This is a genomic window from Pseudoalteromonas phenolica (assembly GCF_001444405.1).
In the GTDB taxonomy this organism is placed as follows: domain Bacteria; phylum Pseudomonadota; class Gammaproteobacteria; order Enterobacterales; family Alteromonadaceae; genus Pseudoalteromonas; species Pseudoalteromonas phenolica.
Genome location: NZ_CP013187.1, coordinates 2,825,903 through 2,941,245, shown reverse-complemented (window position 1 = coordinate 2,941,245; position 115,343 = coordinate 2,825,903). Strand labels below are relative to the sequence as shown.

Sequence of the window (115,343 nt, the reverse complement as noted above, 5' to 3'; positions counted from 1 at the left end):
TGCTTACTTAGATACTGTGTATGGTTACGACGATTTCAATCGCATTTACAGTGTGCAAACTGATGGACAACCTATTCGCTATACTGCGGTTCAAACGCCCGACGATAACGCGCCAGCAAATGCGGTGATGCAAATTGTCACTAAATCAACAGGTACACCGACAACTAAAGAGTACAAAGACAAGTTAGGTAGAACATTACGAACTGCGGTTGAGGGGTTTGCGAATAACAGTTGGATTTACAACGATGTGCATTACAACAACAAAGGGCAAGTAACTTTCGAATCAGTCCCTTTCACAGATATAAATTCACCCACAACGTTAGGAGTAAGTTACTCTGAATTTGATGTACTAGGTCGACCAGAGTACAAAGTAACCTCGCAAAGTTGCGCTAATCTTGTTGATGGCACAATGACGGCAAAATATACCTACAAAGGTTTTACTACCGAGATAGACGTTGAAGAGACTTGCAACAGCCTGACTTTGCCAAAGATGTTTCGTACTTATAACAGTCAAAAACAGTTGATGTCGACGGTAGACGCCATAGGGGGCACAACAACTTATAGCTACAACAGCCTAGGTTTACCCAAAGTTATTCAAGACGCCAATGGCGATAGTATTGTTGCAAGCTATGATAGCTTTGGTCGAAAGACCTCGGTAAACGATCCAAACCAAGGTTTCACGCAATTCACATACAATGGGTTTGGTGAGTTGCAAGCAGAGGAACGTAAGCAGACCTCAACAAGTACTTCAGCTCATACAATTGTAAGGTATGCGGTTGATGCATTAGGTCGCGTCACAAAAAGGCAAGCCACTGGTGAGACAGATCTAACTTATAATTATGACACAGCGAGTAATGGTTATGGTCAGTTAGGATCTGAAAGTGGCAACGGTGTAACACGTACATATGCCTTTGACAGTTTCGGCCGCCCAACCACTACCACCATAGCAGGTAGTAGTAAGTCATATACAATTTCTACTTTGTACGACGCTAACTTTGGTCGTGTTAAAGGTCTGCGCTATCCAAATAATCTTACAGTAAAATATGAATACAACGCCCGAGGTTATTTAACACATATAAAAAATGCTGCCAGTGGTTATGTTTATCAAAACATCACTGAAGTGGACAAGTTTGGAAATATTGCTGCAAGCACCTTGGGTAATGGTCTAACAGAGTCGAATTTGTTCTATGCGGCGTCTGGTCAAATGGCTAATAAAATTGTCAATAAAACCAGCCAAGGCCAGATTTTAAATATAAACTACAGTGCCTATGACGGCTTTGGCAATCTTAAAGGGCTCTCTGTAAGCACTGGGCCAATAGGCGACCAACATACCTTCACAGAGAGTTTTGAGTACGATCATCTTCACCGTTTAACCTCTAATCAAATTGTGGGTATTACGACCATATCTTATACATATGACAGTGTGGGTAATATTACATCTAAATCTGATTATGCCACGCTATATGACTATGATAACCATGCAAGTGGTCACAGCGGTGGCGGTGATAATGCGGTCAAAAAAGTCCGTAAAACCGATGGAAATTGGGTTGGGTTTAGCTACGATGCACGTGGTAACATGATTAAAGGCGATGGGTTAACCGCTGCGGTTTACAATGCTATGGATAAACCCACCAGCTTAACAAAAAATGGTTTAACTAATACATTTGTATACGGCCCTGATCATATGCGTTTTAAGCAAACGAAAAGTTCGGGTGCAACAATATATTATGCGGACAAGCTGTATGAGGAAGAAGTCAGGAATGGAAAAACAACTTGGCGAGCATATATTGGTGATATCGCTTTAATTAGTAAATCAGATAACGGTTCAGCAAAAATCCGCTACACCCACAGAGACAGGTTAGGCAGTGCTCGTTTGTTTACAGACCGAAATGGTAATGTTGAAGCCCAGCGTAACTATGACCCATTTGGTAAACCCCGAGAGGCAAGTGGTGATCTTAAGCTTGATAGCAAACTAGGTGACCTTGATACAGCAAAAACGTATAGAGGTTTCACAGATCACGAGCACCTAGACGATATGGAGTTAATTCATATGAACGGTCGGGTGTACGATTATAACCTTGGGCGGTTTATGTCGGTAGACCCTGTTATTCAAAGCCCAACGAATAGTCAAAGTATTAACCCTTATTCTTACATAATGAATAATCCGCTGTCTGGAACCGATCCTACTGGGTACGCAGCAGAAATTGAAAAAGAGAAAATTAAGGTTTCAGTAACAGGTTCGAGGATTAAGCGTACCGTAGGGGAAAAAACAACGGTTACTACAACGAATGACGCAGGTCAGGTAACTAATAGATCTACACAAACCGTTATTGGTTCAAATGTTGCTGTTACGTCAACAAACTTTGAAAACGGTGCTGTTACATCGTCTACATCTGCTGTTATGAATGGTAAAACAATGACAGCTGTATCTAGTTCAGCTACAGATATTGGTTCTCCAGCAACGTTATCTCAATCGACAAGCATAACAACAGCTGAGGGGTCAGCAAATTGGTGTTATGGAGGTGCTTGTAGAACGGGAATAATGCCTAATATTGATACTAGAACTATTGCTCAAATGGATGAAGGGCTTGAAAATTTAAATTCAACTATGTCCGCAGTTGCAGGCGGTTTTAGTGTGGCTTCTATGCTGAAATCTTTGCTGACGGGACTTCCTAAATATGTTACAAAGGGCCATTATATACCAGATTATACACTGGCTAAGCAGAAAGAAAATGGCCAAGATATACCGCTACCATTAACTGAGGCAGAAGGAAGAGCGCATACTGTACTTGGTATGAGAGTAGGGAGTGATGGGAATATTTATCGTCAGTCAGCTCAGTTTCCAAGTAATACGTGGCCGAAAGTAAATGGTAAAGATGTTCCAATGAGTGAAGTTCATTGGAGTAATCACGGGCGCGGAGACCATTTAAGTCCTCATCAACATCAATTTAAGTTTGATGGTACAGGTTGGATTCGTGAGGGGGGCAATGGTTTGCCTTTTAGAGCAGAATAGCAAGAGGAAAGTTTGAGATGCAGGTGTGTTTTGATTTAATGATACCTAAGGCATGCTTTGGAGATTCTTTTCCTTTGCAGGAAGAGCTTGCCTCTTTTGGGGGGGAAAGCTATAAGCAAGATCCCCCAAGGTACATGTGGAAAGAGGAAGTAAAGTTTAAATGTCAAGTTATACCTGACCATATTTTGACTTATATACCGTCTGAGATAAATGTTACGGAGTGGAACTATCTATCATTAGAAGGTAATGAGCTCGAATCTTGGGAAAAAAACATTAATAAGCAAACACCGGAAGAGTCACAACTACCTTTAAAACAAATGCTTAATGAGTTACTACCTTTATTAAATGAATGGGTTGTCATTTTTGAGCTAAACTGTGATCAAATTGATAATGTCTATAAGATGAACAGTTCAATGCTATTAGAGAAGGTCAATACTGTTCTTAATTGGAATAACGTGCCTGAGGGGTTTATAGCTTGGTATAAATCTTAACTATAATGTTTAGTATATAACTAATTCAATTATTCTTTTTAACCTCAAAAACGGATATTGAACTTTAAAGAAGTAAATATTTTAGTTGTGCATAATGGGGCATTTCCTTCTACCTGTTTTATTGCCGAGCAAAAAGCTATCAAGAGCGTACTGTAAATCAGCTCATTTGCAGCGAGCACTGTGCAAAATGTGTTAGTGCCACTTCCTAGTGGCGCTGGCTCAAATAGCTTGATGCTTGCATGTGATTTACCATAGCAGCACTTTAACGTGACATAATACATCAACACGGTCTACGCTTAATTTTTCGTCTAAAACTTTGAGGTTGCCATGATGAATCATTTTGCGCTTTTGGCTAAATCACTTCGGTTGGCTGCCCAATACCACGCTCAACAACAGCGTAAATCAGATGGCTCACCCTACATTAACCATTTAATCGAAGTTGTCGATATGCTTGTTAATATCGCTCATGTTCAAGATGAAAATGAGTTGTGCGCTGCCGCTCTTCATGACAGCCTAGAAGATACAGAAATTACCAAGGAACAAATTGCAAATGAACTTGGTATTTGTGTACTTGAAATGGTGCAAGCGCTAACAGATGATAAAACACTATCATTAACAGCACGTAGGGCTAGTATGCTCGAACAGCTGCCCACTAAAGCTACCTCAGTCCAGCGTATTAAGCTTGCTGATATTTGCTCAAACGCTACAGCCATTCCTTGTGGTTGGTCAAATGAGCGACTAACAGAGTACTTTGTTTGGCTTGATCAAGTTGCAGAACTTTGCAAAAACGCAAGCCCCTCTTTGTATGATGAATACCTAAAAAGAAAAGCTTCCACCATCAAGTAACACGCTTACTTTCGCTTAATATTCCAACCTACTTGATTCTAAAACCAACCCAAAACGTATGCCGTGAAAAATCTTACTGGTAAACTTTTGTCGGACAGGTGGAAAGTTTTTCTCGAACGCATGGTAATTTTAAAGCATCAGAGTGGTAACTTAGGTGCGGAATATACATACTGTATATTCCGTGTTTTCTTAACAGTGGTTTGGTTAAACATTACCAGTTGATACAAAATCCATTTACCACCTTTCCGATAAAATGTTACCACTTGATAGCTCAATGTGCATTAAGGTACCTGTGATAACACTCAGCATATTTTGGGCACCTTTGTATAATGAGGCGGTTGCCTTTTGCTTTTATCTAGATCCCAAGGTTGGCGTAAAACGAGTATTCAGCTAGAGTCATATCAATGACCTTGCGGAGGCTGATATGACAAACAAAATAAACGTCAACTTTATTGAAAAAGCAGCTGACAAACCTTTCTCTGAACTTGAACTCAAAAAACGTCCTGATGGCGGCTTTCGGAAACATCCGTCAGACTTTTTTAAACGCAATTGTTTAGTTCGTGTAGATAATCTTACTGATCAAGAAGTGGCAGTTCGATTAGGTATTACATCATCACACCTGTCAAACTTCCTGAATGAAAAGGTAAGCGTTGATCCATCTTTTGCAGTGAGATTAGCGAAAGCGACGGGAATTGATATTGGAACGTGGTTAGAGCTTCAACGGCAATATGACGTGTACATGTATGAAAATATGGAATGTGACGTACAGCCATTGTATCCGTTTTCACGCTAAGAGATTAACTCTAGACTTACGAAAAGTAGGTCTTTTGCTGTCATAGCTAATGAGGAAGCAGCCTTAAATATCTTTTAGGGTTTCGACTTGCCAGTTGCTTGTATATTAAAAGGTACATTGCGCGGCCAAGCCGAGAACCCAACGCTTCAAAACCTATTTGTTGGTTTTTTATTAGGTAATACAGGATATTTGCACAAGCGTTTTTGTCTTGCTGTGCATGCTCTAATATGTCGAAGTCACGGTCATTGCTTAAAGCGAAATATGAGGTCAGCTTCATCCTTGCACTCGGATTAATGATGATGTTTTTAGGGACGAACAGGTTTTGCAAATAGTTAAAAAGCTTGGCTGATACTTTGGTAAACAGTGATGTTTCTGGCGGATTATTCGCGTAATCAACAATGCTCGTGATTAGTTCCCATCGAACGATTGTGCTCATTTGAATATTGTCATCAAGGTGCAAAATTACAAGAAGAGCAAACATGTGGTCATTTTTTAGTTGTAATAACGCTTTAAGTGTCTCAAGTTGCAGCGTTGAATAGTCACACGTCAATCCATTTAAGTGCTCTAAGTCACATAATGGGGTCAGTATCTTTAATGGCGCTTGTTGGTAAATCGAATACCAATCACTTGTGGGGCTGTTAATGCAATTTAGCGCCCGAAATATAAAAGGCTCAAACTCATCGTACTTTATTAATTGGGGTGATGCCTTATAGAGCCTAGCAAGTGTTTTCTTACTTGGCCTATGCACGGCCTTCGAGTGACGGTCATATTTACAGCTTCTTTGCTTTGTACCATTCAGTTTATTAACGATTTTATCCAGTTCAAAAAAGCGCTCTACATGGTAGCCAGAAGGCTTGCCATTAGTAACCTCACAAATATACGACATATAAGCGGCGGCTTTTAATTTATCTAACTCAATGGGAAGCTTGGTGTCGCTCTGTTTCACTACTCCCCCCCCTTTAACTGTTTCTGACCATCAAAAGTGACGACTAGCTGTGACCACACGTCATTTCATGCCAATAAGCGTTTAGAGTAAATAATAGCCTAAAATCTTACTCATAGACGTGACATTTTCCCTCTACTACTGTGATAAAGGCGATTCTCAGTTAAACAGAAGAGAGATTATGGTGACTAAAAGTGAACAACGTGACATGGAGGCATTGCGTCAGCGTTTAGAGGATGTGCTTTTTGAAAAGCATGGTCCAATGATTGGCGGAAAAGCGCTTTATTCTACTTTGGGCTATACCAGTGCGAGTGCCTTTCGTCAGGCTGTACGAAGAGACACACTTCCCTTGGCTGTATTTAGTATTGCGAATCGTAAGGGTAAGTTTGCGCTGACATTTGATGTGGCAGCGTGGCTTGCGAAACAAAAGTATCGGTCAGACGAGTAACAACATGACGTAACAACAAGCAGCTTAAATGAAAAAATCTCGGAAAGGCGACCACCTTATCCGAGACTCTGTAGTTAATTTGTCGTTGCTATCGACCCATTAACTATGGTTCTCAGAAGTGAAACTGTCAAGTTAGTCGCTTGGCTTATTTCACGGCTGCGCCTTTGTTTTGTCAAAAACGGAGAAGAACTATGCTAAAACCACATAACTTACGGTATCTACTTTGGCTTTTGTATCATTGTAAGGAGCAATCTAATCGCATGATTGCTCTGGCTGCAAATTGCAGTCATCCAACTGTTGCGAAACTGCGCCAAATATTACGGAGAGTGAACCTTTCATGGGATGAGGTGACTGAAAAGAAAGACAGTGAACTCAAAGCGCTTCTTTATCACACGGGCAAATCTCATCATAATGACAAGGTTGATCCTGACTACCAAGCGATATCACAGCAATTCAATTTACCGAAAAAACATCGGAAAACCTTGGCGATGTTATTTAAAGAATATCAGCTCAGGTTTGGCAGTCACGCTTATGGTAAAACCATATTTTATGAAAAGGTGAGAACGTATTTAAAATCGCAGCATGTTGTAATGAAACAGCATTACTTACCCGCTGAAATTATGTGTATTGATTACGCAGGTACCAAGCTTAAATATAATGAGAATGGTCAAACGCGTAACCTCAATGTTTTTGTGGCTTGTTTAGGGTATTCGAAAAAAATTTTTGCGTTTGCAACGCCTAATATGAAATCTGAAAGTTGGGTACATGCGTTAGTGAAGGCACTCGACTACTTTGGTGGCGTGCCAGATACAATTCAGTTTGACAATGCAAAGGCAATGGTGAAGCAGTCTGGACGGTTAGCTTTGTTTCACCAAAATGTACAGCTGCTCTCTCTTTATTACCACTTTTTTTGCGATACGTCACGCGTTGGTACACCCACGGATAATGCCGTTGCAGAAAATGCCGTAAAAATTGTTAACGCAATATTGGTGCAAATGCGTGCAGATTTGATATTTTTTTCTATATCCGAAGTCAACGACTACTTACGTAAAGCGGTGGAAGACAACATCAATACGCGACCGTTTCAAAAGTTGCACACGACCAGAAACGAGCTGTTTATTATTGAGCAACCTAAGCTAAAGCCATTACCATCAGTCCCTTATGAACCCGTTATGGCGCATAAAGAGCTTAAAGTCCCTTCAACTTATTTAATTCCTTATAAAGGCCATGAATACTCTGTACCGCATGCGTTCGCGCACAAGCAAGTGACACTCCGCGTGACGATAGATGAATTAATCGTGTTTCATGACGGTAAGGAAATCGCACGTCATACCCTCAATGAGAAGCAAGGTAGTTTCACTCGGTTGCCTGAGCATATGAAGCCTGAGCACTTGGCTGAGCAAAGAAAATCACTTCCCTCATTCTTAGCGTGGGCAAAGGACGTAGGTGAGGATGCAGAAAAAATAGTACGTAAGCAATATGCACCATTTCAAAGTGAGCATGCCCGACGTGCGGGCAAACAATGCTTAGTGCTCCAAGCTTTATGTAAAAACGTTGGTCATGATAGTTTCAATAAAGCCTGTTATTTTGGCCTATCTCGCAAGCTTTATTCGCCAGACAGCATTGAAGAGATCATCAATACTAAAGCCTACGAGCAAGAGTTTGACATCTCACACGCAAATCATTTGCACATACGGAATCCACATAATAATGAGGAGCACCGTTATGACCATTAATAATATTAGCGCTTTGCTGGAGCAGCTTAACTGCAAAGCTGGCGCAGCTGAATTAGCTAGGCAGTCTAAGTCGATTAACTGCCAAGGCATGGCAATAGAAGAACGTTTGATGAATGCGTTAGATGCTGAAATTCAACAAAGAGCGAAAATCCGAAGTGCACGCTTGCAAAAACAAGCCAAGTTGGCCTATGAACATATTTTTGTTCAGACAATAAACAAGACACCCACTTTTATTTGTGTGTTTTTCATTCATTGCCTATCTTTTATTTATCTGTTCAAAAGGTAGGCAGACTTCATGGCAACAGCACGTAAGAGACAAGTCAGCTTGGTTGATACCAAATACTATCACTGTATTTCACGGTGTGTTCGCCGCGCATTTTTGTGTGGTGATGATAATGTTACCGGCAAAAGCTATGAGCATCGCAGACAATGGGTAGAAGATAAGCTACTTGAATTGGCTCAAGTATTTTGTATTGATGTGTGTGCATATGCCGTTATGAGTAATCATACCCATGTTGTATTGTATGTGGATGATGCAAAAGCCAATAGATTGAATGATAAAGCGATTCTTATTCGTTGGCACAAGTTGTTTAAAGGCACGTTACTTACACAAAAATATTTACAAGGCGACAAGCTAGATAAGGCTCAACAGTTCTTTCTAAATCGTACCATTGCCGATTATCGTGAATGATTGGCGGATATCAGTTGGTTTATGCGGGTACTGAATGAAGATATAGCCAGAAAAGCGAACAAAGAAGATAACTGCACAGGTCGGTTTTGGGAAGGGCGCTTTAAATCTCAAGCGCTGTTAGATGAAGCGGCAGTGGCTGCATGCATGGCTTATGTAGACTTAAACCCGATTAGAGCAAAAATGGCAAAGACACCAGAAGACTCTAACCACACTAGCGTGCAAAAGCGAATTAAAGCGGCGGAAAAGGCAAAACAACCTAAGCAACTCATCCGTTTTGCAGGCAGCCCCAGAAAACACATGCCGAAAGGTTTGCCCTTTGAGCTGAAGTCATATTTAGAGCTAGTTGAACTAACAGGGCGATGCATGCGAGCAGACAAACGCGGTTATATAGAGCAACGCAGCCTTCCTATCTTAGAGCGATTAAAGATAGCGCCTGAAAACTGGCTAAAGCTCACCACGCAATTTACCAAGGTCTTCAAAGGGGCTGTAGGGCGGCCTAATAAACTTGATGGCTACTACACTCATTTAGAAGCAAAACGGCGAACTGGTATCAGTCATTGTGAGAAACTGTTGGGTTAAAATAAGGTTTAATCCTAAACACTAAAATGCTGACAAGGTAAGCAAAACCATGTTCAGCCTCTTTAAAATAACACCGAAATCCAGAGTAAATTAAAAAATAGTACGCAGAGTCGCTTTTGACGTAAAAATATCAATATGCTGGCATTGGTTGCTCATTTTTTAATAATTTAATTATGGCTGTCACGTTATTGCAGGTATGGCTAACTCAAATAAATCTTCACAGATGCAATCAAGGTACTTTAGTCAGCATGGAGTATCTTCGCCAGTAGATGTGGCAGTATTGAGTAACTTGCTGAATAGAGTCGGAATGGGGAGCTAATTTATATTGGATCTGATGCTGACTTTGTTTGGACTCGCTGCTGAAAGTGATTGGAGTTTGCAGCAGGCCTGTTATTACATATTCCTCTACTGATTCTAAGTTGAATATTCTGCTGACTTAAACCGGCTTTGATGCAGTGATTTTTGGTCAACAAAAGAAAGTTTTGGATTTCTCAATACATCCCAATCAGAGTCAAAGTCTTTTCTAACCTCTCTATTTATTGGTACTAAAAAACTTAATACATTCATATGTTTATTTTGATAAGGGTTGAGTATAGAATTCAGGGCCAAAAATATTGCAAGGAGAAGTAAATGAAAAAGTTCATGTTATTGTTTTTTTGCACTGTGAGCTTTAGCAGTCAAGCCGCTGCTACTTGGCATAGTGGAAAAGTTAGAACAGTTTATCCTATATCAAGTGGTGGTTTTATTATTACATTTGATAATGATCATCCTAGCTGTCAAAACCCGTCTAACCCAAAATACTATCACGTAGTTGAAGGCAAAAATGGTGTAACAAAAGACGCAGTAAAAAACTTTTTATCTGTTGCTCTTTCTGCAGGTGCGATGCAAAAGAAATTAACAATAAACTTCGATTGCAGCGATAAAGGTTGTTATATAAATAGATTAAATATCAATTTTCAAAGTTAGGATGGAGTTATAAATAGATGCGTTATAATAATTTCCTTGCATTGTTCTAGATAGACTATTTGGAAAAACGTACGGTTTATGAACTATTAAGTTGTTAGTTTGAAAGGAATATTGATGAAAAATTTACTGTGTGCGACTTTATTTTTTTTGCCATTCTGTAGTGAAGCAGGAGAACTGGTTCGGAATGCTGTAATTACTGAAGTTGCTAGTTCTAGTAGTAACAAAGATGTTTTTTACGTGAAGTTAGAGGGAGGATCCGGCCCATGCGCTAACGGTTCAGTTGAGTTTCCTGCAAATAAATCCCAATCTGAGCAATCTTATAACCAAGCATTTTCAATTGCACTTGCTGCAGCAATGAGTGGTAAGAAGATTAGAATACATAACTATTCCAATAATGAGTGCAGTGGTGCTAACTTTATTGGCATTTATACAAAATAATAAAAGAAATGAAGGCGGTTGTATAAAATTGGCTCATAGCCAGTCACTTATTTAAGTTGTTACTGTAACAACTCCCATTTTAATAGTGCTCTTTTGTAAAATTTTAGGCTGCCTCAAGATAACTACTAATTGGCGTCATATCGCCAAGTGAATCATGAGGCCGCTCATAATTATAAATATCTAACCACTTATCAGTGATTTCTCGTACTTCTTGCAGTGACTCAAACATGTATGAATTTAGCACCTATTCACGGTAACTTCGGTTAAACCTTTCCACAAAACCATTTTGATAAGGGCTGCCAGGTTTTATAATGCCCTGTTTGATATTGTTTTCCATCGTTTAAGTTTCAAGTAATGTTGAGGTAAACTCAGGGCTGTTATTTACTCTTATTTGTTTTACCTCGACAAGCGGTGCCATATTATTAACTGTTACGTGTCTTGCTCTAGCAACTTGATATAATTATTTTATTAAACGTACCCAAGATACGACAGAACGGTTTCCTTCACATATTTCTTTATCGTGAAAAGCTAATTTACCATTCGTTGTAAAAGCAGTTAAGACCAAAGAAAACTTCCTATTAGCAACAGCTTCGCTTGGGCTTTTGACTCTGTATAAATTTGAACCACAGCCATGTGAAATAGACGAACTGAATTCAAAAACAGTTGCGTCACTATCTAATTGATAAACATCATTTATTGCACTAGAACTGACATTTTTAGCGGCAAAGGTAAAATTAGATGTAGCAACCAAAACTAAAGCAATGATAGCCTTTCTTAAAAAATTCAATTTTCTCTCCTAAATGTGGATATAACGATTTAATATCGACCCATTGCATTGGGGCGTTTTTCTACCGAGCCATAGGCTATTTTTATTATTGTACCAGTTTTATCATACTAGCTAACTTGTTGCTAAAGATATCATTTTATAAATTAAAAAAGGATAAAAACGACCAAATGGGTCGTTTTTATGAATATAGGAGAAACTCATAGCAACTAGACATAAAGTCAGTGCTACAAAATAATTTCTAATGTCCGTTGAACGCTCAAAGCCGACCTTGGAGTTTTTAAGTTAACTCACTTTGGGGCAGAAATGAGTTACAGTTTCTGTTTCAATTAGAGAGGAGTTTTTCCTTATAAGCGAATAAATTGAAGCTACTTTTCATATATCCACTAGGGCTAATGAACCTTAAATTACTTCCTTGTTTTATATTTTTTAAAAGTCTTATTTCTAGTTGTTATAGAGCTAAATTCTCAACCTGCCGTAAAATCTCAATTTAAATGTCACTCGCCAGTAAAACAGGGAGACTTCTTTACTTGTTAGTTGCAAAGCATCTGGTACAATCAGTGGATTAAATTGCAGTTGCCAAGATGAAAGCGGTGTTAGATGAGAATTTTTAAAGCTAAAAGCCCAGCGGGATTTGCTGAGGAATATATTGTTGAATCAATTTGGAATGGTGAATTTCCACCAGGTTCAATTTTACCAGCTGAAAGAGAACTCTCTGAGCTGATAGGCGTAACTCGCACAACGTTACGTGAAGTATTACAGCGCTTAGCGCGTGATGGCTGGTTGACGATTCAACACGGTAAACCGACACGCGTAAATAACTTCTGGGAAACGTCAGGCTTAAATATTCTTGAGACGCTAGCGCGTTTGGATGAAGATAAAATGCCAGAACTGACAGACCAGCTTTTATCTGCTCGTACCAACATCAGTGCAATTTATACGCGTGCGGCAATTAAAGTAAATCCACAGGCTGTTATCGAAACGCTTGAAAAGAGCAAAGACTTAGAAGATAACGCTCAGGCATTTGCAGATTTCGACTATCAAGTTCACCATCAGCTAGCGTTAGCAGGTAACAACCGAATTTATGTTTTGGTTCTTAATGGTTTCAAAGGCCTTTATTCTAAGATTGGTGGTCATTACTTCTCAGATCCACGTACTCGCGCACTGGCCAAACAATTTTATTTAGACCTAATTACACTGGCTGAAAAAGGCGATTTTGATGGTTCCATTTCTTTACTAAGAAAGTACGGTCATCAAAGTGGTGAGATTTGGCAGCAGATCCGTGGTGATATGCCGTCAGATATCATGGACTAAACTGTATAGATTGAAAAAAGCCCGCATGGGCTTTTTTTATGCCTGAAGTTTTACTCATCAAAAAAATAGATTAGAGTCATCGGTTTATTTGATTTTCAATTTTCCTAACGTCCCCATAAACTTGAGAAAATTTTCCTATCAGTATTCTAAATTTATATTGATTGATACATTGGGGTTGTTTTTTTGAAAGCCGCCTCAATAATAAATGTCAAAGCAAATTGATATTGTCACTTTGCATTGGATTTAACCCTAACAAATTGGAGAAAACCATGGGTGTATTAGTAGGCCGCAAGGCACCTGACTTTACAGCAGCAGCAGTATTAGGTAACGGTGAGATCGTTGAGGGTTACAACCTTCACGAGCGTATCAAAGGTAAAAAAGCGGTTGTATTCTTTTACCCTCTAGACTTCACTTTCGTTTGTCCTTCAGAGCTAATTGCTTTCGACAAGCGTTACGACGAGTTCCAAAAGCGTGGTGTTGAAGTAATCGGTGTTTCTATCGATTCTCAGTTCTCGCACAACGCATGGCGTAACACGCCAGTAAACGAAGGTGGTATTGGTCCAGTTAAATACGACTTAGTTGCTGACGTTAAGCACGAAATCTGTCAAGCATACGACGTTGAGCACCCAGAAGCTGGCGTTGCTTTCCGTGGTTCATTCCTAATCGATGCTGAAGGTAACGTACGTCACCAAGTAGTTAACGATCTTCCTCTAGGTCGTAACATCGACGAAATGCTTCGCATGGTTGACGCTCTAGCGTTCCACGAAGAGCACGGTGAAGTATGTCCAGCAGGTTGGACTGAAGGTAAATCAGGTATGGACGCAAGCCCAGAAGGTGTTGCTAAGTTCCTAGCTGAGAACGAAGGCGAGCTATAATCTAGCCCTTTAGTTTTTAAAAGCCCGCGGTTGCGGGCTTTTTTGTGCCTGCGAAAAATAGTGAAATTGTGTTCTTTGGGAGTAAAGCTTGCAAGTCATATACTTACCCCCATAAATTTAACTGACCAACGCGTTTGAATAGCTCAATACTTAAATAAACGGCAAACAGGCTGATCACAGGGGTTGCCAAAAGGCTCACTAGCGTTAATTCATTAGCCATTGTTTTCTTCCTTGTCGATTTTAACCGCTTTCTTAGCATGCTTATCAGATTCTGACTTCAATACTTTTGATGCTGTCTCAAGTGTATTTTTCTTAACTTCTTTGATACTTGCGCTAATTGCATTTGAGATCAGGTTGCTAATTTCAGCTGTAATCGGGTTTTCATTAGCTTGTACTGAAGAAGCTGTGAATAATACGGTGCTGATTAAAGTTGCTTTAACTAGTGAGTTCATGACGTTCTCCTTTGTATGAATAGTTAGTCGCAATAACTATTACAAAGGTTGTGCCAATAGATAAAAATATTTTAATTTATTGTTTTTATTTGACTTAATATTTTTTGAAGATTGGTGAAAATAATGATTAATTATTTTCACCAATGTAAAGTGGCTAAAAAGACTAATTATTAGTTAATCTTGCTCTAAAATTGAATGTAGTAATTGTTTTACCACTTCAGGTTCAAAAGGTTTATCGCATAATGCGTTAACACCAGACTGAGCAACGTTTGCAAGGTGGGTGTCATTGGCTTCAGATGTCACCATTAAGATAGGAATATGAGAGTGTTCACCTGAGTTACGAATATGTTCAGCTAACTCTTGGCCGTTCACATTTGGCATATTAAAGTCAGTAACAATGAGATCAAACATCTGTTCATTTAAGAAGTTGATCGCTTGTTCGCCGTCTTCAGCTTCAGTAAAGCGGTTCGCTCCCAGATTAGTTAGTACACGACGAATATGATTTCTCGCCAGTCGAGAGTCATCAACAATAAGAATACGCAAATCTTGCACATCGTATAGTTCAAGCTCAAGCTCTTGAGGCGACAGTAAATCTAGTGTTGCATTGAGTGCACGGCCTAGGTGTACCTTAGTGAAAGGCTTAGGCAAGATGGCCACAACGCCTGATTGCTTAAATGCTTCAAGCTGCGTCTTGCGTGTTTCGCTTGAAACAAGCATAAAAGGGATCGGCTGTTCAGGCTGAATTTCAGAAATATATTGCTGAATATCAAGGGCACTGCCATCACTTAGGTGTAAGCTCGATATAACTAAGTCAGGCTTATGTTTTTCTAAAAAACTTTTAGCGGATGAAACAGTGTCAGCAAAGTCGATATTAGTGACACCTTCTGACTCTAGCTCTTTTGCAATAATTTTTCTTTGTGTGGCCGAGGGCTCAACAAGCAGGATAGCAAGATCCGCACTGAGAAGCTCATTCATGATTAGTACTACTTCAATTAACCAAAATAAGGACATTAATGTAACCAATTAACATCCTATTATCTAGTTTGAAATGAGTTTTTAAAGGGGAAATTAGCGTCTGTAAATATCAGACTCGGGAATATCGATTAAAATCAACACTGCGCCTTTACCACCATACTCCAGTGGTGCTTGGTGCATCGCTAAAATATCTGGGTGTTGAACCAAATATTGCGGAACCTTGTGTCTGAGGATATGCTCACCAATACCATGCACAACGCAAGCACAATAATGATGTTGTTTTTTACAGGCATGGATCAAAGCTGCAAGCTCTTCTTTTGCGCTGTCTTTACTTAAGCCATGCAAATCTAAAATTAACTCAGGCGCAATATCGCCACGTCGTAATTGTTTAGCTAAGAATTTATCAGCGCCTTCACGCACATAATTTACTGTGCCGTGGGTATCGATATCTGGGATATATTCGTCAGAAAAATAAAACTCCGCTTTGTGCTGCTTGGTTTGTTCAGCAACAATTTTGCCTTTAAACGGGGTGTTATCACGTTTAAATTGTACGGTATCTTGTTTTATCTTTGTGGCACCAGAAATTGACTGACGAAATAGGTCGATGTCGTCGTCTTGCATGCTTATGTGTGATTTATCTTTGTTCATTGGCGCATTCTAAAGAAAAAAAGCATAAAAACCTAGCTGAAAAACGGCTACAATGGCAGCAGAATTATTGTCAAATTATTGAGTACCGTATGACAGAGTTACAAATTACAGATGAGTTGGCGCAAGAAGCGTGTTCTGAACTATTCACGATTCAAGACTGGTTACGTTGGACAACGACGCAGTTTGTGAATAATGGGCTGTTTTACGGTCATGGTACCGACAATGCCTGGGATGAAGCCGTAAGTCTTGTTTTACCTGTTTTAAATTTGCCACTAGATACCCCAAAAGAGTTATTAAATGCGCGTTTAACCAGCAGCGAAAAACAACATTTAATGGGTTATATCTTAGCGCGTGTAAATGACAGAACGCCGGTTCCATATCTGACTAATCAGGCTTGGTTTGGCGGTTTGCCTTTTTATGTAGATGAGCGAGTGCTTGTTCCACGTTCGCCATTTGCTGAAATGATCAAAAAGCAATTTGCACCTTGGGTTACAGAGCCAGCAAAAGTAACGCGTATTCTCGATATGTGTACTGGCTCTGCATGTATTGCGATTGCTTTGGCAAAAGCGTTTGATCATGCGCAAGTGGATGCGGTTGATATTTCTTTTGATGCACTAGAAGTGGCGGACATCAATATAACCGAGCATATGATGCAAGAGCAGGTGTTTGCTATCCAATCTGATGTATTTAGTGGTGTACCGGGTCAAAAGTATGACCTAATTGTTGCAAACCCGCCGTATGTCGATGCTGAAGATATGTCTGATTTACCCCAAGAGTTCCATCATGAACCTGAGCTTGGTTTAGCATCGGGTGAAGATGGTTTAGATGTGACTCGTGTTATCTTGCAAGAAGCGGCTGAACATCTAACTGATAACGGTTTGTTATTTGTTGAAGTAGGTAACTCTATGGTACATATGGATGCACTATATCCAAACGCACCATTTACATGGTTAGAGTTTGAACATGGTGGATTAGGCGTGTTTATGATCTCAAAACAACAACTCGTCGAGTATTTTGCTGATTAAATTTTATTGTTAATCAGTTTCTTAAATGTCATTTGGAATGAGGGTGAATAATGGCAGGTAATAGCATTGGCCAACTTTTTAAGGTCAGTACCTTTGGTGAGAGCCATGGGGTCGCATTGGGGGGCGTTGTTGACGGCGTACCCGCAGGACTAGAATTAACAGAAGCGGATATGCAGTTTGACCTAGATCGTCGTAAACCAGGTCAAAGTCGTTATACAACGCAAAGACGTGAAGGTGATGAAATTAAAATTTTATCGGGCGTTTTTGAAGGTAAAACGACAGGAACGAGTATTGGTCTGTTAATTGAAAATACCGATCAACGTTCGAAAGACTACAGTAAAATTGCTGAGGTGTTTCGTCCAGGCCATGGTGACTACACATATTGGCACAAATATGGTCACCGTGATTATCGTGGTGGCGGTCGCTCTTCAGCACGTGAAACAGCAATCCGTGTTGCAGCAGGTGCCATTGCTAAAAAGTACCTAAAGCAATTTCATGGTATTGAGATCAATGCTTGCTTGTCACAACTGGGTCCTATCAAAGCTGAAAAGTTTGATTGGTCAATGGTAGAAACAAACCCATTCTTTTTTCCAGATGACACAAAATTAGAGTCGCTAGATGAATATATGCGCGATCTGAAAAAGCAGGGTGACTCTATTGGTGCGAAAGTGACTGTAGTCGCGAAGAATGTGCCAGTTGGGTTAGGCGAGCCTGTATTCGACCGACTCGATGCTGAAATTGCCCATTCATTGATGAGTATTAACGCGGTTAAAGGCGTAGAGATTGGCGATGGTTTTGATGTGATAGAGCAGAAGGGCTCTGAGCATCGTGATGAGTTAACACCGGAAGGTTTTACCAGCAATCATGCAGGTGGTGTATTAGCTGGTATTTCAACAGGGCAAGATATTGTGGCATCGATTGCCCTAAAGCCTACCTCGAGTATTACCATACCGGGCCAAAGCATTAACACACAAAATGAGTCAGTAGAGATGATCACTAAAGGTCGTCACGACCCGTGTGTGGGCATTCGTGCGATTCCAATTGCAGAAGCCATGTTAGCCATTACTTTAATGGATCATTTATTAAGACAGCGAGGGCAAAACCCGCATGTCAATCTTGAGCATGGACCTATTCCAGCTCAGAAACCTGTTTAAGAGTTACAAAAACAAAAAACGCCACTAAAGAGTGGCGTTTTTTATTAATACCAATCCTCAAAATAGCTTACTTAATTAAGAGTATTGGTATAACAGTTTTTAGCTGTTGTATTTTTCGCAGGCTTCAAGGGTATTTTCGATTAAGCTTGCGACGGTCATAGGACCAACACCACCTGGAACAGGGGTAATAAAGCTCGCTTTTTCTTCAGCGATGCCGTATTGCACATCACCGACTAATTTACCTGACTCTAAACGGTTAATACCTACATCGATCACAATAGCACCTTCTTTAACCCAGTCACCTGGAATAAATTCAGGCTTACCGACTGCGACAACAAGTAAGTCTGCGCGACGAACATGTGCTTCTAGATCTTGCGTGAATTTGTGGCAAACCGTCGTAGTACAACCTGCAAGTAATAGTTCTAATGACATTGGGCGGCCAACGATATTTGAAGCACCAACCACGACTGCATGCATACCTTTATATCTTACGCCCGTTGAATCGAGCAAAGTGATGATACCTTTTGGTGTACATGGGCGAAGTGCAGGCATACGTTGCGCTAGGCGACCAACATTGTAAGGATGGAAACCATCTACATCTTTATGCGGTGTAATACGTTCAAGTACTTTTTCTGCGTCTAATCCTTCAGGCAGAGGTAATTGCACCAGAATGCCATCGACTTCTGGATCATTATTTAGCGTGTCTACTAATTCAAGTAGCTCTGTTTCTGTGGTGTCGCCTGGTAAATCATAAGATTTAGAGACAAAACCCACTTCTTCACAGGCTTTACGTTTTGAACCTACGTAAACTTGGCTAGCAGGATCTTGGCCTACTAAAACTACTGCAAGACCAGGCGCTCTTAAACCTTGTTCTACTCGCTCAGCAACGCGCTGTGCAACATTAGTACGAACTTGTTTGGCGATTGCCTTTCCATCAATTATGTTTGCCGTCATGATTGACCTTATTGGGGTTATAAACTTGAACGAATCATACAAAGTGTATTTAAGGGGTTACTTTGTATCTAGTCACAATCAATCGATTGCAACACTAAGTGCGTATTTTCTCAGAAATGCCTTAATTCGCCAAGGTAAGAATCATCTTTATAGTAATATATACTTTAATAGCTAAAGTAAAAATTACTGAAAACTGTTTGTTTTTCATCATTTCTTGCTAATTATTCATCATTTTGAAGTAAAAATAGGCAGTTGAAATATTTTCTAAAAAAAATGTTTGACCTCAATCGGTCAAATCACTATTATGCACCCCGTTGTCAACGAGGACTCTCGGAGATAACAAAAGGTATCGGCGATTAGCGCAGTTTGGTAGCGCACTTGGTTTGGGTCCAAGGGGTCGCAGGTTCAAATCCTGCATCGCCGACCACTTTTAAAATAAGAAAAGTAGCATTGTTGATGTTTACTTCGAGTTTGCGCCCTTAGCTCAGCTGGATAGAGCAACGCCCTTCTAAGGCGTCGGTCGAAGGTTCGAATCCTTCAGGGTGCGCCATTCTTATTTTAGTCCCTATGTAGTGGCGGCTGTAGCTCAGTTGGTAGAGCCCTGGATTGTGATTCCGGTTGTCGTGGGTTCGAGCCCCATCAGTCGCCCCATCTACATACTCTTTTATCGGCGATTAGCGCAGTTTGGTAGCGCACTTGGTTTGGGTCCAAGGGGTCGCAGGTTCAAATCCTGCATCGCCGACCACTTCAAAAAAAATACATATTGTCGGCGATTAGCGCAGTTTGGTAGCGCACTTGGTTTGGGTCCAAGGGGTCGCAGGTTCAAATCCTGCATCGCCGACCATCTTATCTTCTCTTTTTTTAGTCATCTTTTAATCACTCAGTCTGTTATTCACCATTTATTTACCTTCATAGCTCGACTACAGCAATGAATCGGTTATAATGCCGCGTCTATTGTTTAACATAGCGCCCAGTAGGGCAGGCAACAAGATTGTCTAATAGGGTTAAATACACGTATTGCGTTTTTAACTAAGCTAATTAGTGCAACTTGTTTCTAAGGAAGGCGCATTGGCGCCAAAAATGAAGATTGAGGTAAATCATGCAAGTTTCTGTTGAGACGACTCAAGGCCTTGAGCGCCGTCTGACTATCACCGTTCCTGCAGAGAACGTTGAGACTGAAGTTAAAAAACGCTTACAACAACTGTCTAGAACTCAGCGTATCGATGGTTTCCGTCCAGGTAAGGTACCAGTAAAAGTAATCGCTAAGCGTTACGGTGCAGCTGTACGTCAAGAAGTTGCTGGCGATATCATGCAACGCAACTACATCGAAGCAATTGTTTCTGAAAAGCTAAACCCAGCTGGCGCACCTGCGTTCGCACCTAAGTCTTTAGAAGAAGGCAAAGAGCTAGTATTCGAAGCAACTTTTGAAGTTTACCCAGAAGTTGAATTAAAAGACCTTGAAAAAATCGCTGTTGAAAAGCCAGTTGTTGATGTAACTGACGAAGACTTAGCTAACATGCTAGAAACACTTCGTAAGCAACACGCTACTTGGACAGAAAGCGATACAGCTGCTGGCGAAAACGACCGTGTAACTGTTGATTTCCTAGGTACAGTTGACGGTGAAGAGTTCGAAGGCGGTAAAGCTGAAGACTTCCCTCTAGAACTAGGTCAAGGTCGCATGATCCCTGGTTTCGAAGACGGTATCGTTGGTAAAAAAGCAGGCGAAGAAGTTGTTGCTGATGTAACTTTCCCTGAAGAGTACCACGCTGAAAACCTAAAAGGTAAGCCTGCTCAATTCACTATCACAGTGAAGAAAGTAGAAGTTCAAGAACTTCCTGAGCTAAACGACGAATTCGCAACTAAGTTCGGTGTTGCTGAAGGTGGCGTTGATGCACTTAAAGAAGAAGTTAAAAAGAACATGTCTCGTGAGCTAACTCAAGCAGTTAAAGCAAACGTTAAAGACCAAGCTATTAAAGGTCTTTTAGAGACTAACGAAGTTGAAGTGCCTAAGTCACTTATCGACCAAGAAATCGATGCGCTTCGTCAACAAGCAGCACAACGTTTTGGCGGCAACGCTCAAAACATGCCTGAGCTACCAGCTGAGCTTTTCCATGAGCAAGCAGTAACTCGCGTTAAGACTGGTCTTCTTCTAGGTGAAGTGATCAAGTCAAACGACATCCAAGTTGATGACGCTAAAGTTGAAGAGCTAATTGCATCAGTTGCTTCTGCATACGAAGATCCAAGTGAAGTAGTTGCATACTACAAATCAAACGATCAAATGATGCAGCAAATGCGTAACGTAGCGATGGAAGAGCAAGCTGTTGAAGCGATTCTTGCAAAAGCTGCAGTGACTGACGTTGAAAAAGCATTCGACGACATCATGAATCCACAGCAAGGTGCTTAATAAGTCATTGACTTAAAGCTTTGCTAACGATTTAATGGCTCGTGATACTCTTTTTGAGGATCCGAGCCATTTTACTTTCTGTAGGTAAAATATCCGCAAAACGCAGCGCCAGAGATTTTGGCGGCTCCTAAGGAATGAATAACAATGAATGATGGTATGTTTGATCCACTTAATGCATTAGTCCCTATGGTTGTTGAGCAAACAGCGAAAGGTGAACGCTCTTTTGACATTTATTCACGTCTTTTAAAAGAACGTATTATTTTCTTAACTGGACAAGTTGAAGACCACATGGCAAACCTTATTGTGGCGCAACTATTATTCTTAGAATCTGAAAGTCCTGATAAAGATATTTATTTATATATTAACTCGCCAGGCGGTTCGGTAACTGCGGGTATGTCTATTTATGACACTATGAATTTCATCAAACCTGATGTAAGTACCGTTTGTGTTGGCCAAGCAGCGAGCATGGGCGCATTCTTACTTTCAGGCGGTGCAAAAGGTAAACGTTATTGCTTACCTAATTCTCGTGTAATGATCCACCAACCATTAGGTGGTTTCCAAGGTCAGGCATCTGACTTTGAAATTCATGCAAAAGAGATTTTATCGATCAAAGAAAAGCTAAACCGCTTAATGGCTGATCACACAGGACAAGAATACGAGAAAGTAGCACATGATACAGACCGTGATAACTTCATGACTGCAGAGCAGGCATTAGAATATGGTCTAATCGATGCGGTACATACTCGTAGAGATTTAAAATAAGTTATAAAGCCAACAATCAATAAGACTCAAAATTGATCACTTATTTAAGATTATTGGTATAAATTAGGGCAAAGCTAATTTGCCCTATGTTAACTATGCTAACTTTTAGATTCTTTGATATAGTTAACAACATGATTATTGTTATCTAGAGCAGATAACGCAAAACGATGAGGTAGCTGAATGTCAGATACACCAACAGACGGCGACAAAAATACAAAGCTTTTATATTGCTCATTTTGTGGCAAGAGCCAACATGAAGTACGAAAGCTGATTGCTGGACCTTCTGTTTATATTTGTGACGAATGCGTCGATCTGTGCAACGACATCATTAGGGAAGAAATAAAAGATATTGCACCAAAACATGATTCTGGTGACAAACTACCTGTTCCTAAAGAGATCCGTAATCACTTAGACGACTATGTAATTGGCCAAGAGCATGCAAAGAAAGTATTGGCAGTCGCTGTTTATAATCACTATAAGCGTTTAAAGAACCAAACAGTAAAGTCTGAAGTTGAACTTGGTAAGAGTAATATTCTACTTATCGGTCCAACGGGTAGTGGTAAAACATTACTAGCTGAAACACTGGCGCGATTACTTGACGTACCATTTACTATGGCTGATGCAACAACATTAACTGAAGCAGGTTATGTTGGTGAAGACGTTGAAAACATCATTCAAAAGCTGCTACAAAAATGTGATTACGATGTAGAAAAAGCACAACGTGGTATCGTTTATATTGACGAGATAGATAAAATTTCTCGCAAGTCAGACAACCCGTCTATTACCCGAGATGTGTCAGGCGAAGGCGTTCAGCAGGCATTACTTAAGCTAATTGAAGGCACCATTGCATCGGTACCTCCACAAGGCGGTCGTAAGCATCCTCAGCAAGAGTTCTTACAAGTTGATACGTCTAAAATCTTGTTTATCTGTGGCGGTGCATTTGCAGGCCTTGATAAAGTGATTGAACAGCGTAGCCATAAGAATACCGGTATTGGTTTTGGCGCAGATGTAAAGGCGTCAGATTCAGAGCGGTCTTTAAGTGAAACATTTAAAGATGTTGAACCAGAAGATTTAGTGAAGTATGGCTTAATCCCTGAGTTTATTGGTCGTCTTCCAGTGGTTGCTACTCTGACTGAATTGGATGAAGCGGCACTGATACAAATCCTCAGTGAGCCTAAGAACGCTTTAACTAAACAGTTTGCAGCTCTTTTCAAAATGGAAGGTGTTGAACTTGAGTTTAGAGAAGATGCACTTAAGGCAATAGCTCATAAAGCAATGGAGCGTAAAACGGGTGCACGTGGTCTTCGTTCTATTGTTGAAGGTGTGTTGCTAGATACAATGTATGATTTACCTTCTATAGAAGATGTAAGTAAAGTTGTGATTGATGACACAGTCATCAAGGGTGAATCAGACCCAATTCTTCTTTATGAAAACGGCAATCAAGATAAAGCTGTTTCAGAATAAATAAGATTCGGTATAAAAAAGGAGCCTTTGGCTCGGTTTAATCCCCATATTGCCATTATTAACGAATAACCAAAATGCGAAGAGAAAATAATGACACTTGAGAGAACTGATCGAGTCGAAATTCCTGTGTTGGCCTTACGCGACGTCGTTGTGTATCCGCATATGGTGATCCCGCTATTTGTTGGTCGTGAGAAATCGATCAGATGTCTTGAAGCGGCGATGGAAAAAGACAAGCAGATTTTTCTAGCCGCGCAGATGGATGCTGCGGTTGATGATCCTTCAACAGATGAAATTTATACAACAGGTACAATTGCGACTGTATTACAGTTATTAAAATTACCTGATGGCACAGTTAAGGTGCTAGTAGAAGGTACACAAAGAGCGCGTATCGAATCATTCATTGAAACCGATGAATATTTTTCTGCGACTGCGCAATTTGTTGCCTCAAAAGAGGTTGATGAGCAAGAGCAAGACATTTTCGTACGCAGTGCAATTAGCCAATTTGAAGGCTACGTAAAGCTTAATAAGAAGATCCCTCCAGAGGTGCTATCGTCAGTGTCTGGTATTGATGAAGCTGCACGCTTAGCTGACACCATGGCTGCCCATATGCCGATTAAAGTGCCAGAAAAGCAAAAAGTATTAGAATTGGAAAGCGTCACAGAGCGTTTAGAGTTCTTAATGGCGCTTATGGAAGGTGAAATTGATCTACTTCAAGTAGAGAAAAAAATCCGCTCTCGCGTTAAAAAGCAGATGGAAAAATCTCAACGAGAGTACTATCTGAACGAGCAAATGAAAGCGATTCAAAAAGAGTTGGGTGAGCTAGATGATGTACCTGATGAATTTGAAGCGTTGAAAAAGCGCATCAGCGAAGCACAAATGCCGAAAGAGGCAGAAGAAAAAGCCACCGCTGAACTGAACAAGTTAAAAATGATGTCGCCTATGTCTGCAGAGGCGACAGTAGTGCGTTCATATATTGATACCATGATCAATGTACCTTGGAAGAAGCGTTCTAAGGTGAAGAAAGACTTAGCCGGCGCAGAGAAAATCTTAAACGCTGATCACTACGGTCTCGAAAAAGTGAAAGAACGTATTATTGAGTACCTAGCGGTTCAACAGCGTACCAACAAATTGAAAGGCCCAATTCTTTGTCTTGTGGGTCCTCCAGGTGTTGGTAAAACAAGCCTAGGTCAGTCAATCGCGCGTTCAACAGGTCGTAAATATATTCGTATGGCACTGGGTGGCGTTCGAGATGAAGCTGAGATCCGTGGTCATCGTCGAACTTATATTGGTTCAATGCCGGGTAAACTCATTCAAAGCATGAGCAAAGTAGGGGTCAAGAATCCATTATTCTTGCTTGATGAAATAGATAAGATGTCATCAGACATGCGTGGTGATCCAGCTTCTGCACTATTGGAAGTATTGGACCCAGAGCAAAACAGTACTTTTGCTGACCACTACTTAGAAGTGGATTACGACTTGTCAGATGTAATGTTTGTAGCAACCTCTAACAGTTTCAATATTCCTGGTCCATTACTTGATCGTATGGAAGTGATTCGACTTTCAGGTTATACAGAAGATGAAAAGCTAAACATCTCTAAGCAGCACCTTATTCCAAAGCAAATCAAACGCAATGGTCTAAAAGAGGGTGAAGTTGAAATTGAAGATAGCGCTATTATTGGCATTATCCGTTATTACACACGTGAAGCCGGTGTTCGTAGCTTAGAGCGTGAAATCTCAAAGCTGTGTCGCAAAGCGGTTAAAGACATCTTACTAAACAAAGATAACAAACAAATAGTTATCAATGGTGACAACTTAGAGTCTTATTTAGGTGTACATCGTCACGACTTTGGTAAAGCGGAAGACGGCGACAGAATAGGTCAAGTAACTGGCTTGGCATGGACAGAAGTCGGTGGTGACCTACTGACTATCGAATGTGCGTCAATGCCAGGTAAAGGCAAGCTGTCATTTACTGGCTCTTTGGGTGATGTTATGCAGGAGTCGATTCAGGCAGCTATGACGGTTGTTCGTAGTCGCACTGATAAACTTCGCATTAATGAAGATTTCTATGAAAAGCGTGATATTCACGTACACGTACCAGAAGGCGCGACACCAAAAGATGGTCCAAGTGCTGGTATTGCGATGGTGACTGCATTAGTTTCAAGTTTAACGGGCAATCCAGTACGTTCTGATGTAGCTATGACTGGTGAGATTACTTTACGTGGTGAAGTTTTGCCAATTGGTGGCTTAAAAGAGAAACTGCTGGCAGCACACCGTGGTGGCATTAAAACCGTTGTTATTCCTAAAGTGAATGAAAGAGACCTGAAAGAAATCCCTCAGAATGTACTTGAAGGCTTAGAAATTCACCCTGTCTCTTGGATTGACGAAGTGTTATCACTGGCTTTAGCTGAACCAATCGAGTCATTTTCTGTTGAAACTCAGAAAAAAGTCGAAAATAGCTAAAAAAGTGCTGTAAAGGGCTTTTCAAATCACATCGGTGTGATAAGTTAAGCTCTGATTCAAGCCTAGGCCTTATATAGCTTAGGCTTACAAAGATTTTTAAGAATTAGAAAGTACTTCACTTTCTAGTAGTAATAACAAAAAGTGGTAGTTATCAAAAAATGCTCTCGCTTTTGATAATAACAATGTAAGAGGATGATATTGTGAATAAATCTCAATTAATCGATCAAATCGCAGCTGATGCTGACATTTCTAAAGCAGCGGCAGGTCGTGCGCTAGATTCATTCATCGAGTCAGTTACTGGTGCGTTAAAAGATGGCGATTCTGTAGCATTAGTTGGTTTCGGTACTTTTTCTGTACGTGAACGTGCTGCACGTTCTGGCCGTAACCCACAGACTGGTGAAACTATCCAAATCGCTGCTGCGAATATTCCTTCTTTCAAAGCGGGTAAAGCACTGAAAGACGCAGTAAACTAATTGAATTAGTGACGAGGCTTTACACTGATTCACGTTTATAACGTTAAGTCAGTCTCGTGTAGCTTCAAGTAAAAAAGCGTATCTGTTAAGATACGCTTTTTTTACAATAGCTAAAAATCAAAGCGCGTGCGTGCTTTGGCTTAGATAAGAGAAACAACAATGCTAGAAAAGATCAGAGAAGGCTCACAGGGCCTTGCAGCCAAAATTATCCTTGGCGTAGTTATCCTGTCTTTTGCGTTAGCAGGGATAGGTGGTTACCTAGGTCAAACCACAGAGCAACCTGTCGCAGAAGTTAATGGGGTTCAAATTAGTCAAACCGAGTTCTCGCGTGCTTTTGAAAATGAACGTGCACGTCTTGAGCAACAGTTTGGTGAATACTTTGCGCAAATCGCAGCTGACCCCAATTATATGGCGCAGATCCGCAATGGCGTGATTGACCGTTTGGTACAACAAGAATTACAAAACCAACTTGCGCTACAGTTAGGTCTTCGTGTCAGTGATGAGCAAGTGAAGCAGGCGATTGTTGAAATGCCTTATTTCCAAGTTGCAGGTCAGTTTAACAATGACGCTTACCTTCGTGCCATTCGTCAGATGAACTTCCAACCAGACACATTTAGAGAGTTCTTACGTGAAGAAATGACACGTACTCAGCTAGTCTCAGCCGTTGCAGGTTCTGATTTTGTGCTACCGAGCGAGCTAAAGAATACGGCAGCGCTTCAACAACAAACACGTAATATCGACTATGTGGTTCTGACAAAAGAGAAAATGAAGTCTCAAGTGTCAGTATCTGATGAGGAAGTGAATGATTATTATCAGCTTAATCAGCAACAATTCATGGCGCCAGAGCAAGTTGCTGTTCAGTATCTAGAGTTAAAAGCTGATGATATTACTTTAGATACGCCTGTGACTGATGAAGATGTGCGTGCTTACTATGAAGAAAGTAAAGCCCAGTATCTAGAAGAAGAAAAACGTCGAGTTGCACATATTCTTATCGATAACAGTGAAGATGATGCTGCCGCACAAGAAAAAGCGAACGCAATCTTAGCAGAACTTAAAGCAGGGGCTGATTTTGCTGCCTTAGCGGAAGAAAAATCAGACGACATCGTTAGCGCTGAACTTGGTGGTGATCTTGATTGGATTGAACGTGATGTGATGGAGCCTGCATTTGAAGATGCGGCATTTGCACTTGCAAATGTTGGCGACTTCACTGATGTAGTTGCGACAGAGTTTGGATACCACATCATTAAACTGACTGATTTACAAGCGCAAGTTGAGAAGCCATTTGATGAGGTTGCCGCTGAACTTAGAGCTGAGCTAGAAAAGAACGCAAAACTTGATCTTTTCTACCAAAAACAAACAGAAGTGGCTGAGCTTGCATTTGAAGTTTCTGATACGTTAGAAGATGCATCGCTCGTTGCAGGTGTTGAGTTGAAGACAACAGAGCTTGTTAACCGCATGATGTTACCTGCGCCTTTAAACTCTCCTGCAGTTATTGCTTCTATTTTTACACCAGAATTACTTGAAGATAAGGTAAATTCTGAAGTGTTAGAAGTTGCACCTGAACATTTTGTTGTTGTTCGAGTGACTGAGCATGTTGCAGCTGCAACTAAGCCGCTTGAAGCTGTTAAAGAGCAAATTGTAGCGACTTTAACAAACGAAAAAGCATCTTCATTACTAGCTGATTATTCTGAAAACTTATTTACTGAGTTTAAAGCAGGTAAAGGCTTACAAGAGATTGCGACTGCTGAAGCGACTGAGGTTAGCTCTGAAGCTTCTCTACAGCGCCAATCTTACACAGTTGCACCAGCAATAGTAAAAGATGTATTTGCACTGCCTCACCCATCAGAGGGTGGCAAGGTTGAAAGCTTAGTTACGTTGAATAATGGTGATGTTGCACTGGTTCAACTGAATTCAGTAACAACACCTGTAATTACAGCTGACCTTGATGCGCAGCAAAAACAGGGCATTACGATGTCGGCAATTAATAAAAACTATTTAGCATTTGTTTCGGCTCTTGAGTCGAAAGCAGAAGTAGTACGCCCAACTGTACAAGTTGCTGAAGAAAATTAAAGTAAATTTTTTATAAACTAAAAAGCGCCTTTATGGCGCTTTTTTTATTTTAATTTACAAAACAATAGCAAGTTTGCTGGCTTTTTGTACGCTTCATTATTGACATAAATTACCATTGCTCTATGGTTAGTGTAATATCTAAATACAATAAAAACTCAGGGAGCTGGGAACATGGCAATCGAAATCAACTTTGAACTATCAGATGCAGATTTAGCGCATTTTAAAAGCATGATGGACAAAGTTATCAGTAAAACTTCACACTATTCAGAAAGCGAAATCTTAACCAAAGCGCAACAGCTAGTTGATGAGATGGAAAAGAGTGAACTGCCAGAATTTGTTCGCACAAGAATGGCGTCTTTAGCGACATTGATTGATGCGGTTCAAGATAAAGAATGGCAGATCCCAGAAGAGGAAAGAAAAGACATTATTGCATCATTGGCTTATTTCAGTGAGCCGGAAGATGTAGTACCTGACCATATTCCTGGCTTAGGTTATATTGATGATGCGATCATGATTGAACTTGTTTTGCAAGATATGTCACTCGACCTTAAAGCATACTCAGAATTTTGTAGTTTCAGAGCAACAGAAGAATCTCGCCGTGGTGAAGATGCAAAAGTTGATCGTGAAAGCTGGTTAGCTGGCACGCGTGCTCAGATCCGTTCTAACATGCGCCGTCAACGTCAAGGTCGTAAATCACGCCTATTTTCTCGTATCATGTAACTCTGTTTATTTCATAACAACATGAATTTCGAAAAGGCTGCTTACACGTTAAGCAGCCTTTTCATTACCTTAGATTTAGGTTGAGCAAACACTTGAGCTGTTTTTCCGAATTCAACCACTTTGCCTCTATTAAGTACCAGCAAACTATCGCTCATATGTTTTACCAAGCTCAAATGATGCGTGATCAAAACATAGCTCAAGCCAGTCTCTTTCTGCAATGCTAACAAAAGGTTGACTGTTTGTGCCCTTACAGAAGGGTCGAGAGACGATAAGGCCTCATCGAGTACAAGGACTTTAGGATCTAAAATAAGTGCTCTAGCGAGCGCCACACGTTGCAATTGACCACCACTAAACATATGCGGATAGTAATGGTAGTGCTCTTCAAGTAAGCCGACTCTGTTCAAAACGTGGGCGATTTTTTTATCTCGTTGTTTGTGAGTTAATTCCGTGTTGTAACTCAAGCAATCATCGAGTATTTCACCGATTGTAAGACCAGGGTTAAGCGAGCGAGTTGGATCTTGGAAGATCATACGAATATGGCGACAGTGATCTTGCCTAACTCCGTTGTCTTCTATGGTCATCCCATCTAGTAGAATTTGCCCTGTTTCGGCCTGCTCTGCACCAGCTAATAGTTTTGCCAAAGTGCTTTTTCCTGCGCCAGTTTCACCTATAACCGCTATGGTTTCACCTTTGCCTAAGCAAAAGGATATGTCGGTTAATACTGGTACATTTTTTCTTTTCAATAAACCGACTCTTACGCGATAGGTCTTGTGCAGAGACTGAACTTTTAAGATGGGTTGCATTTTTTATCTTCCTTCAACAAAGGGAAGTGACAAGCATAAGTATGACCATGTGATTTTTTTTGCTTAGGGGTAACCACGCACTGCTTTTGTGCTTGCGGGCATCTTGGCCCTAAGCGACATCCAATGGGTAAGTGCTGTAATGGCGGAATAGTCCCTTTGAGTGCATAAAAGCTCTCTTTATGGTCAAGGCCTTGGGCATAATCAGGTAAGCTTTTTACTAAGGCTTGTGTATAAGGGTGTAGCGGGGTATTAAATACTTTTTCTGTTGGCCCTGCCTCGACCATCTGACCACAGTACAATACATGCATAGCGTGTGACCAGGTCGTTATCTCTTCTAATTCATGAGAAATCATCAATACAGACATATTCTTGAGCTGGTTTAGGCTTTTTAATAGTCTAAAAACTTGTGCCCTTGTGGTGCTTTCTAGCGCTGTAGTGGGTTCATCGGCAATTAACAGCTTAGGGTTTCTGGCAATGGCCATGGCTATCATGACTTTTTGACAAATTCCCTCGGAGAGCTCATGAGGGTAGCTGTCAGCTACACGCTTATCATCTCGGATCCCAACTTTGTGAAGTAACGCTTTGACTCGTTTTTTCTTTAATTGTCTGCGAATGAAAAAGTTACCAGTTAATGATCCCTCTGGGATTGATTCAGAAACTTGCTCAAACACTTTTGCAGTAGGGTCAAGGCTTCTACTTGGCTCTTGATAGATCATAGCAATATCTTGGCTAACCAGTTTTCTACGCTTTTCGGGCGGTAATCGCATTAAGTCGACCCCTTGCCAATGCATTCTATCGGCAGTGACACGCCAGCGTTTATTTAAAACCCCGACGATGGCTTTTGCAATTAAGCTTTTTCCTGAACCTGATTCACCAACCAGCGCATGCACTTCGCCTTCTTTTAGGCTTAAGTTCACTTTATCTACTGCGCGAATAATGCCACTTTCGGTAGGCAGCTCTATGGTTAAGTTTTTGATATCGAGTAAATGCATCAGTCAGCCTTACGATCTTTCAATACTTGTCTCAAACCATCACCTACAAGATTAGTCGACAAAACAGCGATAAATAATAGCACACCGGGTAAACCTACTGTCCAAGGCGCAAGATAGATGAGACTGAGGTTTTCAGCCAAAATAGCGCCCCATTCAGTGGTTGGTGGCTGAGCTCCTAATTTTAAGAAGCCAAGTGCTGCAATATCTAGAATAGCGGTTGAAAGGGCCATGGTAAAAATAACCACAATATGCTCATAAATATTAGGAAATACGCCGCGAATAAGTATCTTCCATTTGCTGGCTCCGTCTAAGCGAAAGGCACTGATATAATCTTTACCCAACTCTTCTACAACTAAGTTTCTGATTGAATGCACATATTGAGGAAGCAAGGCCAAGATAATCGCCCAAACGGTATTGAGTAAACCAGGGCCCAAGATTGCAATGATGATAATGGCTAATAATAAAGAGGGAATAGACAAGGTGATGTCGAGCAGATGGTTAAAAAAGCTAGAGCGAATGCCCTTACTCATACCTGCTAGCGAGCCAATAATGACGCCTAAAACGGTGGTAATTAATGCTGCAATAATAGATAAACCAAACGTAAATGTCGCGCCATTCATCAGTCTTGAAAGTATATCTCTACCAAGGTCGTCCGTGCCGAGAATAAATCTTACATCACCTACTTCATGCCATGAAGGAGGTAGTAAGAGCGCGTCAGCGTGTTGCTGATTGATGCTATAAGGTGAAATCAGCGGTGCGAATAGTGCCAATAGAGTAAGAGCAATAAAAACCCATAAACCAACAAGCGCAGGGTGGTTTGCCTTGAACTTCTTCCATAAACGAGAAAGTGGCGAGCGGTTCGACTCTTCGCTAAATAATTTAAATTTTGCCATGCGCTTGATTCCGAGAAATAGGGTTTAACAAGGTATGACTAAATTCAGCAAACATATTGGCGAAAATAACAAAGACAGAAACCGCTAATAAGCCACCTTGAATCGCTGGGTAATCACGCTGATAAATACTTTCTATCAGCCAGCGTCCCACACCTGGCCAAGAGAAAATAACTTCGGTGATCATAGCAAGTGTCAACAAAGTACTAAACTGCAGACCGATTTGCTTAATCACAGGCAAAAGTGCATTTCTAAGCGCATGATGCAAAATCAACTGACGACGGTTAAGACCTTTCGCGCGTGCAGTTTTAATGTAGTTTTGTTCAAGTACATTAAGCATTGAGTCGCGAGTAAATCGGATTAAAACTGTGGTTGGATACATAGCTAGCACTATGGTGGGTAGTGCAAGGTGCTTTAGTGCATCAATGAATGCAAGACCACCATATGGAAAGCCCTGTGCGATAATATCGATTAAAATAAAGTGGCTATAAGGCTCAATTTCATAAAGCAGGCCAATCCGTCCTGACATGGGGAATAAACCTAGTCCTAAACAAAACACCATAATCAACAATAAAGCTAACCAGAATATGGGAATAGAAAAGCCCATTAAAGTGAGGGAGTTAATGATTTTATCAGGCCAGCGTTTGTGAAAAACTGCGGCAATGATCCCCGCTGGAACACCAAATACAATTGCAACAGCAAGGGCATAGACACACAGTTCAATGGTGGCAGGGAAGAGCAATAAAATATGTTCAAAAACAGGTTGTCCAGACGATAGAGAGTAGCCCCAATCACCATCAAAGATACGACCCAGAAACGCACCATACTGCACAATGATGTTTTCTTCTAGCTGGTACTTATCGGCCAATACTTGTGACTGTGCATAACTGCTATTTACTTGGCCACTGAGGTTAGTGAGCACGTCGCCAGGAAATAAATAGTTCAAAGAAAATGTAAATGCAGTCAGAGTAAGCAGCATGAAAAGTAAAAGGCTAAGTCGTCTGAATAAATACTCACGCATTACTGTTTCCTTGCATTAGCTAGAGAGATCCCACCAAATGGCTTCAAGTCGATGCCTTTAACTTCTTTGCTTGAGGCCTGAAAGCGCATGCCATGAGCAATTGGCACTAGGGGGAGCTGATCGACGATCATAGCTTGAGCTTGGGCATAAAACGCTTTTCTTTCTTCAATATCTGTTGTGTCGAGCGCTTTTGTAAGCAGTAAGTCAAATTCTGGATTGCACCAGTTCGCCGGGTTTTTATCACTGAAAGTGGCTGTACAACTTAATAGAGGACTAAAGAAGTTATCGGGATCTGGTGTGTCAGCAACCCAGCCAAGTAGTACACTGTCATGCTCATGTTTGCCAATACGTTCAATAAATGTATTCCACTCGTACTCTACGATTCTCGCTGTGACGCCAATTTGTTTTAAATCACTCTGAATAAGCTCTGCCATTTTTCGCGCATTGGGGTTATAAATTCTCGAGACTGGCATTGCCCAAATCGTCATTTCAAAGCCTTCTTCATAGCCAGCCATATCTAGATATTTTCTTGCTAGGGTTGGGTTATAGGTCGGCATATTATCCTGTTCAGAAAATGCCCAAGAAGCCGGTGGTAAATAAGACTTAGCAACTTGGCCATTACCATAAAAAACAGCTTGTAGAATTTTATTAAAATCAACTGAGTGAGCGAGTGCCTTACGAACAAGTGAGTTATCAAAAGGCTCTTTTTCGGTATTAAATGCCCAATAGCCAATATTCAGATTTTCAGCTTTATCTACTTTTATATCAGCCCGTTTACTTAACACTGCCAACTGAGAAGCGCTTGGGTGAGCGGTAACATCACATTCTTTAGTCAACATTTTTGCAATACGACTGGTGTTATTGGTTGTGATATCGAACACCAATTGCGACATAGCAACAGGGTGCTTCCAATAAAACTCATTCTTATGATAACGAACTAAATTATCTCGTAGGTACTGTTTATATTTATAAGGGCCTGTGCCTATCGGTTTGTTATCAAACTGGGACTTATTATCGGTCGCCGCCAGAATGTCTGCGTATTCTTTAGAGGTAATAACCGCAAAGTCAGTCGCTAAGTTTGATAAAAAGCTGCTCTCAGCATTGAATAGTTTAAATTGCACAGTGTAATCATCGATTTTGATGATATCTTGAATCAACTGATCTACACCTACACTCTGAAAATAGGGGTAAGTCGCATCACCAACAAAGTGATACGGATTATAAACATTGAATAATCGGTCAAATGAAAATACCACATCATCGGCATTCATTTCTCTACTGGGTGTGAAGTAATCTGTTCTGTGAAATTGCACACCTTTCCGTAAGTAAAAAGTGACAGTAGTACCATCGTCTGACACGCCCCAAGATTCAGCAAGTTCAGGTCTAAACTCCGCTGTAATAGGGTCAATACTGATTAAACGGTCGTACAATTGATTGGCAATCAAATCAATTGTAGAGCCCGTCGTTGTGACTTGTGGGTTAAAGGTCATAGGGTTTGCTTCAGCGCAATAAACCAACCCTTGATTTTTTTCGTTTAACTTCACATTAGGCTCATCAATGCAGCCTAGTAGCATTGTACACAGCGTGCCCAGCAGCAGTTTTTGCACGATTTATGCCTCTTGTTTCTGATCTAACAGATTGTATTTTTTCAGATAACCTCTCAATTGATGATACGTTAAACTGAGCATTTGTGCAGTTTTCTTTTGGTTAAATTGACTGTGTTCTAACGCTTTTTTCAGGAGTTCAATTTCATAGTCGTTTGACAGTGTTTTTAAATCACATGGAAATGAAAAATTATTTTCAGCTTGTTTGGTCTGCTCAATAACTGTAGTAGCGGAGATTTCAGCCGCTGCTGGGGTTATTAGTTCGGGTGCGCGTTCAATATTTGTAGGTGCTTTAATTCGTTGAGCAGGACGATATGGGCTTTCAAATGGGTCGAATATAATTTCGTGAACTGGCAGCTGCTCGCTACCATGGCGGTATAAGCTTCGTTCAACCACATTTTTTAATTCACGAATGTTACCCGGCCAGTCATAATCTAATAGTTTATCCATGGCTTTTTTTGTAAAACCACTGAACAGTGCCCAATCAAGGTCTCGTGCCATATTGATGGCAAATTGCTCAGCCAGTAAGACGATATCTTCTCTTCTTGCGCGAAGAGGTGGCAGCGTGATGACATCGAATGCGAGGCGGTCGAGTAAATCGTGACGAAATTCACCATTATCAGCTAAAGTGGGTAAATCTTCATTAGTTGCACACACTAATCGTGTATCTACTTTTACGGTACTTTTACCACCGACACGTTCAAACTCACCATATTCAATAACACGTAGAAGCTTTTCTTGTACCATGGCAGAGGTGTTTGCGAGCTCATCTAAAAATAATGTACCGCCATTGGCGCGCTCGAATCGACCTTCATGGCGTTTACTTGCGCCAGTAAAGGCACCGCTTTCATGACCGAATAATTCACTCTCAAGTAAATTCTCATTAAGGGCCGCACAGTTTAACTTAACGTAGTTTTGGTCCCAGCGTTCAGATAGATAATGAAGGCGGGCCGCAATAAGTTCTTTACCTGTTCCTCGTTCACCGATGATTAATACGGGTTTGTCTAGTGGAGCAAGTTGTGAAACCTTGTCTAGCACAGCTAAAAAGCTGTCTGATTGGCCAAGTAAATTATCCTGTTGGCGAAACTGACTCATATTGCCTAACTCTTAGTTATTTTTGCTAACTATTAGTGTATTTTAAAAAAAGCTTGAAAAAAAGGAGTTTTTGAAATTTAATAAGCTACTGATTTTTATTGTTTTTATTTGCTGTGAAAGTTGGCAAGCAATTTGATACTACTTACTCAGTTAAATTAATTGAGTAACCGAAGAGGTAAAGATTATGGGAATTTTCTCACGTTTTGCAGACATTGTTAATTCAAATATCAATGCCATCCTTGATAAAGCAGAAGATCCAGAAAAAATGGTTCGCCTCATCATTCAAGAAATGGAAGACACATTAGTAGAGGTTCGCTCTACTTCAGCTAAAACACTGGCTGAGAAGAAAGAATTAGCACGTCGTGTTGAGCAACTAAATCAAGAAGCACAACAATGGCAAGAAAAAGCAGAGTTGGCATTGGTTAAAGATCGCGAAGACCTAGCACGTGCAGCACTACTTGAAAGACAAAAGTCATCAGATGCGGCAGCAAGTGTTGAAAAAGAACTTGAGCATGTAGAGTCTCATATTGAGAAATTACAGCAAGAAGTTGCCACACTACAAGATAAGTTAGCTGATGCGAAAGCGAGACAAAAAGCCATTGTGCTGCGTCAGCGTTCAGCCGAGTCTCGCTTAGAAGTGAAAAAGGCATTAGACAGCTCAAAAGTTGAAGATGCACTTAATCGTTTCGAGCGCTACGAAAGCAAGATCGATGGACTAGAATCACAAGTAGAAGCTTATGATTTAGGTAAAAAGTCACTATCGGATGAAATTGCTGATTTACAAAAAAATGAGCAAGTTGATGACGAGCTAGCGGCTTTAAAGAAAAAGTTAGCAAGCAAAGAATAAAAGTTAATAAGTGCCTGCCTAGGCAGGCACAGACACAACAGGTTGAGTTATAGGAGTATTGATGATGGATTTAGAAGTTTTAGTTGCCCCGATTATTATTTTTATGGTGATTGTTGCCCCGCTTTGGCTCATTCTTCACTATCGCAGTAAGAAGCAAGTAAGCCAAGGTTTAAGCGAGCACGAACATCGCCAACTGTTAGAACTGGCTAATAAAGCTGAGAAAATGGCTGAACGCGTTGAGACCCTTGAAGCATTATTGGATCAGGAGTCACCACAGTGGAGACGTAAGTTATGAACAATCTAAAGAAAGAACTATATCGAGATCCAAAACGTGGAAAAATAGCAGGTGTATGTGCAGGCTTAAGTGATTACTTCAATATGGAATTGTGGCTGGTTCGCATACTATTTATCACAGCCGTATTGTTATCAGGTGGTCCTTTATTTGTCGTTGTGTATATAGCCTGTTGGTTTATCCTTGATAAAAAAGAGCCGAGTATGTCGCAAAATGCGGGCAAATTTGATGAGATTGATCCAATCTCAGTGAAGTTTAAAGTATGGCAAAAGGGTGAACCACCTCGTCAGGCACTATTCGACTTAAAAGATCGCTTAACCCGTTTAGACGGTCGTATTCAAAATATGGAAACTTATGTGACATCAAGTGAGTTTACTGTGTCACGTGAAATCAATAAGCTGTAATACCAATTGTATTGAATGTTTGTTCGCTTATAGCGGCGAATAAAAGTTAAAGGACTATCTAGTCGTTAGAATGGACACTTAATCAGTAACATTGGTATATCCATCATCATCAAGCGAGTGCGGCGAGATTTTAGTGAAGGCCGCACGCTTTCTCTAACAGGGAGTGACACTGTTATAATGAGTCCGAATTTATTCAGCCACGCGAATCTTGATAAACTCAAACAAAAAGCCCAAAAGACCCTCCATCGTAGCCTAGATCAGCATGTAAAGCTGGCCGTTACTGGTTTAAGTGGTAGTGGTAAGACAGCATTTATAACAGCGCTCGTAAAACATTTAACCACACAAACCAACAAACAGAACTTGCCTTTTTTCGATGTTGTAAAGGATGACCGCCTAATTGCAGCCAAACAAGTGCCGCAGTCCGCGTTAGATATTCCTACTTTTGATTACCCTAGTGCTATTAATTGCTTACTTAATTCTGAGCCCAGTTGGCCTGAATCGACAAAACGTATTAATACTTTAACGATTGCTATTCGATACGAAACCAAGCATGGATTAAAGCAGCATGTGTCACCGCAAAGTACTCTCTATTTAGAATTGATTGATTATCCGGGAGAGTGGTTAATTGATTTACCTATGCTTGAGCAAGATTATGCAAGCTGGAGTGAGTCAATGCTCAGCTTGCTTGAAAAGCCAGAGTACAGCGAATATGCGCGGCCATTTCTAACTGAACTTGAACAATTCAATAGTGAAGAAAATATTGATGAGCAAGCACTTAAGCAGCTATCTAACCTCTACACGCAAGCGTTAAAGCAGCTAAAATCACAGACACAGCTCGCTTATCTGCAACCTGGCAGACAATTGATCCCTGGTGATTTAGAAGATGCCCCTATCTTATTGTTCTTCCCGTGCCGTGAGAAGAACGACAAAGAAAATAGCCAATATAGTCATTTAGCCAGCCGTTTTGAGGCGTATAAAAAGCAAGTTATCACACCTTTTTATAAAAACTATTTTTGTGAATTTGACCGCCAGTTGGTACTCGTTGATGTGATGAGTGCTCTAAATGATGGCCCACAGTCTTTGCTTGAGCAAAAACATACGCTACAAGCGGTTTTGCAATCATTTAATTACGGCCGCTCGAATCTAATTAAGCGTTTGTTCTCACCAAAAATCGATAAAGTGCTATTTGCTGCGAATAAGTGTGACCATGTTAATGGTACTCAGCAAGTGGCCATAGCGCAGTTATTACATGATTTGGTAGGTGAACAAGCCAATGATATGCGTTTTAATGGCGTGCAGATTGAAACAATGGCGATGTCGTCTGTACAAAGTACTTTGGCGAAGCGTATAAAAGAAGGCGACAAAGCTTTAGACTGCATCTATGGCAAGCCACTCAATGAAGATGAATGGCTCACTTATTTGCCGCCAGAACCGCCTAACCACTTCCTTTCTCAAAGTCAGTGGCCGACTCATGGCTTTGAATTTATTTCATTCGCGCCATTACCAAGTACCAAAAGCGAGTTAACCCATACCCGTTTAGATCATGCCTTACAGTTTTTAATTGGAGATAAATTGCAATGACAGACAATCAATCAGCTCAATTAAAACCGGGTAGACGTATTAATGTCGGTGATGTTGGCGAAACCCAAAAAGAATTAGAAACAGGCAAGCGCTTTGAAATAGTCGAAGAGCTAGACGTCATTGATGAAAGCAGTGAGTTTGAACAAGAGTTAGAGCCAATATTTAAACCTAAAACCAGCCGCTTCAATTTCAAAGGCATTTTCGTCATTAGCTTATTGTTATTAATCGCTGTTGAAACGGGTTACACCATCATTGAGGCAATGCAAGAGTCTATATTATTAGCTGGCTTGTACGGCTTTGTTCTGACTACTGCTTTATTAGTGTTGAGCAAATTCTTATTCAAGGAAGCGGTTTCATTAAAAGCGTTGAAACAACAAAACCTTCGCCAAAATGATGCGCTTCGATTAATGAGTAGTACGCAAATTGGTGAAGCCGAAACTTGGCTTGAACCCTTACTAACACAACATACCGATGCAGAAGTAAAAGAGTTTAAAGCTTGCTTAAAACCGCACCATACTGACAAAGAGGTTTTACAGTTGTATCAAACAACTTTACTTGTCAGTAAAGATGAGCAGGCGAAAGCCATCATTAACCAACATGCAAAAACGTCAGCGCTTTTGGTGTCTCTCAGTCCGATGGCATTACTTGATATGCTTTCGGTACTGTGGCGTGGTATTAGCTTGATTGAAAAGATAAGCCAACACTATGGTATCAAGCTGGCGTATCGCAGTCGCATCATGTTGTACAAACAGTTGGTTAAACAGATGTTGTTTGCTGGTGCGTCCGAATTGGTATCTGACTTAGCGGCTACCAGCTTGGGCGCTGAGCTGTTAGGTAAGTTGTCAGCGCGAGCGGCACAAGGCCTCAGTGCTGGCGTGTTTACAGCGCGCTTAGGCTACAAAGCCATGGAATTATGTCGACCACTTCCTAAGCTTGAGCAAAAGCAATCGTTGTTAGGGCAATCAGCACAGGGCATTTTAAAAGCTTTATTAGAGCGTACAAAACCGTCTAAAAATGATTAAACTGACAACTTAACTGTACGATTTTTAGAGGGTTTTGCTCGTCTAGCCGTCTTAACATCTGGCTTGCTTGTGGAATTTTACTTGCTGGATTATTTATTGGTCTATTGATAATAATAAATTCATAGGCAATAAAATGACGAAGTATCATGACAACACCAATTGCATCCATAGTCCTGTCCATTTTGACGACCCACATGGCGCGTTAACCGCGCCATTATATCAAACATCTACTTTTCAATTTAAAGACGCAGCTCAAGGTGCGGCGCGTTTTGCAGGTGAAGAAGCGGGTTACATTTATACCCGCTTAGGCAACCCAACTACACGAGAGCTCGAACAAAAGCTCGCGCAGCTTGAAGAGATGGAAGAAGCTGCTGCAACCGCAACAGGTATGGGAGCGGTATCAGCATCTGTACTGAGCTTTTTAGAGCAAGGCGATCATTTAATTGCATCTAGCGCATTATATGGTTGTAGTTTTGCGCTGTTTTCTCATATGCTGCCTAAGTGGGGCATTGAAGTGTCATTTGTAGATATGACCAACGAAGCAGAGCTTTATGCCGCAGTGAAACCAAATACCAAAATGGTGTTTGCTGAGACACCGATTAACCCAAATATGACGGTGATTGATTTAGCGATGCTAGGCCAGTTTGCTAAAAAGCACAGTTTGATCAGCGTGGTGGATAACACCTTTATGACACCACTACTTCAAAAGCCAAAACATTTCGGCATAGATATCGTGATCCACAGTGCAACTAAATATCTCAATGGCCATGGTGATGTCGTCGCAGGTGCAGTATGTGGTTCGCAAGAACACATAGAGCTTATAAAACTTACGGTATTAAAAGATATTGGTGCGACCATCAGTCCGCATGATGCTTGGTTGATAAATCGAGGTCTCAAAACACTGGCTGTGCGTGTTGAAAGGCACTGCCAAAGTGCACAAAAAGTCGCAGAGTTTTTAGATGCGCACCCTAAAGTCAGTGAAGTGTATTATCCTGGCTTACCTTCACACCCTGGTTATAAATTCTTGGGTGAGCAGATGAAAGGGGCAGGTGGTGTTATTGCTTTTGAGATCGATGGCACCCTAGAGCAAGGTGAGCGTTTTATTAATGCGACTGAACTTTGTACGTTAGCGGTGAGTTTAGGCGATCCAGAAACACTCATTCAACACCCTGCATCGATGACACACTCGCCGTATACCAAAGAAGAGCGTGAAGCTGCAGGCATTTCAGATGGTTTGATCCGAATTTCTGTTGGTTTAGAAGATGTTAACGACATCATTGCCGACTTGGAACTGGCATTTAAGCAAATTTAGCGTAACACAAAGTTTACTAAAGGGGCTTGCAAGTCCCTTTTTAAGTGTCTGTGTTTTATTTTGTTTGCACTGGTGTAAATAAATAATTCCAAAAATTCGAGTTTTCAGGATCCCTTGAAACATCTCATCTATTAATCTTTTGCTTACTTTTCCCTAGTATCAAGTCAACAAGTTGAAACGCTCAAGCTGGGGCAAGAGCGTACTAACAGCGAAGGTTATTATGGCTAAAGCAAGTAAATATGTATCAAAACAACCTGATGCAAATGGCATCATCGCTTGGACCGAAGAAGAAAATAAAATATGGTCTGAGTTGGTTGCACGTCAATTAAAGTGCATTGAAGGCAAAGCATGTAACGAGTACATGGAAGGCCTTGAGAAAATAAATTTACCACACGACCGTATTCCTCAGCTTCATGAGTTAAACGAAGCATTAGGTCGTGAAACAGGCTGGCAAGTAGAGCCTGTACCTGCACTGATTGATTTTGATGAGTTTTTCAGACTATTGGCGAACAAAAAGTTCCCGGTAGCAACCTTTATTCGTTCTCGTGAAGAGTTTGATTATCTGCAAGAGCCAGATATTTTCCATGAGATTTTTGGTCACTGCGCCATGCTGACGAACCCTGCATTTGCTGAGTTTACGCACAAATATGGTCAACTGGGCTATGCCGCTGAGAAAAAAGACCGTGTATATTTAGCACGCTTGTATTGGTTCACGGTTGAGTTTGGTTTAATGCAAACTGAAGACGGTTTACGTATTTATGGTGGGGGTGTACTTTCAAGCCCAGGTGAAACACAATATGTATACTCAGGCACGCCAGAAATCAACAAGCTAGAAGTGCTAGACGTATTACGTACACCATACCGCATTGATATTATGCAGCCGTTGTACTACACCATTAATTCAATTAATGACTTATTTGATATCTCGCAAATGGATATCATGGCGTTAGTACAAGAAGCGAAAGAATTAGGCTTATTTGAGCCAAAGTTTCCCCCTAAAGAAAAATTAGCAAGTTAAGGATTTTGTAATGTCTGATTTAAGTGCACAAAAATGTGAAGCGTGTCGTGCGGATGCGCCTAAAGTGTCAGATGAAGAGTTAGCAGTATTAATTAAGCAGATCCCTGATTGGGTTCCAGAAGTGCGTGATGGCATCATGCAACTTGAGCGTGTATTCAAGTTCAAAAACTTCAAGCAGGCATTAGAGTTCACTAACAAAGTGGGCGATATGGCTGAAGAAGAAGGTCACCACCCAGGTCTTCTAACAGAGTGGGGCAAGGTGACAATCACTTGGTGGAGCCACTCTATTAAAGGCCTGCATAAGAACGATTTTGTATGCGCAGCGAAAACAGACGAAGTTTTCAACGCTCTATAAGACTTCAACATATCATTTAACCAAAGCGCCTTTTATGGGCGCTTTTTTTATGGCTGAAACTTAAACTCTGGCACTTAGCGCGCCATTGCTCTATCATAACTGTTAATTTATACAGTATATAAATATAACAATGAAACTCTATATCGCTGAAAAACCGTCATTAGGCAGAGCCATTGCCAATGCGTTACCTAAACCTCATAAAAATAACGATGGCTTTATTGAAGCGGCGAACGGCGATATTGTCACTTGGTGTATTGGTCATTTATTAGAACAAGCTGAGCCTGAAGCATACGACCCTAAATTTAAAAAATGGGCGATTGCGGATTTACCAATCGTGCCAGAGCAATGGCAGCTAGTAGCAAAAAGTAAAACCAAAAAGCAGTTTAATACCGTTAAAAAGTTAATTAAATCGGCTGAAACCATTGTCAACGCGGGCGATCCAGACCGTGAAGGGCAGCTTTTAATCGACGAGATGATTAACTTTTGCGGTGCCACTAAAGCACAAAAAGAGCAAACTCTTCGTTGTCTGATAAGCGATTTAAACCCCTCAGCAGTCAAACAGGCCATCAATAACCTTAAACCAAACCTCGATTTTTTATCACTGTCGGTTTCAGCGCTGTCTCGTGCTCGTGCAGATTGGCTTTATGGTATTAATATGACGCGTATGAGTACCATCAAAGGGCAGCAAGCGGGTTATCAAGGTGTGTTATCCATTGGTCGAGTGCAGACGCCGGTATTGGGTTTGGTTGTATACCGTGATTGGGAAATTGCTAATTTTGTTTCAAAACCGTTTTATGAAGTCGAAGCGAAGTTAAATACCCAAGCAGGTGCGAGTTACATAGGTAAATGGCAGCCAAGTGATGCCTGCCAACCTTATATGGATGAAGAAGGTCGCGTGCTGGTCAAAGGCTTAGCTGAAAATGTGGCGAGCAGGGTTAAAAACCAATCGGGTGAAGTGAGCAAAGATAAAAGCACTCAAAGTAAAAAGTCTCGCCCTTTGCCGCATAGTTTATCGACATTACAAATAGAAGCGGCCAAAGTGTTTGGGATGAATGCTCAGTCGGTACTTGATACCTGTCAGAGTTTGTATGAAAGACACAAGTTGATCACTTATCCCAGATCGGATTGCCGTTACTTACCAAAAGATCATTACAAAGAGCGCGGCTCAGTGGTGGACGCCATTGATACCATTAGCGATAAACTAAGCGCTTTTACAGGCAAAGCGAATTTAGAGATAAAGTCATCAGCTTGGAACGACAGCAAAGTCGGAGCGCACCATGCGATTATTCCTACCTCAAAAAAGTCGAGCGGCGCGCTGAGCCAAAATGAGCAAAATGTTTATTACCTGATCGCAAGGCACTACTTAGCGCAATTTTTTGAGCCAAGCGTTTATGCTGAGCGAGAGATCCATACACTTATTCAAGGTGGGCTATTTACCTCTAAATTTAAAAGCCTGATTGATAAAGGCTGGGAAGTTTTATTCAACAAGCAAGAAAAAGGAGAGGCTGAGCTTACTCAGTTGCCAATGCTGCAAAAAGGTGAGCAAGTGCAGTGTGTTGATGCACAAGTTATCGAAAAGCATACGTCGCCGCCAAAGCACTTCACCGATGCAACATTACTCGCTGCCATGACGGGAATAGCCCGATATGTGACCGATCCAGAAATTAAAAAGATATTGAAAGAAACCGATGGTATAGGCACAGAAGCGACGCGTGCAGGGATCATTGAGCTACTCTTTAAAAGACAATATTTACAACGTAAAGGCAAAGCCATTCACTCTACTGAAATCGGGCAAAGCGTGATAAAAGCATTACCAGAAAGTGTCGGGCGCCCTGATATGACCGCTGTTTGGGAGCAATCTCTTGAGCAGATCTATCAAAAGTCTCAATCGTATAATCAGTTTATGGGCTCAGTTGAAGTGCATTTAAATCGCTTATTACAAGACACACAAACAGCGAGCTTTCAAGGGTTAGCAGGTAAAGGCAAAGCCAGTTTTAAGCGTTTTAAAAAGGGTAAGCGCAGTGCGGGTAAAGGTAAAAGCGCTGTTAAATCTCCTCGGGCGAAAAGCAAGGCTTGAAAAAGCGAGAAGAGTCGCAATATAGTGAATAATACATAGATTTAAGAAGTGAATTATGGACAACCAAATTCAATTAACACCTGAAAATATCCAGCAGGTTCTGGCTGAGCAAAGTGCTGATAAACTGGTTCTAATGACGTTCTTCAGTGCGCAGCAACCTGAGTGCATTGAACAAGCGAATATTTTGTCTGCGCTTGCACAAAGCTACAAAGAGCACTTACTCATTGCAACAGTCGATTGTGATACACAACAAGCGTTGGCATCTCAATTAGCACAGCAAGTAGGCCTACAAGCGTTACCAACGATTGTGTTATTGAAAAATGGCGCGCCAGTTGGCGTATTACCGGGTCCTAAAAGTGATGCTGAAATTAAAGAGGCATTGGCTGAGCATTTACCAAGCCCGGAAGTATTATTACTTGAGCAAGCTAAACAAGCGCTGGCAAATGACGATCAAAATGCGGCGTTTAACTATGCCAAGCAAGCTTATGCAATTGACCCAGAAAATACCCGTGTGAAACTGGTTTTGGCTGATATCTGTATTCAAATTCAAAAGTTTGAAGATGGTCAGGCGTTACTTGATAGTGTTGTCGAAACTGAGCGCGATCCGTATTATCAAAATCTACAAGCTAAGTTGAATGCGGCTCAAAGTGCACAGGAATCTCCAGAGATCATTGCATTGACCCAGCAATTAGATGCAGACCCTGAAAACAAAGATTTAAAAGCACAGCTCGCTGCGCTACTGGCCGAAGCTGGTAAGAAAGAGCAAGCGCTAGAGTTATTATTATCAGTGGTAAGAAAAGACTTAAATTTTGGTACTGCGAAAAAAGATTACCTAGATTTGATTGCGAGCTTACCAGATGGCGATGCTTTGGCTGGCACATATCGTAGAAAGTTATACAGCTTATTATATTGATAGTTAGTTAGTTTTAAGCATAAAAATGGCAGCGGATTTAGCTGCCATTTTTTGTTGTAAGAGCCCGATATAAATTAGGTTCTACCAAATAGAGGCCGCGATAGCAGCGATTTTATATCGCGTCTTTTATCTTAATTTTTAAACTTTAAACGTCAGTAACAAACCAGATATTTTGTTTGCACTTTCTACCAACTTAGCTGCATCTTCTGCGACTTTATAACTTAAGGTTAAATTCTCGCTGCCGTGATGGGTAATGGTGGTGATGTTGTCGTTAATCTCCACACTCACCATTTGTTGTTGTTCTGCTGCAGTTGAAATACCCTGTGCAGCATTGGCAATTTCACTGATCTGCTCAAAAATCACTTCTAAGGCCTGTTGGCTGGTGTGGCTTGCATCGGCGCAGTTAGATGCTCTGTCTTTGGTGCTTTGCATCACTTCAGACCACTTGTATAAGGTATCTTGTATCTCTTTAATTGACGCATAAATATGGCTGGTGGCACTTTGTGTACGAGATGACAGGGCACGAACTTCATCGGCAACCACTGCAAAGCCTCGACCATGCTCACCAGCTCGAGCTGCCTCAATCGCTGCATTCAGTGCCAATAAGTTAGTTTGCTCCGCAATACCTTCGATTTCAGTCATCACCTGACCAATCTTATCGGCTTCTTGGGCTAGAGAGTTTGCTGTTTGTGCGGCTTCATCCACTTGCGTAGCAAGTGAGCTGACCATATCAACGTTTTCGAGCATGGTATTTTTAATTTCTAAACAATGGTGTTGCGTACTATCGACTTTGTTGGCGGTGTCGGTCGTGTTGTTTGAAATTTCACCGATGGTTTGGCTCATTTGTGACATCGCGGTTGCCATTGAACGTAAGCGCTCACTTTGTGCCTCAATCCCTTTCTCTGTATTAGCAGATTTTTCATTAAGCCCAGTTGCGATATTCTTGAAAGTAGACGCTGAGTCTTGCATACGGCCTAAAACAGTTCGAAGCTTGGCTTGCAGCATACCTAAATTAAATTCAGCGATAGAAAAAGGCGTCGCTTCGCAGTAGACATAACGAGAAACTGAATCGAATTGCTGTTGTTGCAATTTTAGCTTAGCAGGTACCACAAGCAGTTCATCATAGTTAATGAACAAAATTGCCAACATGGTGATGATAGCAGCAAGGCCTAATTGCCATCCTGAAAATACAAAGCAAGCAAGCGTCAGTAGTAAAGCGATAATTGTTGAAAGGGTTTGCCTCAGCGCAATTTGTTCACGCCAGTGCCATACTTTTTTGCCTTGATTTATTGCATCATAAAGAGATTGTGCTCTTTTCTTAAGTTGTTCAGCAGGCTTAACTCTCACCGATTGATAACCAACGAGTTGGCCATGTTCAAAAATAGGCGTGACAAATGCATCTACCCAGTAGTAGCGACCATCTTTACAGCGGTTTTTTACTACCCCACGCCAAGAGTGGCCTTGTTCTAATTTATCCCAAAGCTCTTTAAATGCTGCTTTAGGCATGTCAGGGTGACGCACAATGTTATGGTTTTTTCCTACTAACTCTTCGGCACTAAACCCTGAAACGGCACAAAATGCCGCGTTTGCATACGTTGTGACACCGCGTAAATCTGTTGTAGAGACAAGCTGTTGCGAGTCATCGAAGGTGACTTCTTCATTAATGATTGACTGACCACGACGCATGATTTTCTCCATAGGGTTCAGTGTAAAACTATGTTAGATTATAAGACTATAATGCTTTCTGTAATAGTAGGAATAAAGTATGCCTGTGCAAGCTATAAAATATGGAATAGATGAGTTCGGCACTGCGGATAAAATTCAGGCAAAAACATGCGTTTTACCTGAGTTAAATGACACTCAAGTGCTTATTAAAGTGCATAGCAGTGCAATTAACCCTATCGATTTGAAAACGCGTGCAGGCTTAGGCTTTGTTGCTCAAGCAAAAGAAGCTGATGAGTTTCTACCTTTAGGCTATGACGTTTACGGTGTTGTAGAGCAGTGTGGCGCTCAAGTCTCTGACTTGCAAGTGGGGCAATTTGTCGCAGGTATGGTGGGGTTTGCCAAACAGCCCGGCTGTTACGCTGATTATGTCATTGCTGAAGCAGACGAATTAATTGCATTTGATGTGCAACAAAAATCAGAAGTCGCAGGTCTATGTTTAGCAGGTTTAACCGCAATACAGGCCCTGAGAAAGTTTTCAAGCTCGCAGTCAACTCTTTACATAAATGCCCCAACAGGCGGAGTGGGTCATTTAGCAATCCAACTAGCCCAATTACAGGGTAAAGAAGTAATTGCAGTAAGTAATCGTCCTTCACATGAACTGTTACAAAAGTTAGCTGTAAAGGTTGTTGATTATGAGACATTCTTTTCACAAGAACGCCAAGCACAACTACTCGATTTAGTCGGTGGTGAAATCGGCGAAAGAATGGTCGCGAATTTAAACTCAGGCTGTGAAGTAGTGACAGTACCAACCATCAGTGCTCAGCAGATTGTTGCAGCTGCGCAGCAAAGCGACATATCGGTCTCTGGTATTGTGGTAGAAAAGAATAAAGCTGATCTAAATGAATTGATGACTGCGTATCGTGGTGGCGATTTATTTATCCATGTCGATTCGACTTTTGCGTTGCAAGATATCCAGCAAGCGCATGAACACATGGAAGCGGGGCAGCATGCAGGCAAGATAATTATTAGCCATAGTTAATAAATATTGCTTGAGTATTGGGGATGTGCCCCCATTGATTGAACATTGCCTATTGGCTTGAGGATAATTTTTTGAATACACCAGAATTAAAGACTCGCTTAGAAGCACTCTCTGCAGCAGAACACCAGCAAGCCATTAAAGGCATTAAGCGTGGTATTGAGCGAGAAGCATTAAGGATCAACCCGAATGGCTCTATTGCCAAAACGCCTCATCCACAAGACGCAGGTCACCCATTAACGAACTCGCATATTACCACTGACTTTTCAGAATCATTACTCGAGTTTATTACCCCTGTGAGTGAAGATCCAAAAGAGACGTTAGCGCAACTGCAAGACTTACAGAAATACACCTTAAGCAAAATGGGTGACGAGCTATTATGGCCCATGAGTATGCCTTGTTTCATTGAAGATCAAGATGATATTGCCCTAGCGTATTTTGGCGAATCAAACATTGGTAAAATGAAAACCCTTTATCGTGAAGGTCTAAAAAACCGCTACGGTAGTATGATGCAGGCTATTGCCGGTGTTCATTTTAATATTTCATTTCCAGATACTTTGTGGGACAGCCTACAAAAAGTTGAACAAAGCAGTGCTGAGAAACAAGCCTTTATCTCTGAAAAATATTTAGGCCTTATTCGAAACTTTAAACGTGAGCTATGGTTAATCAGTTATCTGTTTGGCGCCTCTCCAGCGCTGTGTAAATCATTCTTGCAAGGCAATGAAAGTGACCTTCCGTTTGAAGCCTTGGGTAAAGGCACACTTTATTTAGAGCATGGCACAGCATTACGACTTGGTGATTTAGGTTATACCAACAGTGCTCAGTCATCTTTAAAAGTGACTTATAACAATCTAGATGAGTACATTACAGGATTACGAGAAGCAATTGGTTGTCATTCTGACCTATATGGTGATTTAGCTGACTACAAGGCTGAAACACCGCAGCAACTGAATAAAAACATACTGCAAATCGAAAATGAATTTTACTCGCCGATTAGACCAAAGCGAAATGCACTGAGCGGTGAGACTCCGACTCAAGCTTTAGCAAGAGCAGGCATTGAATACGTTGAGATCCGCGCTTTAGATGTTAATCCTTTTTCACAGACGGGGATCAGTCTAGAGCAAATTAATTTCTTAGATGTGTTTTTAACCTATTGTCTGCTTAAAGACGCACCCGCTTTAAGCTGTGAAGATCAAAGGTTAACAGAAGCTAACTTACAAGCCGTAGTGAACTTCGGTCGTAAACCGGACCTTGAGCTACAACGTGACGGTTCTCCTGTTTCTTTGCAAACATGGGCAGGCGATATTTTTGCAGAGTTAGTGCATGTGGCTCAGTATATGGACAAAGCAAATGACTCGAATGTCTATCAGAATGCAATCAAACTATGGCGTGAATGCATTTCTGATCCGAATAAGACACTATCAGGTCAGTTCTTATCTCAGCTTAAACAAAACCAACAAGATGGCGGAAGCTATGCAATTGAGTTGGCGAATGAGTATAAGTTAGCGCATCAGTCTCAGTCATTTGTAACCTACTCAAGCTCAAGTCTTGATGCAGATGCAGGCGCTTCTCACGAAGCACAGAAGCAAAAAGTGTCTGAGGATAATTTAACTTTTGTGGCCTTTTTAGATGATTATTTTGCCAACGCTTAGGCAAAAAAAAGCGCAGCTAAATTAGCTGCGCAAATATTAAATCAGGGATGAAACAATGCTAAACCACTGCATTCATAAACTCAGACTTGTGAAATCTAGATAAGTTCACTAAAAAATGAAAAAAATTAAAAAAAGTTTTCTCACCTTATCTTTTGCTGCTGTTTTGAGCGGTTGTGCTACTGCGCCACCTAAACAGCCAGACAATATTTGTAAGATCTTCGAAGAAAAAGAAGATTGGTATTACGATGCGCGAGATGCCCAAGATAAATGGGGCTCTCCTAAGCATGTTCTGATGGCAATGATGTATCAAGAGAGCTCGTTTCGACATGATGCAGCGCCACCAATGGAGTACTTTTTAGGATTTATTCCAATTGGCCGAGCAAGCTCTGCATATGGTTATTCGCAAGCAAAAACACCCACATGGCAAGATTACATTCGAGAAACAGGTAATTCAGGCGCCGATAGAGATGACTTCGAGGATGCCATTGATTTTATGGCTTGGTTTGTTTACAAAACACATAAAGTGAATGGTATTTCTAAATGGGATGCCTATGCGCAGTATCTTAACTACCATGAAGGATGGGGTGGATATAAGCGTGGTACTTATCGAAAGAAAAAATGGTTGATGGCTGTAGCAAACAAAGTGAAGCATCGTGCTGGACGCTATGGTGCGCAATTAAAAAGATGTGAAGCTGAATTAGATAAGTCTTGGTTTGAAAGGCTATTTAGCTAAATTTTTTTACTGGTTGTGTTGTATTAAAAAAGCCGCAAACGCGGCTTTTTTAATATTGAAAACTTATAAAGTCAAAGTTGTTACTTTCTTTTCTCAGGAAACACCTTAACCTGTTTTATCATGTTTTCTTTGATTTCGATAATTTCAATTGGGTAGCCTGCAATCCTCATTCCTAGAGGTTTCTGAGGAATATCTTCTAAATACTCAACAATTAAGCCACTTAAAGTTTTAGGGCCTTCTGTTGGTAATTCCCATTCCATTTCTTTGTTAATTTCACGGATATTGGCCGTACCATCAACCAATACAGAGCCATCAGACTGTACGTCAACTTCTTCGCTCGCTGCACGAGTTTGTGTTGTTGTGAAATCACCCACAACATCTTCAAGAATGTCTTCAAGTGTGACCAAGCCCTGAATGTCACCGTATTCATCCACAACCAGACCAATACGCTCTTTGCTTTGTTGGAATTTTAAAAGCTGAGTATTTAATGAGGTGCCTTCAGGAATATAGTAAATTTCACGCACTGCACGTAAAAGAGACGGTTTATCGAACTGCTCTTTGGTTAGCAGTCGAAGCGCATCTCGAGAGTGAATAAAGCCAACAGCATCGTCAATCTGGTCACGATACAGCAATACGCGAGTATGTTGTGCGTTGGTTAAATGTTTGGCGATGTCTTTCCAATCGTCATTAATGTCAATGGCATTAATTTCGTTTCGTGGGATCATGATATCTTCAACCGTGACATGATCTAAATCGAGAATAGACGTCAACATGTTTTGGTGGTTGCTAGGCAGTAATGCGCTGGACTCATTTACCACTGTTTTTAGCTCTTCTTTACTTAAGCTATGTTCTTCAATGTCTTGGTTTGAAATACCAAACAGCTTAAGAATGCCATTGGTGATCCAGTTTAATCCAATTACAAATGGGAACATCAGTTTCAAGAGACCTTTCAATATTACAGAGCTTGGAAAGGCAACTTTTTCTGGATGTAATGCCGCGAGTGTTTTGGGAGTGACTTCTGCAAAGATGAGAATTACGAATGTGAGTGCTATTGTATTGACAAGAGGACCCCAAACATCACCGAAGTACCTTTCTGTAATAATGGCAGCAACTGTAGCGGCAGCAATATTAACGAGGTTATTACCAATGAGGATGACACCAATTAATCTATCAGGACGCTGTAGTAAGCTACTAACACGTTTCGCACCTTTATGATTTTCTTTTTCTAAGTGTCTTAGTCGATATTTATTTATCGACATCATGCCTGTCTCTGAGCTTGAGAAATAAGCCGAGAGCAAAATAAGTAAGCCCAAAATAGCAAAGAGCGTACCGGTTGATATGTCGTCCAAAAGAGGATCCCTTTTCTAATATTGAATAGGTATTAAGCGTTACTGAAAGTACTGAGTCAAGTTAAAATTTTACCAGAATTACTTCTTGTATGAATCTGCTTCCAAAGTAGGCCAAAGTCACTAAACCTGAGGCGCCTAAAATTGCAAAAACTACAGGTTTACCACGCCAGCCAAAGCGGTGATGACCCATCGTAACAGTTGCAAAAACTAACCAAGCTATGATTGATAACACGGTTTTGTGGATGACCTCTTTAGCAAACATACCTTCAAGAAAGATAAATCCAGACATGAGTGCCAATGTAAAGATACCTGTGCCTACAGTAAGCAGTTGGTAAAGTTGCCTTTCAACCAACATAAGAGGTGGTAGATGGCTGTTCATAATGGCTAGGTCTTTTTCTTTCAGACGTTTATCTATATAGAAGAATTGCACAGCATAAAGTGTAGCAATAATCAAAATACAGTAAGCAAGTAGTGACAGCGAAATATGTACAACGAGCCCTAAATCCACATTAATACTTTGCATAATAATATGATGGGGGATAAATAAGCTGGCGATTAATAAAATAGCAGCAAAGCCATAGACTACAGGGAGTAACAGAGTAGCAGGGAACTTTAGTGATACAGTTGTGACGCTCACGACAATTACCCAGCAAGTTAACATCGCGACATTAACAGTGCTTAAATCTTGCCCATCATGGGTAAAAACTGAATTTACTAACACTAACATATGCGCCAATATAGCGCCTGTACTGAGCAGAACCGTTAGTTTTTGGCTCGGCCCTTCTTTATGAAATAGGCGTGACAGTACATGCCCTGTTGCTAGAACATATAAAAGGCTGGCAAGTAAAGACAGGCTAATGATCAACATGTTAAATGTAGTCCAGATGTTAGTATCCTTGTTATAGGCTATTGTATTTTATGCCACCGTTCTTGCAAAGAGGTTATAAAAAGAAACTTTGTCTTTACTTGAATACTGTATTACTCGCCTGCATATCAGTATAATGCGCTCAATTACGACTTATTGGAACCTAATACATGTTTGAAAATCTCCAAGAACGCTTAGGTAAAACGTTAAAAAACATCAGTGGCCGCGGCCGACTTACCGAAGACAATATTAAAGAAACCCTCCGTGAAGTGCGTATGGCACTGCTTGAGGCTGATGTTGCATTACCGGTTGTTCGTGAGTTTGTTAAACAAGTAAAGGAACGTGCGGTTGGTGTTGAAGTAACGAAGAGCTTAAGCCCGGGTCAAGTTTTCATCAAAATAGTGCGTGAAGAACTTGAAAAAGCCATGGGTGAAGCCAATGAAGAGCTTAACCTAGCTGCGCAGCCGCCAGCGGTATTAATGATGGCGGGTTTACAAGGTGCGGGTAAAACCACCAGTGTTGGTAAACTGTCTAAGTTCTTAAAAGAGCGCAAAAAGAAATCAGTACTCGTCGTGAGTGCCGACGTTTATCGTCCTGCGGCGATTAAACAGCTTGAAACACTAGCTAACGAAGTCGATGTTGAGTTTTTCCCAAGTGATATTTCGCAAAAACCTGTAGATATTGCTACCAATGCGATAAGCCATGCGAAGAAGAAATTCATTGATGTTGTGATTGTCGATACGGCAGGTCGTTTGCACGTAGATAGCGACATGATGGACGAGATCAAAGATCTTCATGCGGCAATTAACCCAGTTGAAACCTTATTCGTTGTTGACTCTATGACGGGTCAAGATGCTGCAAACACTGCAAAAGCGTTTGACGAAGCGTTACCACTAACTGGTGTTATTCTGACTAAGACCGATGGTGATGCGCGTGGTGGTGCAGCATTATCAATTCGTCATATCACGGGTAAACCAATTAAGTTTATCGGTGTGGGTGAGCGCACTGATGCACTTGAACCTTTCCACCCAGATCGTGTTGCTTCACGTATTCTAGGCATGGGTGACGTACTTTCATTAATCGAAGAAGTTGAAATGAAAGTCGATAAAGACAAAGCAGCAAAAGTTGCTGAAAAGGTCTTTAAAGGTGACGGCTTCACGCTAGAAGATTTTGCAGAGCAACTTCGTCAAATGAAAAATATGGGTGGCATGATGGGGATGCTTGATAAGCTTCCTGGTATGTCTAACTTACCAGATGCAGTGAAAGATCAGGTGGGTGACAAAACTTTCAATCAAATGGAAGCGATCATCAACTCAATGACACCAAAAGAACGCGCTCGTCCTGACTTAATCAAAGGGTCTCGTAAAAAGCGTATTGCAGCGGGTTCTGGTACTCAGGTACAAGACGTCAACAAACTGCTTAAGCAATTTACCCAGATGCAAAAGATGATGAAGAAGATGAAGGGTAAAGGTGGCATGATGAAAATGATGCGCAACATGAAAAACATGATGCCACCTGGCATGATGGGTGGTGGCCCGAAGTTTTAATTAAAACTTTATAATTATATTAAAAAAAGGAAGCAACCGAGAGGCGCTTCCTTTTTTGTTTTAAGTTTACAAGACGCTAACTAAGCGCTTACAGCCTCTGCTTGTGATCTTGCTGCTTTTGTTAATCTCACAAGCTCTTTACGCACTGACATACCATCATGGCATGGCGTTTCAAATTGAATGAAATAGTTTTTCTCATTAGCTCTTAGATAACAGCCATCCGATACGAGCGTTGTCATCACAACATCATCGGCTTCAATATTATGCATGAGCTTAAGAATGAGTTGATTGGCATCGCGATGATCTTCATTCATGTGCTCAACCATACGAGCTTCGTCTTCAAGCGAAAATTGTGGCGCTTCTAGTTGCCATTCATTTTGTTCAATCCAGAAGATGTGGCCAAAGCCCCCGATGTAGCGAACACGCTTTACTTCCATTCTCCAAAGCTGAAAATCATGGGCTTGTCGGTACGATATGGCTTCTGGATATTGTCGTTCGTATCTTGCCAGTAGCAATTCAGATTCTTCTTTTGGTACTGGGGCTGCATCACCGACCACGGTAACGCGGGCATGAGCATTCTGATCACCTTGTTCTGCAGCATCAAATACAGTGGCACACATTCTACTGTCTTCACTCAAGTTTCGTGAGTGTTGCGCAATCCCTGCAATATAAAAAATAAGCCGACCTTGATTGTCTGTCATAAATGGCGACACAGACCCAAAAGGATAACCTTGCAGGTTTTTTGAAATTGTTGAGATCACACAAACATGTGACTGTCTGACTAAAGTGCGTGCTTCAAAAGCTGCCTGTTCACGCATTTTGGGCTCCTGTAAGAGGTTCTGAAAAAATCATAGGAATTGAAAAGCTGGGATGTTGGTTAATTTGCATGCCAGCTCTATATATAGGTTGTAGTATGTCTGTTTTAAGGACATGTTGCGGACTACCATCTTGATGGATATATCCATCGTGCAGTAATAAAACCCTATCCGCATATAATGACGCAAGGTTTAAGTCATGCAATACAGCAATGACAGTATTACCTTGCTGTGCAAACGCTTTCGCTATACCTAACGTACAATGTTGATGGTGTAAATCTAATGCAGAGGTCGGTTCGTCAAGCAACATGAGTTTGCCTTTGGTATCCGTTTTATGTGCATTGAGTTGCGCCAAGCATCGTGCAAATTGCACCCGTTGAAACTCTCCACCCGATAACACAGTGACATCTCTATTTGCTAAATGAGCCAAAGAGAGCATCTCAATAATTTGACTTACGGTGTCGGCCTGCTCTTTGGTACTTTCTTGATACGGGTAGCGGCCCATGGCAATCAATTCGGCTGCACTAAACGCAAAATTGACGCGATTATTTTGCAATAGCATCGCTCTTTGTTTTGCCAACGTATTTGGGTCAAAGTCAGATAATAGCTGATTGTAAAAGGTCACCTGACCTGTAAAAGATAAATCATCACAAATTGCACTCAACAGTGTTGATTTTCCGGCGCCATTTTCACCCAGTAATACAATAAATTCGCCTTGCTTTGCGTTAAACGACAAGTTCTTAATAATATGCTTATTGCCGCGTGTAATATTAAGGTTATGACATTCAAGCATGCATACCTCGTTTTTGTTTAATTAATTGGTAGATGAAAAAAGGTGCGCCAAATAATGCGGTCACAATACCGATTGGTAATTCAGACGGGGCAACAATTAAGCGTGCTATCCAATCTGCCAGCAGCATTAACAAACAACCCAGCAGCATACTCAGTGGTAGCATTTTTCTTAGATCTGGACCAACTAGTAGTCTTGCGATATGCGGCACTACCAGACCAACAAAACCAATCATGCCACCCATAGCAACAGCACCGCCAACGCCAAGTGCTACGAAAAAGACGACTTCTGTTTTCAGACGTTTTACATTGACGCCCAAATGTCTTGCGTCACGTTCGCCCAGCATAAGGGCATTAATTTGTCTTTTTTTCATAAGTAAACAGAGTGTGCTCACTATGATAAGTGGTGCACCATAGGTAATGGCTGACCAGCTCGCACCACCCAGAGAACCCATTTGCCAATACGTCATCAAACGCAGTGCACTGTCATCGGCAAAGAAGCTAAAGAGTCCAATTATCGCCATGGCTATCGCATTGATGGCAACGCCGGCGAGTAGTAGGGTTGTTATTTGTACTTGCCCTTGGTGGTTTGCCAGACGGTAAATAATACTGGTAATCGTTAACGCTCCGACAAATGCAGCTGGCGCAATCATGGCTTCATTAATGAAACTTACTTTTGGCGCGAGTGCAATGACGGCAATCGCTGCGACAGCCGCACCGCCAGTCACCCCCATTAGACTCGGATCTGCGAGTGGGTTTCTACATAAGGCTTGCGTAGCGGCCCCACTGCAAGCTAAAACCGAGCCGATCAGAATGGCCAGAACAAGTCTTGGTAAGCGAATTTGCGATACTACGCTAAGTTGCAATGCGTTGATGTCGGTTACAAAACTATCGGGCATTAACCATGCAATTGGCATTTTCCAATCCCAACCCACTGGTCCCGTGCTTAATGAAAGCCAAGCCAAGAAAAAGAGTGAGATGGCACTGAGCCAATACCATTTTAAGTGCTGGTTAGAGTGAAGTGTAGGAAGCGCAAGAGTGGTCATAGTACATTTTTAAGGTGAAATTCATTTAATGTCGCGATAGCTTCTGGTAAGCGTGTTGTCATACCCAGTGCCATTAAGGAGTCCATAATAAGTAGCCGACATGCTTTTGCAGCTGGAATTAACGCAAGTGCAGCCTGTTGGCAAAATTTTTCAGCGCCGCCAGCACCATTTACAACATGGCTAGGTGCCACCAAGAAATCAGGGTTACTCACTACTAAAGATTCGCGGTTAAAAGGTTTAAAGCCCTTATGTTGAGCGAGGTTACGCACGCCTGTATAACTAAAAAGTAAATCAGGCACCGTTTCTTTGCCTGCGACCATTAACCCTCGCTCACCAGCTGAAAGAATAAATAATGCTTTAGATTCAGAAATAGGGGCTTTGACTGGCAATGCTTTCTTTAGTTGTGCGATAAGCTTTTGCGCGCTCTCTTGTTGGTTTAAATCAGCGGCGACTTGATTGATTAATTGAAAAAGCCCATCTACATGCTTAGGTTTGTTATAAAGCTTGAGTGCAACACCAGTACTCTTTAATTGCGTAAGTACTTCGGGGCGACCTGTGCCTTCTAAGGCCAGTATAATTGTTGGCTGTTTTGATAAAACGCCTTCGGCAGCCAGATCTCGATAGTAGCCTACTTTAGGTAGAGCAACTGCTTTAGGTGGCCAAGTACTTGATGTATCTACAGCGACCACTTTCTCTCCAGCGCCAAGTGCATAGACTATATCTGTGATGGTGCCACCTGCAGTTACAATTCTTTGTGCTGAGCTATTAAAGCTAATGGTTAAAAGCAGTAAACCAATAGAAATAATGTGTTTCATTGTTTTCTCTTGTTTATAAATTTTCATAGCACTCATAGCCATAGCCTTGGCTTTATGAGCAAATTGCTAAATCCCTCTATGTTATTTCATCCTCGTTTGCTGATGATACCTATCAGAACCCTTAAAATCTATATAATAATAAAAACAATTATCATTTGTGATCAATTTAAAATGTGATTATAGTGCTCTCGAAATTGATTCGTTCTTCCTGTTTGAGGTAAAAAAATGTTTAAGAAGACACCCATTTCGATCAGTATTACTGCAGCTGTATTAACTGCATCATGTTCGTTTATTGCTGCGGCTGAAGAAGCTCAGTTTGAAAAGCAAAGTGAAGTTATTGTTGTATCAGGCTCTAGAATTGAGCAAAAACTGGTTGATGTTGCGGGCTCAGTGAATGTCGTTACTGAACAAGAAATTGAACGTGAGTTGGCAGTGGACTTAAATACTGCATTTAAGTATCAAACAGGGATTACAACATCGGGCTCTACAGGTGAAGCTCAAGCGCTCAATATTCGAGGCATCGGTGGAAACCGTGTGGTTTATATCAAAGATGGCCGACGTATAAACGATGCCTATGCAGGCGGCGGTGGCCTGATCATTGGTCGTGGATACTTTGATATTGATAACGTTCAACAAATTGAAGTAGCTAAAGGTGCTGCGTCCTCTTTATATGGTTCTGATGCGCTTGGTGGTATTGTTGTTATCTCAACCAAGGACCCGTCAGATTATTTGGCGAATGACACCACATATGCACAATTAGGGTTAGGTTACTATGGCGTTAATTCTGAAAAGAGCTTTTCAGCTACGTATGCTCAAAAAGTAGGTGAGATGAATGCGACATCGATTCAATTAACGAGAAGAGATGGTAAAGAAGCGCAAAATTACCAAGAAAATCTCCCTGGCTTTGATTACACCTCGAATGCTGTGTTGATCAAATCAGAATTTGATATTTCAGACAACGAACGTTTATTGGCAACGGTTGACTTTTTTGACCAAGAAACAAAGCAAGTAATAGCAGCCACAATTAATGAGACAACGGATCAGAATGAAAGCCTATCTTTGTCTTTAGCATTTGATAGCGCGAGTGCGACTGCTTTTTACGATAATTTGAAGGCACAAGTCTATTACACCGACTTTGAGCAGAAGAGTGACCAACTACGCGCAAATGACGGTAGCCGCAGCAGAACCGGCCCTTATACCGATTACAACGACTATCGCTTCGAGCAGTCTATTTTGGGGGCTCGAGTTGTATTAGATAAAAACTTAGAAGTAGCAGGGCTAAACCACCAATTCGTTTATGGTTTTGATTACGATAGTTACGAGACAGCTAGACCACGATATAAAACACGACTTGATGCGCAAGGGAACAAACTACTTGATAAAGAAGGGCAGAAAACTTTCCCTGGTGCAGATACAAGTATGCTCGGGATATTTTTTCAGGACAACATCACGCTTATACCTGATTCTTTAGACCTTAATGCAGGTATTCGTGTAGACAGGTATGACATGACGCCTAAAAAAGATGCCTTGTATGAGGGGACAGAGTTTTCTGATATTACAGAAACGGCCTTATCACCAAAACTTGGTTTAGTTTATTCTTTTTCTGACAACCTTAATCTTGTTGCACAATACGCTCGAGGTTTTAAAATTCCACCGCATGACCTTGCATATCAAAGCCATGGTGTTGAACCGTTTTACCAGATTTTACCAAACTCAGATCTAAATCCTGAAACCAGTGACAGTGTTGAGTTTGGCGTTAAAGGTGATTTTGAATCACATGGCTTTACCATTACCTTGTTCAATACAAAATTCGAGGACTTCATAGGTAATAAGGTTGTGCGTGTGGAACCAAGTACCATTCCAAACATGCCACCCAAAACATATTATCAATATCAAAATATCAGTGAAGTTGAAATAAAAGGGATCGAGACAACTTATACAGTGTGGGTTAACGATAATGTCTCGTTTGATACAGGTCTTACTTTTATAAATGGTAAAGATAAAGAAACCAACGAGTACTTAAATTCAATCAGCCCGATGAATGGCTTTGTGAAAGCCCGTTATGAAAAAGGTGATTGGTCAGTCACAGGAGCGTTTAAGTTTGCTAAACGCATGACAAAGGTACCAAATAACGACGTGGTTCAAACATCAGGGTGGGGGACTGTTGATTTATTTGCTGATTATGACTTTGGTGTAGTGAAGTTGAATGCCGGCATATTCAATTTATTTGATAAAGCATATATCCCTTATGAAAGTGTTGCAGGACAGGCAGCTGACGCAGATTTAACACAGTTTACGCAGCCAGGAAGAAACTTTGCTCTCAATGCAAAAATGACATTTTAAGGCGAGTCTACGTTACTAGGCTTAAAAAACGGATGTGAGTTTCCACATCCGTTTTTTGTTCGTATGACAAATTTATTAAGCTTTTCAACTACCAAGCAATTAAAGGGTGCGTGCTTAATACAATAAAATCCAAAACAAACTTGCATTGTTGAAAAAAACTCGTACAATTCCCCAGCTTCCCAAATTGGGAAGTAAATCTTATTAATGAAAACAGTCAACTAATTGAGGACGGTATGGTAACTATTCGTTTGCAACGTGGCGGCGCTAAAAAGCGTCCATTCTATCAAATCGTGGTTGCGGATAGCCGTTTCTCACGTGACGGTCGTTTCATCGAGAAAGTAGGTTTCTTTAACCCAATCGCTGCGGGTCAAGAAGAGAAATTACGTTTAGATTTATCACGTGTTGAGCACTGGGTAGGTCAAGGCGCATCTCTTTCAGATCGCGTAGCTAAGTTAGTTAAAGACGCTCGTAAAGCGGCTTAATAGGCGTAAGTGTAACCATGAGTCAAGAAAACACCTCGATTATTGTAGTAGGTAAGCTTGGTGCCCCTTATGGTATTAAGGGCTGGCTTAAGGTGCATTCATTTACTGATGATCCCCAAGGGATCTTCGAATTCAGCCCATGGTTGATAGGGCAACAAGGTAAATGGCAATCTCTTGAAGTGAGTGACTGGCGTCGCCACAACAAGGGCTTTATCGCCAAGTTTGCGCAAGTAAACGACCGAGACGAAGCAATGGCTTTGACCAATGTGGAAATTTCAGTTGATTCGGCGCAACTTCCTGAGCTCCCTGAAGGTGAGTTCTATTGGCGAGATCTTATCGGCATGTCTGTTGTAACTGATAAAGGTTATAATTTAGGCACAGTCGATGACTTGATGGAGACTGGCTCAAACGACGTTTTAGTTGTGAAAGCAAATAAAAAAGATGCGTTTGGTCAATCAGAAAGATTAATTCCGTTTTTAACTGATTCAGTTATCAAGGGGGTTAATCATGAAGAAAAAGTAATTACTGTAGACTGGGATCCAGGCTTTTAAATGAGCCAGCAAAAACCATTATGGGTCGGTGTTATTTCACTGTTTCCCGAAATGTTTGATGCGATTACCCAGCAAGGCGTAACGGGACGCGCTGTTAAAAACGGTTTAATCGAGTTTAACAGTTGGAATCCACGTGACTATGCAACTGATAAGCATAGAACCGTAGATGACAGGCCTTATGGCGGTGGTCCGGGCATGTTGATGATGGTTGACCCATTAAAACAAGCGATTCTTGATGCCAAAGCGGCAGCAGGAGAAAACGCCAAAGTAATTTATATGTCCCCTCAAGGGCGAAAACTAGATCAGCAAGGTGCGACTGAATTAGCTGCATCAGAAAAACTGATATTAGTTGCGGGTCGTTATGAAGGTATTGATGAGCGGATCATCGAGTCTTATGTAGACGAAGAATGGTCCATCGGCGATTTTATTCTCAGTGGTGGTGAACTACCAGCCATGACACTAATCGACGCAGTTGCGCGTTTGGTGCCAGGTGTTTTAGGTCACAACCAATCAGCTGAGCAAGACTCCTTTTCGGATGGCTTGTTAGATTGTCCTCATTATACACGGCCAGAAACATTGGATGGCAAGCAGGTGCCTGCTGTATTACTCAGCGGAAACCATAAAGAGATAGCCAAATGGCGGCTTAAGCAGTCATTAGGCAGAACTTGGCTTAGACGTCCTGACTTGTTGCGTAACCTAGCTCTGACTGAGGAGCAAGCCATGTTACTTGCTGAATTTCAGCGAGAACATGAACAAGCTTGTGGCTAGAAGACAGTTACACCTAGGAATGTGAGAAATAAAATGGCAAAAGTAAACCAAAATATTATTAAAGAGCTTGAAGCTGAACAGCTTAAGCAAGACGTACCTGCGTTCGGCGCTGGTGATACAGTTGTTGTACAGGTACGCGTTAAAGAAGGTAACAAAGAGCGTCTACAGGCCTTTGAAGGTGTTGTTATCGCTAAGCGTAACCGTGGTCTACACTCAGCTTTCACAGTTCGTAAAATCTCGAGCGGTGAAGGTGTTGAGCGTGTATTCCAAACGCACAGCCCACTAGTAGATAGCATCACAGTTAAGCGTCGCGGTGCAGTTCGTCGCGCTAAGCTTTACTACCTACGTGAGCGTTCAGGTAAATCAGCACGTATTAAAGAAAAACTTAATTAATACGCGCGTTTTACTACGCTTTAAAAACAGGCCACTCTTTGAGTGGCCTGTTTTGGTTTATATACCAAAAAACCATATCGCACTTTGTGATGTCATAGACTTATACCAACCCTCAAGAATACTCAATTATTTCTAGGGACTAAAACTGACGCTAGCTTCGTTGAAAATTTCTTATTTAGAACAACTAAATAAGAAATTTTCGCCTTGCTATCGACGAGTTTTCCTTGCCTCAAAATAGATTACTTAATTAAGAGGATTGGTATAAATTTAATTCATCTCTTCACTTTTATCTGCCATGCCATCCTGTTAGACTAGTTGTAATTATTTATTTACTGGTGTTCATAAAAGTTTACAGTTATGACGGGTGAGCAAACATTAGCACAACTTAGAGCCGGCATTGATGAATGCGACAGTCAGCTCGTACAACTCCTTGCTAAACGCAACGCATTAACATCTCAAATTGGTGCCATCAAACAAGAAATTGGCGCGCCTTTACATGCGCCTGACAGAGAAAGCCTCTTAATTGAAGCGAGAAGGCAGCAGGCTGAACAACACAACGTAAACCCAGATCTAGTTGAAGATATGCTTAGACGCATGATGCGTGAGGCGTACGAAAATCAGCAAAGTAAGCTTGCCTGTAAAGCGCCAGAGTTATCACCTGTTGTGATTGTCGGTGGTGAAGGGGCAATGGGTCAGCTATTTGCTAAGCAGCTTACTCGCTCAGGGTATGAGATTCGTATTTTGGACCGAGCGCAACAAGCCGATGCAGAGGCAATATTAACTGGGGCTAAATTGGTGCTTGTGAGTGTGCCAATTAACGCTTTGGAAGAAGTCGTCTCGTCACTGCCTGCTTTACCTGATGATTGTGTCTTAGTTGATATTACCTCCGTTAAGCAAGCACCTTTAAAAGTGCTAATGGATAAACATACGGGCCCAGTCGTTGGTCTTCACCCAATGTTTGGCCCTGATATTTCTCATTGGGTAAAGCAAACTGTTGTGGTGTGTTCTGGGCGAATGCCAGAAGCATGCTCTGGTCTACTTGAACAGTTAAAAGTATGGGGTTGCCAGTTAGTAGAAATGGATGCGAAAAAGCACGACCAAGCTATGCAGATCATTCAGGTTATGCGTCACTTAACCACGTTCGTCTATGGCCAGTTTTTGGCGAAGCAATGCCATACATTAGAAGAGCTTCGAAGCTGCTCTTCACCTATCTATCAACTTGAATTAATGATGGTCGGCAGGCTATTTGCTCAGTCTCCAGAGTTATATTCGGACATTATGTTAGCGCAATTTAATGACGTAGAAGGGTTATTAGCGAGTTATCAAGAAACCTTTGAGTTAACGCTAGATAAACTTAAAGCGGGCGATAAAGCGGCATTGATTGATTCGTTCTCAGAAGCAAAACACTATTTCTCGGGCTGTGCAGAGCAGTTCTTAAAGCAAAGTCGTGGTCTGCTTAATAAAGCCAATGATGCAAAGGTGTTAGATATATAACGTTTATACCAATCCTCAATAATACTCAATCATTTTGAGGGATTAAAACTGACGCTAACTTCGTTGGAAGTTTCTCATTTGAGCAACTAAATAGATCGCTTAATTTAGAGGAATGGCATTAAACGAGCACTCCTTAATAAAGGTTAATATATTAAAAAGGCACTTCAGAAAAGTGCCTTTATCAATTAACTTAATGGTGTATTTTAAACTTCGACGGCTTGCATAGACTCACTTTGATAGCACCCTAAAATGCGTACAAATTGAGTATGATCTTTAAGCTCTTCAAGGGCATTCTGTACATGCTTTTCTGCCGTATTAGCAAGTAAGTCAACATAGAATACTTCTTCCCACGGGTTACCCGGTACAGGGCGAGATTCCAACTTCACCATATTGATGTTATGGGCTTTAAAGACCATTAGTGCATCGGCCAAAGAACCAACCTGCTGCTTGGTTGCCATAATTAGGCTTGTTTTGGTTGGGATCTGAGTTGACACTTGCAATGCTTTTCGCGCCACAACAATAAAGCGACTGTGGTTTTCAGTTTGATTCGCAAGCCCTGCTTTGATGACTTCAAGGCCGACATTTTTACCGGCCTGCGCAGAGCCAATGGCAGCGCTATTTGGTGTTTCTGATACTTGCTTTAAGGCACTTGACGTCGAATCGCAGGTTTCATGCAATACATTATCTAACCCTTGAATGAAGCGGCTACATTGTGCAAACGGCTGAGGGTGAGCAAATATTTTTTGAATGTCACTTAACTCAGCGCCGGGGGCTGCCAGTAAGCAGTGCTCTACAGAGTGTGTGACTTCACCAACTATAGTGACTTGAGCATGTTGTAGTAAATCAAATACCTCGTTGATGCTGCCTGAGCTGGTATTCTCAATTGGTAAAAGACCATAATCAGCTTGGCCTTTTTCAACATGTTGAGTAATTTGTTCAAAGCTCTGACAGCCCATTTCAACTAATTTACCCGGTCGGCGGCTAAAGTATTTGTGGCAGGCTAGTTGGCTATATGAACCTTGGCCACCTAAATAAGCAACACGATGCGTGTCACTCAATGAATCAGGGTTGAGGCTTTTTTGTAATAACGCCTGTTGATTTAAAACCGAATCTTCCAAAATAGTTTGAAAAACACTGTTTACATAAAACGCATCAAGACCGAGAGACTTGCCATAGTTAATCAGCTTTTCTAGTAAAGCCTGTTCACGTTCTTCGTCACGAACAGGTTTATTGTTCGTAATTTTGTATTCCAAAACACTGTGGCTAATACGGCGGCGTTTTGCAAGCAACACCATTAAGTCTGAATCGATTTCATTTATATCTTTGCGTAAAGCATTCAAAGTATTTTCTGTCATAGGTCCTCACTCCCAGCGGCAAAAAAAAACCTCCCAGTTGGGAGGCTTATCTATTCGTAATTACGCGCAAACAGGTAAGCCTCTTCATCTAAAAAAGAAGCTAAAAAAGAAAAAATTGTTGCGTGTAATAGAAATTGTCATTTTTTAATTCAAAAAACTAAATGATTAGAATACATTATTAACACAGGGTAAAGTGTCATACAAGCACTACCTTAGTCTTTGTTGGTAATTTTTCATGCTTATGTAGCAAGATTGTTAGCGCTGTCCTTGGCGAATAGCAAAACAATCTGATATATTGGTCGAAGTATATTGATATAAAAATAACAATTTTAATAAGGGTTTAGCAGTGGTCAATCGTCGACCCCCTTCAAGATTTGGTTTTAATTCTTTAAGCGTCAAACTCTCGATTCTAATTTCGGCGGTGTGTTTGGTCGCGGGGATTTTTGCTGCTGCTTTCATGTTAAAGTCAGAAGAAAAGCAACTTGTTTTCGAAGAGTATGCAGATCTCAAACGCTTTAGCACTCAAGTTATAAATCAATTTTCTAATTATCTTGGATTAAAAAAGAGCCTTTCGGAGCAAACTGGCGCCGTTGTAACAAAGCATCTTTTTTATGACGACCAAACGATTCAAAATCACTCTCCTTCTACAATTAAATTCAGAGATGGCGCTTATCGCAGCACAGCTTCAAATGGACTAACTGCAGCATATTTTACGGGGGAGTCATTAGATGAACAGCAAAAGCAGTTTTTTGCCCGTTCAGAAGCATTATGGGACATTATTGCACCGCCCTTATTACAAGACTTCTTTAACTTCTACATGGTGACAAACAGTCAGTTTGTCAGAATATCTCCGCCAAATACGCTATTGAATACAGCGCCTAAAAAAGGGCTTTTCGATGGTCAAACAATTGCCCAGCTTAAACAAGAACTCAATCCAACGAGAGAAGCAGTTTGGTCTAAAGTGCATTACGATGATGTCTGGAGCAAATGGGTTATCAGTATCTTAGTACCCCTTTACTATGAAGAAGAGTACCAAGGTTATATTGGCACTGACATTAGTATGGTAGACCTACTTAAACATTTACCTGTGCCGACAACCAATCAAGGATATTTAATCTTTGATGGTCAGGGTAATATTTTAGCGGCTCCAAACTTACAAAAAATCTTTAATACAGGGGCCGCGATAAGTCGAAATGAATTAACGCCAGAGCTTGCAAAAGTTGTGGATGATACGTTGAAATTTAAGCTTCCTGACAGACAGTCTATGTTTGATCTGAAGGGGGAAACTCATCTTATCAATGTTACCCAACTCACCGAATTGGGTTGGTATGTTGGCATCTATAAAAAACGTGATTCAGCACTTGCTGCCCTCGAGGAGTTAAAAGTTAAGTTCTTTGGTCTATTTGTGCTTTATGCCATGTTTGTAGCCTTATTGCTCCATCAGGTGCTTTATAAGCTTGTATTGCAGCGTATTAACAATACGGTTGGAGCAGTGAAAGACTTTGGTCGTGGACAATGGGACATGCCAGCTATGCCCAATAATAACGATGAGATTGGCCTTTTAAATGCCACTTTCAATGACATGGGCAAAGAAATTAAAACCTTGGTAACTGGTTTAAACAATAAAATAACCGAAAAAGAGATAGCACAAAAAGCAGCCGATAGGCTTTCAAAAGCAGTTGAGTTCTCAGGCACTGCTGTGGTGATCACCAATGAGCATTTTCAGATTGAATATGTAAACCCGAAAATGCAAGAAATGACTGGCTACAATGAAGCACATTATGCTCGTCAGCCATTACTCAGCATTATTTCAAAAGAGATGTCGATTCTAATTGAAGACATCGACCTTGATCTACGAAGCAGAAACTACTGGCGTGGTGACACCATCCTCCAAGGGGTAACAAATGAACCTATTTGGGTCAGTTTGAGTATTTCGCCGATACGTGATGAAAGTGGCCATATTTCAAGTTATGTAGCCTCAGCTCAAGATATCTCGTTTGTTAAAGAAAGTCAGAGAAAAATGGAAGAGCTAGCATATTTTGACACTTTAACTGGGCTTGCTAACCGTACATTCTTTAGGATGCAATTGAAAAAGTCGATGGCATTGGCAGAACGTGGTCATTATGCATTTGCACTTTTCTACTTTGACTTAGACGAATTTAAACGTATTAACGATACCTTGGGGCATGACGCAGGTGATCGCTTATTGGTGGAAGTAGCCGATCGACTTAAGACTCGTCTTAGAGCTGAAGATACAATTGCACGATTAGGTGGTGATGAATTTGCCGTATTGTTAAGTGGCATTGAGAAACGAGATAATGCGATGGATGTGGCTCAGATGATCCAACGTACACTGAATGTCCCAATTAAATTAGATAATAATGAAGTGATAGTCAGTGCGAGTATCGGTATTACTCTGGCGCCATTTGACAGTAAAGAAGAAGAGCAGCTTCTTAAACATGCTGATTTAGCGATGTATGAAGCAAAAGCGAAAGGGCGAAATACTTTCCACTTCTACTCTCAAGAGCTAGATGAAGCTGCTAATGAGCGTTTATATATAGAAAATGAATTACGGTTAGCTATTCGTGATAACCAATTCACTTTACATTACCAGCCGCAGGTTGATTATCGTAATAATGAGGTAGTTGGGTATGAGGCGTTAATTCGCTGGGAGCACCCTGAAAGAGGACCAATTCCACCGACAAAATTTATTCCTATTGCAGAAGCTACGGGGTTAATTGTTGAGCTTGGAGAATGGGTGCTTGAGGCCGCCTGTCGCTTCTCGGTAAAATTACAAAAGCAAGGTAAAGTTGGAAACATGTCAATAAACCTGTCAGCGAGACAGTTTAAAGACAGTAATATGAAACGTGTTTTATCTGACGTGTTAGCACGTACAAATATGCCACCTAAGTTATTACATCTTGAGCTTACTGAGAGTATGCTTATGGGCGATGTCGAAGCGGCAATTTCGCAATTGCATCAAATTAAAGCTTTAGGGGTTTCTCTGTCTATTGATGACTTTGGTACGGGTTATTCGTCTTTGAGTTATTTGAAGCGTTTCCCTGTAGATATCTTGAAAGTAGACCGCTCATTTGTGAAAGACATTCCCGAAGACCCTAATGATATGGAAATCACAGCTGCTATTATTGCTATGGCACAGAAACTTAATTTAGAGGTTGTAGCTGAAGGCGTAGAGACAAAGGAACAAGTAGACTTCTTAGCGAATAATAATTGTTATGTGGTACAAGGTTATTACTATAGCCCGCCGATCCCGGAACAGAGTGTCGAAGTCTTTAAAGTGCAGTAATTGAAGTATAGAAAAAAGTGGGGGATTAACCCCCTGCAATTTTGACCTTAAACTTCATTGCTTCTAGTATTTGCTTTAGTTTATCTCGGTCATCTCCTTGTATTTCTATGACGCCTTCTTTTACAGCCCCGCCTTGACCCATTTTACTTTTTAGTGTTTTAGCAAGCTTCTTCAGGTCATGCTCAGCAGGATCAATACCCACAACTAACATAACACCTTTCCCTTTACGACCTTTAGTTTGTCTTTCAATGCGAACAGCACCATCTTTAAATAGACGGACTTCAGGTTCGTTTTTCTCACTTTCAGGTTTAATACGGCCTAATTCAGTTGAATAAACAAGATTATTTTCAGACATTTTTCAGTGCTCTTTTAATTCCATCCCTAAATAATAACAGTTTCAAAGAGTGCATTGAATACATGCTGATAGTGGTATGATTTTTCTGCATTAAAATAAATTTTGAGAATAAGTTCGATATTTTTTGGCGATTATTTCTAAACAAGTTATATTTAAGAACAACGGATGAATAACAAATTCGAACCATATTAGGAGGTTATAATGAGTTTGAGCAAAAGCGCTTCTGCCGATGGCAAAACGTTGACGATACAGATAAAAGGAAAGTTTGATTTCAATTTGGTTCAGTCTTTCCGTCAAGCGTATGCAGAGGTGGATGGGCAAACAGATAAGGTGATTATCGATTTGCGAGAAACTGATTATATGGACAGTTCAGCACTAGGTATGCTTCTAAATATGAAGAAGACTCTCGGTGAATCTGTGTCGAGCATTACAATCAGTAACTGTCGACCTCAGTTGAAGAAAATACTGCAAATTTCACGTTTTGATAAAAAATTTGATATTGACTGATAAAGATAAGATCCTACCTTGCGAATTTTAGTCGTTGATGACCAACCCTTAAATTGCACCTTGCTGAAAACCATGCTCGAGCAACAGAGTTATCAAGTCGAGGTTGCAAGTAATGGTCAACAGGCACTTGAGAAGTTAAACGAGTATTCAATAGATATTGTTTTGCTCGATGTCATGATGCCTGTCATGGATGGTTTTGAAACAGCGCCACTGATCAAACAGCAAGCAGGGGATGTTTATTTACCTATCATTTTTATCACTGCCTTAGAAGATCATCAAAGCTTTGAAAAATGTTTAGAGGTAGGCGGCGATGACTTTATTCACAAGCCGTTCGACAAAATCATTCTCTCCGCCAAAATTAAAGCGCATGCAAGAACTCGTCGTTTAAGCCAAGAGGCAAATAGGCAAAAGAAAGAGCTTGAATACCACTACAATCAAACTGAGCGCGAGCATGAAATTGTAGAGCATATTTTTAGCAATGCGCTCTCTCAGCAAAAGAATTTTCCTAACATCTGTGACTTCCATCTATCACCAGCATCTATGTTTAATGGTGATATGTTCTTAATGGCACAGAGCCCACTTGGTGGTTTTTATTGTTTGCTTGGTGATTTTACTGGCCATGGTTTAGCTGCTGCAGTAGGGGCGTTACCTGCATCTCGTATTTTCTATGCGATGGTGGCGAAAGGCATGGCGGTCAGTGATATTGCATATGAGCTCAATAGTGCATTAGCTGAGTTATTGCCCGGGCACATGTTTTGCGCAGCTGCAATTATAGAGTTAAGTGAATCAGGGCGAAGTGTCTCAGCTTGGTTGGGCGGTATACCAGATATTTATGTAATTGATAAAAGTGGTTTGGTTGTTAAGACACTTGAGTCACAGCATATGGCGTTAGGTATTTTAGAAGCTGATGAGTTTGAGAGGAATATTGTCCATTTTGAGGTTAATGACGCTCACCGGCTTGTTATGGCAACAGATGGCATTGTTGAGACTGAGAGCAAGCAAGGTGAAATGTTTGGCGAGGAACGTTTAAAAGCAACACTGGCAAGCACAACAAATATCGGCACTGAGGATATTATCTCTCAAGTTCATCAGTTTTCTGGTCACAGTGAGCAACAAGATGATTTGAGTATAGCGATTATTAATTGTGTAGCTAATCCATTGATCATCAATTCAGAAGCAACTTACTCCCAATTACCTTTTAATTTTCATGTTGCGCTAAACGCGGAGCAAATGAAGCGAAATGATCCTATTTTAGAACTGGTTAATATGCTGAGTACTGTAGAGGGGGTCGATAATCATCGTTCAAATATTTTTCTCCTACTTTCTGAGGCCTATAACAACGCATTAGATCATGGCGTATTAGGGTTAGACTCAGAAATAAAAAATCAAGAAGATGGTTTCTTTATTTTTTATCAAATGCGTGAAGAAACTTTGGCAAAATTACAAGATGCACAAATTGAAATTAGTGCTAGTTATGAACCAGACCATCAGCAAGTTAGATTTACCATTACTGACTCTGGAACAGGGTTTCATGTCAAACAAAATAGCAGCACCTCTCTATGCCAAGAGCATGGCAGAGGAGTGGGACTTTTAAACGAAATAGCTCATTCTGTGTCTTACAACGAAACAGGCAATTGTGTTGAGCTTATTTATTCACTGAATAATAATCCCTACATTTCTTAACTCAATTAGTATGTTTGCTATTGTTCAATGGCTTACTTCAAATATTCCTTCTTTAGGCTAGAAAAATTTCCAATATCGCTTCAGTCTTTTTAAAGGCTAAGCTAACACCAATTCTCAATCACTTTGAGGAACTAAAACTGACGTCGTTAAAAATTTCTTTTATAACAATTAAATAGAAAGGTTTAGCCTAGTCTAAATATAAGTAGGTAGCTCCGCGATAGCAGGACGTGTGAGCGGTGCTATCGACCGGTTTTCCTTACTTCAAAATAGAACACTTAAATAAGAGGATTGGTATAAAACGCTTTTCGAAATTAAATCACGTTTTATCTGGTCTTTAATGTTTCTCAATGAATTGGTTTTGTACCTTTGCAAAGCTAATTTTGTGTGTTAAGTTTCAGGTATCTGGATGTTTGGATGGCTAAAATGATTTCTTCTTATCTTTCACTTTCGGGCGTAACAACATCGCCTACACTAGTTGAACAAGCGTTAGCGGAATTAGATGCATTTCTAAATTCTGAACAAGGCACTGCGGATGTGGCTTGGTCTTATTTGATCCCTGAATTAGGAGAAGGCGGAAGCTGTAGCTTGTTTGGCCAACTACAAGATGCGCCTTTTGAATTAGAAAGCTACATCAACAATAACCAAGAAAATAACGTGTTATTGGAAAAACTCAATGCGATAGTGCAATTCGTTGTTGATAAAACACAAGTAGATTGGTTTGGTATTTATGCAAATACCTTAACCCCTGAAGGTGAGCAGTTACTTAAACTGGCTTATCATGGTGCGCCTAGTCGTCCTTTGTTCCCACTAACAGAAAACTTTGCAAAGATAAGTAATAACGTACAAGTTGCCTTGTCTTCTAAAGGGCGAGTTGTGAATGATGTCGCTGAATATGTAGCACAAGGTGGTGAGTATTATACCTGTGATCCTAAAGTACAATCTGAAGCATGTTTACCTATGTTTGATAACATTTCAGGCTGTACTGGTATCATCGATGCAGAGGCGTTCTCAACTGGCATTTTTGATGAACAGGTGTTGGCAGTTTTAGTTGCCGCCTGTATTAGAATTCCTCAGTATTTACCGCGTTCGTAGCACTCGAGTTCTTAAAATTTTATGTTACTATTAACGCAGTTTTAACCCCGGGTTATGCCTTGTAAATACTCTGCGCGTTTATAAGGCACACTGACAAATAACTAAATTAAGAGATGACCTATGTTCTCAGAATTAAAACCGTTACCAACTGATCCAATTTTGGGTCTTATGGCTGCTTACAAACAAGATACTAACCCTAATAAAATCGATCTTGGTGTTGGTGTTTACAAAGATGAGCAAGGTAATACCCCTGTACTACGAGCTGTAAAAAAAGCTGAAGCATTTCGTTTAGAAAACGAAACCACTAAGTCTTACATTGGTCTTGCTGGTAATTTAGATTTTTGTCAGAAAATGGAAACCCTGCTATTAGGTGAACACAGCACATTGCTTGCAAACCGTGTTCGCACTGCACAAGCGCCAGGTGGTACAGGTGCACTACGTGTTGCTGCTGAGTTCATCAAGCGTTGTAACACTGATGCGACTGTATGGGTAACAACACCAACTTGGGCTAACCACATCAGCTTATTTGAAGCGGCGGGCCTAACAGTTAAAGAATACCCATATTACGACTACGAAAATAAAGGCTTGTTGTTTGATGAAATGATCGACACGCTTAAACAAGTACCGAAAGGCGATGTGGTTCTTTTACACGCTTGTTGTCACAACCCAAGCGGTATGGACTTAAACGAAGAACAGTGGAAAATCGTTGCTGAACTAGCAAAAGAAGTGGGTTTCACACCGTTAATCGACATTGCTTACCAAGGTTTTGGTGCAAGTCTTGACGAAGATGCAAAAGGCTTACGTTTATTAGCCGATGCAGTTGATGAGCTTATCATTTGTTCTTCATGTTCTAAGAACTTTGGCCTTTACCGTGAGCGTATCGGTGCATGTTCAATCATTGCTAAAGACAGTGCGAATGCTGATATTTCTAACTCGGTATTATTAAGTGTTGTTCGTAGTATTTACTCAATGCCACCAGCACATGGTGCAGACATCGTAAATACGATTTTAGGTAGTACAGAACTAACACAAGAGTGGCATGATGAGCTTGATGAAATGCGTAACCGTATTAATGGTCTACGTACATTGATCAAGGATAGCCTTGCAGCTCAAGGTGTAGCGCAAGACTTCTCTTTCATTGATAAGCAAAACGGTATGTTCTCTTTCTTAGGTATTAATAAAGAGCAAATCGAGCGCCTACAAAAAGAATACGCAATCTATATTGTGGGTTCTAGCCGTGTAAATGTTGCAGGCGTGAGCCAAGCTAACATTGAGTACTTCTCGAAAGCGGTAGCTGAAGTATTAAAATAATTAAGCTCTAAGCTTAATAAATGCCACTTAGTAATAAGTGGCATTTTTGTTTCTGGATTATGCTTTCCTTTGTTTTTAAGTGAATGCAAATCTCTCGCAAATTGCCTGTTTTAGTGCAGTTTGTTATAAGTAAGTAGAAGATGTTCCCAGCATTTTCTAGTCGTACGGTTTATGTAACCGTTACAATCCGCCTAGTGTCAGTCTGTAAGGTATGTTTATGCGTCATGAAATTTGGCAGCAGCTTCGCCAAGAAGCAACAGAGTTAGTAAGTAGAGAGCCTCTTTTGGCAAGTCATGTTTACTCGAGTGTGTTAAATCATGAGTGTTTAGGCTCTGCGTTAAGTTTTATTGTTGCAAACAAGCTTGCGGATGCGGTGGTATCAGCTTTTACAATTCGTGAATTGTTTGACCAAGCCTTTGTTGACTGCGACAGAATGCTGACCCATGTCGCCCATGATATAAAAGCAGTTAAAGATCGTGACCCAGCTGCCGATAGTTACTTAACTGTTATTTTGAACTTGAAGGGTTTTCATGCAATCCAAGCACACAGACTTGCACATTGCCTCTGGCGTCAGAACCGAAAAGAGCTCGCACGTTTCATCCAAAGCCGTACCTCTGAAGTTTTTGGCGTTGATATCCATCCTGCTTGTAAAGTCGGTCATGGCATTATGTTTGACCACGCAACTGGTATCGTAATTGGTGAAACCGCTGTAATCGAAGACAATGTTTCAATCTTACAATCAGTGACACTCGGTGGTACAGGTAATGAACAAGGCGATCGCCACCCAAAAATTAGAGCTGGTGTATTGATCGGTGCTGGTGCAAAAGTACTAGGTAACATCGAGGTCGGAGAAGGCGCACGTATTGGTGCAGGTTCTGTAGTGTTAAATCCGGTTACGCCACATACAACGGTAGTAGGTATTCCAGCTAAAGTGGTTGGTAAGCCAAATTGTCCATGTCCTGCAGAATCGATGGATCAAAACTTCTTAGAAGATGAAGTGTCTCTAGAAAACGAATCGTATACCAGCGCTATGCTATAAAAAGCACATAAATGGTAAAAAAGGCTGCTACTGTGCAGCCTTTGTCGTATCTAAGGTGTGGTTTACTGTAGTGTGAATTTCACCATCATGTACTTGAGTCACCAATGTTTCACCGGTTTTTACTTGTTCGATTGATTTCACCACACTTTTGCCTTTCTTGGTGATGGAGTAGCCTCTCGCTAACACGCTCAGAGGGCTGATGCTTTCAAGTCGTGCAGCTAACATGGCTAACTGTTGCTGCGCGGACTGTTGGTTTTTATTTTGTGCATTCAACAGTCTTTGTTCTAATTGCTGAAGTGTATCTTGTGACTGAGAAAGTCGTCGTTCAGGGTGTTGATGTTGAAATCTTTGTTGCAGCAAACTCAGTTGGTTATTTTTTTGATTGAGCTGAGCATGCACGCCGCGTTGCAATCGCATTGAAAGCTCGTCTAAACGCTGTGCTTGTTGCTGCAGCTGACTATTAGGATGTTGCAGCTTAAGTCGCTGTAATAGCACATTGTTAGTTTGCTTCGCTTCTTTGATTTTACTCAGCATTAAATGGCTTAAACGTGCGTACTTTTCAATAATATGTTTTTTAATCGCATGCTGATCAGGACTGACTAGTTCAGCGGCTGCTGATGGAGTAGGGGCTCTTAAATCAGCAACATAATCCGAAATGGTGGTATCTATCTCATGACCCACCGCACTGATAATAGGTAAACGACTAGCAAATATCTCGCGTGCTAAATGTTCTTCATTAAAACACCATAAATCTTCTAACGAGCCACCACCTCGACCCACAATCAACACATCGACTTCATTTCGTATATTTGCTAAACGAATTTTCTCTGCAATTTGCAGGTGTGCATCGCTGCCTTGAACTTGAGTCGGATAAACGATGACTTCAAGTTGTGGTGCGCGGCGTTTCATTACCGTCAAGATGTCTTTAATTGCAGCGCCAGTCGCAGAGGTAACAACACCTACTTTTCTTATTTGTGTTGGCAAAGGTTGTTTATGTGCACTACTAAATAATCCTTCAGCGGCAAGTTGTAACTTGAGCGCTTCAAATTGTTGTTTAAGTTGGCCTTCACCAGCAGGTTCCATGTGCTCAACAATTAGTTGATACTCACCGCGAGGTTCGTACACAGAGACTCGGGCCGTAACGACGACTTGGGCACCATTATTTGGCCTGTATTTGCTATAACGATTATTACCTCGCCACATGGCTGCTTTTATTTGTGCTTTGTCATCTTTTAAAGAGAAATACCAATGGCCAGATGCCGGTGCAACAAAGTTGGAGATTTCCCCGGTTAACCTTAAAGAAGCAAAACCTTGCTCTAAAATGCCGCGAATTTCTTTATTTAGCTTTGAAACTGAATAAACTTGGTGTTTTGGAGCTGAAGAAACTGAGAATGTCATCATTGGCCTCTAAAAAAATTACCGCGGAACTTTAGCATATTTTTTGAAAAAAAGATTTACTCACTACTACAACGCTGATAAAATTCGCACGCAATTCCTATTACTCAATTCCACGTGAGAGATACCGCAAACATGCTAAGAATTGCAAAAGAAGCCCTAACTTTCGATGATGTGCTACTCATCCCTGCACACTCAACTGTATTACCTCATACCGCTGATTTAAAAACGCGTTTAACGCGTGGTATTGATTTAAACCTACCGCTTGTTTCTGCTTCAATGGACACTGTAACTGAAGCGCGCCTTGCTATTGCCCTTGCGCAAGAAGGCGGTATTGGCTTTGTTCACAAAAACATGACCATTGAAGAGCAAGCTAGAAATGTTCGTAAGGTTAAAGCTTACGAAGCGGGTATCGTGTCTTTCCCTGTCACTGTGACAGCTAACCTGACTATTGAAGGTGCACTTGAGCTTGCACAAGAGAAAGGTTTTTCTGGTTTTCCTGTAGTTGGTGACAATAACCAACTGGAAGGTATCGTAACAAGCCGTGATTTGCGTTTTGAAACGCAACTAGATAAGCCTGTTTCTTCAGTAATGACGAAGAAAGCCGATCTTGTGACAGTTAAAGAAGGTGCTGCACGTGAAGAGATCTTAGGTCTGATGCACGAGCACCGCATTGAAAAAATCCTAGTGGTTGATGATGCGTTTGCATTAAAAGGCATGATCACAGTTAAGGACTACCAAAAAGCACAAGAAAAGCCGAATGCATGTAAAGACGAGCAAGGTCGTTTACGTGTAGGTGCAGCTGTTGGTGTGGGTGCAGGTACTGATGAGCGTATCGCAGCGCTTGTTGAAGCGGGTGTTGACGTACTACTTATCGATACTTCACATGGTCACTCTCAAGGCGTAATTGACCGTGTTAAAGCAACACGTGAAGCATACCCTGATTTACAAATCGTTGCGGGTAACGTTGCAACAGCTGAAGGCGCGATTGCACTAGCTGATGCGGGTGCTGATGCAGTTAAAGTTGGTATTGGCCCAGGTTCTATTTGTACTACTCGTATTGTAACAGGCTGTGGTGTACCGCAAATTACCGCTATCTCTGATGCTGTTGAAGGTTTAAAAGGTCGTGACATCCCTGTGATTGCTGATGGTGGTATCCGTTTCTCTGGTGATATCGTAAAAGCACTTGTGGCTGGTGCATCATGCGTGATGGTTGGTTCTATGCTTGCAGGTACTGAAGAGTCTCCAGGTGAAGTTGAGCTTTACCAAGGTCGTTACTACAAGTCTTACCGAGGTATGGGTAGCTTGGGTGCGATGAACCAAAAAGAAGGTTCGTCAGACCGTTACTTCCAAAAATCAAATGAAGCAGACAAATTGGTACCTGAAGGTATCGAAGGTCGTGTTGCATATAAAGGTCCTATCGCAACGATTATTCACCAGCAAGTGGGTGGTATCCGCAGTGCAATGGGCTTAACTGGCTGTGCAACGATTGCTGAACTAAATACAAAACCTCAGTTTGTTAAAGTAACGTCTGCAGGTATGGGTGAGTCACACGTTCACGATGTGCAGATCACCAAAGAAGCGCCTAACTACCGTATGGGTTAATGCGCAACGCATATTAAAAATTGGGCTAGCTCAGGCTAGCCCTTCTTAATTTAGGTAAAGTTCGTTTTTGTGCTTTACTAAACTTATCGTTTTCTAACCAACGAGATTATCAATGAGCAAAGACATCCACGATTCCCGCATTTTGATCTTAGATTTCGGTTCTCAGTACACGCAGCTTATCGCGCGCCGTGTTCGTGAAATCGGTGTTTACTGTGAGCTTTGGGCTTGGGACGTAACGGAAGAGCAGATCCGTGAATTCAACCCACAAGGTATTATTTTATCTGGTGGCCCAGAGTCAACGACAGAAGAAAACAGCCCACGTGCGCCTGAGTATGTATTTAATGCTGGCGTGCCAGTATTAGGCGTATGTTACGGTATGCAGACTATGGCGATGCAGTTAGGCGGCCTAGTTGAAAGCTCAGACAAGAAAGAGTTCGGTTACGCACGTGTTGAAAAGCTGGGTAACTGTAAATTATTTGAAGACATTCAAGATCACATCGAGAACGGTTCTGATTTCTTAGACGTGTGGATGAGCCACGGTGATAAGGTAATTGAAGTACCAGAGACATTTGTCACTTCAGCTAAAACTGATACATGTCCACATGCGGCTATGTCTTGGGAAGAAAAGCGTTTTTACGGTGTTCAATTCCACCCAGAAGTAACGCACACGCAACAAGGTCAACGCCTTTTAGAGCGTTTTGTTATTGATATTTGTGGCTGTGAAAAGCTGTGGACTCCATCGCAAATCATCGAAGATGCCGTTGCTAAGATCAAAGAAAAAGTGGGTGATGACGAAGTTATCCTAGGTCTTTCTGGTGGTGTTGATTCATCAGTAGTCGCTATGCTTATCCACCGTGCAATCGGTAAGAAGCTAACTTGTGTATTCGTTGATAACGGTTTACTTCGTTTAAACGAAGGTCAGCAAGTAATGGAAATGTTTGGTGACAAGTTCGGTCTGAACATCATCAAAGTGGATGCTGAAGAGCAGTTCTTAAATGACCTAGCAGGTCTATCTGATCCTGAAGATAAGCGTAAAGCAATTGGTCATACATTCGTTGACGTGTTCGATGCTGAGTCTAAAAAGCTGAAAAATGCGAAATGGTTAGCACAAGGTACAATTTACCCAGACGTGATCGAGTCAGCGGCTTCTAAAACAGGTAAGGCACACGTGATCAAGTCTCACCATAACGTAGGTGGTCTACCTGACGATATGGAAATGGGTCTAGTTGAGCCGCTTCGTGAGTTATTTAAAGATGAAGTACGCAAGATTGGTCTTGAGTTAGGTTTACCTTACGACATGCTTTACCGTCACCCATTCCCGGGTCCAGGTCTAGGTGTACGTGTACTAGGTGAAATCAAGAAAGAATACTGTGATTTACTACGTCGTGCAGACGCTATCTTCATTGAAGAGCTACATAAAGCTGACATCTACCACAAAGTATCGCAAGCATTCACTGTATTCCTACCGGTTAAATCGGTTGGCGTAATGGGTGATGCACGTAAATACGACTGGGTTGTATCACTGCGTTGTGTAGAAACAATCGACTTTATGACAGCGCGTTGGTCACACCTACCTTATGATTTCTTAGGTCTGGTATCAAACCGTATCATTAACGAGATTGATGGTATCTCACGCGTGGTTTACGATATTTCTGGTAAGCCACCAGCAACTATCGAATGGGAATAATGAGCAAGTAGTTCATTGCTAATTTGATGATTAAAAAGGCGAATAGATAAAATATTCGCCTTTTTGTTTATTTAAGCTGCAGTTAAACATTTTTTTTAAATTTTTACTTTACCTTTAAAAAAACCTCTCTATAATGCGTCGTCATTGCAGGGGCGTAGTTCCAATTGGTAGAACAGCGGTCTCCAAAACCGATGGTTGCGGGTTCGAGTCCTGCCGCCCCTGCCACTTCTTACTTTGCTTTCTTTGTTACAAACCTTTATATTCTCAAAAAAATTCTTCAAGATTTAACTATGCGCGCATTGCATGCTGATGTTTTAGGTATTACACCACTTAAACTCAATTCACATTTTGCTCCAGAGACATCTGAGTCTGAAATGACTTCGGCTGATCACAGCGATATGCCTTCAATGGCTTCTGAGCAGCAAACTGAGCAACATGAGTTACTAACCCTACCTTATCAATTACATGCTGATTTATTATTGCTACAGCCCGCAGGCTTTGCAGAAATAATAAAGGGCGATAGCGTCAAGCTGCAGAACAATGTTCTTACTCTGCCTTCGGTGAACCTTACGGTTGAGCACAAACGTGCGTTATGGAAGTTATTACATGACAAGTAAAATAGTTGCGGGCTTACTTAATGATATGCCGCTTGAAACCATTATGGATATTGAAGAGGTATGCCATAGCTTTCCTTGGAGTGCTAAAACCATGCAATCCTGTTTAGGAGGCAGATACTACAATGCAGGTTTATTGTTAGGTGATGAACTCGTTGGCTTTTATGTCGCTGAGCAGGTTGGGCCTGATCACACCTTAATGGATATTTGTGTTGCTCCTGAGTACCAAGGGCGAGGCTATGCAAAACAACTTATGGCGCATTTGCTAGAGCAGGCGCAAACACTTGAAGCCGAAAACTGTTTCTTAGAAGTAAGAGAATCAAATTTAAGTGCAATAGCGGTTTACCAAAAATTTGATTTTTCAGAGGTGGGTGTCCGTAAAAACTATTACCCAGCTAAAGAGGGTAAAGAGCACGCAGTGTTAATGGCGAGAAGCTTTTTTTATAACAAACCTCTAATTAAGTGATCTATTTTTAGATAAGGAAAACTGGTCTATAGCACCGCTCAGGTACCTTCGTCTATTTAGGCAAGAATTTTGATATTTAGTTGTTCTCGGCAATTGCTCCTGCATTACTCTACTTTCTGTATCCATGCAGTCGTAAATACGAAATTTTTAAAGAATCAAGCGTCAGTTTTAGCCCCTCAAAAAGACTGAGTATTATTGAGGAATGGTATTAAAAGCGCTAACGGCTATTTAATCTTCAGTTTCAGGCTGGTGTGCCAAAGTGTATTTGATTGCTTCACAAAGGTTTAATTGGGTGTATTGCCACTGGGCTTGCTGATTAGTCATTAAGCTATTTTCAAGCTCTTCTGCAGCACTATGAATGTTCATAAAACCAAAACAGCCTGCACTGCCTTTCAAGCTGTGAGCAAGGGCCCTCAGTGACTCCCATTCTTGATTATCAAAGTATGTTTGAACTTGCTCAAGGTAGTCTGGCAGCTTTTCCATATAATTTTTATTTATCTGTACAAACTTTTCACTGGCTAAGAGGGAGTCCCACTTAGATTGACTCGCAGCCTGAAGTTGAAGGTGTTCTAATAACACTTGGCCTAGTTGCTTTTTATCAATTGGTTTTGCCAAGGTAGCGTCACAACCAGCCGCAAGATATGACTCAACATCATGTTTCATGACATTTGCGGTGAGAGCAATAATTGGACCATCGTAAGCCGCGTGTCTGAGCATTTCTGTGGCTTCTAGGCCACCCATGACAGGCATCTGCATATCCATTAAAATCAGTTGGTAATCATTAACTAGCGCTTTTTCAACCGCTTCAGCGCCATTATTGGCTATGTCTGGCTTAATTCCCCATGCATCAAGAAGAAGGCAGATCAGCTCTTGGTTATCTGGGTTATCTTCGGCGAGTAGAATATTGGCATCAAATTGGGTTGCTGCAAGCTCTTGTGAAGCATCGGGAATGTGCGCAGACTCCTCCAACTTATTGATAAGTTGGTAATCACCGTTTGGGAAGTTTGCTAGAACTCGAATAGTAAACTTACTGCCCACACCTTGTTCGCTCAAAACTTCTACATCACCACCAAGTAGCTGCGCTAAATTCTTAGAAATACAAAGGCCTAAACCGGTACCGCCGAAGCGGCGTGTGGTGGTGCTATCAGCTTGCTCAAATGGTTTGAAGACGCGTTTGATTTCACTGTCAGACATGCCGATTCCGGTATCTTCGATAACAAACTCAACACTTTGGCTTTGGTGAATAAATCGCACGCTTAAGCGTATGCCACCGTACTCGGTAAATTTAATCGCGTTGGTAGTGATATTCAGTAATATTTGCTTTAAACGGGTAATGTCACTGTAAATTGAGCGAGGTAAAGGGAATTGGTAGTCCATCGAAAAGGACAGTTGTTTTTCTTGTGCCAGTGGTGCGATTATCGACTCAACATCTTCAAGTAGAGGCTGAAGCTTGAATGGCCGATTCTCTACATCGAGTTTCTCAGCTTCGATTTTTGATAAATCTAGGATGTTATTTATCAACTCTAATAAGTGCTTCGAGTTTCGCAGTACCGTGCTTAAGTGATTTCGATTTGCGGTCGCTTGCGGGTTGATTATCAACTGTTCGGTGAAACCCATAATCGCAGTCAGAGGGGTGCGGATCTCGTGACTCATATTGGCTAAGAAGCGACTTTTTAAATCACTCGCTTGCTCAGCTTCTCTAATAGCAATTTCGAGCTGTTGATTTGTTTGTTCAAGTTCTTTAGTACGAACATCAACCATTTCTTCTAGGTGTAACTTATAGGTTTTAAGCTCAGATTGGGAATCTCTTATTTGCTTAACCATGTGGTTGAAGTCTCTGAATAAAAGTCCAACTTCATCGTTGCTTTGTTCAGGTAGAGAAACCGATAAATTACCATCCCCCACTTTGTGACTGGCTGCACCAAGTAGTTCAATTGGGTTCAGCAGTAAATTTCTAACCACAATAAAAATAAGAATGGGGAGAGTTATTACCGACAAGATAACGATCAAAGCAGTGATCAAACTAATTGCTTTGCCTGATTGGTAGAGAAGCGCTTTTGGAATACTTGATAAGTAATAATATCCGCCACTAAGCTGAACAGCATAAACCATCCGCTCTATGTTATCGACACTTGATAATTTAATCGATTTAAGCGTACTGCGCTCAGCCGTTTCTTGAATTTCTTGAGTTTCATCTGTATCCAGAGATTGTGCATATAAACTTGGATCTGAGCTAAATAAAATTTCACCTTGCTTCGTGATTAGCAAGTTAAGGGTGTTGTTATAAGGTGACTCTAAGATGCTTGAGTGAATTACTGACGGGTCAACTTGAACTATAATGTAGCCTTGTTGTTTTGGTCTTTTGAGCTGGTAGTCAACACTGAATATTTGTTGTACAAGATAGATATGCGTGGTGTTATTTTCAGTCGGCACCATGAACTTCTGTTGCCGCATACTGCTATTTTTTACCTGTTCAAAAAACGGATAACTTTGTGGTGCCTGATTTAAATTGTTAGCATAGTAAGCTTTTGACTCACCTTCAGGTGAAACAAGGTTAATACTCAATATATCTGGATAGGCATCGCTGTAACTGGCGAATACATCCATTAAAGCGCCTAAGCGAGCTGTTTGTTCAAAGGGAGTATCGAAATCTTTGGCAAGGAAGTCACTTAAAACAGGAGATGTTGAGAGTAACTTAGTAGTCGATTGATAGATTTCAATATAGTTGAACATTTTTTGATGTTGCTGCTCAACAAAACGACTCACTGTGAGTTTAGCTTGTTTTTGTGTTGAGCTTGTTACATTCGTGAGAGTAAAACCACCTAAAAACAGCAAGGGTAAAATCACTAATGGAGTGATATACCATAATAATTTTATACTTAACTTACTGGTTTTCATGCGATTTTAATAACGTCCTAAATGTTCTTCTTGTTAGCATAATGGAACAATGTCCAAGTAACTAATCCTAAGTCAATGCAGCTTTTTTAACAAGTAATATGCGCTATGTTCATACTTGTTTAATAAAACAACTATGTCGTTGTAAAAAGACACTGGGTAAATACTAAGTCGTCAACAAGTTGATAGTGAACATTAACTTTTAAACCAGATTGGACGTGTTTGCTTAAGTTATGCATTATTTCAAAAGTTAAAACAGTCTCATTAAATTCAATCAATTTTGCTTTATCGAAGCCAAAATATTTTTTTACAGATGGATAGAGTGCCTTAAAAATACTTTCTTTAGCAGAAAAAATAACACTTAGAGGGTGTGTTACTTGCTTACCAAAGTCATTAAATTGCGTTTTTTCGTCATCTCGTAAGATATGCGTTTGCAGTTTTGTCTCTTGACTATCTTTCATCAATTTTTCGATATCAATACCTACGCCTGTGGCGCAATCTTGTATGCCAGCTATTGCTGCGGCGATGCCTTTGGTATGGGTAATTGAACCAAATGTTTCTGTTGGCCAAATTGGCACCCTGTCATCTGCGGTGTGAACTATCGGATTATCAATATTTAGTGCTGTTAGTGCCTGAGTGGCGCAAATTCGGCCAGCTAAATATTCGGCTTGGCGTTTAAGAACTGCTTTTTTTATACGTTCAGGAAAAGGCTGGTTGAATAAATCAAAACTTTGAGGTTCATAGCTGTCTGCGTCGAACTCAAGCACCACGAGTTCAAGTGGGAGGTGATTTTTAAAAACAGACGATTTGATTACTTGCATTACTCACTCCTTTTGTGGGAAGTGAGTGTCATTTATTTATTTTTAAATCGCAAGCTTTTCTCAGCAGAATAAAGGATGGACTACTTAAGCGGTCCATAAGTTTTACAAAAGTTTACCTGCTTTCCTTCAATTCAGCTTTTAGGATGAAGCTAAAGTAAAAACGCCTTAGCTAGGTCACTAAACACATACTTTGTTACAAACGAGAGAAATTACTTTGTAATAAAAACCGGAGGTTAAGGTCTTAGTTTAGGAAGTATAAAATGGACTAATACCATGCAGAAGAGTCAAACTTTGTGTTATCTAAGTGCATCGCCTTGGCAGCTATTAAGAAAAACCACCGCTATTTTATTGCCAGCGATTTGTATTCTATTGGCTTATGACTTAGCCGAATCGTCGATGATAGCCAATACCAATGAGCAACTTCTACAGCTCTATGGGTATGCCCAGCCTTTATTTGTAATTTTGATGGCTTTTGCTGTTGCGCTGTCGGTGCGAACAAATATGGCGATGGTGCAATTGGTCGACCAGAAAAATAAAGGATTGTTTGCTCATATTCGCTTTGGTGTATTTGCCAGTGCCGCTGTATCTATTTTCTTATTACTCACATTAGACGAAATACTTGCCTTATTTGGTTTTTCTGAGTGGTTGAGTACTTTATCGGACGTGCAGTCTGCTGAGTTTTCCTCTGAGATCATGTCGTTTTTAACAATGCGGATCAGTACTCTCTTTGCTCTAGTAGTTATTTGGCAAGTGAGCAGCGCGCTCAGAGCGTTAAACGATTGTTGGTGTTCAGCGCTGTATTTATTGCTTTGGATGGTTTGTAAATCAGTAGGGTTGACTGTGTTAGTTCAGCAAGTTGAGCCTAATTTGCTAAGCTCTCTCGGCGAGTTGCATGCTTTTGTTGATGTTTTATTTGCAGCGATTGGTTTAAGTCTTGTGTCTATGAGGCATAAATCGAGTTTATTTGCATCGGACAAAGCAGTTAATGGTAATTTAGATACGGTACTTATTATTTGTCAGCAGGTAATGCCTGCATCTTCTCTTGCACTATTAACTTTTATCGCCAGCCACTTTGATACTGCTTTTATCGCAGTATTTGCTTTAACCTTTAAGATAGAAGCATTGGCTTTGTTAATTCCTATGGTGCTGACCGCTTCATTGCCTGCCATAGTGGGCGTCAATTATTGGTCGAACAATAAAAAGCGTGCATTAGGCATTTTAAAAAGTGCGCTTTTTCTCATTATTGTTATGCAATGTGTGATAGCTGTTTTACTTTATCTATTTCAGTCACAGCTATTTGCTGGGATCTGTCCAGATTGTCAGCAAATTGTCTTGTTAAAATACTTCATTCAATTCATGCCCATTAGTTATGTCGGTTTAGGTATGTCTATGGTGTATGTCTCTTGTTTGAATGCCATGGGTAAGAGTAAACAAGCCATGGTGTTTTTGGCTTTTCACCGTCTATTGCTTATCCCAATTTTGGCTGTGTTGGGGCTTAATCTATTGGGCAATATGGGGCTATTTATTGGCTTAGCTGTATCGCATTTCATTATGGGTGGTTTTGTATTTTATCAGATCGCTGTTGTTTACAGCCGTTCAAGTGATGAACAATACGACATGGTGCAATTAGGTTTGCAAACAGAAAAAACTTAACTAATTAAAAAGAAAAAATTGTTATAAAAACCGCTGTACGATTGAGTATCTTGGCAAGATAAGCGAAAATAGTCGATTAACTGATATTCATAGCCTGAGCAGGGCAAGTAATTTTATTTTACTTGAGCTGTGCTCAACTTAAGAGAAGATTTTAATCGATGTCAAACGCTTCAATTCCTCAGGAAGTCTCGAAAAGACGGACTTTCGCGATTATCTCGCACCCGGATGCGGGTAAAACCACCATCACAGAAAAAGTACTTTTATTCGGAAAGGCCTTACAAAAAGCCGGTACGGTAAAAGGCCGTGGTTCAAATCAGCACGCTAAGTCTGACTGGATGGAAATGGAAAAAGAGCGTGGTATCTCAGTAACAACCTCTGTGATGCAGTTCCCATATAACGATGCATTGGTGAATCTACTAGATACCCCAGGACACGAAGACTTCTCTGAAGATACTTACCGTACACTGACTGCCGTTGACTCATGTCTAATGGTGATCGATGCAGCAAAAGGTGTAGAAGACCGTACGCGTAAACTAATGGAAGTTACACGCTTACGTGACACGCCAATCGTGACTTTCATGAACAAGCTTGACCGTGACATCCGCGACCCTATGGAAGTAATGGACGAAGTTGAAACTGAACTTAACATCATGTGTGCACCGATCACTTGGCCAATCGGCTGTGGTAAAGAGTTTAAAGGTGTGTATCACATTCACCGTGATGAAACGATCCTATACGCAACTGGTCAAGGCCATACCATCCAAGAAAAGCGCATCATTAAGGGCTTAGATAACCCAGACTTAGATGCAGAAATCGGGGATGAATTAGCCGAACAGCTTCGTGAAGAGTTAGAGCTAGTAATCGGTGCATCAAACGAATTTGATCACGACCTATTTTTATCGGGTGAATTAACACCTGTGTACTTTGGTACAGCATTAGGCAACTTCGGTGTTGACCATATGCTTGACGGTTTGACTGAGTGGGCGCCAACGCCAATGCCACGTCAAACAGAAGAGCGTGAAGTAAAAGCCGAAGAAGAAAAGTTCTCTGGCTTCGTATTTAAAATTCAAGCGAACATGGACCCGAAACACCGAGACCGTATCGCATTCATGCGTATTGTATCGGGTAAATATACCCAAGGTATGAAAATGGACCACGTACGTATTGGCAAAAAAGTCAGTATTTCTGACGCGGTTACTTTCATGGCCGGTGACCGTGAACGTGCGCAAGAAGCGTTTGCCGGTGACATCATTGGTTTGCATAACCACGGTACAATCCAAATCGGTGATACTTTTACTCAAGGTGAGAAGCTTAAGTTCAGTGGTATTCCAAACTTCGCGCCAGAGTTATTCCGTAGCATTCGCTTGAAAGATCCTCTTAAGCAAAAGCAGTTATTAAAAGGCCTAGTTCAGCTTTCAGAAGAAGGCGCGGTACAGGTATTTAGACCATTACAAAATAACAGCCTAATCGTAGGTGCGGTTGGTGTGCTGCAGTTTGATGTGGTTGTTGCCCGTTTGAAAGCGGAATATAACGTAGATGCAATCTACGAGAGTGTGTCAGTACAAACTGCGCGTTGGGTAACCTGCGACGACGATAAGAAAATGGCTGAGTTTAAACGTAAGTGTGAAGCAAACTTAGCCCTTGATGGTGGCGATAACTTAACTTACATTGCACCAAGCCGTGTAAACTTAAACTTATCAATGGAACGCTATCCTGATGTTCAGTTCCACCACACACGTGAACACTAATAAACGCTTAAATTGAATCAAATTTAACCTTGCTGGCATTGAAGGCTGGCAAGGGTTACAGGATAAAAAATGAATATCAAAACTCTATTAATTGAAAAAGCTAACGCGGCGATGCACGCTGCGGGTATTCCTGAAGGCACAAACCCAGCGGTTACACAATCTACTCGTCCGCAATTCGGTGATTACCAAATCAATGGTGCAATGGGCGCTGCAAAAGCTTTAAAAACTAATCCGCGTGAACTTGCACAAAAGATCATCGACAATTTAGACGTTGCAGATCTTGCTGCAAAAACGGAAATTGCAGGCCCAGGTTTCATTAACATTCACCTAAAGCCTGAGTTTTTAGCTGCAAGCCTAGAAGCGGCAAACCAAGATTCAAAACTTGGTGTTGCTGAGCACGTAAACCCGCATAAAGTTGTGGTTGACTACTCTTCACCAAACCTTGCAAAAGAAATGCACGTAGGTCACTTACGTTCTACCATCATTGGTGATGCGGTTGTACGTGCCCTAGAGTTCCGTGGTGATACGGTTATTCGTCAAAACCACATGGGTGACTGGGGTACACAGTTCGGTATGCTTATCGCACACCTTGAAGATTTACTTGAGCAGGGTGTTGACCTTGAAAAAGTCGCACTTGCTGACCTGGAAAGCTTCTACCGTGACGCGAAAAAGCGTTTCGATGAGGAAGAGGGCTTTGCCGATAAAGCGCGTGATTACGTCGTTAAGCTACAAGGTGGCGACGCGCATTGTAAGAAACTTTGGCAGATGTTTATCGACACGTCGGTTAAACACTCTGAAGAAGTATACGCGAGATTAAACGTTACCCTTGGCCGTGACGATATTAAAGCAGAAAGCGCTTATAACGACCGTCTTCAAGGTGTGATTGAGCTGCTTAAAGAAAAAGGCATTGCGGTTGAAGACCAAGGTGCGCAAGTGGTATTCCTTGATGAGCTTGCGAACAAAGACGGTGAGCCATCAGTGTTCATCGTCCAAAAGTCAGGTGGTGGTTTCTTATATTCAACCACTGACCTTGCAGCCTGTGATTACCGTTCAAACGAGTTAGACGTAGACCGTATCTTAATTTTCGTAGATGCACGTCAGGGCCTACACTTCAACCAAGTTGAGATCACAGCACGTAAAGCGGGTCTGTTAAAAGACAAAACCAGCTACGAGCCAAGCCTATTCGGTACTATGATGGGTGATGATGGTAAACCATTCAAAACTCGTACGGGTGGTACAGTTAAACTTGCAGATCTACTTGAAGAAGCGGTAAGTCGTGCAGCAGATAAAATTGCTGACCGTACAGCTGAATTAAGTGAAGAAGAGCGCAGCGAAATCGCGCGTAAAGTGGGTATTGGTGCAGTTAAATACGCTGACTTATCTAAGCACCGTACCAGTGACTATATCTTCAACTGGGACACAATGTTGAGCTTTGAAGGTGCAACTGCACCTTACTTACAGTATGCCTACACGCGTGTAAGTGGCATTTTTCGTAAAGCGGGTGTAGACAGTGCAAATCTTGCTGGTAGCATCAACATTGTTGAGCCGCAAGAAAAAGCATTGGCGTTAAAACTACTTCAGCTTGAAGAAGTGCTCGACCTGATGATCAGCGAAGCCACTCCGCACGTATTATGTGGTTACTTATATGAGCTTGCGAGCCTATATATGACATTCTACGAAGCATGCCCAATCTTAAAAGATGATGTGGCAGCAGATGTACGTGAAAGCCGTTTACTACTATGTAACTTAGTAGCTAAATCGCTACGTACCGGTCTAGATCTACTGGGCATCGAAGTGATGGAGCAGATGTAACCTGTTTCATTAACTAAATGAACTTGATAGGCCGCGCAACAGCATGTTGTTGCGGCCTTTTTTATATCCAATTAAGAGCAGATTGTTACTAACCTAAGCTCAGGTTAACGAGTAAGGAACGAATATGAAATTAGAAGACATTCGTCGCGAGTATACCCAAGGTGGTTTGCAGCGCGACATGCTAGCCGATGATCCTATTGTGCAATTTGAAGCTTGGTTAAAACAAGCGGTTGAAGCTAAGTTTAGTGATGATCCGACAGCCATGGTAGTGGCGACCGTTGATGAGACCGGTCAGCCTTCACAGCGCATCGTGTTGCTTAAACATTTGGATGAAAATGGCTTCGTATTTTTCACCAATACGGGCTCTCGAAAGGCGCAAGAATTAAAGACGAATAATAAGATTTCTTTGCACTTTCCATGGCATGCCATAGAACGCCAAGTGATTGTATATGGTGAAGCAAAACCACTGCCTACTAGTGCTGTGGCAAAGTATTTCTTATCTCGCCCTAAAGAGAGTCAACTTGCAGCTTGGGCGTCACAACAGTCTCGTCCAGTGTCATCGCGTCAAGCGCTAATGCAAACCTTTAACAGCATGAAGTCAAAGTTTGCCAAAGGTGATATTCCACTACCAGATTTTTGGGGCGGCTATTGTGTTGAGCCAACTAAGATTGAATTTTGGCAAGGTGGCGAGCACCGCTTACATGACCGTTTTATGTATGTGAAACAAGCCGATGGCAGCTGGGCTATTGAAAGGTTAAATCCTTAAGCTTCGCTTCTAGATGCAATTCATAGACACCCATTGTCACCTTGACTTTGATGAGTTTAAAGGCGACTTTCAACACCATGTTTACCGTGCAAATCAGCTTGGTATTCATGGTTTTGTTGTGCCAGGAATCACACTCAAGCAAAGCAAAACTTTACTGGACTTTAAACAGCATAACCAAGATGCTTATATTGCTTTCGGTCTCCATCCGTATTTTATGGCTGAGCATCAAGACGGTGATTTTGAAAAGCTAAAAAACTTAGTGATTGAACATCGTGAACAGCTGGTGGCGATTGGTGAGTGTGGTATTGATGCGAGTATTGCAGATATTGAAAAGCAGCAAACGCTTTTTGTAGAACACGTTAAGCTTGCGAATGAGTTATCACTGCCGCTAATCGTGCATCATAGGCAAAGCCATCACTTGATCATGCAAGCATTTAAGCAAGTACAGCCAAAATGGGGTGGGGTGATCCATGCTTTTAGTGGTTCACTGCAACAAGCGCAAGCGTATATCAAACTGGGTTTTAAACTTGGGGTGGGGGGCACGATAACCTATGAGCGTGCCAACAAAACCAAACAAGCTTTTGCACAAGTGCCACTCGATAGCTTAGTGCTTGAGACTGACGCGCCTTCTATGCCGCTTGCGGGTTATCAAGGGCAGATAAACCTTCCAGAACGTCTTAAAGCAGTATTTGATTGCCTAGTCGCAATTCGCAGCGAGTCAGAGTCTGAGATTGCTGAGCAAGTTCATGCGTCGTCTTGCTCGCTTTTCAAGATTTGACGCTTTACTTCCCAACGTTTTAACGCGCGCCCTAATTGCCAAGTAAATACACAGGTAATGATTAACATCAGTAGCACCATACGACCGAGTTCGTGAAAGTGATGATGGCTTTCACTCATGGCATCTTGGGTTAAATACACCATGTTTACAAAACCAAGGGGCTTGTCATCCGGATCGATAATGGGCAGCACGATGGCATCTTTTAATTTACTGATCCCTGGTAATTGTTTGGCAATGCCTTGATTGAGCGGCTCGGCTTGAAATCCTTCACTTTTAGTTAAAAGTTGCCCTTGGTGGTCATAAATTGCAGCGCCTAACACGTAAGGATCTCTTGCCAAATTCTTGGTCAGTTTTTCTAATTTATCGAGCGCTTGGCTTTGCATTGCAAAGCTGGCATTCCATGCTGTTTGCTGGGCCAAACTTCGGGCTGCTTGATGCGCTTGATTATGTAACAGTTGGTGAGAGCGAAAGCTGGTATTGAAAGCAATCCAAGTCAGTGTGATAAAGCAAGCAGCAGCAATGATTAAACGGATTAAGCGCCGGTTTTTCGAAGACGTTATCAAATCAAGTGCTTGTGTATTTTTCATAGTATCCATATTGAATGCTGACAGCCTTTTGGAATGATGTTACAAATGCATTGTTACTAAATTTGGAGCTCACAATGGCTGGTATTCGCTTTAACCTTACACCGCAACTTCCACTCACCGATTTATGCACCTTAGCAAAATGGTATCAGATTGAAAATGATCACTTAGTCGAGCAAGCGTCTGAGTCATCGCAATTAGGTGAAGATTTTATTGTGTTTTTTGGTGCGCAAGCGGACACACAATTTTTGCAATCTGCCATTGAGTTTATTGGTGAGGCTAATATCAATGCGGTAAGCCTGTATCAGCCAGCAGTGCAATTAGCCCCTGCGTTAGCGTTTCACGTTAAAGCACAGTTTGATGACTTGAAAGCATATAAAAAACAGCTCCGTAGTTTTGCCGCTGAGCATGGTTTTGAAGGTGCCTATTTATCAAAACCTGCCAGTCTGAGCCAGCCGGGTTTACTCATTATGGATATGGACTCTACGGCGATAGAAATTGAGTGTATTGATGAAATAGCACGTTTAGCCGACGTTTATGACGAGGTTGCCAGTGTGACAGCCATGGCAATGGCAGGGCAATTGGGTTTTAGCGAAAGTTTATATCAGCGTGTGGCGAAGCTTGAAGGTATTGAATTGTCTTTGATCCAACAGCTAAAAGATAACCTACCGCTGATGGAGGGCATTCAAGACCTATGTCATACATTAAAAGTCCATAACTGGCAGTTAGTACTCGCATCGGGTGGTTTTACTTGGTTTGCAGAAGCACTGCAAGCGCCTCTGTCGCTAGATGCCTTTTATGCCAATGAGCTTGAAATAAAAGAGGCGCGTTTAACGGGTAAAGTACTAGGCGGTGTGGTTGATGCTCAGAAAAAGGCTGATATTTTAGCAATGACGCGCACACAGCTTGGTTTTGCAAAACAACAAACTATAGCCATTGGCGATGGTGCCAATGATTTAGTGATGATGGCAGAAGCGGGAACAGGGGTGGCTATTCATGGCAAACCAAAAGTGGTTGAAAACGCCGATGCAGCTATTTGTCATGGCTCACTATTGCAGTTGTTATATTTTATTGCTTTACCAAAGTAATCAGTTTGCCAGTCATTAATTGTTCGAAAAAGGAAGTCGCTGCGACTTCCTTTTTTTGTGTCTATGAAGAGGTTACCTTCGACATGCGTCCACATTTTCACAGGTAGGGAAATAACTCATAGGGCAAATACCTTGCGGCGTTGAAAAACCAAACCCACCTGCAATGTTAGGAGTCGCAACTTTATCAATGGTTTTTGCATTCGATAAGTTCTTTAACTTCTTTTTATTCAATTTCATGATCAGTTTCCTTCTAAATAAAGCCGAAATAGGCTTATTTATGTTAGGAGGTAAAAAAGTCAGGAACAAGCTTTTACTCAGAGTAAAAAATTATAAAAACAGTTTATACAAACGATTAAGTGCTATTGAAATGCCTGCACTATTTAACTCCTTTGAATACTTAGGTTATGTGAACGATTAAGGCTCAAAAAAGTAGACCAAAATATCAATGGCAATTAATACGATGATCACCCATTCTAAAAAAGCAGAGTGCTTGTGGTTTTGCTCTGTGCTCAGCATATCCAAAAGCGTATGAATGGTATCGAGTTTTTTCTGTAAAATTTGAATGCGTGGTAAAAAGTCCAAGTACTTATTTAATTGCTGATAAAGCCCTTCAAGGTTAGGGTTGTCCCAAAAAAATTCCGGCGTATCGAGCAAGTTAAAATGCAAATTAATATCTGTGCTGGTTTTAAATAACGCGCCTCTCAACTTAGCAAGTTGCTTGCGACTGAGTGGCACCATACCTGTTTCAGCCAGCGTTTCAGATAAGTAAGCATTATTGTTGATCACAGTTTGTGCTTGCTCTTCGAAAAACTCTAGTTTAGCCGATTGCGCAAATGCATGACTGAGTGCCAGTTTAGTCATGCTGTCGGTATTGTCTAAATAGAGACAATCATCTTTTATATAGTAAGAGTCAGTATCTGTCTGTTTATAAATGTAATGTTCAATACTCGGTCTATGAATAGGCTCAATCACTAAGTCTTCTATTTTAGCAATGAGCTGACTTAATTCATCTTGGTTAAAGTTCCAACATACTAAAACCGCATAATCAAAAAGCCACGCTTGTTTTTTACCGAGGGTTAGCCCATAGGCGTCTTTTATTTGTTTGGCACCATAGTGGTCAACTAATTTAATGTGGGCTTTTTCTTTATCAATACTATGCCCTAGTAAAGTAATTACCAAACGATTTTCTAACTGAGTTTGCTCAGACATTGCTTGACTCCATCGTCAAAGACCTAGCCAAAATGGCGCTTATTTTCTCGCGCATTTATAGACTGAAATTTATGCAATAGAAATAGGGAACAAAGGTTTTTATTGATTTATTTTATTGTCGTGACGACAAAAAATAACAGTTGGACTTGAGGGGGGGCATACCGTTAAATGCGCGCAATTAAGCCAGTCCTATATATTGATTTTTTAAGGGTAGAAATGAAAGACAACTCAGCGATTGAACAAGTTCGCGCAAGTTACAACGTACCGCATTGGAGCCAAGGGTACTTTGATATAAACGACCGAGGTGAGTTAACGGTGTCGCCAGATACGGCAAACCCTAACCACGCGGTGAGTTTATCAAATATTGCCGAGCAAATTCAGCAGCGCGGGTTATCTTTACCAGCTTTGGTTAGATTTCCACAAATATTACATCACCGTGTACATAGCTTATGTAACGCATTTAACCGTGCTATTGCCTCTTACGGCTATGAAGAAAAGTATCTGTTGGTTTATCCAATCAAAGTAAACCAACAACGCGAAGTGGTTGAAGAGATTTTAGCTAGTCAAGCTGAGCAAAGTGAGAAGCAGCTTGGTTTAGAAGCAGGCAGCAAAGCTGAGCTTTTAGCGGTGCTAGCGATGGCACAAAAAGTCAGCTCTGTGATTGTGTGTAATGGTTACAAAGACCGCGAGTACATTCGTCTTGCTTTAATCGGTGAAAAGCTTGGTCATAAAGTGAATATCGTACTCGAAAAGCGTTCTGAGCTAGAGATGGTGCTTGAAGAAGCCTACAAGCTTGGCGTGACACCACGCTTAGGTATTCGTGTGCGATTAGCTTCGCAAGGCAAGGGAAAATGGCAGGCTAGTGGTGGCGAAAAATCAAAATTTGGTTTGTCGGCTTCGCAAGTATTAAGCGTATTGTCACAGTTGAAAGCCAAAAACATGCAAAGCACATTACAACTCGTGCATTTCCACTTAGGTTCACAAATGGCGAACATTCGTGATGTGCGTACAGGCGTCAGTGAAGCGGCACGTTTTTACTGTGAGCTACGTCGTTTAGGTGCGAACTTAACGTGCATGGATGTAGGTGGTGGCTTAGCGATTGACTATGACGGTACACGCAGTCAATCAAGTAATTCGATGAATTACTCGCTAGCTGAATATGCCAATAATATCGTGTACACAATCGGGGATGTTTGTAAACAGTATGCGCAACCTATGCCGATGATTATTTCTGAGTCTGGCCGAGCGTTAACGGCGCACCATGCAGTTTTGATCACCAATGTGATTGGTACTGAGTCATATCAAGTTGAAACAGTGGCGTCGCCTGATGAGCAAGCGCCTCAATTGTTGAAGAACATGTGGCACTCATGGTTACAACTCAATAATCGTGTTGATGAGCGCGCGCTTATTGAAATTTATCACGATTGTATGAGCGACTTAGCTGAAGTGCATGCGCAATTTGCAATGGGCTTACTGAACCTAGAACAAAGAGCATGGGCTGAGCAGTTATCGTTACGTATTAACTATGAATTGAAGCAGTTACTCGATGGCAAAAACCGTTTCCATCGTCCGATCATGGATGAGCTGAGTGAGCGACTAGCCGATAAGTTTTTTGTGAACTTTTCGCTATTCCAATCATTACCAGATGCATGGGGTATCGATCAGGTATTCCCGGTTATGCCTTTATCTGGATTAGCAGCGCAATCAGAGCGCAGAGCGGTATTACTCGATATCACCTGTGATTCTGATGGCACCGTTGATCAGTACGTTGACGGCCAAGGCATAGAGACCACTTTGCCTGTGCCAAATTGGCAAGCAGATAGTCCTTACTTAATGGGCTTCTTCTTAGTTGGTGCATATCAAGAAATTTTAGGCGATATGCATAACTTATTTGGTGATACGCACAGTGTGGTTGTGACCATGGACGAGCAAGGACAAAGTCATATTGTTGAGATTAATGAAGGTGACAGCGTAGAAGATATGCTGCGTTATGTTCACTTAGATGCCGACGAATTTAGACAAGCGTTTGCACAATTGGCAGAAAACAAACTGCCTGAGTCGGAGCGCGCACATGTATTGGCTGAGCTAGATATGGGTTTAAAAGGTTATACCTATTTAGAAGATGTATAAAGGTAACGAAATGCATACTGTGTTTGAAAAAGATAATTGCATGTTGTTTGGCAATGCCATGACTTTTATGCGTCGTCCTTTGGTTTTAAATCCGCTCACTGTTGAAGCCGATGTGGTGGTGTTGGGGTTGCCTTATGATATGGCAACGTCAGGACGCTCAGGCGCGAGAATGGGGCCTGACGCAATGCGTAAGGCCTCGACGAATCTCGCTTGGGAAGATACCCGTTATCCGTGGCAATTTGCGCTCAATGAACACTGTAATGTAGTAGACGCAGGTGACTTAACGTATATGTCAGGCGATAGCAGCGAATTTACCGAAAAAGTAGAAGCGGCAGCGACGAGTATTCTTGAGCAAGGCAAAAGCATGCTAAGTTTTGGCGGCGATCATTTCGTGACTTTACCTTTACTGCGTGCCCATGCAAAGAAATTTGGCAAAATGGCATTGGTGCATTTTGATGCCCATACCGACACTTACTCAAATGGCAGTGCGTATGATCATGGTACCATGTTCTATCATGCGCCAAATGAAGGCTTGATCGATAAACATCGCTCAGTACAAGTGGGTATCAGAACAAATTACACCGAAGCTGATCATGGCTTCACCGTGATTGATGGTCAACAAGGTAACGAATTGAGTGCCAGTAAAATTGCTGAAATTATCACAAACACAGTCGGTGATTTACCGGTTTATTTAACTTTTGATATTGATGCACTCGATCCTGCTTTTGCACCAGGTACAGGTACGCCAGTATGCGGTGGCTTAACGACTGATAAGGTCTTAAATATTTTAAGAGCGTTAAAGGGTCTTAATCTAGTAGGCATGGATGTGGTTGAAGTGGCACCTGCCTACGACAGCTCAGAAGTCACTGCACTTGCAGGGGCGAGCATCGCACTCGAATTATTGCACCTTTGGACATATAAGCATAAAACAATATAGGAAATGCTAATGCGATCAAATAGCTTGATCGCTTTTAACTTTTTCTAAATCATTGTTTTTAAATAAATATGATACTTGTTCTGCTAGAAAGCTGGAAAATCTGATAAAATTTAGGCATGGTGGGTTCGGTTTTAAAGAGGGGGTACACGCTATGAAAAGTTTTGTTTCGGCTATTTTGTGCATGTTCATAGTCGCGTTTTCTAAAAGTGTGTGGTCTTCTGAAACCTTACGTTTTGTCGCCGAAGATCTTTACCCCCTTCATTTCACTGATGACAAAAAGCAGCCAAAGGGATTTTTAGTTGAGTTAGTCGATAAGGTATTAAGCGAATGTCAGTGCCAAGGGCGTGTTGAAATAATGCCTCAGGCTCGCGCTTTCAAAGAGTTTAAGTCACATAAAAATACTTTGATGATCTCTTTATTAAAGACGCCACAACGTAGCAACGAATTTAATTTTCTAGGTAGTGTTTATTTCGCAGATGCTTATCTGATTGGACTAAAGAAAAAGTCGTTCTCATTATTAGATTTAAAGAGTGCACATGGGTTAAGAGTCAGTACGGTGCGGGGATACTTTAGTCACCATTACTTAGAAAAATCGGGGTTTTCAACTGAACATGATTTAGTGCTTGCCCCAGACCCAGCTAGCTTGCTTCATATGCTGTATAAAGAACGTACCGATTTAGTGCTAACCAACACCTTGTCGCTTGATGAAGAATTAAAGAGTATTGGATTAGACCCAAGTCAGATAGAAAAAAAGCTAAGCTTGCCTGACTTTCCAAATGAACTGCATTTTGTTGCTAATAAGCAGCTAAGTCCAAGCCTAGCTCAAAGCTTAAGTCAATCATTGCAGAGAGTTAAACTCAGCGGAGAATACGAGAAGCTGTTAAAAAAATGGCAATTAGGCCAAACAAACGCGCTTAATCTTTCAAAAAATATGAACTGATAATGGCCAGCAATGACAGGCTGCTGAACATTAAGATAAGTAAAAGAGCACCTAATTGTTCTGCTAACAAGCCAGCACTTCCCAAAATCAATAGTACAATTCCGGTAAACGTATTACCCACTGCAACATAGTCGGTTCTTTTGTTGCCCTCGGCTAAATTCACTAAATAGGTTTTACGGCCTAAACGCACACCCTGATGTGCCACACTCAAGATAAAATACAGCAGTGGTAAAAACCAAACGGAGCTAAAAATCTGAGGTAAAAATACATGTGCAACATAGAGTGCAATGGCATTTATTGCTACTAGGGCAGAACTAAGTGCCATAACACGTTTACTCGATAAATCGCTCAAGCGTCCCCAAATAGGTGCAGAGACTAAGCTAGCAGCGCCAGATACCAGCATAAACATCGCCAGAACTGCAAAGTCGAATGCTTGCTCAGAGGCAAGCACAATGTAAAATGGGGCACTCAAGGCGGAGCAAAGTAGCAATGTACGAGTCAGTAAGAACAGCGCAAAGTTACTATCTTCATAAATCATTCGAAACTTGCTTAAAGCTGCTTTTAAGCCGTTTTTTCCGCCATCAGTCGCGCCTTTATACTCGCTTATTTGCCCATAACTGAGGGCTGCTAGTAACCACATAACTGCAGCTAAGCCTAATGCCCATAAGATAGTTTGTTCTTGATGGCTGTCAGAAAACATAAAAAACAGCCCAAATAAAACCGTTGCTAAACCTGACAGGCTGGCGGTTAATCCACTTAAATTGCCTCTTTGAGTTTTAGGAATAGTTTTACCAAGTACGTCTTTGGCAGCAATTGAGTTAAATCCTCTGGCCAGAGAGAAAATAGTGAGCGTACCTATAATAGCAAGACCCGCATCAGAACCGCTTAAAGTAAAGCTTATAGTTATCAGGGCTAACATGCACAAGGCTTGAGTCAGTGAGCCAAATACCCATACCCACTTTCGAAGTGGTAATTTTCTGATGAAACTTGCAATGGCCAGTTGCGGTAATAGTGAACCAGATTCTCTTATAGGCACCAGCCATGAAATAAAAACGGCGGGCACCTGTAAGCTTTGTAATAGCCAAGGCAAGGTTACTTTTGGATTTAGCAACGCATCAGCAAATTGGCTAAACAACTGGCTGAATAACGTGATTGAGAAATTATGAGGGACAACTTTACAGGCAGAATCATCAAGTGGCTTACAAGCCCTTGCATCTTCTTCATTACTGAGTAGTTTATAGAGGTTGTCTGTATAGTTTTTCATTTATATCCCTCAATCAGCTTGCTGATACTTCCAAATTATCGATCCATTTTTAACTTAAACACAATACGTTAGTTAAGTAAAAATGATCGTTTTAAATCTTGGTCAACCAAGCTGGTGGCATAAAAAAACACATTAATGGTCAGACCACTTTAATTTGTACTGTGGTTTTTCCTAAAGTTGTATAAAGTTTAGACTTTGGTTGTAGAAAAGCTGTGGTTAAACCGTGCAGAATTTTGACAGTATCACGGGTTTTTGATAGTGTAATGCGCAAATTTGGTATTACCAATTTACCTTTTGGTTAAGATTAGCTAGCAATGTGATGTTAGATGGTCTTTTCAACATGCTTAAATTCGGCGTTTGATCAATGTCTTTAAAGATAAAAGCAGCAAAATTATCCGATGTTATTTTAGAGCAACTTGAGAATATGATCCTCGAGGGCTCTTTAATGCCAGGTGAAAAGTTGCCTCCAGAAAGGGAGCTTGCGAAGCAGTTTGAGGTTTCACGACCTTCTCTTCGAGAAGCAATTCAGAAGCTTGAGGCAAAAGGACTCGTGACACGTCGTCAAGGCGGCGGAACGTATGTAAAAAATCAATTAGAACAGGGGCTCACTGATCCGCTGTTTGACTTGATCAGTAAGCATCCAGAATCACAATTTGATTTACTGGAATTTCGTCATGCACTAGAAGGGATCGCGGCATATTATGCAGCGCTTCGCGGAACTGACACTGACTTTGAGAAAGTTCAGCAAAGTTTCGACAATATCGCCGATGTGCACGGGGACCTAGAGCAAAAAGCACAAGCAATCAATGCATTTCATTTTGCAGTGGCTGAAGCGTCACATAACGTGGTGTTGCTACACCTTGTTAAAGGCATGCAGTCTTTGCTGGAGCAAAATGTATTACAAAACTTACAAGTTTTGGTGCAAAAGAACAACGTGAGTGAACAGCTTGCTGAGCACCGTAAATTGTTGATGGATGCTGTTATAGAAGGTAATCCAGAACAAGCACGATTAGCCAGTAACGCGCACTTAGCGTTTATTGAAGAAGCATTACTTGAAGCGGACAAAGAACGTTCGCGGATCGCACGTAGTTTAAGACGTACCAGTAACAATCGAGTTCGTTAAGATTAACCAGAAGTAATTAAATTCGTATTTTAAACATAAGGAACACTCCATATGTCTGAAGTCAATAAAATTGACGTAGACGCGTTAGAAACCCAAGAGTGGTTACAAGCGCTTGAGTCTGTAGTAAAAGAAGAGGGCGTTGAACGCGCTCAGTTTCTATTAGAGCAAGTATTAGAACAAGCTCGTCTTGATGGCGTTGATATGCCAACAGGTATTACTACAAACTATGTAAATACTATTCCAGCAGATCAAGAACCTGCATACCCAGGTGACACAACAATTGAACGCCGTATTCGTTCAATCGTTCGTTGGAATGCGATCATGATCGTTTTACGTGCGTCTAAGAAAGACTTAGAGCTAGGCGGCCACATGGCGTCTTACCAGTCTTCGGCTGCATTCTATGAGATGTGTTTCAACCACTTCTTCCGTGCACCAAACGAAAAAGACGGTGGTGATTTAGTTTATTACCAAGGTCACATTTCACCTGGTATCTACGCACGTGCTTTCTTAGAAGGTCGTTTAACTGAAGAGCAACTTGATAACTTCCGTCAAGAAGTAGACGGTAAAGGTATCTCTTCATACCCACACCCTAAGTTGATGCCTGAATTCTGGCAGTTCCCAACTGTATCTATGGGTCTAGGTCCAATTGCATCAATCTACCAAGCACGTTTCCTTAAGTACTTAGAAGGTCGTGGTCTGAAAGAGACGAACGAACAACGCGTATATGCGTTCTTAGGTGACGGTGAAATGGATGAGCCAGAATCACGTGGTGCAATTTCTTTCGCTGCGCGTGAGAAGCTAGATAACCTTTGTTACCTAATCAACTGTAACCTTCAGCGTCTAGATGGCCCAGTAATGGGTAACGGTAAGATCATTCAAGAACTTGAAGGTCTATTCAAAGGTGCTGGCTGGAACGTAATTAAAGTTGTTTGGGGTGCAGGTTGGGATGCATTACTAGCGAAAGACACAACGGGTAAGCTATTACAGCTTATGAACGAGACAATCGACGGTGACTACCAAACATATAAAGCGAAAGATGGCGCATATGTTCGTGAGCACTTCTTCGGTCGTTACCCAGAAACAGCGGCACTTGTTGCAGATATGACTGATGACGAGATCTTCGCGCTTAAGCGTGGTGGTCACGATACATCTAAGCTTTACGCAGCTTACAAAGCAGCGCAAGAGACAAAAGGTCGTCCAACTGTAATCCTAGCTAAAACGGTTAAAGGTTACGGTATGGGTGAGGCAGCTGAAGGTAAAAACATTGCGCACCAAGTTAAGAAAATGGACATGACGCACGTTGAACATCTTCGTTCACGTCTTGGTCTTGAAGACTTGGTATCTGATGAGCAAATCAAAGATTTACCATACCTGAAGCTTGAAGAAGGTTCAGCTGAATATGAGTACCTTCACTCACGTCGTAAAGCGCTTCACGGTTATACACCGCAGCGTTTACCTAACTTCACGCAAGCACTTGAGCTACCAACTTTAGAGCAGTTCAAGCCACTACTTGAAGCACAAAAGCGTGATATCTCTACAACAATGGGTTACGTACGTGCGCTGAATATCTTACTAAAAGATAAAGGTGTAGGTAAAAACATCGTTCCTATTATTGCGGATGAAGCGCGTACTTTTGGTATGGAAGGTCTATTCCGTCAGATCGGTATTTATAACCCGCATGGCCAGAATTACACACCTCAAGACCGTGACATCGTTTCTTACTACAAAGAAGCAACATCAGGTCAGGTACTTCAAGAAGGTATCAATGAGCTAGGTGCAATGTCTTCATGGGTTGCTGCTGCAACGTCATACTCGACAAATGACCTGCCGATGATCCCATTCTACATCTACTACTCTATGTTCGGTTTCCAACGTGTTGGCGACATGGCGTGGATGGCGGGTGACCAACAAGCACGTGGTTTCTTACTGGGTGCAACCGCTGGTCGTACAACCCTTAACGGTGAAGGTCTACAGCACGAAGACGGTCACTCGCACATTCAAGCGGGTACTATTCCTAACTGTATTTCTTACGACCCAACATTCGTATTTGAAGTAGCGGTAATCCTACAAGACGGTATTCGTCGCATGTACGGTCCTGAGCAAGAAAACGTGTTCTATTACCTAACGCTAATGAACGAGAACTACGCACAACCTGCAATGCCAGAAGGTGCGGAAGAAGGTATTCGTAAGGGTATCTATAAGCTTGAAGACAACGCTGGTGACAAAGCACACGTTCAGCTAATGGGCTCAGGTACTATCTTAAATGAAGTGCGTAAAGCAGGTCAGATCCTAAGCGAAGAATATGGCATCGGTTCAGATGTATTCTCTGTAACGTCATTCAATGAGCTTGCACGTGACGGTCAAGATGTTGAGCGCTTCAACATGCTTAACCCAGCAGCAGATCAAAAAGTACCTTACATCACATCTGTATTAGGTGAGTCTCCAGCAATTGCTGCAACTGACTACATGAAGAACTATGCAGAGCAAGTACGTGCTTATATGCCAAGCGCTTCTTTCAAAGTACTTGGTACTGACGGTTACGGTCGTTCAGACAGCCGTGAAAACTTACGTCGTCACTTCGAAGTAAATGCAGGTTACGTAGTAGTCGCTGCACTTACAGAGCTTGTTAAGCAAGGTAAAGTTGACGCATCAGTTGTTGCTGACGCTATCAAGAAATTTGATATCGACACAACGAAAACTAACCCACTATACGCATAAGAGGCAGATATAATGGCAATCGAAATTCATGTTCCAGACATTGGTGCAGATGAGGTTGAAGTAACTGAGATCCTAGTTAACGTAGGTGACACAGTTGAAGTTGATCAATCTCTTATCACTGTTGAAGGTGATAAAGCTTCAATGGAAGTGCCAGCTGCGCAAGCGGGTACAGTGAAAGAAATTAAAGTAGCTGAAGGCGACACTGTTGCAACTGGCTCTTTAATTATGATTTTTGATGCTGCGGGTGATGCACCTGCAGCAGCCGAGCCTGAAGCACCAGCAGCCCCAGCGGCTGCACCAGCTCCAGCAGCGGCATCTGAATTAAAAGAAGTTCACGTACCAGACATCGGTGGTGACGAGGTTGAAGTAACTGAGATCATGGTTGCCGTAGGCGACGTGGTTGAAGCAGACCAATCAATCTTAAACGTAGAAGGTGACAAGGCTTCTATGGAAGTACCAGCACCATTTGGCGGTACAGTTAAAGAAATCAAAGTTGAAGTTGGCGGCAAAGTATCAACGGGCTCGTTAGTATTCGTATTTGAAACTGGTGCATCTGCGCCGGCAGCTGTTGAAGCGGCTCCTGCGGCAGCGCCTGCTCCAGCAGCGGCGGCAGAACTGATCGAGGTTCACGTACCAGACATCGGCGGTGACGAAGTTGAAGTAACTGAAGTTATGGTTGCGGTAGGCGATGCGGTTGAAGCTGACCAATCAATCTTAAACGTAGAAGGTGATAAGGCTTCTATGGAAGTACCAGCACCATTTGCAGGTACTGTTAAAGAAGTGAAGGTTGAGGTTGGCGGTAAAGTGTCGACTGGTTCATTGGTATTTGTATTTGAAACGCAAGGTTCTGCACCAGCTCCTGTAGCGGCGCCAGCAGCTGCACCAGCTCAAGCGGCTCCGGCAGCACCTGCGGCAAAACCAGCGCCAGCATCGGCACCTGCAGCTTCAGCACAAAAAGATGAATTTGTAGCGAACGACCAATACGCACATGCATCACCTGTAGTTCGTCGTCTAGCGCGTGAGTTTGGTGTAAACCTAGCACGTGTTAAGGGCACGGGTCGCAAGAACCGTGTACTTAAAGAAGACGTACAAAACTACGTGAAAGAGTTAGTGAAGCAAGTTGAATCAGGTCAGCTATCTAAAGGTGGCAACACTGGTGGTGGCGAGCTAAACTTAATTCCTTGGCCAAAAGTAGACTTCAGCAAGTTTGGTGAAGTTGAAGAGAAGAAACTTTCTCGTATTCAAAAGCTTTCTGGTGCAAACCTTCATCGTAACTGGGTACAGATCCCACACGTTACGCAATTTGACGAAGCGGACATCACCACGCTAGAAGCATTCCGTAAAGAGCAGAATGTACTGGCTGAGAAGAAGAAAATGGGCGTGAAGATCACACCACTAGTATTCGTAATGAAAGCAGCGGCTAAAGCACTAGAAGAGTTCCCAACGTTTAACTCATCACTGTCTGAAGATGGCGAAAGCTTAATTCTTAAGAAGTACGTAAACATTGGTATCGCAGTAGATACGCCAAATGGTCTAGTTGTTCCTGTTGTTCGTGATGTGAACAAAAAAGGCATCATTGAGTTATCTCGCGAGTTGATGGAAATTTCTAAGAAAGCACGTGAAGGTAAACTAACTGCATCTGATATGCAGGGCGGTTGTTTCACTATTTCTAGCCTAGGTGGCATCGGTGGTACTGCGTTTACACCAATCGTAAATGCACCAGAAGTTGCTATCTTAGGTGTGTCAAAGTCAGACATGAAGCCGAAGTGGAATGGTAAAGAATTTGAGCCGCGCCTAATGGTGCCGCTAAGCTGTTCATACGACCACCGTGTAATTGACGGTGCGTTAGCAGCACGCTTTACTGCAACACTGGCAGCTTACCTAAGCGACATTCGTCAGCTGGTAATGTAAAACTCAAAAATCCCACTGATTTTCAGTGGGATTTTGTTTGTATCCTCTGATACAATCGACGCACACTTTTTTAGTCTGCCCCTTGTTCCTCCTGACAAATGGATGACATGGCAGTGAGTATAACGAGTAGGGCAACGCCAATTTGGCATAACCCGTTCGCAAAATATTAAGGTTAAAACATGAGCAACGAGATCAAAACTCAAGTTGTTGTACTAGGCGGTGGTCCTGGTGGTTACTCTGCAGCTTTCCGTGCTGCTGATTTAGGTTTAGACGTTACACTTATCGAATCACGTAACACTCTAGGTGGTGTTTGCTTGAACGTAGGTTGTATCCCTTCAAAAGCATTACTTCACGTTGCTAAAGTAATCGACGACGCGAGCGAAATGGCATCTCACGGTGTTACTTTCGGTGCTCCACAAATTGACCTAGACAAAATCCGCTCTTGGAAAGAGTCTGTAATCGGTCAATTAACTGGTGGCTTAGACGGCATGGCGAAGATGCGTAAAGTTAACGTTGTAAACGGTTACGGCAAATTCACAGGTGCTAACACTATCGCTGTTGAAGGCGAAAGCGGTACTACAACTGTTACTTTCGACAATGCAATCATTGCAGCGGGTTCTCAGCCTGTAAACCTACCTTTCATCCCAGAAGATGAGCGTGTAATTGATTCAACTGGTGCACTTGAACTTAAAGACGTACCTGAGAAGCTACTTGTATTAGGTGGTGGTATCATCGGTCTTGAGATGGGTACTGTTTACCGTGCGCTAGGTTCACAAATCGACGTTGTTGAATTTGCTGATCAACTAGTACCAGCAGCTGATAAAGACATCATCAAGATTTACCAGAAATACGTTAAGAACAAGTTCAATGTAATGCTTTCTACGAAAGTAGTGGCTGTTGAAGCGAAAGAAGACGGTCTGTACGTATCATTCGAAGGCAAGAACGCTCCGGCTGAGCCAGTACGCTACGACAAAGTATTAGTTGCTGTAGGTCGTACGCCTAACGGTAAACTACTTGACGCTGAAAAAGCGGGCGTAGCTGTTGACGAGCGTGGCTTCATCAACACTGATAAGCAAATGAAGACAAACGTAAACCATATCTTCGCGATTGGTGATATCGTTGGTCAGCCAATGCTTGCGCACAAAGCGGTTCACGAAGCACACGTTGCTGCAGAAGTTATCTCTGGTCAGAAGCATTACTTCGATCCTAAGTGTATTCCTTCAATCGCATACACAGATCCAGAAATCGCTTGGGTTGGTGTAACTGAGAAAGAAGCAAAAGAGCAAGGCCTTAATATTGAAACTGCGGTATTCCCGTGGGCAGCATCTGGCCGTGCAATCGCTTCAGCTCGAACTGAAGGTTCAACTAAGCTTATCTTCGATAAAGACTCAGGTCGTGTTATCGGTGGTGCTATGGTTGGTATCAACGCAGGTGAAATGCTTGGTGAGATCGGCCTAGCGGTAGAAATGGGTGCAGACGGTGAAGACCTAGCGCTTACTATCCATGCTCACCCAACTCTGAACGAGTCAATTGGTCTAGCTGCTGAAATTTTTGAAGGTTCAATCACTGACCTACCAAACAAAAAAGCAGTTAAAAAGAAGAAGTAATTCTCTGATTTAAAGCTTTAAAAAAACCCGCTTCGGCGGGTTTTTTGTTTTTTAAATCCTCAAAATGATTATTGAGAATTGGCATTAATGACGATTAGAATTGGTAGTGCCAAGAGATGCCAATATGAGAAGCATCAACATCTTTATCAGGGTTTTCTACAGGCAGGTTTACGCGTTGACCAAATACTTGAGTCACTTTTTGAGACTTAATTGAGTAGTCCATTGGTACATAACGCAGCTCAAACCAGCTATTCATGTGTTCAATTTTGTAACCAAGAGAGAAAACTGCAGCAGTTGCATTATCATACTCAGTTTTACTCGCAATAATATTTGTGTAGTCATTTTCAAATTCAGGGTTTAGGTGTAATGTCAGACCGATACCGAATTTGAATTTTTCATTGATGTGATAATAAGGCACCGCTTCAACCACAAAGCGAGTGATTTCAATATCTGCATTATCAGCTGAGTCTGAATCAAAGAAATAGCCAATATTTGACTGCACAGACCATGCCTTATTAAAGCTATACTCGACTCCAGCACCAATATTTAAAAAGTCGCCCGCTTTAATATTTTCGCTACCAGCACCTTTGCCTTTTTCATCTTCGTAACTGATTGATGCAAGTTTGTCACCACCATCAGTGATACCTGCGAATAGTGAGAATTTAAAAGGAGATTCAGTTACTTGCTCTGATTGGTTCGCTGCAGCGTTGAAGCTAAAAAGAGCAGCTAAGCTTAATGCGCTTAAAGAAAGTTTCATCTTGATTAATTCCATTTCGATTTTCGAGCGCTGGATTATAGAGATTTGTTGTTAAAAGTGAAACGATTTTATGAAAGAGAAAGTAAAATTTTTAAATAATAAAGTGTTGTAGGCTTTGGCCCTCCAAGGTTGATAAAGCTTGAAGAGCCAAATCGTTATAGAGTCACTTTTACATATTCACCCGGCGCATTATAAATGCCTGGTTTTTCGTCAGTATGCGTTACTCTTGCTTCTACTTTTGTATCATTGAGATTATTTAGCCATTGGTGCCAATGAGGCCACCAAGAGCCAGTTTGATGCTGCGCTTTATCAAACCAATCTTGCGCTTCACCTTTGACATCAGGGCCAAAGAAATAACCATATTTATTTGCTTCAGGCGCATTAATTACACCGGCAATATGGCCACTCTCACCAAGTACAAAAGTGACTGGGCTTGCAGTATTTTGCACACCTTTAAATGTGGCTTGCCAAAGCGCAATGTGGTCATCTCGAGTTGAAAGCATGTATATGGGGGTTTTCACCTTACTCAGATCAATTTTAGCACCACGAATACTGATTGCTTTTGGCTCTACCAGCTTGTTTTCCAGATAAAGGTTACGCAGCATAAAGTTATGGCATACAGCAGGTAGGTTGGTACTGTCACCATTCCAGTAAAGCAGGTCCATATTCATGGGGGCTTTGCCTTTGAGGTAATTATTCACATAATAATTCCAGTACAGGCTGTTTTCTCTGAGCATACTGAATGCGGTGCCTAGCGAGTGACCATGCATGACACCATTTTGTGTATTGTAAGCTTCAAGGGCTGCAATAGTGGGTTCATTGATGAATACCCCAATTTCACCGGGCTGAGCAAAATCGAGTAATGTGGTTAATAAGGTCGCACTTTTAATCCGTTGCTTCATACGCTTAGCAGTGAAGTAAGCCAATGTTGTGGTGAGCAATGTACCGCCAATACAATACCCCATTGCATTGACATAGGTTACGCCAATATGTTTTTCGATGGCATCAAGTGCAGCAACCACACCGTCAACCACATAATCCTCAAAGCTGATGTGTGCCATACTTGAGTCTGGATTTTTCCACGACATCATGAATACGGTATGGCCTTGATCGACAGCCCATTTCACCATCGAGTTTTGTTGTTGCAAATCTAAGATATAGTACTTGTTCACATAAGGTGGAATGATTAATAGCGGTGTCTCGAGTACTTGCTCGGTGGTTGCACTGTATTGAATTAATTCGAATAAATGGTTTTGATACACCACACGCCCCGGTGTTGTGGCTAAATCTTCACCAAGTTTATAAGCTTGCTCTTCAGTCATACTAATACGGAGCATATCTTGGCTTTTAGCTAAGTCTTTTTTTAGCAGTTCAAAGCCTTTCACCAGGTTTTCACCTTTTGACTCTAGGGTGAGTTTCAGTAGCTCAGGATTGGTGCTAATAAAGTTACTGGGCGCAAGCGAGTTAATGGTCTGTCTGGCAAAAAACTCTAGGCGTTCTTTTTGTTTTTCGTCTAACCCTTGAGTATCACGAATATTTTGCAGCAGTGACTCACCAAACAGCAAATAACTTTGTTTGATGTAGTTAAACCAAGGATTTTGCTGCCATTGTTCATCTTTAAAACGACGGTCGCCGCGTTCTTCACTAATGACGGGTGCAATATTTTCGTCACCGGCTTGCATCGCATTTTGCATTATCTGTAATTGCTGTTGCCACCAGTTAGTTTGATTCTTTATTAATGTCTCAGGTTGCTGGCTTAGTGCTTGCAGCCAAGTGGTAAAATCTTTGCTGTTTTGCTCATTTAAAGCTTGTTGGACTGGGCTTTGTTGGCTCAGGCTTTGGGTAAAGGAGTTAAAAATTTCTTGGTTTTGTTGCCACCAAGATTGCATCGTAGCATTTAAGGCGTCGTTATCCATCTTCATCATGATTGTCCTAATGACACAACTAGACGCTGCTTGGGAGTAGCAGCATAAAGGCAAGAAGAGCAGGCAGCGGCAGAAATACCGCTGCCTAAATAAATTTTAAGCTTGAGCAGTTTGCATTTGCTCTTTAGTTAGAGTTTCAAGGTTATCTTTAAACTCTTGACCTAGTTTAGTTAGCTTTTGACCATCTTCGATCATTTGCTGGCTTAGTTGCGTCATAGCTGATACTTGGCTTAAGTTAAAATCGATTGCAGATTTCACATCTTGTACTTCAGTCGCAGCTTTTAATTGCGATACAGAGGCATTTGAGATGTTTTGTACAGCATCAATTTGAATGCTCGCTAGCTGCTCAATATTCTTTGCAACAAGTTGGTTGAATTTAATAGCTGGGCCGAAAAACTTTTGGTTTTGTTCAGTTAGCGTGTTTAGTAAATCAGTGTACATAACGTTTTCCTTTTGAGTCGTTGAGATTTTTCAAAAATTGGGTTGAGCGTTAACTGCTTACTCAACTAACTTAATTCATGTATAAACCGCCGTTTAAGGCGAGTGTTTCACCTGTGATATAAGCCGCATCGTCAGATGCTAAAAAGCGAACTGCTTTGGCGACTTCTTCTGGGGTTGCTAAACGTTGCATAGGTACTTGTCCGCGAATGTTATCTAGTACCTCAGGTTTCATTGCTGCAACCATTGGGGTTTCTGTATAACCGGGAGCAACCACATTCACTGTGACTCCCGCGCGCGCACCTTCATAAGCAAGAGATTTAGAGAATCCGATCATGCCTGCTTTTGCCGCGGCATAGTTTGCTTGACCAAACTGGCCTTTTTGGCCGTTTACACTTGAGATATTGATAATACGACCTTGCTTTTGAACGCACATATGTGCAAACAAAGGTTGGGTCATATTGAAAAGTGAATTTAAGTTGGTATCGATCACTTCACGCCATTGTTCAAACGACATTTTCTTGAATGTGCTATCACGAGTGATACCCGCGTTGTTTACCAATACATCAATGTGTTGATGCTCTTCGATGAGTAAGTCCAAGGCTTGTTTACAAGCTTGGGTATCAGTAACATCTAAAAATACCGCTTGGACTTGTTTTGGGTTGATGTTTGCTTCATTCAACCATTGGTCAAAGTCAGCTTGAGTGCGACGTTGACTCGCAACAGCGATAACAAAGAAATGGTTTTCAACTAAAGATTGAACGATGGCAGTACCAATACCACCAAAGGCGCCAGTTACAATGGCAGTTTTTTGTATATCCATGATGATTTCCCTACATCTTTTATGACAATTTAACTGCATTTGTCATGTTTGCTTTTGGCAACAAACACTTAGTGAATATCACTTAGTTAGCTCACACTAGTGAGTTTCACAATAGTGGTCGTTAAGTGACTTCATTATTGGTTAAAAAAATGACAGTTTTTTAACCAAACCATGACCTTTTCAAGAACTCGCTATTGCGATCTATTTAAAGCGTAAACCTCTCTGAGCGGTTTATCATATAGTCTATCGTTATGCTCGAAATTTGCACAATTTATAACTTGATCTAAATCTAGTTTTCTTTACTAAACTTAAGGTAAGAAAAATTAAAGGCCAGGTTATGCGCGTTAAGTCTTCATTACTCATTTTTAAATTGGCATCGAGTACGTGTGTATTGTTAATCATGCTTGCAAGCTGGTTTATGTATTCACATATTGACCATACTCAGAACGTTGAATTGCAGTTGAATCGCCTTAAACTAGCAGCAGCAAGATTAGTCGGGGTAAAAAATGATTATATTCAAGAAAGGCAACCTGATTTTATTCGTGCTTTTGAGATGCACTACTTTCAATTTGAAAAAGAATACAGTGAACTTGCTCAATTACTTATCAATGAACCAAAAGTAATGCAGCAGCTTTCTACAATTGAGAGTTACACTGCACAGTTAAGGCAAACTTTAAAGCGCTTTGAACAATATCAAATTAAGTTAGGGCATGAAGCTGACCAAGGAGTATACGGCTTATTTAGGCGTAATGCGCATCAGTTACAGGGGTATGTGCAAACGGTTGATGAACCAATGCTAGAGTTGAAAGTGCTGGAACTGAGACGTGCTGAAAAAGATTTTCTATTACGACATGACCATGCGTATATTGAGCGTCATACTGCTATTTATGACAAGCTTTATGCAAGGCTACAATTAGACAACCCTCAAGCTGCTCTATTATTAAAAGCATATCGGCAAGGCTTTTTATCATATAGTGCTGTACTTACTGAAATTGGCTTAAATTCGAAGCAGGGCTTAAGAAAGCAGCTCGATGAGCAAAAGAACAACCTTACTAGTAAAATTTTAGGTTTAAGTAATACCATTATTTTGCAGGATCATGATACTAAGCAAGCTTGGGTTTTATCCTTGTTAGGCATGATTATTATAATCTGTTCAACGTGCTTCGTATTGTTGGTGGTATTGCATGTAAAAGTATCTAATAAAATAAATGTGATTAATGAAGTATTAGATAAAGTTGTTGAACATGAAAATTTTAAGCTTAGAACGAACTTAAGCGATACCGATGAATTAGGTCAAATAGGCACACATGTTGATAAACTACTAGAGTACCTAGATGGCTTATTAGCGCGTTTATCCTCAGCGCAAAAGCGATTGCTAGAAGATGCTGAAGTGGCGAGTTTCAGTAATGTGATACATCGCTTTACTCAGGAGCTAAATACACCACTTGGGGAGGTTAAAAGTGGTAAAGGCGATATGGCGGAGCTGATTGCCATCATGAAAAGTAACCTAAGTGATGGGTTAGATGAAAACGCTTCAATTACTGAGATGATAAGCCACCTTGAAAGCACCTTAGATATTATTGAAAGCAATTTAACTGTCAGTGAGCAGCTGATAGAAGAGTTTAATCTGATCTCTTCTAATCAACACTTAGACGTGCTGACTTATTTTAATTTACTTGAACAAATAGAATATGTGTTTCGTGGTAAAGACAGTTTATTACCTGCAGACGAGTATGATATCACTTTTGATATCTCTGATAAGTTATCCATTAATAGTTATCCCTCAGCAATAAACCAGATTATTAGTCTGTGTATTCACAATAGTATCAAGCATGGCAAGATAGCTAATCAGAAATTGCATATTATTGTTTCAGCAATGGTTGTGAACGATTTCGTACATATCTATTTTAAAGATGACGGTGTGGGTATCGACAAAGAAATCTTGCCAGTTATCTTCGAACCTTTTATTACTTCGAAACGTCATAGTGGTGGCACGGGTCTTGGTATGAGCATCATACATAACTTAGTGACGAAAAAGCTTAAAGGGGAGGTTAAAATGCAAAGCCCAGCGCATGGTGGGGCTTGCCTTCATATTATTTTGTCAGAAACGGAGTTTTCATTAAATCAAACCAGTGACTTTAATTCCGAACAGATCGATTCGTAATCTGGCTTTAATACCAATCCTCAGTAATGCTCAATCATTTTGAGGGACTAAAACCTGACGCTAACTTCGTTGAAAACGTCTTATTTAGAATAACTAAATAGCAAAATTTCCGCCTCGTTATCGACTAATTTTTCTTGCCTCAAAATAGACCGCTTAATTAAGAGGGTTGGTATAAGAGATATTTCTTACTAAAACAAAAAAGCCATGGCTTTTATCCATGGCTTTTTATGTCACTTTAGCGGTTAAGCTTTTTTGCTTGCTACCCACTCGTCAACGAACTTTTCAAGTACGTTAAGTGGCACAGGGCCATTTTTCAGAACCACATCGTGGAACTGACGAATATCAAACTTGTCACCAAGTTCTTTCTTCGCACCTTCACGTAGTTCTAAGATCTTAAGCATACCCACCTTATAAGCGGTTGCTTGTGAAGGCATTACGATGTGACGCTCAACCATTTTAACACCATCAGACTTTGCGTTAGGTGTGTTATTTACGTAGTAATCGATACCTTCTTGACGTGTCCACTTCATAGCGTGGATACCAGTATCTACCACAAGACGACATGCTCGCCATAATTCCATCGCCAGACGACCAAAATCTGAATACGGGTCTTCATAAAGGCCCATTTCTTTTGGCACTAGTTCAGAGTATAAACCCCAACCTTCGATATAAGCCGTATAACCACCGAATTTACGGAACTTTGGCACACCTTCAAGCTCTTGCGCAATAGCAATTTGCATGTGGTGACCCGGAATACCTTCGTGGTAAGCAAGTGCTTCCATTTGGTAAGTAGGCATGGCTTCCATATCATAAAGGTTGGCGTAGTAAATACCTGGGCGAGAACCATCTGGCGCCGGCTGCTGGTAGAATGCTTTACCCGCTGCTTTTTCACGGAACGCTTCAACACGCTTAACGATCATGTCTGCTTTTGGTTTAACAATGAAAAGCTCATCAAGGCGAGATTTCATGTTGTCGATCATCGCAGTTGCATCTTTAAGATACTTTTCTTTACCTTCATCAGTATTAGGTAGGTAGAACTGCTTATCAGTTTTCATGAACTCCATGAATGCTTTTAAGTCGCCTTTAAAGCCAACTTTGTCTTTGATTTCACGCATTTCGTCATGAATACGTGCTACTTCAGCAAGACCAATTTCGTGGATTTCTTTCGCTGTTAAATCAGTCGTTGTTGTGCGAGCTAGGGCATTGTTAAAGAATGCTTCACCTTCAGGGAACTTCCAAGCGCCATCGCGGGTATCTGCTTTTTTCTCAAGCTTACCTAGGTAGTTAATTAGCTTGTTATAAGAGGGTTTGATAGCGGTTTTAAGCGCTTCTGTCGCTTCATTGATAAGTGCCACTTTTTCTGAATCAGCGATCTCTAGCTTATTCACTTTGCGTTTGAAGTCAGCAAGTAAGGTAGAGTCGTCACCTTTTTCAAAAGGCGCGCCTTTAATTATATTTTTGCTTGACTCAATAACGTGAGGGAATACAAACTTAGGTGCAATAATGCCTTTTTGCGCACGGATCTCTAAAGAGTCGATCAGTTGGTCGAATACTTTAGTGACGCCATTTAAACGTGAGATATACGCTTTCGCATCTTCTACGCTAGTAACTTGGTGTTGGTTAATTAAAAATGCAGGCACCATTGAATGTGTACCGAACATTTGGTTAACCGGGTAGTTATGGTAGCGCCATTTGAAATCAGCAATCCCATCTTCTAAACGTTGCTTCATCAAATCGTAACTAACCTGCGTGTTTGCATCTAGTTTACTGCGGTCGATTGCAGTTAAACGAACTAGATCTTTTTTAGCAATTGCTAAGTCTTCTAGTGCACGCTCTTCACTGTCGTCATCCCACTTGTCGTAATCTTTTTTGATGCCCATGTAAGTCTGGTATACAGGGCTTCGCATGACGCCATTCATGAAGACTTCTTCGAATAGCGCATTGGCTTTTTCTACTTCGCTTTGAACAACTTGGACTTGCGGTGCAGGAGCAGGTTTTTCAGCAGTTTGCTGACAACCAGCCAAAAATGCTGCGCTGATTGCAGCAGCAATAATGGTGAGTTTACGCATTGTTATCTACCTTTGAGTTTTTTGTACGCTATGGATTATCCGAGCGGGTTTTTATTTTTATAAAAACAGCGATGCTGCTTAAACAAATAATTCTAGCAGGTCATTTAAAAAACGGTGGCCTTTATTTGTAACCAACCATGAATGGCCTAAATCTTCTATTAATCCTTTATCAAGTGCAGTGTTAATTGCAGTTTCAATTTTGCTTATCGGTAAGCCAGAATAATCGATGAACTGATGTTTATTGCATGGCTCTCGCAGCCTAAATTGGTTCATAAAGAACTCAAATGGGCGGTCATCTTGTTCCACTTGCCAGCTTTCGTATAAATATGGCTTGCTAAGATCCATATAACCACGAGGGTGCTTCACTTTTACGGTGCGTAAAATACCACCTTGTTCAGGTTGAGTTACTTTACCATGTGCACCACAGCCAATGCCTAGGTAATCACCGAAGCGCCAATAATTTAAGTTGTGTTTACATTGGTAACCAGGTTTTGCGTAGCCTGAAATTTCATAATGATCGTAGCCTGCTTCAGCCAGCAATTTTTGCCCTTGTTCTTGAATATCCCACAATGTTTCATCTTCAGGGAGAACAGGTGGTTTTGAGGCAAACTGAGTATTAGGTTCGATGGTCAGTTGATACCAGGATAAGTGAGGCGGGTTGAGTGCTATGACTTTTTGTAAATCGCTCAACGCATCTTCAACACTTTGACCTGGAAGCCC

General features: G+C 41.3%; 99 protein-coding genes, 6 tRNA genes and 2 pseudogenes (2 of these 107 running past the window's edge). 71 read left to right on the top strand and 36 right to left on the bottom strand.

Annotated features, from left to right (window positions below; genetic code table 11):
- The 4 genes from PP2015_RS13000 to PP2015_RS12985 form a co-directional block, all read left to right on the top strand.
- Positions 1-3,013, top strand: partial view of a SpvB/TcaC N-terminal domain-containing protein gene (locus PP2015_RS13000; RefSeq protein ID WP_083496590.1) — the 3' end only. Its footprint begins 4,583 nt before the window's first position; only the last 3,013 of its 7,596 coding nucleotides appear in the window; the start codon falls outside the window, past its left edge; the stop codon is at positions 3,011-3,013.
- 17 nt (positions 3,014-3,030) lie between these two features.
- Positions 3,031-3,504 (top strand): hypothetical protein, encoded by a 474-nt coding sequence (locus PP2015_RS12995; protein WP_058030740.1) that lies wholly within the window; start codon positions 3,031-3,033, stop codon positions 3,502-3,504.
- A 327-nt stretch (positions 3,505-3,831) separates the two neighbouring features.
- Positions 3,832-4,350 carry an HD domain-containing protein gene (locus PP2015_RS12990; RefSeq protein WP_083496588.1) on the top strand — a complete coding sequence of 173 codons (519 nt, stop codon included), beginning with the start codon at positions 3,832-3,834 and terminating at the stop codon, positions 4,348-4,350.
- 424 nt (positions 4,351-4,774) lie between these two features.
- A complete protein-coding gene (locus PP2015_RS12985; protein WP_058030738.1) occupies positions 4,775-5,143 on the top strand; it encodes a HigA family addiction module antitoxin in 369 nt (122 codons plus the stop codon).
- Between the two features lie 46 nt (positions 5,144-5,189).
- Here the strand turns inward: PP2015_RS12985 and PP2015_RS12980 are convergent, their stop codons facing one another.
- A complete protein-coding gene (locus tag PP2015_RS12980) occupies positions 5,190-6,089 on the bottom strand; it encodes a hypothetical protein (protein ID WP_058030737.1) in 900 nt (299 codons plus the stop codon).
- 178 nt (positions 6,090-6,267) lie between these two features.
- On the opposite strand from PP2015_RS12980, the gene PP2015_RS12975 reads away from it, so the two are divergent.
- The 6 genes and pseudogenes from PP2015_RS12975 to PP2015_RS12950 all read left to right on the top strand — a co-directional run bounded on the left by PP2015_RS12975 (position 6,268) and on the right by PP2015_RS12950 (position 10,944).
- Positions 6,268-6,534: a hypothetical protein gene (locus PP2015_RS12975; protein ID WP_206646060.1), complete on the top strand. Its 267-nt coding sequence runs from the start codon at positions 6,268-6,270 to the stop codon at positions 6,532-6,534.
- 191 nt (positions 6,535-6,725) lie between these two features.
- A complete protein-coding gene (gene istA / locus PP2015_RS12970; protein WP_083496587.1) occupies positions 6,726-8,270 on the top strand; it encodes an IS21 family transposase in 1,545 nt (514 codons plus the stop codon).
- Positions 8,260-8,556 (top strand): hypothetical protein, encoded by a 297-nt coding sequence (locus tag PP2015_RS12965; RefSeq protein ID WP_058030735.1) that lies wholly within the window; start codon positions 8,260-8,262, stop codon positions 8,554-8,556. The genes istA and PP2015_RS12965 overlap by 11 nt, the downstream gene beginning before the upstream one ends.
- Before the next feature lie 9 nt (positions 8,557-8,565).
- Positions 8,566-9,540: pseudogene (locus tag PP2015_RS12960) on the top strand (transposase).
- 630 nt (positions 9,541-10,170) lie between these two features.
- On the top strand, positions 10,171-10,506 hold the full coding sequence (locus tag PP2015_RS12955; RefSeq protein WP_058030734.1) for a hypothetical protein: 336 nt from the start codon (positions 10,171-10,173) through the stop codon (positions 10,504-10,506).
- Between the two features lie 114 nt (positions 10,507-10,620).
- Complete coding sequence (locus tag PP2015_RS12950; protein ID WP_058030733.1) at positions 10,621-10,944, top strand: DUF5992 family protein; 324 nt, start codon at positions 10,621-10,623, stop codon at positions 10,942-10,944.
- Positions 10,945-11,047: 103 nt separating this feature from the next.
- On the opposite strand, the pseudogene PP2015_RS22095 reads toward PP2015_RS12950, so the two are convergent.
- Positions 11,048-11,269, bottom strand: a pseudogene (locus tag PP2015_RS22095) (integrase core domain-containing protein).
- 135 nt (positions 11,270-11,404) lie between these two features.
- Positions 11,405-11,731 (bottom strand): hypothetical protein, encoded by a 327-nt coding sequence (locus PP2015_RS12940; protein WP_128724558.1) that lies wholly within the window; start codon positions 11,729-11,731, stop codon positions 11,405-11,407.
- A 597-nt stretch (positions 11,732-12,328) separates the two neighbouring features.
- Between PP2015_RS12940 and fadR the strand changes: the two genes are divergently transcribed.
- Together fadR and PP2015_RS12930 are read left to right on the top strand one after the other, a co-directional pair.
- Positions 12,329-13,042 (top strand): fatty acid metabolism transcriptional regulator FadR, encoded by a 714-nt coding sequence (fadR, locus tag PP2015_RS12935; protein ID WP_058030732.1) that lies wholly within the window; start codon positions 12,329-12,331, stop codon positions 13,040-13,042.
- Positions 13,043-13,311: 269 nt separating this feature from the next.
- The gene (locus tag PP2015_RS12930) at positions 13,312-13,917 is read left to right on the top strand and encodes a peroxiredoxin C (RefSeq protein ID WP_058030731.1); all 606 of its coding nucleotides are present in this window, start codon (positions 13,312-13,314) and stop codon (positions 13,915-13,917) included.
- Positions 13,918-14,129: 212 nt separating this feature from the next.
- Here PP2015_RS12930 and PP2015_RS12925 read toward each other — a convergent pair whose 3' ends face one another.
- From PP2015_RS12925 to smrB, 3 genes are all read right to left on the bottom strand, one after another.
- Positions 14,130-14,369, bottom strand: a complete 240-nt coding sequence (locus PP2015_RS12925; protein ID WP_058030730.1) for a hypothetical protein — start codon at positions 14,367-14,369, stop codon at positions 14,130-14,132.
- A gap of 174 nt (positions 14,370-14,543) precedes the next feature.
- Positions 14,544-15,344 carry a response regulator transcription factor gene (locus PP2015_RS12920; protein ID WP_058031640.1) on the bottom strand — a complete coding sequence of 267 codons (801 nt, stop codon included), beginning with the start codon at positions 15,342-15,344 and terminating at the stop codon, positions 14,544-14,546.
- Positions 15,345-15,437: 93 nt separating this feature from the next.
- Entirely contained in the window at positions 15,438-15,992 is a 555-nt protein-coding gene (smrB, locus tag PP2015_RS12915; protein ID WP_058030729.1) for an endonuclease SmrB, read from the bottom strand.
- Positions 15,993-16,081: 89 nt separating this feature from the next.
- Between smrB and prmB the strand changes: the two genes are divergently transcribed.
- On the top strand, positions 16,082-17,017 hold the full coding sequence (prmB, locus tag PP2015_RS12910; RefSeq protein WP_058031639.1) for a 50S ribosomal protein L3 N(5)-glutamine methyltransferase: 936 nt from the start codon (positions 16,082-16,084) through the stop codon (positions 17,015-17,017).
- A gap of 50 nt (positions 17,018-17,067) precedes the next feature.
- Entirely contained in the window at positions 17,068-18,171 is a 1,104-nt protein-coding gene (aroC, locus tag PP2015_RS12905; protein WP_058030728.1) for a chorismate synthase, read from the top strand.
- 99 nt (positions 18,172-18,270) lie between these two features.
- Here aroC and folD read toward each other — a convergent pair whose 3' ends face one another.
- Complete coding sequence (gene folD / locus PP2015_RS12900; RefSeq protein ID WP_058030727.1) at positions 18,271-19,125, bottom strand: bifunctional methylenetetrahydrofolate dehydrogenase/methenyltetrahydrofolate cyclohydrolase FolD; 855 nt, start codon at positions 19,123-19,125, stop codon at positions 18,271-18,273.
- 350 nt (positions 19,126-19,475) lie between these two features.
- Here folD and PP2015_RS12895 point away from each other — a divergent pair.
- From PP2015_RS12895 to PP2015_RS12840, 12 genes are all read left to right on the top strand, one after another.
- A tRNA-Pro gene (locus tag PP2015_RS12895) sits at positions 19,476-19,552 on the top strand.
- 46 nt (positions 19,553-19,598) lie between these two features.
- Positions 19,599-19,675: transfer RNA gene (locus tag PP2015_RS12890), tRNA-Arg, on the top strand.
- A 25-nt stretch (positions 19,676-19,700) separates the two neighbouring features.
- Positions 19,701-19,776, top strand: a tRNA-His gene (locus PP2015_RS12885).
- Between the two features lie 17 nt (positions 19,777-19,793).
- Positions 19,794-19,870: transfer RNA gene (locus PP2015_RS12880), tRNA-Pro, on the top strand.
- Between the two features lie 22 nt (positions 19,871-19,892).
- Positions 19,893-19,969: transfer RNA gene (locus tag PP2015_RS12875), tRNA-Pro, on the top strand.
- A gap of 255 nt (positions 19,970-20,224) precedes the next feature.
- Entirely contained in the window at positions 20,225-21,529 is a 1,305-nt protein-coding gene (tig, locus tag PP2015_RS12870) for a trigger factor (protein ID WP_058030726.1), read from the top strand.
- Between the two features lie 144 nt (positions 21,530-21,673).
- Positions 21,674-22,291 (top strand): ATP-dependent Clp endopeptidase proteolytic subunit ClpP, encoded by a 618-nt coding sequence (gene clpP / locus PP2015_RS12865; protein WP_058030725.1) that lies wholly within the window; start codon positions 21,674-21,676, stop codon positions 22,289-22,291.
- A 180-nt stretch (positions 22,292-22,471) separates the two neighbouring features.
- The gene (gene clpX, locus PP2015_RS12860) at positions 22,472-23,755 is read left to right on the top strand and encodes an ATP-dependent protease ATP-binding subunit ClpX (protein WP_058030724.1); all 1,284 of its coding nucleotides are present in this window, start codon (positions 22,472-22,474) and stop codon (positions 23,753-23,755) included.
- A 90-nt stretch (positions 23,756-23,845) separates the two neighbouring features.
- Positions 23,846-26,215 (top strand): endopeptidase La, encoded by a 2,370-nt coding sequence (lon, locus tag PP2015_RS12855; protein WP_058030723.1) that lies wholly within the window; start codon positions 23,846-23,848, stop codon positions 26,213-26,215.
- Between the two features lie 200 nt (positions 26,216-26,415).
- Positions 26,416-26,688, top strand: coding sequence for a nucleoid-associated protein HU-beta (hupB, locus tag PP2015_RS12850; RefSeq protein ID WP_010371157.1), 273 nt, complete (start codon positions 26,416-26,418; stop codon positions 26,686-26,688).
- Between the two features lie 159 nt (positions 26,689-26,847).
- Positions 26,848-28,758 carry a SurA N-terminal domain-containing protein gene (locus tag PP2015_RS12845; protein WP_058030722.1) on the top strand — a complete coding sequence of 637 codons (1,911 nt, stop codon included), beginning with the start codon at positions 26,848-26,850 and terminating at the stop codon, positions 28,756-28,758.
- A 171-nt stretch (positions 28,759-28,929) separates the two neighbouring features.
- A complete protein-coding gene (locus PP2015_RS12840; RefSeq protein ID WP_058030721.1) occupies positions 28,930-29,478 on the top strand; it encodes a YkvA family protein in 549 nt (182 codons plus the stop codon).
- Between the two features lie 41 nt (positions 29,479-29,519).
- Here PP2015_RS12840 and PP2015_RS12835 read toward each other — a convergent pair whose 3' ends face one another.
- Genes PP2015_RS12835 through pspF form a run of 6 tightly spaced genes read right to left on the bottom strand, consistent with a single transcriptional unit; the run spans position 29,520 to position 35,883 of the window.
- Positions 29,520-30,281 carry an ATP-binding cassette domain-containing protein gene (locus PP2015_RS12835; RefSeq protein WP_058030720.1) on the bottom strand — a complete coding sequence of 254 codons (762 nt, stop codon included), beginning with the start codon at positions 30,279-30,281 and terminating at the stop codon, positions 29,520-29,522.
- Positions 30,266-31,273, bottom strand: coding sequence for a peptide ABC transporter ATP-binding protein (locus PP2015_RS12830; protein WP_058030719.1), 1,008 nt, complete (start codon positions 31,271-31,273; stop codon positions 30,266-30,268). Before PP2015_RS12830 ends, PP2015_RS12835 begins: the two co-directional genes overlap by 16 nt.
- Positions 31,273-32,166, bottom strand: coding sequence for an ABC transporter permease subunit (locus PP2015_RS12825; RefSeq protein ID WP_058030718.1), 894 nt, complete (start codon positions 32,164-32,166; stop codon positions 31,273-31,275). The genes PP2015_RS12830 and PP2015_RS12825 overlap by 1 nt, the downstream gene beginning before the upstream one ends.
- Entirely contained in the window at positions 32,153-33,184 is a 1,032-nt protein-coding gene (locus tag PP2015_RS12820) for an ABC transporter permease (RefSeq protein WP_058030717.1), read from the bottom strand. The genes PP2015_RS12825 and PP2015_RS12820 overlap by 14 nt, the downstream gene beginning before the upstream one ends.
- Positions 33,184-34,791 carry an ABC transporter substrate-binding protein gene (locus tag PP2015_RS12815; RefSeq protein WP_058030716.1) on the bottom strand — a complete coding sequence of 536 codons (1,608 nt, stop codon included), beginning with the start codon at positions 34,789-34,791 and terminating at the stop codon, positions 33,184-33,186. The genes PP2015_RS12820 and PP2015_RS12815 overlap by 1 nt, the downstream gene beginning before the upstream one ends.
- Before the next feature lie 3 nt (positions 34,792-34,794).
- Positions 34,795-35,883 (bottom strand): phage shock protein operon transcriptional activator, encoded by a 1,089-nt coding sequence (pspF, locus tag PP2015_RS12810; protein ID WP_058030715.1) that lies wholly within the window; start codon positions 35,881-35,883, stop codon positions 34,795-34,797.
- A 184-nt stretch (positions 35,884-36,067) separates the two neighbouring features.
- Here pspF and pspA point away from each other — a divergent pair, with 184 nt between their 5' ends.
- The 10 genes from pspA (at position 36,068) to PP2015_RS12760 (ending at position 45,704) form a co-directional block, all read left to right on the top strand.
- Positions 36,068-36,730: a phage shock protein PspA gene (pspA, locus tag PP2015_RS12805; protein ID WP_058030714.1), complete on the top strand. Its 663-nt coding sequence runs from the start codon at positions 36,068-36,070 to the stop codon at positions 36,728-36,730.
- Positions 36,731-36,791: 61 nt separating this feature from the next.
- Entirely contained in the window at positions 36,792-37,025 is a 234-nt protein-coding gene (gene pspB / locus PP2015_RS12800) for an envelope stress response membrane protein PspB (protein WP_058030713.1), read from the top strand.
- Positions 37,022-37,426, top strand: a complete 405-nt coding sequence (pspC, locus tag PP2015_RS12795) for an envelope stress response membrane protein PspC (protein WP_058030712.1) — start codon at positions 37,022-37,024, stop codon at positions 37,424-37,426. Before pspB ends, pspC begins: the two co-directional genes overlap by 4 nt.
- A gap of 177 nt (positions 37,427-37,603) precedes the next feature.
- Entirely contained in the window at positions 37,604-39,007 is a 1,404-nt protein-coding gene (locus PP2015_RS12790; protein ID WP_058030711.1) for a YcjX family GTP-binding protein, read from the top strand.
- The gene (locus tag PP2015_RS12785) at positions 39,004-40,029 is read left to right on the top strand and encodes a TIGR01620 family protein (protein WP_058030710.1); all 1,026 of its coding nucleotides are present in this window, start codon (positions 39,004-39,006) and stop codon (positions 40,027-40,029) included. The genes PP2015_RS12790 and PP2015_RS12785 overlap by 4 nt, the downstream gene beginning before the upstream one ends.
- A 133-nt stretch (positions 40,030-40,162) precedes the next feature.
- Positions 40,163-41,341 (top strand): methionine gamma-lyase, encoded by a 1,179-nt coding sequence (gene megL, locus PP2015_RS12780; protein WP_058030709.1) that lies wholly within the window; start codon positions 40,163-40,165, stop codon positions 41,339-41,341.
- A gap of 220 nt (positions 41,342-41,561) precedes the next feature.
- On the top strand, positions 41,562-42,359 hold the full coding sequence (gene phhA, locus PP2015_RS12775) for a phenylalanine 4-monooxygenase (RefSeq protein ID WP_058030708.1): 798 nt from the start codon (positions 41,562-41,564) through the stop codon (positions 42,357-42,359).
- A gap of 10 nt (positions 42,360-42,369) precedes the next feature.
- Positions 42,370-42,714, top strand: a complete 345-nt coding sequence (locus tag PP2015_RS12770; protein WP_058030707.1) for a 4a-hydroxytetrahydrobiopterin dehydratase — start codon at positions 42,370-42,372, stop codon at positions 42,712-42,714.
- Between the two features lie 130 nt (positions 42,715-42,844).
- Positions 42,845-44,791, top strand: coding sequence for a DNA topoisomerase III (locus PP2015_RS12765; protein WP_058030706.1), 1,947 nt, complete (start codon positions 42,845-42,847; stop codon positions 44,789-44,791).
- Positions 44,792-44,846: 55 nt separating this feature from the next.
- Positions 44,847-45,704 carry a tetratricopeptide repeat protein gene (locus PP2015_RS12760; RefSeq protein WP_058030705.1) on the top strand — a complete coding sequence of 286 codons (858 nt, stop codon included), beginning with the start codon at positions 44,847-44,849 and terminating at the stop codon, positions 45,702-45,704.
- A gap of 138 nt (positions 45,705-45,842) precedes the next feature.
- Here the strand turns inward: PP2015_RS12760 and PP2015_RS12755 are convergent, their stop codons facing one another.
- Positions 45,843-47,390, bottom strand: a complete 1,548-nt coding sequence (locus tag PP2015_RS12755; RefSeq protein ID WP_058030704.1) for a methyl-accepting chemotaxis protein — start codon at positions 47,388-47,390, stop codon at positions 45,843-45,845.
- Between the two features lie 79 nt (positions 47,391-47,469).
- On the opposite strand from PP2015_RS12755, the gene PP2015_RS12750 reads away from it, so the two are divergent.
- From PP2015_RS12750 to PP2015_RS12740, 3 genes are all read left to right on the top strand, one after another.
- Positions 47,470-48,408, top strand: coding sequence for an NADP-dependent oxidoreductase (locus tag PP2015_RS12750; RefSeq protein ID WP_058030703.1), 939 nt, complete (start codon positions 47,470-47,472; stop codon positions 48,406-48,408).
- Between the two features lie 71 nt (positions 48,409-48,479).
- Complete coding sequence (gene gshA, locus PP2015_RS12745; protein WP_058030702.1) at positions 48,480-50,057, top strand: glutamate--cysteine ligase; 1,578 nt, start codon at positions 48,480-48,482, stop codon at positions 50,055-50,057.
- A gap of 115 nt (positions 50,058-50,172) precedes the next feature.
- A complete protein-coding gene (locus tag PP2015_RS12740; RefSeq protein ID WP_405127338.1) occupies positions 50,173-50,790 on the top strand; it encodes a transglycosylase SLT domain-containing protein in 618 nt (205 codons plus the stop codon).
- Positions 50,791-50,870: 80 nt separating this feature from the next.
- Here the strand turns inward: PP2015_RS12740 and PP2015_RS12735 are convergent, their stop codons facing one another.
- Positions 50,871-52,139 (bottom strand): HlyC/CorC family transporter, encoded by a 1,269-nt coding sequence (locus tag PP2015_RS12735; protein WP_058030701.1) that lies wholly within the window; start codon positions 52,137-52,139, stop codon positions 50,871-50,873.
- A gap of 61 nt (positions 52,140-52,200) precedes the next feature.
- Positions 52,201-53,007 carry a cytochrome C assembly family protein gene (locus tag PP2015_RS12730; RefSeq protein WP_058030700.1) on the bottom strand — a complete coding sequence of 269 codons (807 nt, stop codon included), beginning with the start codon at positions 53,005-53,007 and terminating at the stop codon, positions 52,201-52,203.
- A gap of 167 nt (positions 53,008-53,174) precedes the next feature.
- Between PP2015_RS12730 and ffh the strand changes: the two genes are divergently transcribed.
- Positions 53,175-54,551: a signal recognition particle protein gene (ffh, locus tag PP2015_RS12725; protein ID WP_058030699.1), complete on the top strand. Its 1,377-nt coding sequence runs from the start codon at positions 53,175-53,177 to the stop codon at positions 54,549-54,551.
- A gap of 80 nt (positions 54,552-54,631) precedes the next feature.
- Here ffh and PP2015_RS12720 read toward each other — a convergent pair whose 3' ends face one another.
- Genes PP2015_RS12720 through PP2015_RS12705 form a run of 4 tightly spaced genes read right to left on the bottom strand, consistent with a single transcriptional unit; the run spans position 54,632 to position 58,052 of the window.
- Complete coding sequence (locus PP2015_RS12720) at positions 54,632-55,369, bottom strand: HugZ family pyridoxamine 5'-phosphate oxidase (RefSeq protein ID WP_058030698.1); 738 nt, start codon at positions 55,367-55,369, stop codon at positions 54,632-54,634.
- Positions 55,362-56,159 (bottom strand): heme ABC transporter ATP-binding protein, encoded by a 798-nt coding sequence (locus PP2015_RS12715; protein WP_058030697.1) that lies wholly within the window; start codon positions 56,157-56,159, stop codon positions 55,362-55,364. The genes PP2015_RS12720 and PP2015_RS12715 overlap by 8 nt, the downstream gene beginning before the upstream one ends.
- Entirely contained in the window at positions 56,152-57,201 is a 1,050-nt protein-coding gene (locus tag PP2015_RS12710) for a FecCD family ABC transporter permease (protein ID WP_083496584.1), read from the bottom strand. The genes PP2015_RS12715 and PP2015_RS12710 overlap by 8 nt, the downstream gene beginning before the upstream one ends.
- Positions 57,198-58,052, bottom strand: coding sequence for a heme/hemin ABC transporter substrate-binding protein (locus tag PP2015_RS12705; protein ID WP_227009227.1), 855 nt, complete (start codon positions 58,050-58,052; stop codon positions 57,198-57,200). Before PP2015_RS12705 ends, PP2015_RS12710 begins: the two co-directional genes overlap by 4 nt.
- A gap of 189 nt (positions 58,053-58,241) precedes the next feature.
- Here PP2015_RS12705 and PP2015_RS12700 point away from each other — a divergent pair, with 189 nt between their 5' ends.
- The 6 genes from PP2015_RS12700 to tyrA all read left to right on the top strand — a co-directional run bounded on the left by PP2015_RS12700 (position 58,242) and on the right by tyrA (position 64,047).
- Complete coding sequence (locus PP2015_RS12700) at positions 58,242-60,359, top strand: TonB-dependent hemoglobin/transferrin/lactoferrin family receptor (RefSeq protein WP_058030696.1); 2,118 nt, start codon at positions 58,242-58,244, stop codon at positions 60,357-60,359.
- A 233-nt stretch (positions 60,360-60,592) separates the two neighbouring features.
- Positions 60,593-60,841 (top strand): 30S ribosomal protein S16, encoded by a 249-nt coding sequence (gene rpsP, locus PP2015_RS12695; protein ID WP_058030695.1) that lies wholly within the window; start codon positions 60,593-60,595, stop codon positions 60,839-60,841.
- A gap of 17 nt (positions 60,842-60,858) precedes the next feature.
- A complete protein-coding gene (rimM, locus tag PP2015_RS12690) occupies positions 60,859-61,392 on the top strand; it encodes a ribosome maturation factor RimM (protein ID WP_058030694.1) in 534 nt (177 codons plus the stop codon).
- Positions 61,393-62,160 (top strand): tRNA (guanosine(37)-N1)-methyltransferase TrmD, encoded by a 768-nt coding sequence (gene trmD, locus PP2015_RS12685; RefSeq protein ID WP_058030693.1) that lies wholly within the window; start codon positions 61,393-61,395, stop codon positions 62,158-62,160. It abuts the gene before it with no gap.
- Positions 62,161-62,193: 33 nt separating this feature from the next.
- Complete coding sequence (gene rplS / locus PP2015_RS12680; protein WP_058030692.1) at positions 62,194-62,553, top strand: 50S ribosomal protein L19; 360 nt, start codon at positions 62,194-62,196, stop codon at positions 62,551-62,553.
- A gap of 357 nt (positions 62,554-62,910) precedes the next feature.
- Entirely contained in the window at positions 62,911-64,047 is a 1,137-nt protein-coding gene (gene tyrA, locus PP2015_RS12675; RefSeq protein ID WP_058030691.1) for a bifunctional chorismate mutase/prephenate dehydrogenase, read from the top strand.
- Between the two features lie 203 nt (positions 64,048-64,250).
- On the opposite strand, the gene PP2015_RS12670 is transcribed toward tyrA, so the two are convergent.
- Complete coding sequence (locus PP2015_RS12670) at positions 64,251-65,402, bottom strand: chorismate mutase (protein ID WP_058030690.1); 1,152 nt, start codon at positions 65,400-65,402, stop codon at positions 64,251-64,253.
- A 255-nt stretch (positions 65,403-65,657) separates the two neighbouring features.
- Positions 65,658-65,861 carry a hypothetical protein gene (locus tag PP2015_RS22090; protein WP_227009228.1) on the bottom strand — a complete coding sequence of 68 codons (204 nt, stop codon included), beginning with the start codon at positions 65,859-65,861 and terminating at the stop codon, positions 65,658-65,660.
- On the opposite strand from PP2015_RS22090, the gene PP2015_RS12665 reads away from it, so the two are divergent.
- The gene (locus tag PP2015_RS12665; protein WP_227009229.1) at positions 65,860-68,709 is read left to right on the top strand and encodes an EAL domain-containing protein; all 2,850 of its coding nucleotides are present in this window, start codon (positions 65,860-65,862) and stop codon (positions 68,707-68,709) included. The two genes, PP2015_RS22090 and PP2015_RS12665, sit on opposite strands and share 2 nt — an antisense overlap.
- Before the next feature lie 25 nt (positions 68,710-68,734).
- Here PP2015_RS12665 and PP2015_RS12660 read toward each other — a convergent pair whose 3' ends face one another.
- Complete coding sequence (locus tag PP2015_RS12660) at positions 68,735-69,064, bottom strand: SUI1 family translation initiation factor (RefSeq protein WP_058030688.1); 330 nt, start codon at positions 69,062-69,064, stop codon at positions 68,735-68,737.
- Positions 69,065-69,265: 201 nt separating this feature from the next.
- Between PP2015_RS12660 and PP2015_RS12655 the strand changes: the two genes are divergently transcribed.
- The 5 genes from PP2015_RS12655 (at position 69,266) to cysE (ending at position 74,696) form a co-directional block, all read left to right on the top strand.
- Positions 69,266-69,571, top strand: coding sequence for an STAS domain-containing protein (locus tag PP2015_RS12655; protein WP_058030687.1), 306 nt, complete (start codon positions 69,266-69,268; stop codon positions 69,569-69,571).
- 18 nt (positions 69,572-69,589) lie between these two features.
- Positions 69,590-71,254: an ATP-binding SpoIIE family protein phosphatase gene (locus PP2015_RS12650; protein ID WP_058030686.1), complete on the top strand. Its 1,665-nt coding sequence runs from the start codon at positions 69,590-69,592 to the stop codon at positions 71,252-71,254.
- Between the two features lie 423 nt (positions 71,255-71,677).
- Positions 71,678-72,346 carry a GAF domain-containing protein gene (locus PP2015_RS12645; protein WP_193330508.1) on the top strand — a complete coding sequence of 223 codons (669 nt, stop codon included), beginning with the start codon at positions 71,678-71,680 and terminating at the stop codon, positions 72,344-72,346.
- 120 nt (positions 72,347-72,466) lie between these two features.
- Positions 72,467-73,657 carry an amino acid aminotransferase gene (locus PP2015_RS12640; RefSeq protein WP_058030684.1) on the top strand — a complete coding sequence of 397 codons (1,191 nt, stop codon included), beginning with the start codon at positions 72,467-72,469 and terminating at the stop codon, positions 73,655-73,657.
- Between the two features lie 217 nt (positions 73,658-73,874).
- Entirely contained in the window at positions 73,875-74,696 is an 822-nt protein-coding gene (cysE, locus tag PP2015_RS12635) for a serine O-acetyltransferase (protein WP_058030683.1), read from the top strand.
- A 27-nt stretch (positions 74,697-74,723) separates the two neighbouring features.
- Here the strand turns inward: cysE and xseA are convergent, their stop codons facing one another.
- The gene (gene xseA / locus PP2015_RS12630; protein WP_058030682.1) at positions 74,724-76,094 is read right to left on the bottom strand and encodes an exodeoxyribonuclease VII large subunit; all 1,371 of its coding nucleotides are present in this window, start codon (positions 76,092-76,094) and stop codon (positions 74,724-74,726) included.
- 132 nt (positions 76,095-76,226) lie between these two features.
- Between xseA and guaB the strand changes: the two genes are divergently transcribed.
- The 5 genes from guaB (at position 76,227) to rimI (ending at position 80,463) form a co-directional block, all read left to right on the top strand.
- A complete protein-coding gene (guaB, locus tag PP2015_RS12625; protein WP_058030681.1) occupies positions 76,227-77,696 on the top strand; it encodes an IMP dehydrogenase in 1,470 nt (489 codons plus the stop codon).
- Between the two features lie 112 nt (positions 77,697-77,808).
- A complete protein-coding gene (guaA, locus tag PP2015_RS12620; RefSeq protein WP_058030680.1) occupies positions 77,809-79,383 on the top strand; it encodes a glutamine-hydrolyzing GMP synthase in 1,575 nt (524 codons plus the stop codon).
- Positions 79,384-79,531: 148 nt separating this feature from the next.
- Positions 79,532-79,608 (top strand) — tRNA-Trp (locus tag PP2015_RS12615).
- A gap of 65 nt (positions 79,609-79,673) precedes the next feature.
- Positions 79,674-80,000 carry a hypothetical protein gene (locus tag PP2015_RS21660; protein WP_128724725.1) on the top strand — a complete coding sequence of 109 codons (327 nt, stop codon included), beginning with the start codon at positions 79,674-79,676 and terminating at the stop codon, positions 79,998-80,000.
- Complete coding sequence (gene rimI / locus PP2015_RS12610; RefSeq protein ID WP_058030679.1) at positions 79,990-80,463, top strand: ribosomal protein S18-alanine N-acetyltransferase; 474 nt, start codon at positions 79,990-79,992, stop codon at positions 80,461-80,463. The genes PP2015_RS21660 and rimI overlap by 11 nt, the downstream gene beginning before the upstream one ends.
- Before the next feature lie 228 nt (positions 80,464-80,691).
- On the opposite strand, the gene PP2015_RS12605 is transcribed toward rimI, so the two are convergent.
- Together PP2015_RS12605 and PP2015_RS12600 are read right to left on the bottom strand one after the other, a co-directional pair.
- On the bottom strand, positions 80,692-83,361 hold the full coding sequence (locus tag PP2015_RS12605) for an ATP-binding protein (protein ID WP_058030678.1): 2,670 nt from the start codon (positions 83,359-83,361) through the stop codon (positions 80,692-80,694).
- Positions 83,362-83,492: 131 nt separating this feature from the next.
- On the bottom strand, positions 83,493-84,179 hold the full coding sequence (locus PP2015_RS12600) for a 4'-phosphopantetheinyl transferase family protein (protein WP_058030677.1): 687 nt from the start codon (positions 84,177-84,179) through the stop codon (positions 83,493-83,495).
- 273 nt (positions 84,180-84,452) lie between these two features.
- Here PP2015_RS12600 and PP2015_RS12595 point away from each other — a divergent pair, with 273 nt between their 5' ends.
- The 5 genes from PP2015_RS12595 to PP2015_RS12575 all read left to right on the top strand — a co-directional run bounded on the left by PP2015_RS12595 (position 84,453) and on the right by PP2015_RS12575 (position 90,936).
- Positions 84,453-85,832, top strand: a complete 1,380-nt coding sequence (locus PP2015_RS12595) for an MATE family efflux transporter (protein WP_058030676.1) — start codon at positions 84,453-84,455, stop codon at positions 85,830-85,832.
- 158 nt (positions 85,833-85,990) lie between these two features.
- Positions 85,991-87,580, top strand: coding sequence for a peptide chain release factor 3 (gene prfC, locus PP2015_RS12590; protein ID WP_058030675.1), 1,590 nt, complete (start codon positions 85,991-85,993; stop codon positions 87,578-87,580).
- Between the two features lie 69 nt (positions 87,581-87,649).
- Positions 87,650-89,392, top strand: a complete 1,743-nt coding sequence (gene argS, locus PP2015_RS12585) for an arginine--tRNA ligase (protein WP_058030674.1) — start codon at positions 87,650-87,652, stop codon at positions 89,390-89,392.
- A gap of 124 nt (positions 89,393-89,516) precedes the next feature.
- Positions 89,517-90,158 (top strand): pyridoxamine 5'-phosphate oxidase, encoded by a 642-nt coding sequence (gene pdxH / locus PP2015_RS12580; RefSeq protein WP_058030673.1) that lies wholly within the window; start codon positions 89,517-89,519, stop codon positions 90,156-90,158.
- Between the two features lie 13 nt (positions 90,159-90,171).
- Positions 90,172-90,936: a TatD family hydrolase gene (locus PP2015_RS12575; RefSeq protein ID WP_058030672.1), complete on the top strand. Its 765-nt coding sequence runs from the start codon at positions 90,172-90,174 to the stop codon at positions 90,934-90,936.
- Here PP2015_RS12575 and PP2015_RS12570 read toward each other — a convergent pair.
- Positions 90,903-91,523 carry an AhpA/YtjB family protein gene (locus PP2015_RS12570; protein WP_058031635.1) on the bottom strand — a complete coding sequence of 207 codons (621 nt, stop codon included), beginning with the start codon at positions 91,521-91,523 and terminating at the stop codon, positions 90,903-90,905. The two genes, PP2015_RS12575 and PP2015_RS12570, sit on opposite strands and share 34 nt — an antisense overlap.
- Positions 91,524-91,597: 74 nt before the next feature.
- On the opposite strand from PP2015_RS12570, the gene serB reads away from it, so the two are divergent.
- Complete coding sequence (serB, locus tag PP2015_RS12565; protein WP_058030671.1) at positions 91,598-92,608, top strand: phosphoserine phosphatase SerB; 1,011 nt, start codon at positions 91,598-91,600, stop codon at positions 92,606-92,608.
- A 72-nt stretch (positions 92,609-92,680) separates the two neighbouring features.
- On the opposite strand, the gene PP2015_RS21900 is transcribed toward serB, so the two are convergent.
- Positions 92,681-92,845 carry a hypothetical protein gene (locus tag PP2015_RS21900; RefSeq protein WP_157599090.1) on the bottom strand — a complete coding sequence of 55 codons (165 nt, stop codon included), beginning with the start codon at positions 92,843-92,845 and terminating at the stop codon, positions 92,681-92,683.
- 177 nt (positions 92,846-93,022) lie between these two features.
- The gene (locus tag PP2015_RS12555) at positions 93,023-93,817 is read right to left on the bottom strand and encodes an RMD1 family protein (RefSeq protein WP_058030669.1); all 795 of its coding nucleotides are present in this window, start codon (positions 93,815-93,817) and stop codon (positions 93,023-93,025) included.
- 216 nt (positions 93,818-94,033) lie between these two features.
- Here PP2015_RS12555 and speA point away from each other — a divergent pair, with 216 nt between their 5' ends.
- The 3 genes from speA to PP2015_RS12540 all read left to right on the top strand — a co-directional run bounded on the left by speA (position 94,034) and on the right by PP2015_RS12540 (position 97,824).
- On the top strand, positions 94,034-95,947 hold the full coding sequence (gene speA / locus PP2015_RS12550) for a biosynthetic arginine decarboxylase (protein WP_058031634.1): 1,914 nt from the start codon (positions 94,034-94,036) through the stop codon (positions 95,945-95,947).
- 10 nt (positions 95,948-95,957) lie between these two features.
- Complete coding sequence (gene speB, locus PP2015_RS12545) at positions 95,958-96,884, top strand: agmatinase (RefSeq protein WP_058031633.1); 927 nt, start codon at positions 95,958-95,960, stop codon at positions 96,882-96,884.
- 151 nt (positions 96,885-97,035) lie between these two features.
- Entirely contained in the window at positions 97,036-97,824 is a 789-nt protein-coding gene (locus tag PP2015_RS12540; RefSeq protein WP_058030668.1) for a transporter substrate-binding domain-containing protein, read from the top strand.
- Here PP2015_RS12540 and PP2015_RS12535 read toward each other — a convergent pair.
- Positions 97,799-99,088, bottom strand: coding sequence for an MFS transporter (locus PP2015_RS12535; protein WP_058030667.1), 1,290 nt, complete (start codon positions 99,086-99,088; stop codon positions 97,799-97,801). The genes PP2015_RS12540 and PP2015_RS12535 overlap by 26 nt on opposite strands.
- Before the next feature lie 364 nt (positions 99,089-99,452).
- On the opposite strand from PP2015_RS12535, the gene pdhR reads away from it, so the two are divergent.
- The 4 genes from pdhR (at position 99,453) to lpdA (ending at position 106,447) form a co-directional block, all read left to right on the top strand.
- Positions 99,453-100,211 (top strand): pyruvate dehydrogenase complex transcriptional repressor PdhR, encoded by a 759-nt coding sequence (gene pdhR, locus PP2015_RS12530; RefSeq protein ID WP_058030666.1) that lies wholly within the window; start codon positions 99,453-99,455, stop codon positions 100,209-100,211.
- Between the two features lie 51 nt (positions 100,212-100,262).
- A complete protein-coding gene (aceE, locus tag PP2015_RS12525; protein WP_058030665.1) occupies positions 100,263-102,929 on the top strand; it encodes a pyruvate dehydrogenase (acetyl-transferring), homodimeric type in 2,667 nt (888 codons plus the stop codon).
- 12 nt (positions 102,930-102,941) lie between these two features.
- Entirely contained in the window at positions 102,942-104,840 is a 1,899-nt protein-coding gene (aceF, locus tag PP2015_RS12520; protein WP_058030664.1) for a pyruvate dehydrogenase complex dihydrolipoyllysine-residue acetyltransferase, read from the top strand.
- 179 nt (positions 104,841-105,019) lie between these two features.
- Positions 105,020-106,447 carry a dihydrolipoyl dehydrogenase gene (gene lpdA, locus PP2015_RS12515; protein WP_058030663.1) on the top strand — a complete coding sequence of 476 codons (1,428 nt, stop codon included), beginning with the start codon at positions 105,020-105,022 and terminating at the stop codon, positions 106,445-106,447.
- A gap of 94 nt (positions 106,448-106,541) precedes the next feature.
- Here the strand turns inward: lpdA and PP2015_RS12510 are convergent, their stop codons facing one another.
- The 4 genes from PP2015_RS12510 to PP2015_RS12495 form a co-directional block, all read right to left on the bottom strand.
- On the bottom strand, positions 106,542-107,204 hold the full coding sequence (locus PP2015_RS12510; protein WP_058030662.1) for an outer membrane beta-barrel protein: 663 nt from the start codon (positions 107,202-107,204) through the stop codon (positions 106,542-106,544).
- 155 nt (positions 107,205-107,359) lie between these two features.
- Positions 107,360-109,126 (bottom strand): class I poly(R)-hydroxyalkanoic acid synthase, encoded by a 1,767-nt coding sequence (gene phaC, locus PP2015_RS12505; protein WP_405127345.1) that lies wholly within the window; start codon positions 109,124-109,126, stop codon positions 107,360-107,362.
- Positions 109,127-109,225: 99 nt separating this feature from the next.
- On the bottom strand, positions 109,226-109,570 hold the full coding sequence (locus PP2015_RS12500; RefSeq protein ID WP_058030660.1) for a phasin family protein: 345 nt from the start codon (positions 109,568-109,570) through the stop codon (positions 109,226-109,228).
- Between the two features lie 70 nt (positions 109,571-109,640).
- Positions 109,641-110,390: an SDR family oxidoreductase gene (locus tag PP2015_RS12495; RefSeq protein WP_206646042.1), complete on the bottom strand. Its 750-nt coding sequence runs from the start codon at positions 110,388-110,390 to the stop codon at positions 109,641-109,643.
- Positions 110,391-110,727: 337 nt separating this feature from the next.
- Between PP2015_RS12495 and PP2015_RS12490 the strand changes: the two genes are divergently transcribed.
- Complete coding sequence (locus PP2015_RS12490) at positions 110,728-112,554, top strand: sensor histidine kinase (protein WP_058030659.1); 1,827 nt, start codon at positions 110,728-110,730, stop codon at positions 112,552-112,554.
- Positions 112,555-112,796: 242 nt separating this feature from the next.
- Here PP2015_RS12490 and PP2015_RS12485 read toward each other — a convergent pair whose 3' ends face one another.
- Positions 112,797-114,623, bottom strand: coding sequence for a DUF885 domain-containing protein (locus PP2015_RS12485; protein WP_058030658.1), 1,827 nt, complete (start codon positions 114,621-114,623; stop codon positions 112,797-112,799).
- Positions 114,624-114,701: 78 nt separating this feature from the next.
- Positions 114,702-115,343, bottom strand: the 3' portion of a protein-coding gene (gene hemW, locus PP2015_RS12480; protein ID WP_058030657.1) for a radical SAM family heme chaperone HemW. Its footprint extends 495 nt past the window's final position; only the last 642 of its 1,137 coding nucleotides appear in the window; the start codon falls outside the window, past its right edge — the gene reads right to left on this strand; its stop codon occupies positions 114,702-114,704.

Excerpts from the sequence above, each read along its gene's own strand:
- pdhR (WP_058030666.1), top strand. The coding sequence starts at position 99,453 with ATGTCTTTAAAGATAAAAGCAGCAAAATTATCCGATGTTATTTTAGAG.
- PP2015_RS12485 (WP_058030658.1), bottom strand. The coding sequence starts at position 114,623 with ATGCGTAAACTCACCATTATTGCTGCTGCAATCAGCGCAGCATTTTTG.
- speA (WP_058031634.1), top strand. The coding sequence starts at position 94,034 with ATGAAAGACAACTCAGCGATTGAACAAGTTCGCGCAAGTTACAACGTA.
- PP2015_RS12965 (WP_058030735.1), top strand. The coding sequence starts at position 8,260 with ATGACCATTAATAATATTAGCGCTTTGCTGGAGCAGCTTAACTGCAAA.
- PP2015_RS12645 (WP_193330508.1), top strand. The coding sequence starts at position 71,678 with ATGATTTCTTCTTATCTTTCACTTTCGGGCGTAACAACATCGCCTACA.
- PP2015_RS12845 (WP_058030722.1), top strand. The coding sequence starts at position 26,848 with ATGCTAGAAAAGATCAGAGAAGGCTCACAGGGCCTTGCAGCCAAAATT.
- PP2015_RS21900 (WP_157599090.1), bottom strand. The coding sequence starts at position 92,845 with ATGAAATTGAATAAAAAGAAGTTAAAGAACTTATCGAATGCAAAAACC.
- PP2015_RS12920 (WP_058031640.1), bottom strand. The coding sequence starts at position 15,344 with ATGAATGAGCTTCTCAGTGCGGATCTTGCTATCCTGCTTGTTGAGCCC.
- trmD (WP_058030693.1), top strand. The coding sequence starts at position 61,393 with ATGAGCCAGCAAAAACCATTATGGGTCGGTGTTATTTCACTGTTTCCC.
- PP2015_RS12570 (WP_058031635.1), bottom strand. The coding sequence starts at position 91,523 with ATGAAAAATACACAAGCACTTGATTTGATAACGTCTTCGAAAAACCGG.
- fadR (WP_058030732.1), top strand. The coding sequence starts at position 12,329 with ATGAGAATTTTTAAAGCTAAAAGCCCAGCGGGATTTGCTGAGGAATAT.
- xseA (WP_058030682.1), bottom strand. The coding sequence starts at position 76,094 with ATGACATTCTCAGTTTCTTCAGCTCCAAAACACCAAGTTTATTCAGTT.
- PP2015_RS12710 (WP_083496584.1), bottom strand. The coding sequence starts at position 57,201 with ATGACCACTCTTGCGCTTCCTACACTTCACTCTAACCAGCACTTAAAA.
- PP2015_RS12985 (WP_058030738.1), top strand. The coding sequence starts at position 4,775 with ATGACAAACAAAATAAACGTCAACTTTATTGAAAAAGCAGCTGACAAA.
- pdxH (WP_058030673.1), top strand. The coding sequence starts at position 89,517 with ATGAAATTAGAAGACATTCGTCGCGAGTATACCCAAGGTGGTTTGCAG.
- smrB (WP_058030729.1), bottom strand. The coding sequence starts at position 15,992 with ATGAACAAAGATAAATCACACATAAGCATGCAAGACGACGACATCGAC.
- PP2015_RS12950 (WP_058030733.1), top strand. The coding sequence starts at position 10,621 with ATGAAAAATTTACTGTGTGCGACTTTATTTTTTTTGCCATTCTGTAGT.
- cysE (WP_058030683.1), top strand. The coding sequence starts at position 73,875 with ATGCGTCATGAAATTTGGCAGCAGCTTCGCCAAGAAGCAACAGAGTTA.
- pspF (WP_058030715.1), bottom strand. The coding sequence starts at position 35,883 with ATGAGTCAGTTTCGCCAACAGGATAATTTACTTGGCCAATCAGACAGC.
- aroC (WP_058030728.1), top strand. The coding sequence starts at position 17,068 with ATGGCAGGTAATAGCATTGGCCAACTTTTTAAGGTCAGTACCTTTGGT.
- PP2015_RS12730 (WP_058030700.1), bottom strand. The coding sequence starts at position 53,007 with ATGTTGATCATTAGCCTGTCTTTACTTGCCAGCCTTTTATATGTTCTA.
- guaA (WP_058030680.1), top strand. The coding sequence starts at position 77,809 with ATGAGCAAAGACATCCACGATTCCCGCATTTTGATCTTAGATTTCGGT.
- tig (WP_058030726.1), top strand. The coding sequence starts at position 20,225 with ATGCAAGTTTCTGTTGAGACGACTCAAGGCCTTGAGCGCCGTCTGACT.
- PP2015_RS12755 (WP_058030704.1), bottom strand. The coding sequence starts at position 47,390 with ATGCGTCGTGGTCAGTCAATCATTAATGAAGAAGTCACCTTCGATGAC.
- PP2015_RS12990 (WP_083496588.1), top strand. The coding sequence starts at position 3,832 with ATGATGAATCATTTTGCGCTTTTGGCTAAATCACTTCGGTTGGCTGCC.
- PP2015_RS12655 (WP_058030687.1), top strand. The coding sequence starts at position 69,266 with ATGAGTTTGAGCAAAAGCGCTTCTGCCGATGGCAAAACGTTGACGATA.
- PP2015_RS12540 (WP_058030668.1), top strand. The coding sequence starts at position 97,036 with ATGAAAAGTTTTGTTTCGGCTATTTTGTGCATGTTCATAGTCGCGTTT.
- aceF (WP_058030664.1), top strand. The coding sequence starts at position 102,942 with ATGGCAATCGAAATTCATGTTCCAGACATTGGTGCAGATGAGGTTGAA.
- guaB (WP_058030681.1), top strand. The coding sequence starts at position 76,227 with ATGCTAAGAATTGCAAAAGAAGCCCTAACTTTCGATGATGTGCTACTC.
- phhA (WP_058030708.1), top strand. The coding sequence starts at position 41,562 with ATGGCTAAAGCAAGTAAATATGTATCAAAACAACCTGATGCAAATGGC.
- ffh (WP_058030699.1), top strand. The coding sequence starts at position 53,175 with ATGTTTGAAAATCTCCAAGAACGCTTAGGTAAAACGTTAAAAAACATC.
- PP2015_RS12930 (WP_058030731.1), top strand. The coding sequence starts at position 13,312 with ATGGGTGTATTAGTAGGCCGCAAGGCACCTGACTTTACAGCAGCAGCA.
- PP2015_RS12705 (WP_227009227.1), bottom strand. The coding sequence starts at position 58,052 with ATGAGTGCTATGAAAATTTATAAACAAGAGAAAACAATGAAACACATT.
- prmB (WP_058031639.1), top strand. The coding sequence starts at position 16,082 with ATGACAGAGTTACAAATTACAGATGAGTTGGCGCAAGAAGCGTGTTCT.
- PP2015_RS12600 (WP_058030677.1), bottom strand. The coding sequence starts at position 84,179 with ATGCAAGTAATCAAATCGTCTGTTTTTAAAAATCACCTCCCACTTGAA.
- PP2015_RS12750 (WP_058030703.1), top strand. The coding sequence starts at position 47,470 with ATGCCTGTGCAAGCTATAAAATATGGAATAGATGAGTTCGGCACTGCG.
- pspA (WP_058030714.1), top strand. The coding sequence starts at position 36,068 with ATGGGAATTTTCTCACGTTTTGCAGACATTGTTAATTCAAATATCAAT.
- PP2015_RS21660 (WP_128724725.1), top strand. The coding sequence starts at position 79,674 with ATGCGCGCATTGCATGCTGATGTTTTAGGTATTACACCACTTAAACTC.
- PP2015_RS12660 (WP_058030688.1), bottom strand. The coding sequence starts at position 69,064 with ATGTCTGAAAATAATCTTGTTTATTCAACTGAATTAGGCCGTATTAAA.
- PP2015_RS12510 (WP_058030662.1), bottom strand. The coding sequence starts at position 107,204 with ATGAAACTTTCTTTAAGCGCATTAAGCTTAGCTGCTCTTTTTAGCTTC.
- PP2015_RS22090 (WP_227009228.1), bottom strand. The coding sequence starts at position 65,861 with ATGAAAGCAGCAGCAAAAATCCCCGCGACCAAACACACCGCCGAAATT.
- pspC (WP_058030712.1), top strand. The coding sequence starts at position 37,022 with ATGAACAATCTAAAGAAAGAACTATATCGAGATCCAAAACGTGGAAAA.
- PP2015_RS12670 (WP_058030690.1), bottom strand. The coding sequence starts at position 65,402 with ATGACAGAAAATACTTTGAATGCTTTACGCAAAGATATAAATGAAATC.
- PP2015_RS12785 (WP_058030710.1), top strand. The coding sequence starts at position 39,004 with ATGACAGACAATCAATCAGCTCAATTAAAACCGGGTAGACGTATTAAT.
- serB (WP_058030671.1), top strand. The coding sequence starts at position 91,598 with ATGGCTGGTATTCGCTTTAACCTTACACCGCAACTTCCACTCACCGAT.
- PP2015_RS12740 (WP_405127338.1), top strand. The coding sequence starts at position 50,173 with ATGAAAAAAATTAAAAAAAGTTTTCTCACCTTATCTTTTGCTGCTGTT.
- PP2015_RS12605 (WP_058030678.1), bottom strand. The coding sequence starts at position 83,361 with ATGAAAACCAGTAAGTTAAGTATAAAATTATTATGGTATATCACTCCA.
- PP2015_RS12495 (WP_206646042.1), bottom strand. The coding sequence starts at position 110,390 with ATGGATATACAAAAAACTGCCATTGTAACTGGCGCCTTTGGTGGTATT.
- rimM (WP_058030694.1), top strand. The coding sequence starts at position 60,859 with ATGAGTCAAGAAAACACCTCGATTATTGTAGTAGGTAAGCTTGGTGCC.
- rplS (WP_058030692.1), top strand. The coding sequence starts at position 62,194 with ATGGCAAAAGTAAACCAAAATATTATTAAAGAGCTTGAAGCTGAACAG.
- PP2015_RS12790 (WP_058030711.1), top strand. The coding sequence starts at position 37,604 with ATGAGTCCGAATTTATTCAGCCACGCGAATCTTGATAAACTCAAACAA.
- PP2015_RS12640 (WP_058030684.1), top strand. The coding sequence starts at position 72,467 with ATGTTCTCAGAATTAAAACCGTTACCAACTGATCCAATTTTGGGTCTT.
- PP2015_RS12770 (WP_058030707.1), top strand. The coding sequence starts at position 42,370 with ATGTCTGATTTAAGTGCACAAAAATGTGAAGCGTGTCGTGCGGATGCG.
- PP2015_RS12665 (WP_227009229.1), top strand. The coding sequence starts at position 65,860 with ATGTTAAAGTCAGAAGAAAAGCAACTTGTTTTCGAAGAGTATGCAGAT.
- istA (WP_083496587.1), top strand. The coding sequence starts at position 6,726 with ATGCTAAAACCACATAACTTACGGTATCTACTTTGGCTTTTGTATCAT.
- PP2015_RS12595 (WP_058030676.1), top strand. The coding sequence starts at position 84,453 with ATGCAGAAGAGTCAAACTTTGTGTTATCTAAGTGCATCGCCTTGGCAG.
- argS (WP_058030674.1), top strand. The coding sequence starts at position 87,650 with ATGAATATCAAAACTCTATTAATTGAAAAAGCTAACGCGGCGATGCAC.
- clpX (WP_058030724.1), top strand. The coding sequence starts at position 22,472 with ATGTCAGATACACCAACAGACGGCGACAAAAATACAAAGCTTTTATAT.
- rimI (WP_058030679.1), top strand. The coding sequence starts at position 79,990 with ATGACAAGTAAAATAGTTGCGGGCTTACTTAATGATATGCCGCTTGAA.
- PP2015_RS12835 (WP_058030720.1), bottom strand. The coding sequence starts at position 30,281 with ATGCAACCCATCTTAAAAGTTCAGTCTCTGCACAAGACCTATCGCGTA.
- rpsP (WP_058030695.1), top strand. The coding sequence starts at position 60,593 with ATGGTAACTATTCGTTTGCAACGTGGCGGCGCTAAAAAGCGTCCATTC.
- clpP (WP_058030725.1), top strand. The coding sequence starts at position 21,674 with ATGAATGATGGTATGTTTGATCCACTTAATGCATTAGTCCCTATGGTT.
- PP2015_RS12715 (WP_058030697.1), bottom strand. The coding sequence starts at position 56,159 with ATGCTTGAATGTCATAACCTTAATATTACACGCGGCAATAAGCATATT.
- PP2015_RS12955 (WP_058030734.1), top strand. The coding sequence starts at position 10,171 with ATGAAAAAGTTCATGTTATTGTTTTTTTGCACTGTGAGCTTTAGCAGT.
- PP2015_RS12995 (WP_058030740.1), top strand. The coding sequence starts at position 3,031 with ATGCAGGTGTGTTTTGATTTAATGATACCTAAGGCATGCTTTGGAGAT.
- PP2015_RS12720 (WP_058030698.1), bottom strand. The coding sequence starts at position 55,369 with ATGCGTGAACAGGCAGCTTTTGAAGCACGCACTTTAGTCAGACAGTCA.
- PP2015_RS12825 (WP_058030718.1), bottom strand. The coding sequence starts at position 32,166 with ATGGCAAAATTTAAATTATTTAGCGAAGAGTCGAACCGCTCGCCACTT.
- aceE (WP_058030665.1), top strand. The coding sequence starts at position 100,263 with ATGTCTGAAGTCAATAAAATTGACGTAGACGCGTTAGAAACCCAAGAG.
- PP2015_RS12925 (WP_058030730.1), bottom strand. The coding sequence starts at position 14,369 with ATGAACTCACTAGTTAAAGCAACTTTAATCAGCACCGTATTATTCACA.
- pspB (WP_058030713.1), top strand. The coding sequence starts at position 36,792 with ATGATGGATTTAGAAGTTTTAGTTGCCCCGATTATTATTTTTATGGTG.
- PP2015_RS12555 (WP_058030669.1), bottom strand. The coding sequence starts at position 93,817 with ATGTCTGAGCAAACTCAGTTAGAAAATCGTTTGGTAATTACTTTACTA.
- PP2015_RS12575 (WP_058030672.1), top strand. The coding sequence starts at position 90,172 with ATGCAATTCATAGACACCCATTGTCACCTTGACTTTGATGAGTTTAAA.
- PP2015_RS12840 (WP_058030721.1), top strand. The coding sequence starts at position 28,930 with ATGGCAATCGAAATCAACTTTGAACTATCAGATGCAGATTTAGCGCAT.
- PP2015_RS12765 (WP_058030706.1), top strand. The coding sequence starts at position 42,845 with ATGAAACTCTATATCGCTGAAAAACCGTCATTAGGCAGAGCCATTGCC.
- lon (WP_058030723.1), top strand. The coding sequence starts at position 23,846 with ATGACACTTGAGAGAACTGATCGAGTCGAAATTCCTGTGTTGGCCTTA.
- PP2015_RS12700 (WP_058030696.1), top strand. The coding sequence starts at position 58,242 with ATGTTTAAGAAGACACCCATTTCGATCAGTATTACTGCAGCTGTATTA.
- PP2015_RS12830 (WP_058030719.1), bottom strand. The coding sequence starts at position 31,273 with ATGCATTTACTCGATATCAAAAACTTAACCATAGAGCTGCCTACCGAA.
- PP2015_RS12490 (WP_058030659.1), top strand. The coding sequence starts at position 110,728 with ATGCGCGTTAAGTCTTCATTACTCATTTTTAAATTGGCATCGAGTACG.
- PP2015_RS12760 (WP_058030705.1), top strand. The coding sequence starts at position 44,847 with ATGGACAACCAAATTCAATTAACACCTGAAAATATCCAGCAGGTTCTG.
- lpdA (WP_058030663.1), top strand. The coding sequence starts at position 105,020 with ATGAGCAACGAGATCAAAACTCAAGTTGTTGTACTAGGCGGTGGTCCT.
- PP2015_RS12535 (WP_058030667.1), bottom strand. The coding sequence starts at position 99,088 with ATGAAAAACTATACAGACAACCTCTATAAACTACTCAGTAATGAAGAA.
- speB (WP_058031633.1), top strand. The coding sequence starts at position 95,958 with ATGCATACTGTGTTTGAAAAAGATAATTGCATGTTGTTTGGCAATGCC.
- PP2015_RS12975 (WP_206646060.1), top strand. The coding sequence starts at position 6,268 with ATGGTGACTAAAAGTGAACAACGTGACATGGAGGCATTGCGTCAGCGT.
- prfC (WP_058030675.1), top strand. The coding sequence starts at position 85,991 with ATGTCAAACGCTTCAATTCCTCAGGAAGTCTCGAAAAGACGGACTTTC.
- phaC (WP_405127345.1), bottom strand. The coding sequence starts at position 109,126 with ATGAAGATGGATAACGACGCCTTAAATGCTACGATGCAATCTTGGTGG.
- PP2015_RS12820 (WP_058030717.1), bottom strand. The coding sequence starts at position 33,184 with ATGCGTGAGTATTTATTCAGACGACTTAGCCTTTTACTTTTCATGCTG.
- megL (WP_058030709.1), top strand. The coding sequence starts at position 40,163 with ATGACGAAGTATCATGACAACACCAATTGCATCCATAGTCCTGTCCAT.
- tyrA (WP_058030691.1), top strand. The coding sequence starts at position 62,911 with ATGACGGGTGAGCAAACATTAGCACAACTTAGAGCCGGCATTGATGAA.
- PP2015_RS12500 (WP_058030660.1), bottom strand. The coding sequence starts at position 109,570 with ATGTACACTGATTTACTAAACACGCTAACTGAACAAAACCAAAAGTTT.
- folD (WP_058030727.1), bottom strand. The coding sequence starts at position 19,125 with ATGACGGCAAACATAATTGATGGAAAGGCAATCGCCAAACAAGTTCGT.